Consider the following 107,607-nt stretch of genomic DNA (forward strand, 5'->3'; position numbering starts at 1 on the left):
TTCGACCAGCGCCATCCCATCCTGCGCCGCCTGGCGCTGCTGCCGCTGATCGGCGGCTGGTACCGCAAGGCTCGGCGGCGGCACGTGCTGCACGCAAGCGGCCGCGTCGTCTGTTGACGGCGGCTTAACGTCTGAGCCTGGCGATCAGGTGATACGCCAGCCCGATCACCACGCCGATCACGGCGGCCACCGCCAGCTTGGTTTCCACGCCGTGCAGGCGTCCCAGCAGGGATTCGATGGTTTGCCCGAAGGCGTAGCCCAGCAGGCTGAAACACACCGCCCAGATCACCGCTGCAATTGCGTTCAACACCAAAAAGCGCAGCGGCGGTACGCGCGACATGCCCAATGCCACCGGGCCGACGGTACGCAGGCCATACAGGAAGCGCAGGCTCAGGATGAAGCCGTGCGGGTAGCGGTCGACCAGGGCCAGGGCGCGTTCGAAGGCGGGCTTTTCGCGGATGCGCCGCACCAGCCGGTGGTCGCGATAGCGGCGGCCCAGAAAGAACAGCAACTGGTCGGCTACGAAGGAACCGGCGAAGGCGCACAGCATCACGTAGGGCAGATGCAGCAGATGCTGGTGCGCCAGGAAACCGGCGAACACCACCACGCTTTCGCCTTCGAGGAAGGTGCCGCCGAGTACAGCCCATAAGCCGTAGTCGACGATGAACTGGTGCAGTGCCGGATTCATCCCGCGCGCTCGCCGACGATGCGTGCCAAGGTCTGCAACGCGCGAGAGATTTCGGGTGTGGTGCGCTGGCCGCAGCTGATCCGCAGGAAGTGGTTGTAGCGCGTGCCGTTAGAGAACATCGCGCCGGGCGCGACTCGGATGCCCTCTTGCAACGCGGCCTCGAAGACCTCCATGCCCGACCGGCCGCCGGGCATCTCTACCCACAGCAGCATGCCGCCTTGCGGCACGCTCAGGCGGGTGCCGCGAGGGAAGTGCGCGGCGATGGCTTCGGCCGTCTGGTCGCGCTGGACCTTCAATTGCCGGCGCAGCCGCGCCAAGTGCCGGTCATAGGCGCGCGACCCCATGAATTCGGCCACGGCGATCTGCGCCAAGGGTTCGTTGGGGCGGCTTTGCGCAAACTTCAGCATGGCGATGCGGGCCTTCCAGCGGCCCCCCAGCAACCAGCCCAGGCGCATGCCGGGCGCCAGGGTCTTGTGCATGGACGAGCAATAGATGACGTTGCCGGTCGCGTCCCAGGATTTGGCCGCGGCCAGCGGCGTGTCGTCGTCGGTCAGCGCGCCATAGGTGTCGTCTTCGATCAGCGGCACTTGCTGGCGTTCGCACAGCGCCACCAGACGGGCCTTTTCGGCATCGGGCATCACGCAACCCAGCGGGTTCTGGAAATTGGGCACCACCACGACCGCACGGATGTTTCCGTGCGTCTGGAATGCCAGGTCCAGCGCCTCGATGGACAGGCCGTTCTGCGGACTGGTGGGAATCTCAAGCGCCCGCATGCCCAGGCTTTCCAGGATCTGCAGCAGGCCGAAGTAGGTCGGCGATTCGACGGCGATGGTGTCGCCAGGCCGGGCGACCGCGCGCAGCGCCAGGTTCAGGGCTTCGATGCAGCCGTGCGTGACGATGACGTCGTCGGGCGTGGCATTGATGCCGTTGGCCAGTGCCCGGCGCGCCAGTACCGTGCGCAGCTCCGGGTGGCCCTGCGGCGGAACGGGGCTGACCAGCACCTGCGGCGTCATACGCAGGGCGCGCGTCATCGCTTGCTTGAGCTCTTCCATCGGATAGGCCTCGGGCACGGCCGCGGCCAGCGCGAAATTGGCGCTGACGGGATGGGCTTCGCACTTGGCGATGAAGTCCGAGACGCGGTCATGAATACCTACGTATTGCGCCGCCCCTAGCGTCTGCCGGATGTCGGGCTCGTTGACCGGGGGAATGCTGTTGCGCCGAGGGTGCAGGACGAAATAGCCCGAACGGGGCCGGGCTTCGATCAGCCCGTCGTCTTCCAGCTGGCGGCAGGCTTGCAGCGCGGTGGACAGGCTGACGTGATGGGTGCGCACCAGCGTGCGCACCGAGGGCATGCGCTGGGCCGGAGCCAGCACGCCCGTCTGGATGGCGCGCCGGTAATGGTTCGCCAGGCGTAGGTACAGCGGTTGTGGGTCCATGCGCCGATCATGCTCCCCGAGGTTGGAATGAGGGTAGGCACAGATTGATGAAAAGTACACCATAACAGCGCCAAAATCGAGCATCTGCATCGGTACAGAAAGGTTCGGAGTGTGGCTGTTGCGCAAAGCAGGGCGCGCGTAGCCTGTGATGGTCCGACTGGAGATCATCATGAATGCCGAACCTTATGCCCAACCCCTGGCCCGTCGCCTGGAAATCGCCGCCGGCGCGAGCCGGCAACTGACGCTGCGAGCCGGGGCCACTTTGGTATGCATGGCCGGGAGCGTGCACGTGCAGGAGACCTCGATCGGGGCCCAAGCCGCGGGTGGCCTGGGTTTGCCGATGTCCGCCCGGGTCAACGCGGGCGAGGCGCATGGGGTGGGCTATGGCGGTGTCGTGCAGGTAACGGCAATTCGCTCGGCCGACGTGATTTGTCTGGACGTTCCCGGGCCCTTGGACCGGTTTTTCGGCCTCGCGGCGAATATTTTTCGCACGAATGGGGCAAAAAACACGAATAATCGCCTGGGTGCGCTGCACAAGATTTCAAAATGAGGTATGATTCACACATCAGACGCGGGGTGGAGCAGTCTGGCAGCTCGTCGGGCTCATAACCCGAAGGTCGTAGGTTCAAATCCTGCCCCCGCAACCAGTTTCAAGAGAACAAGCCGCGATTCCCATCGCGGCTTTTTTTCGTCCTTTTTTCGACCGGGACTTGCCCTGGGTCAATCCTTTGTTCCAGCCCGGAGTTTCCCGGGTGTTGCCAGCCGCACAGCGCGGCGACGCTGAGCTACCATGGGTCACGCGCGCTAGTTCGCCGCACTCGAGGAGGGTCCATGGGTACCGCAAAATACGATCATCCTGGTTACGTCGCCGACACCGGCGCTGAAGGCAAGTACCACGTAGGCATCTGGTGCCCGCACGGTTATCCCGCCCATATCCATATCGGCCGGCCTGCGGAACGCGGTGATCCCCAGGCGCTCTTGCGCCTGCGCATTCCCGATGGCGTCTTCCAATCGCTGCCGGACGATCCCGAAACCCTGTGCCGCCGCGCCCTGGGCCAGGCCATGGACGCCGGCTTGCTGCGCTCCGTCGCCGTGGATGGCGAGTATCAGGAGCTGCGTTTCCAGCTGGACGCGGAACCGTGGTCGGGTCCGATGCAGGCGGCGGGTAACGCCTGACGCGGGAAGTTGCCCACAGCGACTGTGGACAAGCCTTGGGATAGCCTTTGCGCATGTCCGAATTGTCCAGTCATAACAAGGGCTTGGCGCCTGCGGTCAATAAGTGGCCGGCGCCGGGCCTTTTTATTGTCGGGCCAGTCCTGAAGTGGGCAGTCCGAAGTGGGCCGGAGCGTCATGCGACAATCCTCCCCCTCGCGGCCCGCGCCGCGTATCCCCGTGTTGACCCCTTCGATATTGCCTCCATGCCGAGTCCTATACTCCTGTCCGCTCCCGCCTTGACGGCGCCGGCGCCATGACCGTGAATGTTTCCAAACGCGTCGCCGTGATTGGCGGCGGTCCGGCCGGCCTGATGGCGGCCGAGGGGCTTGCCGGCCAGGGCCTGCAGGTGGACGTGTTCGATGCCATGCCTTCGGTGGGCCGCAAGTTCCTGATGGCGGGGCGGGGCGGGTTGAATTTGACGCATAGTGAATCGGCGGGCCCTTTCCTGGCACGTTACGGCGATCGCGCCGTGCAGGTGGCGCCCTGGCTTTCCGTCATGGACGCCACTGCGTTGCGCGACTGGGCGCATGAACTGGGCATCCAGACCTTCGTGGGTTCGTCGGGCCGCGTCTTCCCTGAAGAAATGAAAGCCGCGCCGTTGCTGCGGGCTTGGCTTGCCCGGTTGCGCGCCTCTGGCGTGCGCTTCCATATGCGGCATCGTTGGCTGGGGTGGGCCGCAAGCGATGCGCCTTCCGCAGATGGGTTGCGGTTCGACACGCCCGAGGGCGTGCGGATGCTGGCGGCCGATGCCGTGGTTCTGGCTTTGGGCGGAGGCAGTTGGGCGAAGCTGGGTTCCGATGGCGCCTGGGTCGCCGGCTTGCAGGCGCATGGCGTCGATGTGGCGCCGCTGCGCCCCGCCAATTGCGGGTTCGACGTCGCGTGGACGGAGCACTTCCGCGAGCGGTATGCGGGCCAACCCGTCAAATCCGTTGCCATGTCGTGCGCGCTGCCATCGGGCGGCGTGCTGGCCCGGCAGGGCGAATTCGTGGTGTCGGAAACGGGCATCGAGGGCAGCCTCGTCTATGCGCTGTCGGCCCCATTGCGCGACCGGATCGACAAGCAGGGCCACGTCGTCGCCATGCTGGACCTGGCGCCCGACTGGACGCAAGAAAAAGTCACCGCGGCGGTCACCCACCCGCGGGGGGCGCGTTCGATGTCCAGCCATCTGCAAAGCCGCATGGGACTGACAGGCGTGAAGGCGGGGTTGCTGCGCGAATGCGCGTCAGCAGACGATTTCAAGGATCCCGAGCAACTGGCGCTGCGGATCAAGGCGCTGCCGTTGGCGCTTGTGCGTGCGCGCCCCATCGACGAGGCCATCAGCACCGCAGGCGGGGTGACGTTCGATGCCGTCGACGCCGGCCTGATGCTGCGATCGGCGCCGGGCGTGTTCGTGGCCGGAGAAATGCTGGATTGGGAAGCGCCGACCGGCGGCTACCTGCTGACGGCCTGCATGGCCAGCGGACGGGTTGCGGCGGCAGGCGCGACGGACTATCTGGCTGGCAAGCCTTAAGGCTGCGGCCTTCGCCTATCAGGAACCCGTGGGGTAGGGCGCCATGCCCAGCGGTGTGCGTGGCGCAAGGTCGCCTACGACATGGCCGACGACGGGCGGGCCACCTTCAGGTTGCGTGATGATGCCGATGACGCGCGTGATGGCGCTGGCGGGAATATCGGTGCCATGCGCGGGATCCTGCACCAGTTGCCAAATGGTGGCGCTGGCAGGATCGGCATCCTCTTGCGTTTCCGCCGAGGTGTCCAGGCAGCTGCGGGCAAAGAAGGACCAGTCAGACGCGCTGCACGGCAATCCGTGCGCAGTCGCCAAACGGGCCAGGGCCAACGGCGCATCCGGCTGGCCCGCGGCGTGTTGGGCGGCGGCGCCCAGTGAGACGTCCAGCGACAGCAGGCGGAGAAACTCTACGACATTGTCCGAATTCATTGTGGGGGTCTCCTGTAGCTGCTCTGGTTCATGCCGGCGGCCGACGGCCGACCGGTTAAAAGGGGCGTTTCAGCCTGGGCCTTGTCCCAGCATCGACACCAGCGATTTTTTCAGTCGGGCTGAAAAAATCGGTACCGTATGAGAAACGCCGTTCCGGTCGACGCCTTCCTTCAGTTCGACCGATTGCCCAAGGAAGATTTCCGGCGCGGCGTTGATTTCGTTGTAGCGGGCAAGCAATTCGTCAACGTGTTCTTGCGCGTCAGCCAGCGTGCTGCTGTCCGCGAGCTTGCCGGCGGCATGGGCTTGCAGGATTCGGTGCAGATCGTCGATGAACAGCGCCAATGCCGCTTGTCCACGGCATTGCGGCTGTTCCCAGCCCCAGCCCTGGGGGGCTGCGCCAGCGTTCTGCGGTACAGGTTTTTTGTTCATTTTCGAATCCTAATCCATTGCCGGCAAATACGCGACAGCCGCGGCCGGGGCCGCATTGTAGGTCGGAGGGGCTTACCAGCGGGCGGGGGCGGGCGGTGGCCCCTCATGCGCCGGAAAGTGGGGCAAGACTTCCTCGGCCAGTTCCTGGATCACCTCGGCAGCGGGCCGTGCTGAGAACTGGATGCCCAGCGCCGCGTGGTTGACACCCGCCTCCTGCCAGCGCGCCAGCAGATCAAGCAGGCCCCGACGTCCCGTGCGCAGGACGTAGCCGCCTTGCATGGGCGTGCGCGGGTGGTCCGGGTCGGCGCTCAGGTCCAGCCATTCGTTGGTGGCATGCGGCCGAAATCCGGCGTCGGGAATCCGTGCGCGCCAGGCGCGGATCTTCTGCGCCAGCCGTTGCGGACCCGCGTCGTCGTGCGTGCTATCGGGGTAGGTCAGCCAGCCATCCGCGTGTTCGGCTACCCATTGCGGCGTCTGCTGGCAGGAACCCGTGATCAGCAGCGGGACGCGCCCCGCCGCCGGTTTGGGCAGAAGCTGAGGGCCCGCCAGGCGGCCCAGCGGGGAATCGATGGCGCCATGGGGGGCATGCATCAATTGGCGGAAGTAAGACACGGTTTGCGCGAAACGCTCGCCGCGCTGCGCAGGATCCAGTCCATACGCGGGGAACTCGACGGGGCGGTCGCCCGAGGCGATGCCCATGACGAGCCTGCCGCCAGACAGGCGGTCAAGCGTGGCGGCCGCCTTGGCCAGGTCGATCGGATGCCGCAAGGGAAAGACTGCGCTGCCGGTGGCAAGCGCGATGCGCTCGGTGCGGGCCGCCAAATAGGCTAGATAGGAAAAGGGGTCGAAGACCTGGCCCGCGTCGCCAAAGTTCGGGTCGAACAAGGGCACGTCGCGGACCCACACGGCGGCGAAGCCCCGGCGGTCCAGGTCGGCGACCAGGTGGGCCTGCCCTTGCAGCACCGCCATGTCGCCTTGGTAGAAGCGTAAGGGCAGGAAAATGCCTATCGTCAGTTGGTTGGGAGCGAACATGCGCCGGTAGCCCGGGTGCATGGCGAAGGCGGGCGCCGAGACGCCGGCAGGTGTCGAAGGGACAGTCGGAGAGTCAGTCATGGAATCGGGGGCAGGAGGTCAGGAAGTCAGGGGCCGACGGCCGGTTGGGGCAGGGTGATGCCGCGTTGCACGGCGGGGCGCTGGCTGGCTCGCTGATGCCATGCGCTCAGGTGTTCATGCTGGCTGAAGTTGAATTCGACGATCTGCGCGATGTGCATCCAGCCGAAGGTGGCGATATCGGCGATGGAAAACTCGTCGCCGGCCAGCCACGGGCGCTGCGCCAGGCGCGCGTCGAGGACGGCGAAGGTGTCTTCACTCAGGCGGCGAACGCGCTGGATGGCCGCGTCATGGCGCTCGGCCGCAAAGCATTCGGCATGCACGCGCTGGCCCAGAAGAGGGCCCATGCTGGCGCTATGGAACATCAGCCAGGTAATGGCTTCCCATCGCCCCTTGGTGTCGCCGGGGAGCAGGCGTCCGGTCTTGTCGGCCAGGTACAGCAGGATGGCGGCCGACTCGAACACGGTGATGCCCGTGGCGGCGTCATGCAGCACGGGAATGCGGCCATGGGGATTCAGCGCCAGGAAAGCGGGATGGCGGTGCTCGCCCTGTTCGATGCGCACGTGGTGGAGGGTGTAGGGCAGCGCCAATTCCTCCAGCGCGATAGTGATCTTGAAGCCGTTGGGCGAGCTGTCCGTATAGAGATGCAAGGTTGGGACGGTCATGGACATGGAAAGGAGTCTGGCTATTGCCTGGACTACAGGCTTGATCCCATTCTGTATTCCACGTCGAGCCTCGTAAAACGATCATTTCTGGCACAAGAAGAGAGATTTTCTAACGTTAAAGAGAGCAAGCTGCCGGCGTGTTCGAGAAATCGCTCGCGTGGCCGGATCACAACGGTCCCGCCGCCGTGTCCGGATGATGCGCAGATGAGGGCCTTTGGGGTATGCTGGCTTCGGTTTCCACGCCCAGACAGGAGAGGTTTATGAAGAACAGAGTCGTTCTCGTCATGCTGCTTTCGATCGCCGCCCTTACGGCCGGCTGCAATACCGTTGCGGGCGCTGGCAAGGACATCCAGCGAGGCGGGGAGAAGATCGAGGGCGCAGCGAAGTAAGCTGCCCTACCGCTGCCGCACAGCCGGCTCAAGGCCACGCCAGAAATGCCCAGACATTTCCCGCGTGGCCTTTTTGCAGCCGCTGGCATAATCGCGGGAGTCCGAAATTCAATGCGGGAAGAATCATGCGCAAGTCAGTATGGGTAGGTGTAACGTTGGCGGCATTGTTGGCCGGTTGCGCAAGCAAGGGCGTCTACGAGGCCGACACCGTGAAGAAAGAGACCTTCAGCGTCGACACCAATTACCAGGCCGCCTTCCGCCGTGGCGGTGAATATGTCCGCTCCTGCCATGTGAACGTGCAGCATGCCTATGGCGTCGCCTATGCCTGGCGCCATTCACTGGGCGAAAAGGGCGCGCCCGATGAGATCCAGCTGTACAAGGTGGGCGAACCCGCCACCGTGCTGGAACTGATTTCGGCGGAAGCCGATGGTCCCGCCAAATCCAAGGTGACGGTGACCGTGCTGGGCAAAGGGCGTTGGGATGCGGCCGAAATCGCAGCTGCCCGCGCCTCGATTCAGAGCGCGACGCCCGTTTGCCGCACAGGCAACGGCGGCTGACGCATGGATCCCCGCGCGCAGCAGATCCGGTCGACAGGCATCGCGTTCTCGCTGCTGGCGGGGGCGTTCCGCTTCCTAGGGTGGTTGAACGGGGGCGCAGCATTGGCCCTGGTGGCCTTTTCACTGGGGATCGTGGGCGGCGACATCGCCGCGCCGGACCTCCAGTTGCCGCTGGCCCTGTTTCTGGCCGGATTGCTCGTGTCGTGCCTGGGGCTGCTGTTCGCCTACCTGGCGCAGGTCAGCCTGTTGCGTCAGGGCTACACGGGGCACCTGACGCGCGGCCATTGGCCGGCCCAGTTGTTGGCGATGATTTGCTATCTGCTCGGCGCCCTGGCGTTCTGCGCGGCGTGCTGGTTCTCTCTGGGGCAGGGGGTGGCGGACGCCCAACAAATGACGTCCTACGCCAGCCGTTAGAATTCAAGGGTAAACCCGTGTACGCAAAAGTGTTGGACTTGCACTTACGTTGAGAATAATATGCGCGGTGCGTATATAAATCCTCTTTCTTGGGGCCCGTCATGACCATCTCCCAGCAAGCCTTCCTGCGCGACGCCATGCGCCGCCTGAACCTCACGCGCGACGTGTTCGCCACCCGGATCGGCGTGAAACGCCGGGCGTTGGATACTTGGTTGCTGCCCGAAGGCTCGCAGGAATTCCGCGCCATGCCGGAAGTGGTGCAGCGCTTCGTCAGCGAAATCGTGCAAAACGGCGTCTTGCTGGAAAAGTATACGCAAAGCGTACAAGACGGCCCCTTGCGCGAGCGCATCGCCGTCGAAGGCAAGCATCAGCTGTTGTCGGTGGACCAATTCACCCGCGAATCGGTCGAAGACTTGTTCCGCGTGGCTGACATGATGCAGCCCATCGCGCGCCGCCAGAAAGTGTCGCGCGTGCTGGAAGGCGCCGTGCTGGGCAACCTGTTCTTCGAAGCCAGCACGCGTACCCGCGTCAGCTTCGGTTCGGCGTTCTGCCGCCTGGGCGGCTCGGTCTGCGACACGACGGGCTTCACGTTTTCGTCGATGGCCAAGGGCGAATCCATCTATGACACCAGCCGCGTCATGAGCGGCTACGTGGACGCCATGGTGATCCGCCATCCGGACCAGGGTTCGGTCGCGGAATTCGCGCGCGCCACCAACATCCCGGTGGTCAACGGCGGTGACGGCCCGGGTGAACACCCCAGTCAGGCCCTGCTGGACCTGTACACGATCCTGACCGAGTTCTCGCGCCTGGGCAAGTTGCTGGACGGCGCCCACATCGCCATGGTTGGCGACTTGAAGTACGGCCGCACCGTGCATTCGCTGATCAAGCTGATGGCGCTGTACAAGAACGTGAAGTTCTCGCTGGTGTCGCCGAAAGGCCTGGAAATGCCCAGCTACATCATCGAGCAGGCCAGCCGCAACGGCAACGTGATCGAACAGAAGACGTCGCTGGCCGAAGGCCTGTCCGGCGCCGACGTGATCTACGCGACGCGTGTGCAGAAAGAGCGCTTCGCCAACGAAGAAAACGAAGGCTACACGCCGGACTTCCAGATCAACCGCGCCATCATCGACGCGTATTGCAGCCCCGAGACCATCGTGATGCACCCGCTGCCGCGCGACAGCCGTCCGGGCGCCAACGACCTGAGCGTGGATCTGAACCACGATCCGCGCCTGGCCATCTTCCGCCAGACCGACAACGGCATCCCCATCCGCATGGCGATCTTCGCGGTGCTGCTGGGCGTGGAAGGCCTGGTGCAGCACTCGCTGCGCGATGTGACCTGGCAGCACCCGTCGCACGTTGGCCCCGACGACTCCGTCTTCCACGGCCTGGAATAAGCGCGCCGGCGTCCAGCCCCCGCCGCCTGGCTGCGCCACGGCGGGGCAGTCATTGAGATTTGAAGGATAATCCGCGCTGTCTTTCTGTCGCGTGTCGCTCCTCGACACGCGTGGAAAATTTTGGGGCGGATGATCTTATGTCTTCGAGCAATAGCGCGGTTCCGGTGTGGACGGGCGGCGCGGGCCAGGCGTGCTACCTGAGTGCGTCCAACGCGCAAGCCTGGGAAGCGGTCTATCAATCGGTCGACGCCTATACGCGCGGCCAGGTCGCGGCGGTGGTGGGCGATAGCGCCAAAGAACTGGTGGACGCCTTTTATTCCACCTTGCTGGCGGATGCCGAGGCGGGGCCCCGCCTGTCCCACGAGATCGTCGCGACCCGCCTGCACAGCGGCATGAAGCACTGGCTGAAAGGCCTGCTCTGTGTGCGCGACCAGGGTGATATCGCCGCGTTGATGGCGACCCAGAAGAAGGTGGGCGAAGTGCATGCCCGCGTCCATATCCCGATCCATCTGGTGATGGCCGGCGCCCGCATCCTGAAGAACGAAATCGCCGAACGCCTGCGCGCAAGCGACCTGGATGGGACGGCGGCCTCCATTGCCACGCAGTACGTCTGTAATCTGTTCGATCTGGCGATCGAGCAGATGAGCCGCGCCTTCATGCGCGATATCAACCGCGGCGCGCGCAACGACGAAGCGTACCGCTTGTTTGCGCTGGGGCAGAACATCTCGACCGAACGCGAGCGCCAGCGCGCCGCGCTGCTGGAATGGAGCCAGGCCGTGCTGATCGGCCTGCATTACCGCGCGCCGGAGCAGGCGTTGCCGCGGCTGGCGGCCTCGGAGTTCGGGTTGTGGCTGCAGCACAAGGGCGGCGTGCTGTTCGAAAGTGCGCCAGCGTTGCGTCAGATCACCGAAGCTGTGACGCGGCTGGACGACGTGGTGCTGCCGCGATTGATGCTGGCGGACGCGCAGCAGCAGGTGTCGATGCCCGATCAGGTGCGCGAGCTGCAGGAGTTGGTGGCGCGCATCAAGCATCTGCTCAATGGCCTGTTCGACATGGTGGCCGAGATCGAGAGCGGCAGCGACCCGCTCACCAACGTGCTGAACCGGCGCTTTCTGCCGTCGGTGGTGGGGCGCGAAATCGCCATTTCCACGCGTCAGGGCAGCCGCTTTTCGGTGCTGCTGCTGGACATCGACCACTTCAAGGCGATCAACGACGCGCATGGGCATTCCGGCGGCGACCACGTGTTGCGGCAGTTTGCCGAAGTGGTGCATCAGGCGTGCCGGTCCAGCGACTTCGTGTTCCGTTACGGCGGCGAAGAGTTCCTGGTGGTGCTGGTGGATACGGGGCAAGAAGCCGCGCTGGCGGCGGCCGAGAAGCTGGGCGCCGAAATCCGCCGGCACAAGTTCGCGATTCCCGAAGCGGGCGCCTTGCGCATCACGGCAAGCATCGGCGTGGCTACGTTCGACGGCCACCCGGACTACGCCTATCTGATCGACCGCGCCGATAAAGCCTTGTACCGCGCCAAGCAAGAGGGGCGCGACCGTAGCGTGGCGGCCTGAACACGGCGTGCGGGCAGTCGCGGGCGCAGCCCGGAAATAAAAAGGCCGCTCTGGTTAAGAGCGGCCTTTCGCGATGCGCGGATTTTTTCGCGCGTACGGCTTAGATCTTCTTTTCGCCGCCCAGCGCCTCGACCAGCTCGGCCATCATCTTGGCCAGTTCGCCCGTCATCAGCATCATGTCGGAATCGAACTTCTCGTCGTCGTTTGTGGCGACGCCTTCGTTGCCTTCCTTCAGCACGTCCAGCGGCGACACGCGCTTGACGTCCAGGCCTTCGGTCAGGACGAAGGAAATGCGGTCGGCCCACGTCATGGCCAGGCGCGTGCACTGCTTGCCCGACTGGATGTGGCGGCGCACGTCGTCGGCGTCGATGGAGTGCTTCACGTAGCGGATGGCCGCGCCGCTTTCACCCGACGAACGCAGTTCGGTATCCTGGTCGATGGTGAAGTTGGAGGGGGCCTCGTCTTTCGCCAGCCAGCCCGTCATCGCGGAGGCGGGCGATTGCGCCACGTACAGGTTTTCCAGCGGGAACGGGTCGACGCACTTGGCCAGCAGGCCGATGACTTCGTCGGCCTTCGCGGACGCGGCGGCGTCGATGACCAGCCAATGGTTCTGCGGGTCGATCCAGACGCGGGTGTCGCGGTACACGCTGAAGGCGCGCGGCAGGAGCTCGTCCGTGACGCGTTCCTTGATTTCCTTCATCTGCTTGCGGCCCGGCTTGTAGCCTTGCTGCTCTTCGATCTCCTGCGCGCGCGCTTTGGCGACCTGGTTCACGACGGTGCCGGGCAGAAGCTTCTTCTCGGCGCGCAGCGACAGCAGGATCTGGCCGTTCACGACGTGGGCAAGCCCGCCGTTTTCGCGCGGCGGGACCCAGCCCAGGCTTTGCATTTCGAGGTTGTTGCCCGCTTGGTAGGCGTGGCGCGCAAGCGTTTCTTCAAGCTGATCGCCAACGAGAGTCCACGGCGAGGAGAGGCGGTAAATCTTGAGGTTTTTGAACCACATGAGCGTCGGCCAAAAGGGTTGATTCTATACGACGCGGCCGGTTTGCCGAAGTGCTGCAATACGGTTGCGACAGGCGACACGTTCTGTCACTGACACACGCGGGCCTATGCGTTAACTTCCGCGCACCGAACATGAATCGGAGAGGAATACATGAAAATCATTGGCGCCATCCTGATCGTCCTGGGCATCGCGGCCCTGGCCTACAAGGGCTTCAACTACAAGTCCGAAGAAACCGTATTGCAGATCGGCTCGGTGAAGGCTACGGCCGAAACCGAGAAGTCGGTTCCCATCCCGACCTGGGCCGGCATCGCGGCCATCGTGGCTGGTGTATTGGCGATCGGCGTCGGCATGCGCCGTTGACAGGTGGCCGGCCTGGCCGGTCCCCAGCGTGATCATGGCGGCCGCTTAGCGGCCGCCGTTTTTTATTTGTCCGGCGCAAAAAAAAAGCGGCCCGGCTCAATAAAGGCCGGGCCGGTACGGGAGCACACAATACCGCGTCATAAAAGGCTCGCGGGGAACGCGGTATCGGTGTCAGAACACTAGCCCTGCAATCGTCTGACAGGGGGATCAATCGTCAGCCGATCTGGCGCAAGGCCGTAATCTGAGGCGCCAGTCTAAGCGGGAGGGTCTGACAGCGTCCTGAAAGTGGGCAAGAGATTTTGGGCGATACCCGCAAAGTCACCGTTTCAGGACGATGACCCTCCCTAGCCTTATGACCTTCGCAAAAATAGCCTTTTCCCGCCGGGCCGCCCCAAGGGAAAAAGCCCCCTCGGGGGGCAGCAAGCGCGAAGCGCGCAGCGTGGGGGCCTATTCTTCGCCGGGCCGCCCCAAGGGAAAAAGCCCCCTCGGGGGGCAGCAAGCGCGAAGCGCGCAGCGTGGGGGCTACATAAAAAAAAAGCTCCATAAGGAGCTTTTAAAGGCCGGGCAGGCGCAGCAGTCCCGCCCGGCGGGGGATGGTCGTTTATGCGTTGATGTCGTTGTCCTTGGATTCGCGCACGAACAGCGTGCCGATGACCAGGGTCATGACTGCGATGATGATCGGGTACCACAGGCCGTCGTAGATGTTGCCGGTGGCAGCCACCACCGCGAAGGCGACCGGGGGCAGGAAGCCGCCGAACCAGCCGTTGCCGATGTGGTACGGCAAGCTCATCGAGGTGTAGCGGATGCGCGTCGGGAACATTTCCACCAGCATCGCGGCGATGGGGCCGTAGACCATGGTCACGTACAGCACCAGGATCGTCAGCAGCACCACGACCATGACATTGTTGCTTTGCGCCGGATCGGCCTTGGCGGGGTAGCCGTGGCTGCGGATCGCGGTGGTCAGCGCCTTGTCCAGTTCAGCGGCCTTGGCCTTGAAGTCAGCCGGGGCCATGGCCTTGCCGTCGAACGAGGCGAACTCGTCGTTGCCGATCTTGACCTTGGCGATCGAGCCCGCCGGAGCCGCCTCGTTCTTGTAATTCACCGAATTGCGGGCCATGAACGACTTGACCACATCGCAAGAGCTGGTGAATGCCGCGGTGCCCACCGGGTTGAACTGGAACGAGCACGTGCTGGCGTCTGCAATCACCGTGACCGGGGCCGTGGCTTGCGCCTTTTCCAGCGCCGGGTTGGCGAAGTGCGTAATGCCTTGGAAGATCGGGAAGTAGGTCGCGGCAGCGATCAGGCAGCCCGCCATGATGATGGGCTTGCGGCCGATCTTGTCGGACAGCGCGCCGAACACCACGAAGAACGGGGTACCCAGCAAGAGCGCGATCGCGATCATGATGTTGGCGGTATTCGCATCGACCTTCAGCGTTTGCGTCAGGAAGAACAGCGAATAGAACTGGCCCGTGTACCAGACCACGGCCTGGCCAGCGGTCAGCCCCAGCAGCGCCAGGATCACGACCTTCAGGTTCTTCCACTGGCCGAACGATTCAGCGATCGGCGCCTTGGAACCCTTGCCTTCTTCCTTCATGCGCTTGAAGGTGGGCGATTCGCTCAGTTGCAGGCGGATCCACACCGAGATGCCCAGCAGGATGACCGAGATCAGGAAGGGAATGCGCCAGCCCCAGGCTTTGAATTCGTCTTCGCCGAGGTAGGTGCGGATGCCCAGGATGATCAGCAGCGACAGGAACAGGCCCAACGTCGCGGTGGTCTGGATCCACGACGTGTAGAAGCCGCGGCGGCCATGGGGCGCGTGTTCGGCCACATAAGTCGCTGCACCGCCGTACTCGCCGCCCAGCGCCAAGCCTTGCAGCAAGCGCAGGATGATCAGGATCGCCGGCGCCGCCATGCCGATGCTGGCATAGCTGGGCAGCACGCCCACGAGGAATGTCGACAGGCCCATGATCACGATCGTGACCAGGAAGGTGTATTTGCGTCCGACCAGATCACCCAGGCGGCCGAACACCAGCGCGCCGAACGGCCGCACGGCAAAGCCCGCGGCAAACGCCAGCAGCGCGAAGATGAAGCCCGCAGTGGGGTTCACGCCCGAGAAAAAGTGCTGCGCGATGATGGCTGCAAGCGAGCCGTAGAGATAAAAGTCGTACCACTCGAAAACCGTGCCCAGGGACGACGCGAAGATGACGCGGCGTTCATCCTTGGTCATCGGGCGCGGTTCCGCGGAGGGACCGCGGCCTGCCATGGTTGTTGTGCTCATGATGTCTCCTCGTTTTAGGCCGGCGGTTTTCCGCCGTGCTTGACCCTCCGCCGGCGAGCCGACATCGAGCTATACGCAACATTGAGGCGCGAGGCTGACGAGGTTCTGACGTAACCCTTACCCGAATCTTAAAATTGAAACATTGTGTAATCATTGCGCGCGGAGCTAGGGATAGTCCTTAGCAGCGCCGGGGGCGTCGCACCCCTCAACTTTCCGGCAGGTCGGGGTGCTCGGCGTACATCGGGAACCCGACGCGAATGCGGGTGCCAGGCAGGTTCGAGTGCGTGTTGGGGTGGTCGCTCACCACCACGGTGGCTTGATGCTTCTGGGCGATTTCACGCACGATCGCCAGGCCCAGCCCGCTGCCGTCCGACGCCGTGCCCAGCACCCGGTAGAAGCGGTCGAACACGCGTTCGCGCTCTTCGGGCGGGATTCCCGGGCCGGAATCCTCGACTTCCAGCACCGCTTCGTCGCCCACGCGCTGCACGCGCACCGTGATGTGGCCGCCGCGGGGCGTGTAGCGCAGCGCGTTGTCGACCAGGTTGTTCAGCAGTTCCGCCAGCAGCAAGGGATTACCGCTGATTTCGACGGGATCGTCCGACCCCTCGAAGCCCAGGTCGGTGCTGAGCGACAGGGCCTGAGGCACCCAATGCATGGCCTGCTCGTAAGCGATGGCGTTCAAGTCGGTGCGCGCCAGGCCGATGGCGCTGGGGTTTTCGGCGCGCGCCAGCAGCAGTAACTGATTGACCAGCCGGGTGGCGCGCTCCGACCCGGTCACCAACTGGCGCAGGCTGGACTGCATTTCCTCTGGGCTGGCGTCGCGCAATGCCAGCTCGGCCTGCGTGCGCAGGCCCGCCAGCGGCGTCTTCAGCTGATGGGCGGCATCGGCTACGAAGCGGCGTTGCGCCTGGACGTTGGCCGACAGGCGGTCTAGCAGGTCGTTCATGGCCGCCACCAGCGGGGCGATCTCGGACGGCGCCGCACGTTCATCGATGGGGGAGAGGTCGTCGGGACGCCGGGCACGCAGGCGTTGCTGCAAGGCGTTCAACGGCGCCACGCCGCGCGACAGCCCGAACCAGACCAGCAGCACGGCGATCGGCAGCACCACGAACTGGGGAATGATCACGCCCTTGATGATGTCGTTGGCCAGTTGCGTGCGCTTTTCCACGGTTTCGGCCACGATCAGTAGCGCAGGCTGGGTGTTGGGCAGGTTCAGGTCGACCCACGTGAACGCCAACCGGATGCCGAAGCCGCGCATCGTGTCGTCTTCGTACTGGACCTCGCCGGGACGCGGCTGGCCCACGGAGGCCGGCAGCGGCAGGGCGCGGTCGCCCCCCAGGTATTCGCCGCGGCTGCCCAGCGCCAGCCAGAACACGCTGTCGGTCTCGTCGGCGCGCAGCACGTCGCGCGCCGGGTCGGTCATTTTCAGCACGGCGCGGCCGTCCTGCGCGTGGACCTGGCGCGTCAGCACGTGGAGGTTATTGGCCAGCGCCCGGTCGTACGGCACGTTGGCGATGTTCTGCGCGACGACGTAGGTGATCGCCACGCTCATGGGCCACAGCAGGAACAGCGGCGCGAGCATCCAGTCCAGGATCTCGCCCAGCAGCGAGCGCTGGGGCGGTGCGAAGCTCGGGCCCTTGGACCCGGCTTGCATGATATCCAGCGCTTCCTGATTCAGCGGTTCTGGCCGCGCAGGCTCAGCTGGCGAGATACGCGGCACCCTGGTCCCGCTCCAGACAGTAGCCCAGGCCGCGCACCGTCACGATCTTCACGCCGCTGGGTTCGAGCTTCTTGCGCAGCCGGTGCACATAGACTTCGATGGCGTTGGTGCTGACTTCTTCGCCCCATTCACACAGGTGGTCCACCAGTTGCGTCTTGCTGACCATGCGGCCGCTGCGGGTCAGCAGGATCTCCAGAAGGCTGACTTCGCGCGCGGACAAGTCCAGCGTCTGGTCGTCCACGATGGCGACGCGGCCGGTCTGGTCGAACAACAGCCGGCCGTGCTTGATCATCGTGGCGCCGCCGCCGGCGCCGCGGCGGGTCAATGCCCGCACGCGCGCTTCCAGTTCGGACAGCGCAAAGGGTTTGGCCATGTAGTCGTCGGCGCCCAGGTCCAGGCCCTTGACGCGCTGCTCGATGCTGTCGGCGGCGGTCAGGATCAGGACGGGCAGGGCGGAATTGCGGGCGCGCAGGCGGCGCAGCACCTCCAGGCCGGCCAGTTGCGGCAGGCCCAGGTCAAGGATGAGCAGGTCGAAGGCCTGGGCCGCCAGCGCCGAATCGGCGGCCAGCCCGTCGCGCACGGCGTCCACGGCATAGCCGTTGTGGCGCAAGGACCGGGACAGGCCGTCGGCCAGAATGCTGTCGTCTTCGGCGATCAGGATACGCATGGGCTGCTAATGAAGGGGTCCCTGTGCCGCCAGCGCTTTGCGCGCTTGCTGCCCCTCTATGGGAGGCTATCCGCCTTGTGGGCGGCCCGGCGGCGGAAAAGGGACGAAACACCGGGTTCTCCTTCGATTCTGTCATATGGCGGGGGGCTTGCCCACTCAGGGTATACGTGCAAAACTCTGGCACACTGGTTTTTTGTACAGTACAATCCGATGCCATAATCTGCACATGAATCAAAAGCGCGAAGCAACCTTGAGCGCAACTGACGCATAAGCTGACGCATTAGCCATATCTATAGCCAGACCCCAGCCTGACCGGCGACTTCTCCGGCACCCTTCGACACCAGATACGTTACAGACAGGACTCTACATGGACGACAAAACCACCAAGGCCGCCGCATCGGAAAAGGCCAAGGCGCTTGCCGCCGCGCTCTCGCAGATCGAAAAGCAGTTCGGCAAGGGCTCGATCATGCGCTACGGCGACAACGAGGTCTCGCACGATATCCAGGTCGTCTCCACGGGTTCCCTGGGGCTGGACATCGCGCTGGGCGTCGGTGGCTTGCCGCGTGGCCGTGTGGTCGAAATCTACGGTCCGGAATCGTCGGGCAAGACCACGCTTACGCTGCAGGTCATCGCTGAAATGCAGAAGATCGGCGGCACCTGCGCCTTCGTCGACGCGGAACACGCGCTGGACGTGCAGTACGCCAACAAGCTGGGCGTGAACCTGACCGATCTGCTGATCTCGCAGCCGGACACGGGCGAACAGGCGTTGGAAATCACCGACGCGCTGGTGCGTTCGGGCTCGGTCGACCTGATCGTCATCGACTCGGTGGCTGCCCTGGTGCCCAAGGCTGAAATCGAAGGTGAAATGGGCGATTCGCTGCCCGGCCTGCAAGCCCGTTTGATGAGCCAGGCGCTGCGCAAGCTGACCGCCACGATCAAGCGCACCAACTGCATGGTCATCTTCATCAACCAGATCCGCATGAAGATCGGCGTGATGTTCGGCAACCCCGAAACCACCACCGGCGGCAATGCGCTGAAGTTCTACGCCTCCGTGCGTCTGGACATCCGCCGCATCGGTTCCATCAAGAAGGGCGACGAAGTCGTCGGCAACGAAACCCGCGTCAAGGTGGTGAAGAACAAGGTGGCGCCGCCGTTCAAGCAGGCCGAATTCGACATCATGTACGGCGCCGGCATCTCGCGCGAAGGCGAAATCATCGACTTGGGCGTGGCCGCCAGCGTGGTGGACAAGTCCGGTGCGTGGTACAGCTACAACGGCAATCGCATCGGCCAGGGCAAGGACAATGTCCGCGAATACCTGAAAGAGCACAAGGAAATCGCCATCGAGATCGAGAACCGCGTTCGTGAGAACCAGGGCATCGTCAGCCGTGCGGCCGAGTTCGTCCCCACGGCGGAAGACACCGCCGAATAAGCAATCTTGCACGGGCCTGCGGATCACCGCAGGCGCGTTGCACATTGTTTGCGCCGTTGCCCCGGGCCCGGCGATATGCGGCAGGCGCCATGACGGGCCTGCCGTTTTTGCATAGCAAGCAGGAAGCGCATGAGCTGGAAATCGACCCCCGCGTCAGCCGACCGTCTTCGCGCCAAGCTGGATGACGAGTTTGAAACCGTCGCCAAGCCCCAGGGCTTGCGGCGGAGTTCCGATGCGCGCCGTGAACAGGAATCTGCGGCGCCCGCCGCCGATCCGGGTGAATGGCAGCGCAGTTCCGAGCAGCGACCGGCCCCCCGCGGCCGCCGCGCAGCCCGCGCCGAGGACCTGGCCGACGCAGATGACGGCAAGACCGAACGCAAAGGGCCATCGCTGAAGATGCGTGCGGTGGGGTATTTGTCGCGGCGCGAGCATGCGCGCGAAGAACTGGCCCGCAAGCTGTCGGCTTACGCCGAAGACGCGGCTGAGGTTGAAGCGGTGCTGGATGCGCTGGAAAAAGAAGGCTGGCTGTCCACCGAGCGTTTTGCGCAAAGCCTGGTGCACCGGCGCGCGTCACGTCAGGGCGCGGCCCGCATCGTGCAGGAACTGCGCCAGCATGGCGTAGACGCCAACCAGGTGGCTGAATTGCGCGACCAGTTGCGCGCCACCGAATACGACCGCGCGCTGGAAGTCTGGAAGAAGCGTTTCGACGCCAAGCCCGCCGACCGCGCGGCCTACGCCAAACAAGCCCGCTTCCTGGCCAGCCGCGGATTCGCCCACGACGTCATCCGCCGCATCGTGGGCGACAGCGACGAAGATTGAGCGCGCGCGCAGCGCGGGGCCCTTTTCCCCGCCGGGCCGCCCCAAGGGGAAAAAGCCCCCTCGGGGGGCAGCAAGCGTGCGAAGCACGTGCAGCGTGGGGGCTCCCTCCCTCTTTACTTTGCCGATTTGATTCCCGACAGCGTCTTGAAGCAGACGTCGCGTGTGATGGTCAGGAATTCGTCGATGTACGACGCGTCGGTATCTTCGCTTCGCACCGTGGCGTACAGCGTGCGCCATACCCCCTGCGGGCCCAGGCGGCACTGCCGCAGCCAACCCTGATTCATGTATTCGGTCAATGCCCAGTTCGGCAGCGCGGCCACGCCGCGGTTGCTGGCCACCAGTTGCGCAATGATGGGGGTGAGCTCCGCCTTGCGGATGGCGGCGGGTTCCACGTCGGCCGGATCCAGGAAGGCGGTGAAGACGTCCAGGCGCTGCTTGTCCACCGGGTACGTGATGAGCGTCTGATCGGCCAACTGGTCGGGCATGATGAATTTGCTGCCGGCCAGCGGATTGGCCTCGGACACGGCCAGCACCAGTTCGTACTTGAACAATGGCAGGTATTCCACCGCGTCCAGCGGCTGCGGGTCCGAGGTGATGACCAGGTCCAGGTCGCCGCGCACCAGGGCGGGCAGGGGGGCGAACGAAAAGGCGGCCGACAGGTCCAGCGCCACGTCCGGCCATTGCACCCTGAAGGCGTCCAGCGCCGGCATCAGCCATTGGAAGCACGAGTGGCAATCAATCGCCAGGTGCAGGCGGCCCGTGCGGCCGGCGGCCAGCCGTTGCAACTCGCGCTCGGTGGCGCGGATGCGGGGCAGCACTTCGTCCGCCAGCGCCAGCACGCGCAGGCCCGCCGTGGTCAGCCGCGCCGGGCGGGTGCGCCGGTTGAGCAGCGGCGTACCCAAGCGGGTTTCCAGGTCGCGCAGTTGGTGCGACAGGGCGGATTGGGTCAGGTGCAGGCGTTCGGCGGCTTCTTGCAGGCTGCCGCCTTCACGGATGGCGGTCAGCGTCTCAAGATGGCGGATTTCTAGCATGGGCGTAGTCGAGGACGCGGGGCAGCGGCGCCGCCTGGCGGACACCCGCTGCAGGCACCAACCCCATCAGGGTGGAATGAACTTATATTGTATGAGATTTCCTCATCCTATGAATGTAAACATTGATTTTGATTCATGTAGATTTGCCGGCACAATGGTCTTCACTTGAACAAATTTTGTCTAATGGCGGCGATGATATGACTACTATTCATAATCTGGGATTCCCCCGCATTGGTGCCCAGCGCGAATTGAAGCGTGCGGTGGAGGCCTATTGGGCCGGCAAGCAAACCGCCGAAGCGCTGGAAGAAACCGGCCGCGAACTGCGCGCCAAGCACTGGAAGCTGCAAGCAGCAGCTGGCCTGAAGTTCGTGCCCGTGGGCGACTTCGCCTGGTACGACCAGATTCTGGAATGGAGCACGCTGCTGGGCGCCGTGCCGGCCCGTTTCGGCCAGAGCGATAGCGAAGCCGTTTCGCTGGACACGCTATTCCGCATGGGCCGTGGCCGCGCACCGACGGGCAAGCCTGCCGCCGCCTGCGAAATGACCAAGTGGTTCGATACCAACTACCACTACATCGTGCCCGAACTGGTGCCGGGCCAGACGTTCCGCATTGCGCGGGAATCGCTGTTCGAACAGATCCAGGAAGCGCAAGCGCTGGGCCATGCCGTCAAGCCGGTGATCCCGGGCCCGCTGACCTGGCTGTACCAGGGCAAGGGCGACGCGTTCGCGGGCGGCGCTGCCGACGAAGGCAAGTTGCAACTGCTGGCTGCGCTGCTGCCGGTGTACAAAGAAGTCCTGGCTCGCTTTGCCAAGCTGGGCGTGCAATGGGTGCAGATCGACGAACCCATCCTGGTACTGGACTTGCCGCAAGCCTGGCGCGATGCGTTCAAACAGGTGTACGGCGTGCTGGCCGCCAGCCCTGTCAAGCTGCTGATTGCGACCTATTTCGACGGCTTGAAGGACAACCTGTCCACCGCCCAGGCGCTGCCCGTGGCCGGCCTGCACGTGGATCTGGTCCGCGCGCCCGAGCAACTGGCTGAGGTCGTTGCTGGCCTGCGCGCCGACCAGGTGCTGTCCGCTGGCGTCATCAACGGCCGCAACATCTGGCGCACCGATCTGGACGCCGCCATCGCCACGCTGGCCCCCATCAAGCAACAACTGGGCGACCGCCTGTGGCTGGCCCCGTCGTGCTCGCTGCTGCACGTGCCGGTGGACCTGGCCAACGAAACCGAACTGGACGCCGAGTTAAAGAGCTGGCTGTCGTTCGCCACTCAGAAGCTGCAAGAGCTGAGCCTCTTGGGCCGTGCGCTGGATAGCGCGACGGACCCTTCAGTGCAATCAGGCCTGGTACAGCAACGCGAGGCACTGGCCGCGCGCCGTTCGTCGGCTCGCATCCACAACCCGGTCGTGGGCCAGCGCATGTCCGGCGCCGCCAGCGTGTCGCGTGACCGCGCGCCGTTCGCCGGCCGCATCGCCCGCCAGCAAGAACAACTGGGTCTGCCCGCCTACCCGACGACCACGATCGGTTCGTTCCCGCAGACCGCTGAAATCCGTGCGCTGCGCCGCGACTGGAAGGCCGGCGCGCTGACCGATTCGGGCTACGAGGCCGCCATCCGCAAGGAGATCGAGGAAGTCATTCGCTTCCAGGAAAAGGTGGGCTTGGACGTGCTGGTGCACGGTGAACCCGAGCGCAACGACATGGTGGAGTACTTCGGCGAACTGCTGGCCGGCTTCGCGTTCACCAAGAACGGCTGGGTGCAAAGCTACGGTTCGCGCTGCGTCAAGCCGCCGATCATTTTCGGCGACGTCGCCCGTCCCGCACCGATGACGGTAGGCTGGTCGTCCTACGCGCAGTCGCTGACGGACAAGCCCGTGAAGGGCATGCTGACCGGTCCCGTCACCATCCTGCAATGGTCGTTCGTGCGTGACGACCAGCCGCGCGAACAGACCTGCCGCCAACTGGCGCTGGCGCTGCGCGACGAAGTGGTGGACCTGGAAACCGCCGGCATCAGCGTCATCCAGATCGACGAGCCCGCCATCCGCGAAGGCCTGCCGCTGCGCCGCTCGGACTGGAAGGCGTACCTGGACTGGGCCGTGGATTGCTTCCGCCTGTCGACCGCCGGCGTGCGCGATGAAACGCAGATCCATACCCACATGTGCTATTCGGAGTTCAACGACATCATCGAATCGATCGCCGCGATGGACGCGGACGTGATCACGATTGAAACGTCGCGCTCCAACATGGAACTGCTCAAGGCGTTTGAAGACTTCGATTACCCGAACGATATCGGTCCCGGCGTGTACGACATTCACTCGCCGAACGTGCCGGAAGTGGACTGGATGGTCGGCCTGATGGAAAAGGCGGCTGCCCGCCTGCCCAAGGAACGCCTCTGGGTGAACCCTGACTGCGGCCTGAAGACGCGCGCCTGGCCCGAAACCGAAGCGGCGCTGATCGGCATGGTGCAAGCGGCGCGCACGCTGCGCCAATCGGCCTGAAGACCGGCCACCCCAACGCCGGCCCCAAGGCGGGCGTTGCGGGTTAAGCCCCTGGTACGTGTGCGATTACGCACCGGCCGGGGGCTTTTTTTAGTGATGGGAAGCGGAACGAATTCCTGCGGCACGGGTCAATAAGCAAAAATCCCAACAGCTGGATTGTTGCCGTTCCTATGATTCTCCAAGGCCCCTATCGGCCGGATCTGCTTGCCGCGGAAACGCTGCCCGATATTCTGGAAGCCACGATCCTGCGGCATCCCGCCGCCATCGCCATCCACTGGCTGGATCAGACCCTTACCTACGACATGCTGGGCCGGCGCGCCGACCTGGCTGCGCACCATTTGATCGAGGCCGGCGTGCGGCCCGGGCAGATCGTGGGCCTGTGTCTGCCGCGCGGCGCGGACCTGCTGGTGATGCAGGCGGCCATCGCCAAAGCCGGCGCGGCCTGGCTGCCGTTCGAATCCGACACGCCGCCCGACCGCATGCTGGTCTGTCTGCAGGATGCGGGCGCCCAGGGGTTGATCGCCAGCGCCGATGTGCGCCTGGACGGCATGACGACGTGGACCACCTGGACCCTGTCGATGCCTGTCGACGGCACCTTGCGCACGCGGGAAGGATTGCTGCCCGAGCACCCCGCCTACGTGATCTATACGTCCGGGTCCACCGGCAAGCCGAAAGGCGTGCCGATCAGCCAAGCCAGCATCTGCCATTTCCTGCGCAGCGAAAACGAGGTGCTGGGCGTGCGGCATGGCGACAAGGTCTACCAGGGCTTTTCGGTGGCCTTCGACATGTCGTTCGAAGAGATCTGGATCAGTTATCTGGTTGGCGCCAGCCTGTGGGTGGCGCCCAAGATGCTGACCACCGACCCCGAAGGCCTGCCCGACGCGCTGGTGCGCGAAGGCGTGACCGTGCTGCATGCGGTGCCGACGCTGCTTGCCTTGTTCGCGCACGATGTGCCGGGCTTGCGCATCGTGAACCTGGGCGGCGAAGTGTGCCCGGACTTCCTCGTGCCGCGCTGGGCCACGCCGGGCCGGCGCCTGTTCAATACCTATGGCCCCACCGAGACCACGGTATCGGCCAGCCTGGCCGAATTGCTGCCCGGCCAACCGGTGACCATCGGCACGCCGCTGCCCAATTACGGCATGCTCATCCGCGGCGACGACGGCGCGGTGTTGCCGCAAGGGCAGGTGGGTGAGCTTTGCATCACCGGGCCCGGCGTGGCGGGCGGCTACCTCGGGCGCCCCGAACTGACGGCCGAAAAATTCCTGGCCAACCCCCGCCCCAGCGGCGATCACGACACGCGCATGTACCGCAGTGGCGATCTGGCCCGCATCGACGAGCATGGGCAGATCCAGTGCCTGGGCCGTAGCGACGACCAGGTCAAGGTGCGGGGCTTTCGCGTCGAGCTGGGCGAAATCGAAGCGGCGCTGTATCGGCAACCCGGTGTGGGCGCGGCGGCGGTGGTGCTGCGCGACCTGGGCGGCATCGATCAACTGGTGGCCTTCTTGAAACCCGAGGGCGAGGCGCGTTTGGACCTGCACGCCTTGCGCGCCGCGCTGGCGCAAGACCTGCCTGCCTATATGATCCCCGCCCGCTTTGAACGCGTGGCCGAGGTGCCGCGCCTGACGTCGGGAAAGATCGACCGCAAGACGCTCAAGGCGCGTGAACTGGAAACCGTGTCCGAGCCCAGCGGCGAAGACGACGTAGCGGTCACGCCCGGCGAACAGGCGCTGTTCGACGCGCTGCGCCCCTTGTTCCCGGGCCAGCCGCTGCGCCTGGCCAGCGACTTCTTCCGCGACCTGGGCGGCCATTCGCTGCTGGCCGCGCGCCTGGTGTCGTCGCTGCGCAAGCATCCACAGTTTTCCGCGCTGACGATGCACGAGCTCTATCAGCACCCGGGCCTGGGGGCGCTGTCCGCGCGCTTGGATGCGTTGGCGGCGGCCGTGCCGGTCGCGGTGAAAGACGGCGACACCGCTGCGCCATCCCGCGACCCCGCGGGCCAGGCGCCGGAGTGGCGGCGCTGGACCTGTGGCCTGGCCCAGCTTGCCGCGCTGCCGTTGCTGATCGGTGTGCGCATGCTAATCTGGCTGACGCCGTTCTTCACGTATCACTACTGGACGGGCGACGAGGGCGACTCGGTCTGGCGTGCGGTAGCGCTGTCCATCGCCAGCTATCTGCTTTGCAACCTGCTGAGCTTCGGCGTGGCCGTGGCGTGCAAGTGGGGCATCCTGGGCCGGCTCAAGCCGGGCCGCTATCCGCTGTATGGGTGGCGTTTTTACCGCTGGTGGCTGGTGGACCGGGTGCTGGACATCCCGCCGGCGCATTTGCTGGCCGGCTCTCCCTTGCAGGTCTGGTATTTGCGGGCGCTGGGCGCGCGCATTGGCCGCGACGCGGCCATCAGCCGTATTTCGGTCCGCGCGCCCGACCTGCTGACGATTGGCGACGGCGTCAGCATTGGCGCGGCCGTCAACCTGGAGAATTTCGCGGTGCGCGGGGGCGTCTGGGAAGTGGCGCCGATCACCTTGGCCGACAATGCCTACGTCGGGTCGTACGCGGTGCTGCAAGGCGATGTGTCGATGGGCGAGGGCGCGCGGCTGGACGGCTTGTCGTCGCTGGCTTCGGGCGCACGCGTCCCGGCGGGGCAGGTCTGGACGGGCGCGCCTGCGCGGCACGACCCCCAGGCGCATGCCCCTGAATTGCCGCCCCGACCCGTTCGGGCAGGGCGCTTGCGCCAACTGGATGTGGTGGCCTATGCCCTGGGCGGCACGTTGATCGCGGCGCTGTTCTTCATGCCGGTCTTCCCCAGTTTCGTGCTGATCGATTGGATCGACGCGCGCTGGCTGGACTTGATGGGCGACCGCGTGTCCTGGCCCTATGCCTTCCTTTGCTACCTGCTGCTGGCGTTGCCGGCCAGCGCCTTGCTGCTGTTCCTGACGGTGTTGGTATCTGCCCTGTTGCGCTGGTTGCTGTTGCCCCGCTTGTCGGGCGGGCGGTGGCCGGTCTATGGCCAGATCTATCTGCGCCGGTGGCTGACCAACCAGATCCAGGAGTCCAGCCTGAGCGTGCTGCACGGCCTGTATGCCTCGATCTACGCCGGCACCTGGTACCGGCTGCTGGGCGCGAAGGTTGGCCCCGGCACCGAGATCTCCACCGCCATGGGCATCGTGCCCGACATGCTGACGCTGGGGCGCGACAGCTTCATCGCCGATGGCGTCATGCTGGGCGACGAGGAAATCGACCGCGGCTGGATGACGATGCGCCCGACCATCATCGGCAACCGCAGCTTTGTCGGCAACGGCGCGTACGTGCCCGATGGGTCGGTGCTGCCCGACGACGTGCTGATCGGCGTGCAGAGCCGGGCGCCGGCCAACGGCCGCATGGCCAGCGGCCAGACCTGGCTGGGCAACCCGCCGCTGGCCTTGCCCGCCCGCGAGCAGACTGCGGGCTTCCCCGAGCACCTGACCTTCCGGCCGAGCCTGGGCCGCAAAGTCGCACGCGGCGCCGTCGAGGGCATGCGCATGATCCTGCCGCTGGCGGTCGTGATTGCGGTGGGCTATCTGACGGTCATGAAAATCATCCCGATCGCGGCTGCCCAAGGCTTTTTGGCCGCCTTCGACGAACTGATGCTGGCCGGTGTTCTGTATGGTTTGGGCACGTTCCTGTTCGTGGTGCTGCTGAAGTGGACGCTGGTGGGCCGGTACCGGCCACGCGCTGAACCCATGTGGACGCCCTTCGTCTGGAAGAGCGAGGCGGTGACCAGCCTGTATGAGTCGATCGCCGTGCCCAACTTCTTCAACTTTTTGCGCGCAACGCCCTGGCTGCCCCTGGCGTTGCGCTGCATGGGCGCCCGCATCGGCAAGCGCGTATTCATGGACACCACCGACGTCACCGAGTACGACTGCGTCCTGATTGGCGACGACGCGGTGCTGCACGCCTGGTCCGGGCCGCAGACCCATCTGTTCGAGGATCGCGTCATGAAGATCGGGCCCGTGCACATCGGCCGCGGCGTCAATGTCGGTCCGCGCACCACGATCCTGTACGACACCCACGTCGAGGAACGCGCCGTGTTGGGGCCGCTGACCCTGGTACTCAAGGGCGAAACCATCCCGGCCGGGCAGGCCTGGATGGGCAGTCCGGCCACCCCGTGGACGCCGGGGCCGCGCGCTTGAACGCACCTGAGACCTTGTTCGCGGCGCCGCCGACCCTCCCACCCGCGTTGCGGTTGACCGGAGAGGGCGCGCCGGTCGAGATGTGGCTGCTGCGGCTGGCGACGGGCCGGGATGGCCAGCGCCAGGCGGCGCGCGCGTGGCTGGCGGCCGAACTGCCGCGCAGGGCGGGCGAGGCGGCGCGCTGGACGGAAACGCCCAAGGGGCCGGCCATGGAACCGGGTTCCCCCTGGCACAGCTCCTTCTCTTATTGTGGCCCCTATATTTTGTGCGGTTTGTCCCGTCTGGGCGCGCCGGGCGTGGATCTGGCGGCAGCAGACGGCGGGGCAGGGGGCGGCGAAGGCGATATCGACGTCGCCCGGCTTTATTGCGGTCCGGAGGTCGCGGCCAGGTTGGCTGCCTGCGCGCCGGCCGGCCGCGCGGATGCCTTCGCCCGCGCCTGGAGCGCGCTGGAGGCCCGGTTGAAAGCCTGCCGCCGCGGGCTGGAGGAATACACCCCAGTGCGGGAACGCCATCTGGCTGCCGCGCGTCTGACCTGCCAGGTCCGCCACGACGGCCTCTGGGCCTCGGCCGCACTCTGTCCCCTAGCAGGCCGGCCGCAGCAAGACGGTTGATCGCCGGCTGCCTGCGCTATACTTTCAAGGTTTTGTTGCCGCGCACCATGCGCAGGCCATCTTCGCCCCGCAGGCCCCCAGCATGCCCTTGCCACCGCCGGATTACCCTCGCCAACCTCTGCACACGCGTTCCATACGCGTGCAGTCGTATGCGCGCGAAGACGGCAACTGGGATCTGGAAGCCGAGCTGATCGACGTGAAGGCGTACGATTTCCCCAAGAGCGACGGCAAGATGTTCAAGGCCGGGCAGCCCATCCACCATATGCATCTGCGCATCACCATCGACGAGAATTTCTCGATCGTGGCGGCGCAGGCCGTCTATGACGCCGCCCCTTACGGCGGTCATTGCATGGCCATCGAGCCCGCTTACACTGATCTGGTCGGCATGAATCTGCTTAAGGGATTCCGTCGCCAGGTCAAAGAGCGGTTCGGGCATGTGGAGGGCTGTACGCACATGACCGAGCTGTCGCAGGTGCTTCCCACCGCGGCGGTCCAGACCATGGCCAACCGCCGGCGGCAGGAAACCAACCCGAACCGGCGTCCATTCCAATTGGATGGCTGTCATGCGCTCAGCACTGGCGGCCCGGTGGTGGCTGAGCACTATCCCAAGTGGTACACCGGGGGTAGCGCTGAGGCATCGGCCGATTCGTCCTCCGATTCACCTTCTCTTTCTCATACGTCCTGACAGGTAACACATGAAAATCCACGAGTATCAAGGCAAGGAACTGCTGAAGCAATTTGGCATCCCGGTGCCGCGCGGGATCCCCGCTCTTTCCGTCGACGAGGCCGTGGCTGCCGCTGAAAAGCTGGGTGGACCGGTTTGGGTCGTCAAGGCACAAATCCACGCGGGTGGCCGCGGCAAGGGCGGCGGCGTGAAGCTGGCGCGCTCGCTGGACGACGTCCGCAAGCTGGCCTCGGAAATCCTGGGCATGCAGCTGATCACGCACCAGACTGGCCCGGAAGGCCAGAAGGTTCGTCGCCTGTACATCGAAGACGGCGCCGACATCCAGAAGGAATACTACGTGTCGCTGGTCACTGACCGCGCTACGCAGAAGGTCGCCTTCATCGCCTCCAGCGAAGGCGGCATGGACATCGAGGAAGTGGCCCACTCCACCCCCGAAAAGATCATCACCGAATACATCGACCCGCTGACCGGCCTGTCCGCCGAGCAAGCCACCAAGATCGCCAATGCGATCGGCCTGCCCGCCGACTCGACCGCCCAAGCCGTGGACGTGTTCCAGAAGCTCTACACGTGCTACATGGACACCGACGCCTCGCTGGTCGAAATCAACCCGCTGAACCGCGACAGCAAGGGCAACATCATCGCCCTGGACGCCAAGTTCAACTTCGACCCGAACGCCCTGTTCCGTCACCCGGAAATCGTCGCCTACCGCGACCTGGACGAAGAAGATCCCGCTGAAATCGAAGCCAGCAAGTTCGACCTGGCCTACATCCAGCTCGACGGCAACATCGGCTGCCTGGTGAACGGCGCCGGTCTGGCCATGGCCACGATGGACACCATCAAGCTGTTCGGCGGCGAGCCGGCCAACTTCCTGGACGTCGGCGGCGGCGCCACGGCCGAGAAGGTCACTGAAGCGTTCAAGATCATGCTCGCCAACAAGAGCGTGAAGGCCATTCTGGTCAACATCTTCGGCGGCATCATGCGCTGCGACGTCATCGCCGAAGGCGTGATCGCTGCTTGCAAGGCCGTCAACCTGAACGTGCCGCTGGTCGTCCGCATGAAGGGCACCAACGAAGAACTCGGCAAGAAGATGCTGGCCGACTCGGGTCTGCCGATCATCAGCGCCGACACGATGGCCGAAGCCGCCACCCGCGTCGTAGCCGCCGTCAAGTAAAAAAATTGCCAAGGATTCACAAATGTCGATTCTGATCAACAAGGACACCAAAGTCATCACCCAGGGCATCACGGGCAAGACGGGCCAGTTCCACACCCGCATGTGCCGTGAGTACGCCAATGGTAAAGCCGCCTTCGTGGCCGGCGTGAACCCCAAGAAGGCGGGTGAAGACTTTGAAGGCGTGCCGATTTTCGCTTCGGTGAAGGACGCCAAGGCCGATACGGGCGCAACCGTGTCCGTCATCTACGTGCCGCCGGCCGGCGCCGCCGCTGCCATCTGGGAAGCTGTCGAAGCTGAACTGGATCTGGTGATCTGCATCACCGAAGGCATCCCGGTCCGCGACATGCTGGAAGTCAAGAACCGCATGAAGGCCAAGGGCAGCAAGACGCTGCTGCTGGGCCCGAACTGCCCGGGTCTGATCACGCCGGACGAAATCAAGATCGGCATCATGCCGGGTCACATCCACCGCAAGGGCCGCATCGGCATCGTCAGCCGTTCGGGCACCCTGACGTACGAAGCCGTGGCGCAAGTCACCGAACTGGGCCTGGGCCAATCCAGCGCCGTCGGTATTGGTGGCGACCCCATCAACGGCCTGAAGCACGTTGACGTGCTGAAGCTGTTCAATGACGATCCCGACACCGACGCCGTCATCATGATCGGCGAAATCGGCGGTCCGGACGAAGTCAACGCCGCCGAGTGGGCCAAGGACAACATGAAGAAGCCGGTCGTCGGCTTCATCGCTGGTGTCACGGCTCCCGCCGGCAAGCGCATGGGCCACGCTGGCGCCCTGATCTCCGGTGGCGCCGACACGGCCGACGCCAAGCTGGAAGTCATGGAAGCTTGCGGCATCCGCACCACGCGCAACCCCTCCGAAATGGGCAAGCTGCTCAAGTCGGTGCTGTAAGTCTTCAGCATTGCGCCAAAAAAGCCCGCTTCGGCGGGCTTTTTTTCGTTCATCTGGCGCCTTCGCGGCCCGGATCTTCGGCGTGTTCTTAGGGAAATCCCGTGTCCATATCGCGGTCGCCAAAACATACGGAAAGCTGAACGAAACTATAATGAAAGAAATTTCGCACGTACCCAGCAAGAATGCCGTCGGGCTCGCACCAAGACGGTCAGTACGATTTTCGTTTTCATCATCCATTCATTTGGTTTGTCCTAGGGGGATCATCACCTGGGAAAGAGAGGCATGGAACTTAGTTCAGCGGCATTCTGGATAGCGTTGCTCCAGATCATTTGGGTCAACATCCTGCTATCAGGCGACAACGCCGTGGTTATTGCGCTGGCAGCGCGTTCGTTGCCGCCGGCGCAACAGAAGAAAGCGATCACGATCGGCTCGGCCGCCGCGATCATCATGCGTATTGTGCTGACCCTGGTGGCGGCCAAGTTGCTGCTGCTGCCGTATCTGAAGCTGATCGGCGCGCTGCTCCTGGTCTACATCGGCGTGACGCTGCTGTTGCCGGAAGGCGAAGACGACGGCGCGGGCAAGACGCAAGGTAATCTGCTGACCGCAATCCGCACTATCATGATTGCCGATCTGGTCATGAGCCTGGACAACGTGGTGGCGGTTGCTGCTGCGGCGATGGGCGACACGACCTTGCTGGTTTTGGGCCTGGCCATCAGCATCCCCTTGGTCATCTTCGGCAGCACGCTGCTGTTGAAGGTCATCGAGCGCTTCCCGATCATCGTCTGGGTGGGTGCTGCGTTGTTGGGCTTTATTGCAGGTGAATTGCTGGTGGGTGATCCCGCCTTGCAGGAACCGGTGGCGCGTATTGACGCGGCATTGGGCGTATCGCATCACAGCTTCGAACTGATGACGGGTGCGCTCGGCGCGGTGCTGGTGCTGGCAATTGGTAAAGTTTTGCTGATGCGCCAGAAAGCTGACTGAAAGCTGAATTACAATAATTAGTTGTTTGAATGATCCTGCTGCGCTGCGCGCGGCAGGATGGCCGGCTCGGGACCGGCCTTTCTTTTCATAAATGCCTTCGGGGGTTCATAGTGCTTGAGTTTTTCCAGACGCTGAGTTGGGCAGCGGTATTCCAGATCATCCTCATCGACATCCTGCTGGGCGGCGACAACGCCGTCGTGATCGCGCTGGCTTGTCGCAATTTGGCCCCCAAGCAGCGCATGCAGGGCATCCTGTGGGGCACCGCGGGCGCCATCATCCTGCGTGTCGTGCTGATCGCTTTCGCACTGACGCTCCTGTCGATCCCGTTCCTGAAAGTCGTGGGCGGCCTGCTGCTCGTCTGGATCGGCGTCAAGCTCCTGGTTCCTGAAGACGATGCGCATGGCAACGTGAAGGGCGGGACATCCATCGCCGCCGCGATCAAGACCATCATCATCGCCGACTTCGTGATGAGCCTGGACAATGTGATCGCCATCGCCGGCGCGGCCCAGAACGCCCACGCCGACCACCAGATCGGCCTGGTTGCCTTCGGCCTGATCGTCAGCGTGCCGATCATCATCTGGGGCAGCACCCTGGTGCTCAAGCTGATCGACAAGTACCCGTTGGTTGTTACGTTTGGCGCCGCCTTGCTGGGCTGGATCGCCGGCGGCATGCTGATTACCGACGTTATTGTCGAACGTCAATTCGGCGTTCAGCCCACTACGGTTAAAATCGCCGCTGAAATTATTGGCGCCTTGCTCGTTGTTGTCCTTGGACGGTGGCTGGCAAGCCGCAAAACCGCTTCCAAGGAATCCCATGAGTCTGCGTAGATCCGTTGATCCCCAGCAATCCGAATCGGGCCTGAGCCTCCTTCAGGGCCTTTTCGTGCTGGCCATCCTCGGGGTAGTCGCGACGGTCATCGTCTCCAATTTCGTTTGATGACGTCACGTGTCTCTTCCGCAACGCCTGGTCATCGCGACCCGCGCCAGCCGGCTTGCCCTGTGGCAAGCCGAGCATGTGCGCGACCGGCTGCGCACGCTGTACCCGGCGTGCGCGGTTGAGCTCCTTACCCTGACGACCCGCGGCGACCAGATCCTTGACCGCACCCTGTCCAAAGTGGGCGGCAAAGGATTGTTCGTCAAGGAACTCGAAAACGCGCTGCTCGACGGGCGCGCCGATCTGGCCGTGCACTCCTTGAAGGATGTGCCGGTCGATCTGCAAGCCCCGTTCGAGCTTTGCGCCGTCCTTGATCGCGCGGACCCGCGCGATGCCTTCGTGTCCAACCGCTATGCGACGCTGGCAGACCTGCCGGCGGGTGCCGTCGTGGGCACGTCCAGCCTGCGTCGCGAATCGCAGATCCGCGCGCGTTACCCGGCCTTGGTGGTCAAGCCGCTGCGCGGCAACCTGGATACGCGTCTGGGCAAGCTCGACAAGGGCGAATACGACGCCATCGTCCTGGCTGCCGCCGGACTGGAACGCCTGGGGCTGGGCGGGCGCATCAGCAGCCTGCTGGACCCGACCGACAGCCTGCCGGCAGCCGGGCAGGGCGCGTTGGGCATCGAGATCCGCGACGATCGCGACGATATGCGCGCGTGGCTCGCGCCGCTGATCAGCTCGGCCACCACGTCCTGCGTGCTGGCCGAACGGGCGGTGTCGCGCAAGCTGGGTGGCTCCTGTCAGGTGCCGTTGGCGGCATTTGCCGAGATCTCGGGCGACACCCTGTCGCTGCGTGCGCTGGTGGCATCACCCGACGGCACGCGCATGGTCCACACGACCCGCAGCGGTCCGGCGGTCAACGCCGAGGCGCTGGGCGAAGCCGCCGCGCAGGAGCTGCTGGATGCTGGCGCTGCCGCCATCCTCCAGGAACTCCTGCAAGACGACGCCCGGCCGGACTGATGTCCACGCCACCGCGAGTCGCTGTCCTGACACGGCCCGCGGGCCGCAACGAGGCGCTGGCCGGCCGTCTGACCGACGCCGGCTGGTCTGCCTGCATCCTGCCTGCCCTTGAAATCCACGCCTTGGATGTCGCCGCCGCGGACCTGCCGCGGCCGGCCGACTTCGACATGGTCGTGTTCGTTAGCGGCAATGCGGGCAAGCAATACCTGGACCAGTTGGCCCGCGCCGATGGTTCGTCCGTCTGGCCGGCGGCCACTATTGCCGCCACCGTCGGGCCCGCCAGTGCCCAGGGGCTGCGTGAATCGCCCGGTTTTGGCGCGAATACAACAGTCCTGCATCCCGGCGCAGACGCGCCCAGCCACGACTCCGAGGCCCTGTGGGACGTGCTTTGCGGTCTGCCGCAGCTGCCGGCCCGCGTGCTGCTGGTGCGCGGCACCCAGGGCCGGGACTGGCTGGGAGACCGGCTGGAAGCGCACGGCGTGGCCGTGACGCGCCATGCGGCCTATCTGCGCCGTCCGGCAAACTGGGACGCCGCGCAACTGGCGACGCTGCGGGGCTGGGCAGATGCCGGTGTCAGCGGCACCTGGCTCATCACCAGCGGCGAAGGGGCGGACGCCGTGCGCGCCTGCCTGGATGCCGCAGGGCTGCTTGGCTGGTGGGACGCATGCCGTTTCGTGCTGACGCATCCCTCGCTGGCGCGCCGCGTGCCACCGGCCTGTCATGGCGCCGAGCCATCAGCAATGGTAAAAATCTGCTTGCCCAACGACGAGTCGATATTCCAGGCTTTTGTTGCTGCTTGATTCGTTGCATCGGACAGACACCGAATACAATCGCGTCATGACAGACAAGACTCCCGCTACCGATCCGGTCGTTAACACGGCCGCCCCGGGCGCAAGCGCGCCCGCATCGGCCCCGGCCGATTCCGTCAAGGCCCGTCCGGCCAAGCGCGGCAGTGGCCCGCTGGTCACCGCCCTGATAATCGTCATCCTGCTGGCCGTTGGCCTGGGATACGCGCTGTGGAAGCAGCGCACGCAGTTCGTGTCCGCCGGGCGCGAGGTCGCGTCGCGCATCGACACGCTGACGGCCGATGTGGCCCAAGCCCGCAAGGACACGCGCGAAGCCCTGGCCCTGGCGCAAGCCCAGGCCGGCCGCGTGGGCGAGCTTGAAGACACCGTGCGCGAAACGCAAAGCCAATACAACGCGCTGCAGCAGGCCTGGCAGAACTTCAACGACAGCGCCAGCGACGAACTGCTGGCCAATGACGTCGAACGCCTGCTGACCATCGCCAACCAGCAATTGCGCCTGGCCGGCAACGTTTCCAACGCCATCGTGGCGCTGGAAACCGCGCAGTCCCGGCTGGCCCGCGCCGACCGTCCGCGCTTCTCCAGTCTGCAGCAGGCCATCAACGGCGACCTGGACCGCCTGCGTGCCGTGTCCACCGTAGACATCCCCGCCCAGTCGGCCCGCATCGAACGCCTGGTGTCGTTGGTCGGGAAGGCCCCCTTGCTGGTGCCGGATGCCGCCGCCCCGGGTGTGGCTGCCGCTGGCGAAAGCCGCCCGGCCGTGGCCCCTGCGCCCGTGGTTGACCCCCAGGCGGGTTTGCCCGCCGATGCCCCGTGGTGGCAGCGCTGGCGTGCCGAAGTGGTGTCGTGGCCCGGCCGCGCGGGTTCCGCGCTGGCGCAGGAACTGGGCGGCCTGATCACCATCCAGCGCGTGGACGAGCCGGCCGCCTTGCTGCTGTCGCCCGAACAGGCCGACCAGGTGCGCGGCACGCTGCGCCAACGCCTGCTGACCGTCCAGTTGGCCATGCTGATGCGCCAGCCCGCCGTCTGGAAGAGCGAGCTCGACAACATCGGCGTCACGCTGTCCAAGTATTTCGACAACCGCTCCCCCGACACCGTCGCCGCCCAGACGCTGGCGCGCGAACTGGCGCAGACCGACATCGCCGTGCGCATGCCGGAAGTGGCCGACAGCCTGAACGCCGTGGCTGCCTTGCGCGCCGCGGGTTTCAAGACTAGCGGGCAGGACTGAGCCTTATGCGTACCTGGTTCTGGACTCTGCTGCTTGCCGTCATCGCCGTCGCTCTGGCGGTGGTGCTGCGCTCCCATTCCGGCAACGTGCTGTTGCTGGTCTGGCCCTGGCGCATCGGGATGTCGCTGACGCTGGCGGTCCTGCTGATCGTCGCGGCCTTCATCGTGCTGTACATCGGCCTGCGCCTGCTGGCGTGGCTGCTGGCCATCCCCGACCGCGTCCGCGTCTGGCGCGGCAAACGCGCCCAGGCGCGCGACCACGAATTGCTGGAGCGCGGCTGGATCGGCCTGCTGGAAGGCCGCTATACCCATGCCGAAAAGGATCTGACCAAGCTGCTTGAGCAGACCAAGGTGCAGACCCGCCGCGTGCTGGCGGCCCTGTCCGCCGCGCGCGCCGCGCATGGCCTGGGCGAATTCGACCGCCGCGACCGCCTGCTGGCCACCGCGCAAGAACATGCCGGCGCCGAGCCGGGCCTGGTGGAAGCCACGGCCACGGTCTCGGCCGATATGCTGCTGGACCAAGGCCGCGCCGAACGTGCGCTGGCAGTGCTGGCGCCGCTGGCCGATGGCGGCGCGCGCCACCTGCACACCATGCGCCTGCTGCTGCGCGCACACACCGCGCTGCATCACGATGAGCAGGTCTTCACGCTGGCCCGCGGCCTGGTGCGCCGCAACGCGCTGGCCCGCAACGAGGCCGATGCCCTGATCGACGCTTCCGGCGCGGCGCGCTTGCGTGCCGCGGCCAACAGCGAAGCCTGGCGCGCCATCTGGAAAGACCTGAAGGCCGAAGAGCGCCTGCTGCCCGACATCGCGCTGGCTGGCGCCGCTGCGTTCGACGCGGCCGGCGAAGCCAACGAAGCCGCCCGCGTGCTGGAAGCAGCGGTCGCCGTGAAGTTCAATCCGACGCTGGTGGCGGCCTATGCCCGGTGCGAAGCCGAGCAGGTGTCGCGTCGCTTGGCCAAGGCTGAAACCTGGCTGCAACAGCGTCCCACGGATCCCGACCTGCTGACCGCGCTGGGCATGCTGTGCCTGAACGGCCAGCTGTGGGGCCAGGCGGAACGCTATCTGCTGCGCAGCCTCAGCCGCCGCAGCGATGCGCAGACGCATGCGTTGCTGGGCAGCCTGTACGACCGCCTGGACCGCCCGGCCGATGCCGTGCGCCACTGGCGGCTGGCCACGGCGGCCAGCATGGCGTTGCCGGTGTTGGCGGCGGATGCGGCATTGCCGGCCGCGGATACCGGTTCGGACCCTTACCGTGTGGACGCTGAAGGCGGCTATGCGGTGGGCCTGTCGGACGCGGACGGCGACGCCGATATCGGCGGCGACTACCCGGCGCTGCCGCCTTCGGTCGCCGCGTCGGCCTCCGACTACGTGCTGGATCCGGATGCGCGCGTGAAGAAGGACCAGCGCGACCGCGCACTGGCGCCCGAAGACGCGCCGCTGGCTGGCGGCACGTCCGACATCGACGAGTACTTCGACAGCGCCCCGATTCCGGCGGCGGCTTTCGACGAGCCCGTGCCGACGTACTCGCCGGCGCCTCCCGCCAGCCCGAAGCCCGCGCCTGCCGCGGTGCCGGTGCCGGCCACCAAGCCGCCGTTCAAGGACGGCGGCTCGCTTTGAACATTTCTTCAGACAAACAACAAGGTTGAATCATGAGTCTTGATCGCGTCTCCCCTGGCAAGAAGCTGCCGGAAGACTTCAACGTCATCATCGAAATCCCCATGAACGCCGACCCGGTCAAGTACGAGGTCGACAAAGAAACGGGTGCGATTTTCGTTGACCGCTTCATGCTGACGGCCATGCACTATCCGTGCAACTACGGCTACATCCCGCAGACCCTGTCCGACGACGGTGACCCCGCCGACGTGCTGGTGCTGACCCCGTTCCCGATCCAGATCGGCGCCGTCGTGCGCTGCCGCGCCATCGGCGTGCTGGAAATGGACGACGAGTCGGGCGGCGACGCCAAGCTGTTGGCCGTGCCGATCGAAAAGCTGTACCCCCCGTACCGCAACATCAAGTCCTACGAGGATCTGCCGACCGAAGACGTCGCGCGCATCCAGCACTTCTTCGAGCACTACAAGGATCTCGAGAAGGGCAAGTGGGTCAAGGTCAAGGGCTGGAAGGGCGTCGACGCTGCCCACGAAGAAATCGTGAACAGCGTGGAACGCTACAACAAGGCCTGATCAGGCTTTGGGCCGCGCCGGTGCTGCACCGGCCGGCGCTCTGATGCGGCGCGGCCGCGACGGCATGATGCCGATCGCCGCCGCGCCGTTGCTTTGCGGGGCCTGCAGGTTCTGCGAAACCTCGGCTGCCGCCACCTGGATCCGCGCCTGCAGGATGTCCAGGCGCGCCGCCGAGGTATGCGCTTGCGAGGCGATGAACACCAGGCTGCCGACCACTTTCTGTTCCCCGCTGAAGATTGCCGCGCCGATCCCCATCAGGCCGCGGTCGACCTCGCCATGCGAGACGCACACGCCCGCGGTGCGCAGCCGTTTCAGGTTTGCGCGGAACGCATCCCAGTCGTCCCCCAGCCCCGCTTCGCGGATTTCGGCCGCATGCCACAGCATCAGGTTGCGCAACTGGTAGGGCGGCAGATTGGCCAGGATGGGCTTGGCGGTGGCGCCGCGGAACATCGGGAACGGACGGCCGCGCGCATAGCTGGATTCGATGGAGTTGTCCGTCCAGTAGCGGTCCACGCACAGCACCTTGTCGCCGTAGTAGCTGCACAGCATCAGGTTGGCGTGAAGCTCGTCGCCGGTGGCGCGCATCACGTCGCGGGCGGCGCGCATCAGCGGATCGTGTTGGCGCAGGTGCCGGTCCAGTTCGATGATGCGCGACCCCAGCACGTAGGCGCCGCCGGCGGTTGGGGCCAACAGGCCGCTTTCGGTCAGCGATTTCAGATACCGGTAGGCGGTGGCGCGCGAGCACTCCAGATGCGCCATGACGTCTTCCTGGAACGCGGCGGTGGTGCCGTCGCGAAAGAGGTCGAGGATGGACAGCATGCGGTCGGGAGTGCTCATTGCTTCTGGGAATGCCTAGTGAATGTGGAAGCCGCCGTTGACGTCGACCACGATGCCGGTTGAGTAGGAGGACAGGTCCGAGGCCAGGAAAAGGATGGCTTGGGCGACGTCGGCGGGTAGGCCGAAACGTTGCAACGGAATGCCCTGTTTGAGTTCTTGTTCCCAATTTTCGCCGAATTTGCCGAGCGTCATGTCGGTTTCGATAATGCCCGGCGCCACGCAGTTGGCGCGCACGCCGCGCGGCCCCAGCTCGCGGGCCAGCGCCTTGGTGAAACTGATGACGCCGCCCTTGGAGGCCGCGTAGTGCGATCCGCCCAGCAGCCCGCCGCCGCGCAAGGCGGCGGTGGAGCCCAGGTTCACGATGGCGGGGCGCCGGGTGCTTTCCAGCAAGGCCGGCAACGCTGCATGCGTGACGTTGTAGGTCCCGGTCAGGTTCACGTCGATCATGCGGCGGAATTCGTCCTCTTCCAGATCCCAGATGCGGGTGGCGGCGACGATGCCCGCATTGTTGACCAGGATATCCACGCCCCCCAGCACTTGCGCCGCATGGGCCAGGGCCGCTTCGCAGGACGCGGCCTGCGACACGTCGCAATGCAGGTCCACGCGGCCCTGCGCCAGCGCGGGGCCGGCGCTTTCGGGATAGGCCTGGTCCAGCACGGCCACGGTCGCGCCTTGCGCAAGAAAAAGTTCGACGACGGCCGCGCCGATGCCACGGGGGTTGGCGCCCCCCGTGACCACGGCGCGCTTGCCGGCCAGAAGCCCAAGCGCGCCGGCCATCACGACTTCACCAATGCGCAGCCGCCGTCCTTCAGCGGGCGGAAGGCCTGCTCGGCGGGGATCTTGCGCACCAGGTTGTAGTAGTCCCAGTCGCGCTTGGACTCGGACGGCTTCTTCACCTGGAACAGGTACAGGTCGCGCATGACCCGGCCGTCTTCGCGGATGCGGCCGTTTTCGGTCATGAAGTCATTGATGGGCGTGTCGTGCATTTTCTTGAGCACGGGTTCGGACCCGTCGGTGCCGGCGGCCTTGACGGCGTTCAGGTAATGCATCGTGGCGCTGTAGTTGCTGGCCTGCACCATCGAAGGCATGCGGCCGGTGCGCTTGAAATAGCGTTCGGACCATTGGCGCGCCTTGTCGTCCTGATCCCAGTAGAAGGGTTCGACCAGGTTCAGGCCCTGGGCATATTCCAGGCCCACGCTGCGCACGTCTACGATGCTCATGAAGAGGGCGGCCACGCGCTGCTTGCTGCCCATGATGCCGAACTCGAACGCCTGCTTGATGCTGTTGATGGTGTCGCCGCTGCCGTTGGCCAGGCCGATCACCTGCGCCTTGGAGGCCTGCGCCTGCAACAGGAACGACGAGAAGTCCGAACTGGCGATGGGGTGGCGTACGCTGCCGACGACCTGGCCTCCCTTGGCCTTCACTACCGCCATTGCGTCGCGCTCAAGCGAATGGCCGAACGCGTAATCGGACGTGATGAAGTACCAGCTCTTGCCGCCGTCCTCCATCACGCCGTTGGCTACGCCCGTGGCGTAGGCGTAGGTGTCGTACGTCCAGTGCATGCCGTTTGGCGAGCAGGCCTTGCCCGTCAGATCGGCCGACCCCGCGCTGGTGAAGATCACGACGCGTTTCATCTGACGGGTCAGGTCCTGCACTGCCAGCGCGATGGCCGAGTTGGGTACGTCCAGGATCAGGTCGACCTTGTCGTTTTCATACCAGCGGCGGGCGATCGACACGCCGATGTCCACCTTGTTCTGGTGGTCGGCGGAAATCACTTCGATGGGCCTGCCCAGCACGGTGCCTCCGAAATCTTCGACGGCCATCTTCACGGCTTCCACGCCGAATTTGCCGGACAGGTCGGCCATCATGCCGGACTGGTCGCCCAGCACGCCGATCTTCACGACATCGTCCGACACCTGCGCCTGGGCGGACAGGGACAGGGTGCCCAGCACGCAGGCGGCAAGGCTGTTCTTGATACGGGTCTTCATGGGGTGTCTCCTCGGGGGCTTGGTTCTTTGCGCGCCGCCCTGTGCCGGGCGGTCATGCGGGGTCTTGCACGGCGGGTCGGCCTACTCCAGCGTCTGGCCGGCGTAGGCGTCGATGAACAGATTGGGTTTCAGGAAAAAGCTCAGCACTAGCGCGCCGTTGGGCGCGCGCGCCACGTGCTGGTTGCCACGCGGGCGCCAGACGTAGTCGCCTGCGCACACTTCGCCTTCCGCATCCACGATGGATCCCTCCAGCACATAGGTCTGCTCGACTTCCACGTGCTCGTGCAGCGGCAGTTCGGTGCCGGGCTGCCAGCGGAAGAGGGCGGTGAGCAGGCCGGACTCCTTGTCCTGCATCAGCACCTTCATTTCGATGCCTTCCACCTGGGTGGGTTTCCAGGGCAGATCGGCGACTTTCAGGAAGCGCGAGGCCAGCGGCGGCAGCGCATTGGCCGCAGGGCAGCCGGGGGTTTCGAGGGCCATGGTTGTCTCCTAGCCGTAACTCGTTATTGAAGATAAAGTAAAAATCTTGTTATTGAGTGTTTAAAAATAGTCGCGTATATTGAGATTGATGTCAACTTTGTTTTTGCATCGACGAAGCAAAGGCGACACAGGCCGGACCCAGAGATCCGGTGCATATAAAACAAGGAGACAAGCTTGAAACACGACTATCTGGACCAGACGTTCGGTCTGGCGGGGCGCGTCGCGCTGGTGACGGGGGCAGGCAGGGGGTTGGGCTTCGCCATCGCGCGGGGCCTGGGGATGGCCGGCGCGGAGGTCGTCATCAACGACCTGTCGATCGAGGCCTGCGATGCCGCTTGCGCGCAGCTGGCCGCGGATGGCATCAAGGCGCGCAGCGCACCGTTTGACGTGGCGGATGGCGAGGCGGTGGCCGCAGCTGTCGCCCAATTGGAGGCCGCCGGATTGGCCATCGACGTGCTGGTCAGCAATGCCGGCAACCAGAACCGCAAACCCGTGGTGGAGATGACGCCGGCCGAGTGGCAGGCGCTGCAGAACGTGCACGTCAACGGCGCGTTCCATTGCGCCCGCGCCGTGTTGCCCGGGATGGGCAAGCGCAGCTTCGGCCGCATCATCCTGATGTCGTCGGTGGCAGGGCAGGCGACCATGCCGAACATCGCTGCGTACGCGACCGCCAAGGGCGCCATCGCGGCGTTCACGCGGGCGCTGGCCGTGGAATACGGCGCCAGCGGCGTGACCTGCAACGCGCTTGCGCCGGGTTTCGTCCGCACGGATTTCACGCAAGGGCTGCAGGACAATCCGCAATTCCAGTCGTTCCTGTCGTCTGCCGTGCCGACCGGGCGCTGGGCCGCGCCGGAAGACATTGCGCCTGCCGTGGTCTACCTGGCGTCGCCGGGCGCGTCGTTCGTCAACGGGCACGTCCTGGCGATTGACGGCGGCCTGTTGGCCCGCATGTAGGAGCGCCCCCATGAGCACCCAAGCGGTTCTGTCCGCCCAGGGGCTGGTCAAGCGGTTCGGCGGCTTCAATGCCGTCGATGGCGTGACCCTCGCCCTGCAAGAAGGCTCCATCCACGCGCTGATCGGCCCCAACGGCGCTGGCAAAACCACCTGCTTCAACCTGCTGACCAAATTCCTGACGCCGGATGCGGGCGTCATCCATTACCGCGGCCGCGACATCACCTCTCTTGCGCCGGAGCAGATCGCTCGCCTGGGCATCGTCCGCTCATTCCAGATATCCGCCGTGTTCCTGGGCTTGACCGTGCTGCAGAACATGCGCGTGGCGCTGATGCGCCAGCATGGCGACGGCCTGCGCTTCTGGCGCAGCCGGCGCAGCGTTGACCGCCTGAATGGCCGCGCGATGGAGCTGCTGGACGCGGTGGGCCTGGCGCCGCTGGCGGAGACCACGGCTGCGCTGCTGCCTTACGGCCGCAAGCGTGCGCTGGAAATCGCCATGACCTTGGCGCTGGAACCCGAGATCATGCTGCTGGACGAGCCCATGGCGGGGCTGGGCCAGGAAGACGTCGCCCGCATCGCCGCGCTGATCCGGCGCGTGTCGGTGAACCGGAGCATCCTCATGGTCGAGCACAACCTGTCGGTGGTGGCCGACCTGTCCGACACCATCACCGTGCTCGCGCGCGGCGCGGTGCTGGCGCAGGGCGACTACGCAGCCGTCTCCCGCGACGAGCGCGTCATCACCGCCTATATGGGCTCTGACGAGGAGACGCACTGAGATGCTGGCGATCAAAGACCTCAATGCCTGGTACGGCGAATCGCACGTGCTGCATGGCGTGGACATCGACGTGAACCGGGGCGAACTCGTCACCATCCTGGGCCGCAACGGCGCGGGCAAGACGACGACCCTGCGCGCCATCATGGGCATCCTGGACAAGCGGCGCGGCTCCATCCGCCTGAACGGGCAGGAAACGGTGGGCATGGCGCCGCACCGCATTCCGCGCCTGGGCGTGGTGTATTGCCCCGAGGAGCGCGCGGTGTTCCGCAGCCTGAACGTGACCGAAAACCTGATGCTGCCGCCGCGCCTGGCCGCGGGCGGCATGTCGCTGGACGAGATCTACACGCTGTTCCCCAACCTGCGCGAACGCAGTGCCAGCTCGGGCGGCAACCTGTCGGGCGGAGAACAGCAGATGCTGGCCATCGCGCGCATCCTGCGCACGGGCGCTCAGCTGATCCTGCTGGACGAACCCACCGAAGGGCTGGCGCCCGTCATCGTGCAGCAGATCGGGCAAGCCATCCGCACCTTGAAGGAGCGGGGCTTCACCATCGTGCTGGTCGAGCAGAACTTCCGCTTCGCGACCAAGGTGGCCGACCGCCACTACGTCATGGAGCATGGCTGCGTGGTCGACCGGCTGTCGGCGGATGAAGCGCGCCGCGATCCTGCCCGGATCGCGCGCCGCCTGGGCGTCTGAGAGGAGAATGCCTGTGTTCGAAATTTTCGGAGTGCCGTCCACGGCGCTGTTCGGCCAGCTGCTGCTTGGCCTGATCAACGGTTCTTTCTACGCCTTGCTCTCGATCGGCCTGGCGGTGATTTTCGGCCTGTTGAACATCATCAACTTCGCCCATGGCGCGCAGTACACGGCGGGCGCGTTCCTGGCCTGGATGCTGTTGAACTACCTGGGCGTGAACTACTGGGCGGCGCTTGTGCTGGTGCCGCTGATCATGGCGGTGTTTGCCATCGTGACGGAGCGCTTGCTGATCTCGCGCACCTATCGCATGGACCATCTGTACGGGCTGCTGCTCACCTTCGGCATTGCGTTGCTGATCGAAGGCGGCCTGCGCCAGGCCTATGGCGTGTCGGGGCTGCCCTACACCATCCCCAAGGCGCTGACCGGGGGCGTCAACCTGGGCTTCATGTTCCTGCCCTGGTACCGCGGCTGGGCCGTGGCGGTGTCGCTGGTGCTGTGCCTGGCCGTGTGGGTGCTGATCGAGAAGACGCGGGTGGGCGCGATGCTGCGCGCGGCGACGGAAAACCCGACGATCGTGCGTTCGTTCGGCATCAACGTGCCGCTGCTGATCACACTGACCTATGCGCTGGGCGTCGCGCTGGCGTCGGTGGCGGGCGTGATCGCGGCGCCCATCTACCAGGTCAGCCCGATGATGGGATCGAATCTGGTGGTGGTCGTGTTTGCGGTGGTGGTGATCGGCGGCATGGGCTCCATCATGGGCGCCATCGTCAGCGGCTTTGGGCTTGGCATTATCGAAGGCCTGACCAAGGTCTTCTACCCCGAGGCCGCCAACCTGGCGATCTTCATCATCATGGTGCTGGTGCTGCTGTGCAAGCCGGCGGGGCTGTTCGGCAAGCCCCTGCAGGTGCAGAACGTGCTGGCCGCGGAAGCGACGCGGCAACCCGTGCAGCTGAGTCGGCGCGCGATGCGCGTGTCGATGGCGGTGCTGGCGGTGGTGGCGTTGATCGCGCCCTGGTTCGTGTATCCCACGTTCCTGATGAAGGTGCTGTGCTTCGCCCTGTTCGCGGCAGCCTTCAACCTGCTGGTGGGCTATGTGGGCCTGCTGTCCTTCGGCCATGCGGCGTTCTTCGGCGCGGCAGCCTATGCCACCGGCATCGTCATGAAGCTGTTCGGCGCCACGCCGGAACTGGGCTTGCTGGCCGGCGTGGTGACGGGCGGCCTGCTGGGCCTGCTGTTCGGTGCCATCGCGATCCGGCGGCAGGGCATCTACTTCGCGATGATCACGCTGGCGCTGTCGCAACTGGTCTACTTCATCGCGGTGCAAGCAGGATTCACCGGCGGCGAGGACGGGCTGCAAAGCGTTCCGCGCGGCAAGCTCTTCGGCGTCTTCGACCTGAACAGCGTGATGCCGATGTACTACTTTACGCTGGCCGTGTTCGCGCTGGGCTACGCCTTCGTCCTGCGCGTGCTGAATTCCCCGTTCGGCGAAGTCATCCGCTCGGTGCGCGACAACGAACAACGCGCCCGGTCGCTGGGGTATTCCACGTCGCGCTACAAGCTGATCGCGTTCACGCTGTCGGCCTCCGTGGCGGGGTTGGCGGGCGGGCTGAAGGTGCTGGTGTTCGGCGTGGCCTCGCTGACCGACGTGCACTGGCATGCCAACGGCGAAGTCGTGCTGATGGCGCTGCTGGGCGGCATCGGCACGGTATTCGGGCCGCTTGCGGGGGCGCTGACTTTCGTGTCGCTGCAGAACTACCTGGCGCCGCTGGGGTCCTGGGTGCTGATCGTCCAGGGCGCGATCTTTGTCTTGTGCGTGCTGCTGTTGCGAGACGGCATCATGGGATTGGTGTCGCGCGCCTGGCTGGCCGCGACCCGCGTGAAAAAGGAGTCCTGATGTTCCTGCATGTCGTGATGTTGCAACTGTCGGCGGCGGCCGATGCGGAATTCCACGGGCGGGTCCAGGCGTACTGCGACCGGGTCCTGGCGGAATGCGACGGGGTGGCCGGATACGCCTTCCGGCCCAACGAGGCCGGGCGCTCTGACGGCCTGACCCATGCGGTCGTGGCCGCCTTTGCGGATGGCGCCGCGCATGACCGCTACCAGGTGTCCCCGGCGCACCAGGAGATGAAGGCCTACATGGCGGATTTCATCGAGCGCCTGGTCGTTTTCGACGGGGATATCCCTACGTTTTCCTGAACGCGCAAGGCTCGCGCCTTGCGCCCGGGAAAGCGATAAACTCGCGGATGATTTTCGATATCCGGGCCGCCCCAAGATAAAACTGCCCGCCTCACGTATTTGTCATAGGTTGATCGCTCATGGACTACGTACTACCTCCCCAGCCGCCCGTCGCGGTTCCCGTTGCCGGCAGCGCCGCGCTGTTCCCGGTCCGCCGCGTGTATTGCGTTGGCCGCAATTACGCCGAGCACGCCAAGGAAATGGGTTTCACCGGCCGCGAAGACCCGTTCTTCTTCTGCAAGCCTGCTGATGCCGTGCTGAGCGTGGCCGACGGCGAAACCGGCAAGATGGCCTATCCGCCCAAGACCTCCAACCTGCACTACGAGATGGAACTGGTCGTGGTGCTGGGCAAGGGCGGCCGCAATATTCCGGTCGAAGAAGCCAATGAATGCGTGTGGGGCTATGCGTTGGGCCTGGACATGACCCGCCGCGACCTGCAAGGCGAAATGAAGAAGCAGGGCCGCCCCTGGGAAATCGGCAAGGCCTTCGACGAGTCCGCCCCGATGGGCCCGATCCACCCGCGCAGCGTCGTGGGCACGCTGGACAAGGGCGCGATCTGGCTGGACGTGAACGGCCAGCGCAAGCAGTCCAGCGACATTTCGCAGATGCTGTGGAACATCCCCGAAAGCATTTCGTACCTGTCGGGCCTGTTCGAACTGCAGCCGGGCGACATCATCTTCACCGGCACCCCGGAAGGCGTGGGCGCGGTCGTGCAAGGCGATGTGATCACCGGCGGCGTGGAAGGCCTGGGCGAACTGCGCGTGCAGATCGCCTGATTCCGGCACCGCCTCTTTCTATTGTTCAGGAGTTCCAGCATGCGCGGCAAGATCGTGCTGACCGCCTTTGTCGTGTTCGGATTCGTGCTCGCCGGTTGCAATACCGTCGCGGGCATGGGTCGTGACATGTCCCGGGCCGGCAACGCCATCACCAACGCCGCCGACAAGTAATCGTCGGCGTCGTTGCCACGGCAAAAAAAAGCCCCTTGATGACTCAAGGGGCTTTTTTCATGCCGGTAGCGCGGATGCCCTACAGCACATCCCCCGCGTAGTCGGCCAGGCGGGAACGTTCGCCGCGCTGCAGCGTGACGTGCCCCGAATGTGGCCAGCCCTTGAAGCGGTCGACGACGAACGTCAGGCCCGAACTGCCTTCGGTCAGATACGGCGTATCGATCTGGGCGACGTTGCCCAGGCAGATCACCTTGGTGCCAGGGCCCGCGCGGGTCACCAGCGTTTTCATCTGCTTGGGCGTCAGGTTCTGCGCTTCGTCGATGATCAGGTACTTGTTCAGGAACGTGCGGCCGCGCATGAAGTTCAGCGACTTGACCTTGATGCGAGAACGGATCAGGTCCATGGTGGCGGCGCGCCCCCAGTCCCCGTTGCCCTCGCCATCGCCCATGTTGAGCACATCCAGGTTGTCTTCCAGCGCGCCCATCCACGGCAGCATCTTCTCTTCTTCCGTGCCGGGCAGGAAACCGATGTCTTCACCGACGGGCACCGTGACGCGGGTCATGATGATTTCGGTGTAGCGCTTGGTCTCCAGCACCTGCGTGATGCCTGCCGCCAACGCCAGCAGCGTCTTGCCGGTACCCGCCTGGCCCAGCAGCGACACGAAGTCGCATTCCGGGTTCATCAGCAGGTTCATGGCGAAGTTCTGTTCGCGGTTGCGCGCCGTGATGCCCCAGACGTTGTTCTTGCCGTGGGTGTAGTCGCGCAGGGTGGCCAGCACCGCCATCTTGCCGCTGACTTCGCGCACTTGCGCGTACAGCGGCATCTGGCCTTCGAAGTAGACGAACTGGTTGACGACGAACTGCGAACACAGCGGGCCGTGGATACGGTAGAAGGTGGTGCCGCCTTGCTGCCAGGACTCGACGTCCTTGCCGTGCTTGTTCCAGAAATCTTCGGGCAACTGCATCACGCCCGAATACATCAGGTCCGAGTCTTCGAGGACGTGGTCGTTGAAGTAGTCTTCGGCGGCCATGCCCAGCGCGCGCGCCTTCAAGCGCATGTTGATGTCTTTGGACACCAGCACGACTTCGCGCTGCGGGTACTTTTCCTGCAGGGCCCGGACGACGCCCAGGATCTGGTTGTCGGCCTTGCCCATCGGCAGGTCGGAGGGCAGGGTGCTGTGGATGGCGGTCGTCTGGAACAACAGGCGACCGGTGGCATCCTTGTTGCCCAGCTTGGCCAGCTCCAGCCCTTCGTCCAGCTGGGTGGTGTCCTGCACCAGCGCATCCAGCGAGCGGCTGACCTGGCGCGCGTTGCGGGCCACTTCCGACATGCCCTTTTTCTGGTGGTCCAGTTCTTCCAGCGTCATCATCGGCAGGAAGATGTCGTGCTCTTCGAACCGGAACAGCGAGCTGGGATCGTGCAGCAGCACGTTGGTGTCCAGCACGAACAGCTTGCGCGGCTCGTTCTGGGCGCGCGGCTTGGCGCGCTTGGAGGCCGTCTGGGCGGGTTTGGCCGCACGCGCTTCCGTGCGGGCGGGGGTGGCGGCAGGAGGTGGCGGCGGCACCTGGCGGGTCGGCGCGGGAATCTGCGCCTTGCGTGCCGGAGACGCCATGCCGTCGAGTTCAGGCTGGACGAGCAGCTCGTCCTCGTCTTCGTCGGCAAGTACGGCTTGGGTGTTGGACCGCGCAGCGGCAGTCTTGGTGGTGCGGGCCTGCGCCCGGGCGGTTTCGCCCGAGGGGAAGGTCAGGATGGCTGCGGGGCGGGTAGGCAACTTCGGAAGCGGCATATGCGTCACTCTCCAGTGTGGGCCGGCTATAGCGCCTGACGGGTGTTCCTGTACGGCTAACCGATACTTTTTGCGGCCTGCAGGACTTCCTTGGCGTGGCCCGGGACCTTCACCCCGCGCCACTCCTGCACCAGCACGCCATAGGCATCGATCAAAAAGGTGCTGCGCTCAATGCCTCGCACCTGCTTGCCATACATATTCTTCTGCTTGATGACGCCGAACAGGTTGCACACGGTTTCGTCGGCGTCGGAGATGAGGGGGAAAGGAAGTTCGTACTTGGCCTTGAAGTTCTCATGCGATTTCAGCGAATCGCGCGAGATGCCGATGACCACCGCGCTGGCTGCCAGGAATTCGGCGTTCAGGTCGCGGAAGTCCTGGCTTTCGGTCGTGCAGCCAGGGGTGTTGTCCTTGGGGTAGAAGTACAGGATGACGGCACGGCCCTGGCATTGTTCAAGGCTGATCGGACCAATGGTGCTTTCAGCGGTGAACTGCGGGGCGGGCTTGCCGATACTGGGCGTCATTTCTGGGATTCTCCATTGGGAGGGATGAGGGCGACCACGACGCGGCGGCCCTCAGCCATCAGGATGTTGTAGGTGCGGGAGGCGGCGTGCGTGTCCATGATCTCGACGCCGATGCCCATGGCCAACAGGGGACGCAACACTTCGGGGCGCAGGAATTGCTGGCGGGCGCCTGTGCCGACCAGCAGCACCTCGGGCGCATTGGCCGGGCGGCTGGGGGCGGCTTCCGGTTCGTCCAGGAATGCCATGGGATCGCGGACGGGCTCGGTCAAGCCGGCCGCCTGGTGCAACAGGGGGGAGGTAATGTCGGCCGGCGACTCAACGGGCCATTCGGTCACTTCGCCTTCGGGGCCAAAGGCCACCGAGGAGGAAAAACGTACCTGGTTGACCTCGATATAACCCTCACCGTAAGCGGTGACGGTGTTCAGAGCGGCCGTCGCAGGATCGGTATGCAGCTTCAATAAAAACTCCGGCTTTGTGGCTTGATAATAGCGCATCAGGATGTACAGATGTTGCTCTGTATCCACTCGGGAAATGGGGGTTTTTCCGCCCCATTTGCCGCCTAGGCGCGCTTGCGCTAGATTACAGGGTTTTGTTGCGCTGCAAACGTGTGCTGGCGCGGCTTTGAGCCCCATCCCCCACGCGCGGCCGCGCCCCGGTTTTTGCCTTTCGTCCCTTAAGGATTCCCATCATGAGGAAATTCTCCCGCATCGAGCGTTTGCCCCCGTATGTTTTCAACATCACCGGCGAACTCAAGATGGCGGCGCGTCGGCGGGGCGAAGACATCATCGACATGTCGATGGGCAATCCGGACGGCGCGACCCCCCAGCACATCGTCGAAAAGATGGTGGAAGCCACCTCGCGCCCGACCACCCACGGCTACTCGGTGTCCAAGGGCATCCCGCGCCTGCGCAAGGCCATCTGCGACTGGTACCAGCGTCGCTACGCGGTCGAGTTCGACCCGGATTCCGAAGCCATCGTCACCATCGGGTCCAAGGAAGGCCTGGCCCACCTGATGCTGGCCACGCTGGACCGCGGCGACACGGTGCTGGTGCCCAACCCCAGCTACCCGATCCACATCTATGGCGCCGTCATTGCCGGCGCCAACATCCGGTCCGTGCGCATGACGCCGGGCGTGGATTTCTTCGAGGAACTGGAACGCGCGGTGCGCGAGTCGATCCCGAAGCCTAAAATGATGGTGCTGGGCTTTCCCAGCAACCCGACCGCCCAGTGCGTGGACCTGTCGTTCTTCGAACGCGTGGTGACGCTGGCCAAGGAACACGACATCCTCGTCGTGCATGACCTGGCCTACGCCGACATCACCTTCGACGGCTACGTGGCGCCTTCCATCATGCAGGTGCCCGGCGCGCGCGATGTCGCCGTCGAGTTCTTCACGATGAGCAAAAGCTACAACATGGCCGGCTGGCGCATCGGCTACATGGTCGGCAACCGCGAGCTGGTCAACGCGCTTGCGCGCATCAAGAGCTATCACGACTACGGTACGTTCACGCCGATCCAGGTGGCGTCCATCGCCGCCCTGGATGGCCCGCAGGACTGCGTGAACGAGATCGTGGCCCAGTACCAAAGCCGCCGCGACGTGCTCGTGCGCGGTCTGCATGAAGCAGGTTGGAATGTGGAGATTCCCAAGGCGTCCATGTATATCTGGGCGCAGATCCCCGAGCCCTACAGGGCGATGGGCTCTTTGGAATTTGCCAAGCGTGTCCTGTCGGATGCGAAAGTGGCCGTGTCCCCCGGGATCGGCTTCGGCGAGTATGGCGACGACTATGTCCGCTTCGCTCTTATCGAAAACGAGCAGCGCACCCGGCAGGCGGTGCGAGGCATCAAAGAGATGTTCCGCAAGGACGGCTTGCTGAAATGATGGGAGCCCACCCCCGCGGCGCTGCGCGCTTCCCCCTCAAGGGGGCATGCCTGCGGACCGGCGGAGCCGGATCCGCGGCATCCCGATAGGGCAGCAACTGTTTTTGCGTCACCGGTGCTGTACAGCATCGCACAGCAATTTGGAGAACTGAAATGAATTCCCCTCAACGCCCGCCCGCAGATGGCGGCGCGATGAATCCCATGAAGGTGGGCCTGCTCGGTCTGGGCGTAGTCGGTGGCGGCACGTGGACCGTGCTGTCTCGCAACGCCGAGGAAATCGCGCGCCGCGCCGGCCGCCGCATTGAAGTCACGCGCGCCGCTGTGCGCGATGTGGTCAAGGCCCGCGCCCGCGTGGGCGATTCGATCAAGGTCGATACCGATGTGCACGCGCTGGTGCGCGATCCCGAAATCGACATCGTCGTCGAACTGATCGGCGGCGACACGCTGGCGCTGGAACTGGTGATGGAAGCCATCGCCAACGGCAAGCACGTCGTCACCGCGAACAAGGCGCTGCTGGCCAAGCACGGCAACGAGATCTTCGCCGCCGCCTACGAGCGCGGCGTGATGGTCACCTTCGAAGCGGCAGTCGCCGGCGGCATCCCCATCATCAAGGCGATCCGCGAAGGCCTGACCGCCAACCGCATCCAGTGGGTGGCCGGCATCATCAACGGCACCACCAACTTCATCCTGTCGGAAATGCGTTCGCGCGGCCTGCCGTTCGCCGATGTGCTGGCCGAGGCCCAGCGCCTGGGCTACGCCGAAGCCGACCCCACGTTCGACGTGGAAGGCGTGGACGCCGCGCACAAGCTGACCTTGCTGGCCTCGCTGGCCTTCGGCGTGCCGGTGCAGTTCGACCGTGCCTACATCGAAGGCATTTCGCAGCTGGCCGCTGAAGACATCGAGCACGCCGAACGCCTGGGCTACCGCATCAAGCTGTTGGGCATCACCAAGCGCCGTCCCGACGGCATCGAACTGCGCGTGCATCCGGCGCTGGTGCCGTCCGAGCGCCTCCTGGCCAATGTCGAAGGCGCGATGAACGCCGTGCTGGTCAAGGGCGACGCCGTCGGCCCCACGCTGTACTACGGCCAGGGCGCGGGCGAAGAACCCACCGCGTCGGCCGTCGTGGCCGATCTGGTGGACGTCACCCGCCTGCACACCGCCGACCCGGGCAACCGCGTTCCGCACCTGGCCTTCCAGCCGGATGCCATGTCCGACACGCCGATCCTGCCGATCGAACTCGTCAGCACGTCGTACTACCTGCGCTTGCGGGTGGACGACCAGCCCGGCGTGCTGGCGGACATCGCCCGCATCCTGGCCGACCGCTCCATCTCGATCGGGTCGATGATCCAGCAGCCGTCGCACATCGGCGGCGCCGACATCATCTTCCTCACGCACGAAGCCGTGGAAGGCAACGTCAACCAAGCCATCGAGCGCATCGAGTCCTTGCCGTTCGTCCGGTCCAAGGTCACGCGATTGCGCGTGGAGAACTTGACATGAAATACATCTCTACTCGCGGCGGCATGAACCCCCAGGGGTTCTCCGACATCCTGCTGGAAGGCCTGGCGCCCGACGGCGGGCTGGCCATGCCGGAGCAATTGCCCCAGGTGTCCGAGCAGACGCTCGAATCCTGGCGCGGCCTGTCCTACGCGGACCTCGCCTTCGAAGTGCTGTCGCTGTTCGCCACCGACATCCCGGCGGACGACCTGCGGCGCCTGACTCGCGCGGCCTACACGCAAGAGATCTTCAACAGCGAAGACATCGTCCCGCTGCGTCCGCTGGACGGCGGCCTGTCGCTGCTGGGCCTGTCCGAAGGGCCGACGCTGGCCTTCAAGGACATGGCCATGCAGTTCCTGGGCCAGGTCTTCGAATATGTGCTGGCCAAGCGCGGCACCACGCTGAACATCGTGGGCGCCACGTCCGGCGACACGGGCTCGGCGGCCGAGTACGCGCTGCGCGGCAAGCAGGGCGTGGCCGTCTTCATGCTGTCGCCGCATGGCCGCATGAGCGCTTTCCAGCGCGCGCAGATGTATTCTCTGCAAGACGAGAACATCCACAACATCGCCGTGCGCGGCGTGTTCGATGAAGCCCAGGACATCGTCAAGGCCCTGGCCGGCGATCTGGCGTTCAAGACGAAGTACCGCCTGGGCGCCGTGAACTCCATCAACTGGGCGCGCATCGCCGCCCAGGTGGTGTACTACTTCCATGGCTGGTTGCGCGCAACCGACAAGCCGGGCCAGCAGGTGTCGTTCGCCGTGCCCTCGGGCAACTTCGGCAACATCCTGTCGGGCCATATCGCGCGCAGTATGGGCTTGCCGGTGCGCCGCCTGGTCCTGGCCACGAACGAGAACAACGTGCTGGAAGAATTCTTCCGCACGGGCATCTACCGTCCGCGTCCGGCCGAACAGACCTACGCCACGTCCAGCCCGTCGATGGACATTTCGCGCGCATCCAACTTCGAACGCTTCGTGTTCGAGCTGGTGGGCCGCGATCCGGCCCGCGTGAAGGCCTTGTGGACGTCGTTGGCCAAGGACGGCTCGTTCGACCTGTCCGACCTGAAGCCGCAGTTCGAATCGCGCTATGGCTTCGTGTCGGGCGCCAGCTCGCATGAAGACCGCCTGGCCACCATCCGTTCGGTCTACGAAGGGACCGGCGTGCTGGTCGACCCGCATACCGCCGATGGCGTGAAGGTTGCGCGCGAATTCATCGAACCGGGCGTGCCGATGCTGGTTCTGGAAACCGCCTTGCCGGCGAAGTTCTCCGAAACCATCGAAGAGGCGCTGGGCCGTCCCGCCACGCCTCCGGGCAACCTCGCCAATCTGGAATCGCTGCCGCAGCGCGTGGAAGTCATGGATTGCAGTGAATCCGCCGTCCGCCGTTTCATCGAGGCGAACGCCAAGGTGTAACTGCTTGCGGTTTCTGTAAGCGCAAAACCCCTCGCAGGCTTGGCCTCGAGGGGTTTTTTTACGATGTGGGATCTGTGTATTACGTTCTTATGCATTTTGACCACAACCCGACACGGATTTGGGGCCAGGTTACCGATACAGTGAATCCACCTAATCACACTTGGAGAACACGCCCATGAACCTGAAGACCATGACGTTGGCCCTGGTGGTGACCGGAGTTGGGGTGCTGGCCGGATGCTCGTCGCCCTCGGTCATTCAGAATCGGGACGGAAGCTCGACCGTGACGCCCGACGCGCCGACTTACGACAAGAAGTCCGGCATGTATGAATACGACAAGGACGGCAAGAAGGTCCAGGTCAACAAGGACGACGTGAAGTCCATCGAAGAGGTCAAGTGACCCCCACTGCGCGTCTCGCGCAATGAAAAAAGCCCCTTGAGAAATCGAGGGGCTTTTGCTTTGCGGGAAAGATTTACTTCGCCGATTCTTCCGCGTGGTAACGGCCCACGCGGTCGACTTCGTTCTTCGATCCCAGGATCACGCTGACGCGCTGGTGCAGCGTGTCGGGCTGGATTTCCATGATGCGCTGCGCGCCGTTGATCGACGCGCCGCCGGCCTGTTCGATCAGGAAACTCATGGGGTTGGCTTCATACATCAGACGCAGCTTGCCGGCCTTGCCCGGTTCGCGGGCATCCCAGGGGTACATGAAGATGCCGCCGCGGGTCAGGATGCGATGCACGTCGGCCACCATCGAGGCGATCCAGCGCATGTTGTAGTCCTTGCCCAGCGGACCGGTGGAACCGGCCAGGCAGTCGTCGACGTAGCGCTTGACCGGGGGAGCCCAGTGGCGCATGTTCGACATGTTGATCGCGAATTCCTTGGTGTCTTCGGGCACCTGGATGTTGTCGTGCGTCAGCACCCACGAACCCATCTCACGGTCAAGCGTAAAGCCCACCACGCCCTTGCCGATGGTCAGCACCAGCATGGTCTGCGGTCCGTAGACGGCGTAGCCGGCCACGACCTGCTTGTCGCCCGGTTGCAGGAAGTCCTGCTCGCAGACGGGGGCGCCCGACACGTTGTGGGGGGCGTGCAGCACCGAGAAGATCGTGCCGATGGACACGTTCACGTCGATGTTCGACGAGCCGTCCAGGGGATCGAACAGCAGCAGGTATTCGCCCTTCGGGTAGCGGTTCGGAATCAGGTGGATGGTTTCCATCTCTTCCGAGGCCATGGCTGCCAAGTGGCCGCCCCATTCGTTGGCTTCGAGCAGGATCTCGTTGGACAACACGTCCAGCTTCTTCTGCACTTCGCCCTGGACGTTCTCGCTTTCCAGGCTGCCCAGGACGCCGCCCAAGGCGCCCTTGCTGACGGCATGGCTGATGGCCTTGCAGGCGCGCGCGACCACTTCGATGAGCAGTCGCACTTCCGGCGCAAGGGCTTGGGCGGAGCGTTGTTGCTCCACCAGGTACTGAGTCAGAGTTTTACGTTTCAAAAAGGTCTCCCTATGCTGCGAATTCTAAAGCCTTGGATACGATTTCCTGCACGTTGCGCGACAGGCCTTCATGCGCGCGCACGCGTTGCAGGGCGGCCTGCATAGGCGTGCGCAGGGCCGGCACGAAGCGCGACCAGTTGTCCAGCGCGCGTGCCAGGCGTGCCGCGATTTCCGGATTCAGCGCGTCAAGCGCCAGCACCTGCTCGGCCCAGAAGGCGTAGCCCGTGCCGTCCGGATGGTGCATGCCGCGCGCGTTGTTCAGGCAGAACTGGAAAATCAGCGCGCGCGCCCGGTTCGGGGTGCGTAAGGTGAACGCCGGATGCGTCATCAGCTCGCGCGCGGTCTGCACCGTCGTGGAGCGGGCGGCGGCCTGCAATGCGAACCACTTGTCCACCACCAGCGGGTTGTCACGCCACTTGTCGTAGAACGCGGCCAGCGCTTCCTGCGGGAAATCGCCCTGGCCGTAATTGATCAGGGCGGACAGCGCGGCCATGCTGTCGGTCATGTTGCCTGCGCGGTCGTATTGCTGTTCCGCCAGGCGCTGGGCGTCATGCTCACCCGCGGCCAGCAGATGGCTCAGGGCCAGGTTCTTCAGCGCGCGCATGCCGGCAGGAACCGGGGCCGGGCTGTACTCGCCTGGCGTCTGGTTCTGCTCGAAGGCCTGACGGAATTCGGCGGCAAGCTGGCGGCCGAGTTCGGCGCGCAGGAAGTCGCGCGCCACGGCCAGCGCGGGCGGATCCACGGCCTGCATGCGCTCGGCCAAGGTCTTTTCCGAGGGCAGCGCCAGCGCGCGGGCGCGGTAGGCGGCGTCGATCGCCGGGTCCGTCAGCTGGGCGCGCCATGCCTCGATGAAGGCGGCGTCGGCGTGCAGCGTGCGGCCCGCCTGGCGGGCTTCGGCCAGCGCCAGGATCTGGCGCGTGGCTAGTTCCTGGCCGGCTTCCCAGCGGGCGAACGGATTGCTGTCGTGCGCGGACAGCAGGGCCAGCTCTTCGTCGGTCCAGTCGTAGTCCACGATGACAGGGGCCGAGAAATCGCGCAGGAGCGAGGGCACGGGCCGTTCGGCGATGTCGTCGAACACCCATTGCTGAGTTTGCGTGGTCAGTTCCAGCAAGGCCGTGTCACGGGTAGCGCCGGCGTGGCGCAAGGGCAGGGGGCTGCCGTCGCGGCTCAGCAGGCCAATCGCGAACGGAATATGGTAGGGCGCCTTGACGTAGTCGGCGCCGGCCTTCTTTTCGACGCCCACCGGCTGGCAGTCCTGGGTCAGCGTGACCGTGCAGCGGCGAGTGGCAGCGTCGTGTTCCAGCTTGACGGTCACGCGCGGCGTTCCCGCCTGGCGATACCAGCGGCGGAACACCGACAGGTCGCGGCCAGGATGCTGGCGCACGTAGACCGATTCCATGGCGGCGACGAAGTCATCGCAGGTCACGGCCTGGCCGTCGTGGCGGCGGAAGTATTCGTCCATGCCGGCGCGGAAACCTTCCTCGCCCAGCAAGGTGTGCTGCATGCGGATGACTTCGGCGCCTTTCTCGTACACGGTGGCCGTGTAGAAGTTGCCGATCTCCTGGTAGCTCTCGGGGCGGATGGGGTGGGCCATCGGGCCGGCGTCTTCCGGGAACTGGGCGGCGCGCAGCGCCACCACGTCGTCGATGCGCTTGACCGCGCGCGCGCTGGCGGCCGCCGTCGCGTCCATGCCGTGCGCCATCATATCGGCGCTGAATTCCTGGTCGCGGAAGACCGTCAGGCCTTCTTTCAGGCTCAGCTGGAACCAGTCGCGGCACGTCACGCGGTTACCGGTCCAGTTGTGGAAGTATTCGTGCCCGATGACGGACTCGATGCCTTCATAGTTGGCGTCCGTGGCGGTGTCGGCGTCGGCCAGCACATAGGCGGCGTTGAAGATGTTCAGGCCCTTGTTCTCCATCGCGCCCATATTGAAGTCGTGGACGGCGACGATCATGAAGCGGTCCAGATCCAATTCCAGGCCGAAGCGGGTTTCGTCCCAGCGCAGCGCGCGCACCAGCGAATCCAGCGCCCACTCCGTCTTGGTTTCCGACCCCGGATCGCTGTAGACCTGCAGCAGCACGTCGCGGCCGCTGGCTGTCTTGACCGTGGTCTCGCGGTGCGTCAGGTTGCCGGCCACCAGTGCGAACAGGTAGCAGGGCTTGGGGAACGGGTCTTCCCATTCGACCTCGTTGCGGCCGTCCGGCAGCTGGCGCGACGCCATCAGGTTGCCGTTGGACAGCAGCACCGGGTACTGCGGCGCCGCGCGCAGCGTCACGCGATAGCGGGACATGACGTCGGGGCGGTCGGCGAACCAAGTAATGCGGCGAAAGCCCTCGGCTTCGCACTGCGTGAAGAAATTCCCGCCCGATACGTACAGGCCCATCAGCGTGGAATTGGCAGACGGCTTGCAGCGGCTGACGACCTCGACCGTGGCGTCGGCCGGCAGGCCGTAGATCGCCAGGCTGTGTTCCGACAGGTGATAACCGTCGGCGGCCAGCGGCGCTCCGTTGACGCCTACCGATACGAGTTCCAGGTCCTCTCCATCCAGGATCAAGGCCGCGTCGGCGCTGGCGCCGGGCTTGCGCTGCACCTGCATGGTGCAACGCACTTCGGTGGCGTCGGGCGCCAGATCGAAGGCCAGGGCGACTTCAGGAATGTCGTACGGGTAGGGCTGGTAGTCCTTGCGATAAACGGTAATGGGCGTGTCGGTGCGCATGGAGTTGCAGTCCTGGTTGAACGAGGGTTCTATTGTAGTAGCTGGCGGCGAAGGCAGTCTGGCGCTTGCGGGCTAGGGCAAACTTTTTGCCGCCGGCCCTGTCAAAGCTCAGTATGATGGCGCCGTCGCGCGCTAGAGGAGTCGCAAAATGTCCAGATTGTCCATGTTCAGTGTAGGCCGTTGGGCCGGGTTATTGGCCGTTGCGGGGGTGCTGGCATTGACGGGATGTGCGGCGCCTTCCGTGTCGGCCCGGGTGACATCATTCCAGCAGTGGCCGACCGGTGTTGAAGGGCAAAGTTATCAGTTTGTCGTGGCGGATCCCAACCAGGCTAATAATCTGGAATACCAGTCCTATCAGGACATGGTGCGCGCAGGGATCGGTGCGACCGGGCTGGTCGAGGCCCAACCGGGAACCAAAGCCCGATTCGATGTTTCGTTCACCTATGGCACGAGCCAGACGCAGATCATGGTGCGGCGCCCGTACGACCCGTACTTCTATGGCGGCTATGGTTACGGGGGCTACTACGGCCCGCGCCCGTGGGGGCCTGGCTACGGTTACTGGGGCCCCGACTGGGTCGATGTGCCCATGGCCGTTCAGCGCAATACGCTCAGCTTGAAGATCCGCGATACGCAGCGCAATGGCGCTGAGGTATATCGGTCCACCGCCTTCATACTGAGCCAGGGCGATGATTTCATGCGCACCATGCCCTATCTGGTCCGTGCAATATTTGACAATTTTCCCGGAAATAATGGGGCGGAACGCGAAATCGAATTCCCGTTACGCTAAGTCCGGACCGCCTTTCTGGCAGGTCGCTTAAATAAAATCGGCGCACCATATTGGTGCGCCGATTTATTTCTTACTGCCGAATAGGTTTTATTCTTTGATAAGAAAACTGTCGCGTGTAGCGCCAGCGGCTTCTTCTGCGGCGAGCCAACGCGGGGCTTTGCCGCGGCCGCTCCAGGTTTCACCGGTTTGGGGGTGACGATACTTCGGCGCAACGGCGCGCTTGGCGGCGGTGGCGGGGCGTCCAGCCGCGCCAGTCTTGCGTCGGCCGCCTGCGGCTGCACGCACGGGCTTGCCGGCGCCATAGGCGGCGACGATCTCTTCCGGCGTGATGTCGTATTCACGCATGGACGTGATGATGGACGTGATCACGGGCTTGCGTCGCTTCGTTTGTAGGACTTCCGCCTTCTTTTGAAGCTTGTTGATTTCCTTTTCGATCTTTGCTTGCAGTGCTGCGTATGTTTCTCGGGCCATGGTTTATTCCTGATTATGGAACTGCTTTAATCGCCGGCGAAGTTATGTTTATTTGTTGTGCTTCGCATAATACAGAAGTTGCGGCTTGACTTCTCTATTTTCGGACTAATTACTTTGTATCAAAAGGGCCGGAGAGCCTTTAGGCTTGCGGTTGTCCGCAGGAGACAAGTATTGGGAAGGATATTCTCAAATTTGGGACAACTTGAAACAAATGCCGCTTTGGTACGCTAGGCGGACGAATGGGCGGCGTTAGCCGCAACTTGAACGGCCTTTGTTTCGTGTAGCGGGCAGATGGGGGCGAGGTCCGGACAGCATGGGAGCAGATTGAAGGCAATGCCGCTCATTTAACGCCGGGAGTTTGTCACCGGCATTCAAACCCTTGATCTGATGCCAAATTCATCCCTTGGCAGCGGTTTTGACACGCTGCCATGCATTTTGGCTTTCCCGCTTGGTGAGAATGATATGGGCCTGAAACGAACCGAGCGCGTGCTCGGGTGACATTTTGTTCATGCTTGTATGACGAGTTCTGCGCATTTGCCGTCCTTGTACGCCAAGGCGCCTTGCACACGTATGCCTGGGCACGGGAAGCTGACAAAACTGTTATGTGACGGAACAATGCCTGGTCGCAATTGCTTAACTTGATACTCAATATTGCGCCCCCATCTGATTCAGATGCGGATAATGTCCGCCATTTTCCGCCCGCTGCCGGACCGGGCTCCCACGGGCTCTTTTGGCGTGGGGCGGGACGCCGGCCCCTGGTCGGCGTTACGATACGGTCTTGAGCGTCAACGCAAGCGCGCGCGACCGTGCCGCGCCGGCGCCCCCTGAATAGAGCCTATGAAAATCATTGATCCCGCTATTGCATCCCTTGCCACCGCCAAATCGCTGCTGCTGGACCCCTGGGGCCTGACTGAAGCGGACATGGCGCGCGCGCTGGGTGAAATCTTCACCCACAAGGTCGATTACGCCGACCTGTACTTCCAGTACACGCGCAGCGAGGGGTGGAGCCTGGAAGAGGGCATCGTCAAGACCGGCAGCTTCTCGATCAGCCAGGGCGTGGGCGTGCGCGCCGTCAGCGGCGAGAAGACCGCTTTCGCCTATTCCGATTCTCTGTCGGCGGACGCCTTGCTGTCGTCGGCGCATGCCGTGCGCGGCATTGCGCGCCGCGGTGCCGGCAAGGTCAAGGTGGCCGCGCAGGTCGAGGCCGAGATGGGCCGCAGCCTGTACGCGGACATCGACCCCGTCGCAACGTTGAGCGCTCCGGAAAAGGTCGCGTTGCTTGAACGCATCGAACGCATGGCGCGTGCGCGAGATCCCCACGTCATCCAGGTGATGGCAGGGCTGGGCGCCGAATACGACGTGGTGCTGGTCGCGGGCAGCGATGGCCGCCTGGCCGCCGACGTGCGTCCGCTGGTGCGCCTGTCGCTCACCGTGATCGCTGAACGCAACGGCCGCCGCGAAATGGGCCATGCGGGTGGCGGCGGACGCCTGGGCCTGGCGTATTTCACCGACGAAATGCTGCAAAGCTACGTCGAGCGCGCCGTGCACGAAGCGATGGTGAATCTGGAAGCGCGTCCTGCGCCGGCGGGCGAGATGACGGTGGTGCTGGGTTCGGGCTGGCCGGGCATCCTGCTGCACGAAGCCGTGGGCCACGGTCTGGAAGGCGACTTCAACCGCAAGGGTTCCAGCGTGTTCTCGGGCCGCATCGGCGAACGCGTCGCCTCCAAGGGCGTGACGGTGGTGGACGACGGCACGCTGCCGGACCGCCGCGGCTCGTTGAACATCGACGATGAAGGCAACGCCACCCAGCGCAACGTGCTGATCGAAGACGGCATCCTGCGCGGCTACATGCAAGACACGCTGAACGCCCGCCTGATGAAGACGGCTGCGACCGGCAACGGCCGCCGCGAGTCCTTCGCGCATCTGCCCATGCCGCGTATGACCAATACCTACATGCTGGCCGGCGACAAGCCCGCCGAGGAAATCGTGTCGTCCGTCAAGCGCGGGCTGTACGCGGTTAATTTCGGCGGCGGCCAGGTCGACATCACCAGCGGCAAGTTCGTGTTCTCGGCCTCCGAGGCCTACATGATCGAAGACGGCAAGGTGACCTACCCGGTCAAGGGTGCCACCCTGATCGGCAATGGCCCCGACGCCATGACGCGCGTCACGATGATCGGCAACGACCTGCAGCTGGATTCGGGCGTGGGCACTTGCGGCAAGGACGGCCAGAGCGTGCCGGTGGGCGTGGGCATGCCGACCGTGCGCATGGAAGGCCTGACGGTCGGCGGCACGGCGTAAGCGTCATGCCGGGCCGTCGCGTCCCCTAAAAACGATGTGACGGCCCGAAAAAACTATGCTAGAGTCAATCCCCATGAAATTCGCGTCCCCCGCCTTTTACTTTTATTTTTATGGTTTTCTGAAGCCGCTGGCGGAGGAAGGGACGCGCTCAATCTGAAGTTTGGAAAGAATCCCCCCAAAAAAGCCGCCAGCGAACTGGCGGCTTTTTTTGTGCCGCCGGAATCGGAAAGACCGATCGGAATGGATCCCGTTGGCGGGCAACCCAGGAGCAGTACCGTGTCACACAATACCGACGACCTTCGTATTCGAGAAATCAAGGAACTGAATCCGCCCGCGCATGTGATGCGCGAGTTCGCGTGTACGAAGGAGGCGTCCGATACCGTATTCGCCGCCCGCCAGGGCATGCACCGCATCCTGCACGGCATGGATGACCGCATGATTGTCGTGATCGGGCCGTGTTCGATCCATGACACGCGTGCCGCCATCGAATATGCGAAGCGCTTGAAGCCGGTGCGCGACCGCCTGAGCGCCGATCTGGAAATCGTGATGCGCGTGTACTTCGAAAAGCCGCGCACCACGGTGGGCTGGAAGGGCTTGATCAACGATCCGGACCTGGACGGCAGCTTCGACATCAACAAGGGCGTGCGCGTGGCCCGCGAACTGCTGCTGGACATCAACAGCCTGGGGCTGCCGGCGGGTTGTGAGTTCCTGGACATGATTACGCCGCAATACATCGCGGATCTGGTCTCCTGGGGGGCGATCGGGGCACGGACGACGGAAAGCCAGGTGCATCGCGAACTGGCCTCGGGCCTGTCGTGTCCGGTGGGATTCAAGAACGGCACGGACGGCAATGTGAAGATCGCGGTGGACGCCATCAAGGCCGCATCGCAGCCGCACCATTTCCTGTCGGTGACCAAGGGCGGGCATTCGGCGATCGTGTCGACGGCCGGCAATGAGGACTGCCACGTCATCCTGCGCGGCGGCAAGACGCCGAATTACGATGCCGCCAGCGTGGACGCGGCCTGCCAGGACGTGTCCAAGGCCGGCCTGGCGCAACGCATCATGGTGGACGCCAGCCATGCCAACAGCAGCAAAGATCCCGAGAATCAGCCGAGGGTGATCGATGACGTGGCGCGCCAGATGGAAGCGGGCGACGCGCGCCTGGTCGGCGTGATGGTGGAAAGCCACCTGCTGGGCGGACGCCAGGACATGGTGCCGGGCAAGCCGCTGGTCTATGGCCAAAGCATCACCGACGGCTGCATCGATTGGGACGCGTCGGTGGCCGTGCTGGAACGCCTGGCGCACGCGGTGCGCGAGCGCCGCCGGGTCGCGCTGACCTCCGGCAAGTAATGCCGTGCGAGCGCCGTGTGCCGCCTGCCTGGGGCGGTGTGCGGCGCAGCATGCGCAGCGGCGTAGAATATTCTGATTACCGAACCCGAGAACACGCTGATCATGAACGCTCCCTTGCACGCTGAAACGTTGCGCCGCCCGGTGCCGGCCGCCTGTCTGGATGCCTTGCGCGCGCGCTTTGGCGACCGCCTGTCCGAGTCCTCCGCCGTGCGTGAACACCACGGCCGCGACGAGTCGCCGTATCCGCCGATGCTGCCGGACGCCGTCGTCTTCGCGCACACCACCGAGGAAGTGGCCGAGGTCGCCAAGCTGTGCAACGAGCATCGTGTTCCGCTGATTCCCTATGGCGCAGGTTCTTCGCTGGAAGGCCACGTGCTGGCGATCCAGGGCGGCATCAGCCTGGACCTGTCGCAGATGAACAAGGTGTTGGCGATCAACGCCGAAGACCTGACCGCTACCGTGCAGGCGGGTGTGCTGCGCAAGCAGTTGAACGAAGAGATCCGCAACACCGGCCTGTTCTTCCCGATCGACCCGGGCGCCGACGCCAGCCTGGGCGGCATGGCCGCCACGCGTGCCTCGGGCACCAATGCCGTGCGCTATGGCACGATGCGCGAAAACGTCATGTCGTTGACGGTGGTGACCGCCGACGGCCGCATCGTCCGCACGGCGGGGCGTGCGCGCAAATCATCGGCGGGCTATGACCTCACGCGCATTTTCATCGGCAGCGAAGGCACGCTGGGCATCATTACCGAAGTGACGGTGCGCCTGTATCCGCAACCCGAAGCCGTGTCGGCCGCGGTCTGCAATTTCCCCACGCTGGACGATGCCGTCCAGAGCGTGATCGAGATCATCCAGATGGGCGTGCCGATCGCGCGCGTCGAATTCATGGACGCGGCCAGCGTGCGCTCGGTCAACCAGTACAGCAAGCTCACCTTGCGTGAAACGCCGCTGCTGGTGTTCGAGTTCCATGGCAGCCCGGCAGGCGTGCAGGAGCAGGCCGAAACGGTGCAGGCGATCACCGCCGAACACGGCGGCATGGACTTCGAGTGGGCCGAACGCCCCGAAGACCGCAGCCGCCTCTGGACCGCCCGCCACAATGCCTACTTTGCCGGCCTGCAATTGCGGCCCGGCTGCCGCGCCAGCACCACGGACGTTTGCGTGCCGATCTCGCGGCTGGCCGACTGCGTGCGCGACACCGTCGAGGAACTGGACCGCGCAAGCTTCCCGTACACCATCGTCGGCCACGTCGGCGACGGCAACTTCCACGTGCTGATGCTGCTGGATGCCGAGAATCCGAAGGAATGGGAAGAGTCCGAAACGATCAACCACAACCTGGTGCGCCGCGCGATCGCCGCGGACGGCACCTGCACCGGCGAACATGGCGTGGGCCTGCACAAGATGCAGTTCATGGCGGAAGAGCACGGCGAAGACGCGCTGGACCTGATGCGCAGCCTGAAGCATGCGTTTGATCCGCACAACATCCTGAACCCGGGCAAGATCGTGTCCTGGTAAACGCCGCGCGGCGACCGCGCAGCCCGCAAGACCCGAAGCCGACGGCACTGCCCGTCGGCTTTTTTTTGTTTGGGCCCGGGGGGGCCGTGAATTTCCAGTGACACCTTTCATCAAATCCTTTACTCTATTTTTTCGTAGACAAATGTCCACATTGTGGATATTCCAATAAGGGTCTGCGGAAAAATCAAAGCGGGCGACGCCTCGGCAGAAGGCGCGCCCCGAAACCAAGGAGACAAGGATGTTGATGAGACAAGGCTTGATGGCGGCCGCCCTGAGCGTGGCTGGCCTGGCGGCGGCGCTGCCGGCGCACGCGCAGGCGGACGCGTATCCGAACCAACCGGTCACGCTGGTGGTGCCGTTCCAGCCGGGCGGCGGCACGGATGCCGTGGCCCGCACCTTTGCCAAGGTGTCGGCGCAGTATTTCCCCAAGGGCATGGTGGTGCTGAACAAGTCCGGCGCGGGCGGCGCGGTGGGCTGGAAGTACGTGTTGAACAGCAAGAACGACGGCCACACGCTGACCGTCGTGACGGCGGAGTTCGTGATCCTGCCGTTGCTGGGTCTCTTCGACCACACCTACAAGGACTACACGCCGTTGGTGCAGCTGAACGCCGACCCCGCCGCGATCGTGGTGCCGGTCAATTCGCCCTACAAGACGCTTGAGGAATTCATGGCCGCAGCCAAGAAGGCGCCGGCCACGATGAACGTCGGCACCTCGGGCACCGGGTCCATCTATGACGTGGCGCTGAGCGCCTTCGAGGTCAAGTCCGACACTCGCTTCACACACATTCCGTTTCCGGGTTCCGGCCCGGCCTTGCTGAACCTGCTGGGGGGGCAGCTGGACGCGGTGGCGACGAGCCCTGCCGAGGCGTCCGAATACGTGCGTGCCGGCAAGCTGCGCCTGCTGGTGCTGATGAGTGACAAGCGCGTGCCGGAATTCCCCGACGTGCCGACGGCCAAGGAGAAGGGCCTGGACGTGGCGTACGGCACCTGGCGCGGCATCGCCGGGCCGAAAGGCATGCCGCCCGCCACCGTGGCCAAGCTGAAGGAAGTCTTCGAAAAAGTCGCGCAGGACCCGCAGCTGATCGCGGCGATCAAGGCCCAGAACCTGGGTTACGTCTATGCCGACGGCGACGCTTTCGAAAAGAAGATGGCGGCCGAGACCGCCGATTACGCGCAAGTCCTGAAGACCCTGAGCATCAAATAAGCCATGAGCCAAACGACTGCTGTGCCCACTCCCTACCGTTATCCCAATCCCAAGGAAGCGCTGCCCGACATCGTGGTGCCGCAGGTGATTCCCGACGACGAGCGCGTCTGGGTGCCCCAGGCCGAAAACGTCTGGTTCCGGCCGCTCTGTCTGAACGTGTCGCAGGGCTACTGGATGAACCTGCTGCGCGTGCGCAAGTCGGGCGTGCTGAGCTGCCACCGTCATCCGCAGGCGGTGCATGGCTATGTCATCAAGGGGTCGTGGCGTTATCTGGAGCACGACTGGATCGCCCGCGAAGGCAGCTACGTTTTCGAGCCCCCGGGCGAAACGCACACCTTGTACGTCCCGGAAGACGTGGAGGAAATGATCACGATGTTTCAGGTCAACGGCGTCATGTACTACTGCGACAGCGAGGGCCGGCACACGGGCTACGAAGACGTGTTCACCAAGCTGGACATGTGCCGCAAGCACTACGAAAGCGTGGGGCTGGGGGCGGACTATGTCGATCAGTTCGTCCGTTGAGGAACACGCCATGAGCTTTCAGGCAGGGCTGTTCAAGGAAAAGACCGCGGTGGTCACGGGCGGTACTCAAGGGCTGGGCCGGGGCGTAGCCGAAGCGCTGGCGCGGCTTGGCGCGCGCGTGATCGCGGTGGGGCTGCCATCGGCCGAAGCGCCGCCGGCCGGCGTGGAGGTGGCGACGCTGGACGTCACGCAAGCGGAAGACGTTGCGGCGTTTGCCGCCACGCTGGAACGCGTGGACATCCTCATCAACTGCGCCGGCGTGATCTTCCGGCAAGAGGAGTTCAAGCTGCCCGTGTTCGAGCGCGTGCTGGACATCAACCTTACCGGCACCATGCGCGTGTGCGAAGCGTTGCGGCCGCAGCTGGCGCGCGCCAAGGGATGCATCGTCAATACGGCGTCGATGCTGAGTTTCTTTGGCGGCGGCCTGGTGCCGGCTTATAGCGCGAGCAAGGGCGGGGTGGCGCAACTGACGAAGTCGCTTGCCATCGCTTATGCCGAGGCGGACATCCGGGTCAATGCGGTGGCGCCGGGGTGGATCGCCACGCCGCTGACGGAGGCCTTGCAGAAAGATCCCGCGCGCGCCTCGCGCATCCTGGAACGCACGCCGCTCAAGCGCTGGGGCACGCCGGACGATGTGGCGCAGGCGGTCATGTTCCTGTGTTCGCCGGCGTCGGCGTTCATGACGGGCGTGGTGATGCCGGTGGATGGCGGCTACATGGTAACCTGACCGGCGCTCCGGCCCGCCGGGGCGCTTTGCCACGGAAACCGTCAATGAGAGTCCCCCGCGTGAAGCCTCCCCGCGCCGCCGCCACAGAGGCCGCGTCGACTGCATCGGTTGCGGCGCCGGCCGTCGCCGGCACCGCCTCTTTCTCCAAGTTCATGCGCGTGCTCGACGCCATCGCGTTGGGGGGTGATACGGCCTGGACGGTCAACGAGCTGAGTGCCCGGCTGGGCTATCCGCGCCCGACGATCTACCGCATCGTCGAGGCGCTGATCGCCGAACAATTGATCGTGCCCAAACGCAATGGCCAGTCCTTCGGACTGGGCCCTCGGCTTGTCAGCCTGGCCAGCCGCGCGCTGGAAAGCTCCGACATCCGGCAGTTGTGCAAGGACCACCTGTTCGACCTGAAAGAGGTCACGCAGGAAACCGTGCATCTTGCGGTGCCGGACCGGTCCGAAATGACCTACATCGACAAGCTGGAAAGCCCGAAGGCGGTGCGCATGAACTCGCGCCTGGGCAGCCGCGTCACGATGTACTCCAGTTCGGTGGGCAAGGCCTATCTGGCGCAGTTGCTTCCGGCGACGCGCGACGCCCTCATCCAGACACTGGATTTCAAAGCGTTCACCGAGGCCACGCTGCGCACGCCGCAGGCGTTGCGCAAAGAGCTGGAGCAGATCCGCCGGCAGGGCTACGCGGAAGACCGTGAAGAGAACGAGAAGGACATCTTCTGCTTCGGTTGCGCGATCACCGACAAGCAGGGCATGCCGGTCGCGTGCGTGAGTTTGAGCATTCCCGCGTTCCGCATGAGCGCCAATCGCGAGGTCAGCTATATCAAGCCGCTGGTCGACACGTGCGCGGCAATTTCCAGAAAGCTGGCGATGGTGGATTTTTCAGGCTGATCGGCTGCGGCTTTTCCACGACAAACACCGTCTGGAATTACCGCTGGTTACGTGTGCGCCGCAGGGTAGACGACTGGATGCGGGTAAATCCCGGCCTGTTTTAAGGGACTGGTCGCGCTATTGTTGCGCTCATGAATTCACTGGTCGAAACCGGCCTGGCACAAGTGCAGGCGCCTTATTCGTTGCAGCAGCTGATCGAGGCGTTGTCGGCCGCGTTGCCCGCGCACTGCGTATTGTTCCGCGAAGAGGACACGCGCCCCTACGAGTGCGACGGCCTGTCGCTGTATCGCGCGCTGCCTGCCGTCGTAGCGTTGCCGGAAACCGAAGAACAAGTCCAAGCCGTCATGCGCATCTGCAAGCGGCTGAACGCGCCGATCGTCGCGCGCGGCGCGGGCACCGGCCTGTCCGGCGGCGCCATGCCGCACAGCCAGGGCGTGCTGCTGGGCCTGTCGAAGTTCAACCGCATCAAGCATATCGATCTGGCCAGCGCCACGGCGATCGTTCAGCCTGGCGTGCGCAATCTGGCGATTTCGGAAGCGGCCTCGCCTTACGGGCTGTACTACGCGCCCGATCCCTCCAGCCAGATTGCCTGTTCCATCGGCGGCAATGTGGCCGAGAATTCCGGCGGCGTGCATTGCCTGAAATACGGTTTGACCGTGCACAACGTGCTGCGCGTGCGTGTGGTCACGATCGACGGCGACGTGGTCGAGCTGGGTTCCGAAGCGCCGGACGCGCCGGGCCTGGACCTGCTGTCCGTCTTCATCGGATCCGAAGGCATGTTGGGCGTAGTCACCGAGGTTACGGTCAAGCTGATTCCCAAGCCGGCTTGCGCGCAGGTCGTGATGGCCAGTTTTTCCAGCGTCGAGGCAGCCGGCAACGCGGTCACGCAGGTGATCGCGGCGGGCATGATCCCCGCAGGGCTTGAAATGATGGACCGACGCGCCACGCATATGGTCGAACCGTTCGTGCGCGCCGGCTACGACATGGACGCACAGGCGATCCTGCTGTGCGAATCCGATGGCACGCCCGAAGAGGTGGCGCACGAGATCGACCGGATGGAAGCGGTGTTCCGCGCCGCCGGCGCCACGCGCTGCCAGGTATCGACCTCTGAGGCCGAACGGCTGAAATTCTGGGCCGGCCGCAAGAACGCATTTCCGGCTGCGGGCCGCGTGTCGCCGGATTACTACTGCATGGACGGCACGATTCCGCGCCGCCATCTGGCGCGCGTGCTGGGCGCCATCGAACAGATGGAAGACGAATTCGGCTTGCGTTGCGCCAACGTGTTCCACGCGGGCGATGGCAATCTGCATCCGCTGATCCTGTTCGATTCGAATAAGCCGGACGAGGTGGAACGGGCCGAGAAATTCGGTGCGGCCATTCTTGAGCTGTGCGTGCAGGTAGGAGGGACCGTGACCGGAGAGCACGGTGTGGGTATGGAGAAAATAAATCAAATGTGCGTGCAATTCTCTCGCGAAGAACTCGACGCGTTCCTGGCGGTCAAGCGGGCATTCGACCCGCCGTGCCTGCTGAATCCTGAAAAGGTCATTCCCACGCTGGCTCGCTGTGCCGAATACGGCAAGATGCATGTCCATGCGGGCGAGCTGCGCTTCCCCGATCTCGCCCGCTTCTAGGACGTATCCCCCATGGATTTTGTCCTGTCGGAATTGTGCGACCAGGTCATGACGGCCCGTGCCGGCCATAAACCGCTGTTTGTGATGGGCGGAGGCAGCAAGGCGTTCTACGGCAATTACCGTCCGGTAAGGCCGCAAGACGGCCACTGCCTGCTGGACATGACGCCGTATCGCGGCATCGTCAGCTACCACCCGTCCGAACTGGTGGTGACGGTGCGCGCGGGTACGCCGCTGGCCGAACTGGAAGCGGCGTTGGCTGAAAACGGCCAGATGCTGGCGTTCGAACCGCCGCATTTCGGGGCTGCTGCCACGGTGGGCGGCTGCGTGGCGGCGGGGCTGTCCGGCCCGCGCCGCATGAGCGCGGGCGCCTTGCGCGACTTCGTGCTGGGGACGCGGCTGCTGGATTCGGAAGGACGCATCCTGTCGTTTGGTGGAGAGGTCATGAAGAACGTGGCGGGGTATGACGTTTCGCGACTGCTGGCCGGTTCGCACGGCATCTTCGGCGCGCTGCTGGACGTCTCGCTGAAGGTCGTGCCGCGCCCGATGGAAGAGGTGACGCTCGTCATGCCCGCCACCCAGGCCCAGGCGCTGGCCAGCTTCGCGCTGTGGCGCGGCAAGCCCTTGCCGATCTCGGCCACCAGTTGGACGGGGGGCGATGAGCATGCCGAGGGGGTGATGCACGTGCGCCTGTCGGGCGCGCCGCCGGCCATCGCCAGCGCGCGCCAGGTCATCGGCGGCGACCCCTTGGATCCCGATGCGGCGCAGGCCTGGTGGCTGGCGCTGCGCGAGCAGACTCACGCCTTCTTCGCGCCGGGTCAGCCCCTGTGGCGCCTGGCCTTGCCGCCCACGGCCGCCGCGCTGGCGATGGGCCCGACCCTGATCGAATGGGGCGGCGGGCAGCGCTGGCTATCCGGCCCGCGTGATGCCGCGCAACTGCGCGACACCGCGGCGCGGCTGGGCGGGCACGCCACCCTGTTCCGCGCGGGCCACAGCAAGCCGCCGGCCGACGGTGTGTTCCATCCGCTGGCGCCCGGCATCGCGTCAATCACGCGCCGCCTCAAGCAAGAGCTTGACCCGGCCGGCCTGTTCAACCCCGGCCGCCTGGTCCTGGAGCTATAGCGCATCATGCAAACCAACCTGGCATCCTGGGCACGCGATACCGACCTGGGCAAAGAGGCCGACGCCATCCTGCGGCGTTGCGTGCATTGCGGGTTTTGCACGGCCACCTGTCCGACGTATCAGGTATTGGGCGACGAGCTGGACAGTCCGCGCGGCCGCATCTACCTGATCAAGCAGGTGCTGGAGGGCGCCGAGCCCACGCAGTCCACGCAACAGCACCTGGACCGCTGCCTGACGTGCCGCAATTGCGAAACCACATGTCCGTCCGGCGTTGAATACGGCCATCTGATCGATATCGGGCGCAAGATCGTGGACGAGCGCGTTCCGCGTTCCTGGGCCGAAAAGGCCAAGCGCAATTTTCTGCGTCGCGCCATGCTGTCGCCGATGTTCGCACCGGCGATGCGGATGGGACAGGCCGTGCGCGGTTTCTTGCCTGAAGCGCTCAAGCGCAAGGTGCCGGAACGCCGCGACGCAGGCCCGTTGCCCGCCGTGGCCGGGCATGCGCGGCAAGTGCTGATGCTGGCCGGTTGCGTGCAGCCGGCCATGATGCCCACGATCGACGCGGCCACGATCCGCGTGCTAGATGCCGTGGGCATCGGTGCACGCATCGCGCCGGGCGCCGGGTGCTGCGGCGCAGTCAGCTTCCACCTGGACGCGCAGGACGCGGCGCTGGCGCAGATGCGTGCCAATGTCGACGCCTGGTGGCCGCTGGTCCAGGACGGGGGCGTCGAAGCCATCGTCATGAACGCGTCGGGCTGCGGTGCGATGGTGAAGGATTACGCGCACCACCTCAAACACGATCCCGCGTACGCCCAGAAGGCCGCGGATATCGTCGCGCTGGTGAAGGACGTGGCCGAGATCGTGGCGCCGCATGCCGAACAGCTGCGCGCACGGTTGCCGGCCGGCACGCGGGCCGCATTCCATCCGCCCTGCACCTTGCAGCACTGGCAGGGGCTGCGGCCGCTGTCGGAGCAACTGCTGGCAGACCTGGGGTTTGAACTGCTGCCGTTCGCCGACAAGCACTTGTGTTGCGGTTCGGCGGGGGCCTATTCGGTGCTGAACCCGGAGATCGCGCTGGAACTGCGCGACCGCAAGCTGGGCGCCATCGCGGCAGGCGGGCCGGACGTGATCCTGTCGGCCAACATCGGCTGCATCGGGCATCTGCAAAGCGGCACCGATACGCCCGTGCGGCATTGGGTGGAAGTCGTGGACGAACAGTTGCAGAAGGCGGTTGCCGCATAAGGGCAGGAGGTTCCCACGAACGCCCCGTTCGGGGCATTCGTGGGCAGGCGGCGGTTACTCCACCGCTTTCACCATGTCTTCCAGCACTTTTTTCGCGTCGCCGAACACCATCATCGTGCGATCCATGTAGAACAGCTCGTTGTCCAGGCCCGCATAGCCCGAGGCCATCGAGCGCTTGTTCACGATCACGGTGCGCGCCTTGTAGGCTTCCAGGATGGGCATGCCGGCGATCGGAGACTTCGGATCGTTCTTGGCGGCCGGGTTGACCACGTCGTTGGCGCCCAACACCAGCACCACGTCGGTCTGCGCGAACTCGCTGTTGATGTCTTCCATTTCGAAGACCTGGTCGTAGGGCACTTCGGCCTCGGCCAGCAGCACGTTCATGTGGCCGGGCATGCGTCCGGCGACCGGGTGGATGGCGTACTTGACCGTCACGCCGCGTTCGGTGAGCTTGGTTGCCAGTTCCTTCAGCGCATGCTGCGCGCGCGCCACCGCCAGGCCGTAGCCCGGCACGATGGTCACGCTTTCGGCGTTGGTCATCAGGAAGGCGGCGTCGTCCGCGCTGCCCGATTTGACGCTGCGCTGCTGGCCCGCGCCGGCATCCGCGCCGCCGCCCGCCTGGCCGCCGAAGCCGCCCAGGATCACGTTGAAGAACGACCGGTTCATCGCCTTGCACATGATGTAGGACAGGATTGCGCCAGACGACCCCACCAGCGAGCCGGCGATGATCAGCATCGGGTTGTTCAGCGAAAAGCCGATGCCGGCCGCCGCCCAGCCCGAGTAGCTGTTCAGCATGGACACCACCACCGGCATGTCCGCACCGCCGATCGGAATGATGATCAGCACGCCCAGCACGAAGGCCACCAGCGTCATGATGACGAAGGGCGTCCAGTCCTGCGTCAGCATGAACCACACGCCGCAGCCCAGCATCACGAGCGCCAGCGCCAGGTTCAGCATGTGCTGGCCCGGGAACACGACGGGCGCGCCCTGGAACAGCCGGAACTTGTACTTGCCCGACAGCTTGCCGAAGGCGATGACCGAACCCGAGAACGTGATGGCGCCCACGAACGTGCCGATGAACAGCTCGAAGCGGTTGCCGGTGGGGATCATCGACCCTGCCGCGACGATGCCGAAGGCATGCGGTTCGGCCACGACCGCGACGGCAATGGCGACGGCCGCCAGGCCGATCATGCTGTGCATGAAGGCAACCAGTTCCGGCATCTTCGTCATTTCGACGCGGCGCGCCATCAGCGTGCCGACGGTGCCGCCCACCAGCAGGCCCAGCAGGACCCAGCCCAGGCCGACCGTGGCGGTGCCTTCGCGGGCCAGGCCGACAATGAGCGCCGCGGTCGTCAGCACGGCGATTGCCATGCCGGCCATGCCGAAGGCGTTGCCCAGCCGCGAGGTGGTGGGATGCGACAGACCCTTGAGCGCCTGGATGAAGCAGACCGAGGCGATCAGGTACAGCAGGGTGACGAGGTTAAGCGAGATCATTTCGCTTCCTCCTTGCCCGGCTTGCGATCCTTTTTCTTGAACATCTCCAGCATGCGCCGGGTCACCAGGAAGCCGCCGAAGACGTTCACCGCGGCCAGCGCCACGGCGAACACGCCCATGCCGCGGGCCAGTCCGCCTTCGGTCAACGCGGCCGCCAGCATGGCGCCCACGATGATGATGGCCGAGATGGCGTTGGTGACTGCCATCAGCGGCGTGTGCAGGGCGGGGGTGACGTTCCACACGACGTGGTAGCCGACATAGATGGCCAGCACGAAGATGATGAGGTTCATCAGGGTGGGGTTGATCGCTTCCATGTTCAGGTCCTCCGCGTCACATTGCCGCCTTCGCACACCAGGCAGGCCGCCACGATTTCATCGTCGCGCTGGATTGCCAGCGCGCCGTCCGCATTGATGATGAGCTTCAGGAAGTCCAGGATGTTGCGCGCGTACAGCGCGGACGCATCGGTGGCCACCAGGCCGGGCAGGTTGGTCAGCCCGATGATCGTCACGCCGTGCTTCTCCACGACCTGGCCTTTCTCGGACAAGGGGCAGTTGCCGCCGCGTTCGACGGCCAGGTCGACCAGCACCGAGCCGGGCTTCATGGCCGCGACGGTTTCCGCGGACACCAGCGTTGGTGCGGGACGGCCCGGGATCAGGGCCGTGGTGATGACGAGGTCCGCCTGCTTGCAGCGTTCGGACACCAGCGCCGCCTGCCGCGCCATCCAGCTGGGCGGCATGGCGCGCGCGTAGCCGCCTGTGCCTTGGGCGATCTCGCGTTCCTCTTCGGTCTCGAAAGGCACGTCGATGAACTTGGCGCCCAGCGATTCCACCTGTTCGCGCGCGGCGGGACGCACGTCGGACGCTTCGACCACCGCGCCCAGGCGCTTGGCCGTGGCGATGGCCTGCAGACCGGCCACGCCGGTGCCTAGGACCACCGCGCGCGCGGCTTTCAGGGTGCCGGCGGCGGTCATCATCATCGGGATCAGCCGGCCGTAATGGTGCGCCGCCAGCAGCACGGCCTTGTAGCCGGCCAGGTTGGCTTGCGAGGACAGCACGTCCAGGCTTTGGGCGCGCGTGATGCGGGGGGCGGCCTCGAGCGCGAATCCGACCAGTCCTGCACCGGCCATCTGCTCCAGGCCTTCGGCATCAAACGGATCGAGCATGCCGACCACGACCGTGCCGGGCTTCATGTGCGGTAATTCCGCGGCGGAGGGCGCACGAACCTTCATGACCAGTTCGGCGCCCAGGGCATCCTGGGCGGAACCGAGCGTGGCGCCCGCGGCCTCGTAGGCGTCGTCCAGATAGCGGGCCGCAGTGCCTGCGCCACGCTCCACGACAACGGTGTGTTTGCCGCCTACGTACTTCTTGACGGTTTCCGGTGTTGCTGCGACACGGGTTTCCCCGTCTCGGGTTTCTTTTGGTATCCCGATGTGCATCGACGCCTCTCCTAGAAGGTTCGCCGTAGTATATGCCCCCACGCCGCTCTCGTTTCACTCGTTTGCTGCCCCCCGAGGGGGCTGGCCCGCCTTGGGGCGGCCCGGCGGCGGGCCGCCAATTCTGCTGCAGACTGGCAGGGGCGGACATTGCTTCTTTTGGCTTACGCAATCTTCCGCGCAAAAAAAAGCCCCATGGCGAACCATGGGGCTTCGGGTCTTTCAACCCACTTGCTCCGGCCAGTCTTACCACGCCGCTGGCCGGCTACTTGCGTGCAGGCGTCCGGCGTCAGGCCGTCTGCGCGCGAGTCCAGTTGATCAGCGCGGCGGTCAGGTCGCGCAGATCGGCCTTCAAGCGGCCGTAGTTTTCGGTCGGACGCAGCGTGACCTCATCCATATACAGCTTGCGGTTGATTTCGATCTGCAGGCTGTGGCGGCCTTCTTCGGGGCGGCCGAAGGCGCGCACCAGTTCCACGCCCTTGTAGGGATCGTTCACCGTGACGTTGTAGCCGCGCTCGCGCAGCCACGCCGCGATGAATTCGCGGAAGGCCGGGTCGCTGGTGCTGCCGTCGCGGTCGCCCAGCACGAAGTCGGGGTGGACCAGGCCGGGGCGGTCGGTGGCGAAGGCGCCGGCGACGCTGGGCATGGAGTGGCAGTTGATGTGCCAGACCTTGCCGAACTTCTGGTGGGCGGCGTCCAGGACCTTGCCCAGCGCGGCGTGGTAGGGCTTCCAGCAGGCGTCGATGCGGTGGCGGACTTCTTCGACCGTCAGCTTGCGGTTATAGAGCGGGGTGCCGTCGTCCAGCATGCGCCAGATCAGGCCCTTGCCCAGCTTGACCTTGGGCGAGGCGTTGATGGCGTCGGGCCAGGCCGCGTCCAGCAGCAGTTCATCGATCTCGTCGGGCGCGCGGTTGGCGTCGATGTAGGCGCGCGGAAAACCGGCGGCGATCATCGGCACGCCCATTTCCATGGCGTCGCCCCACAGGTCGTCAACCCAGGTGTCCTCGGCAGTGCGCAGTGCGCCAAAGTCCACCGCGGCCGCGAAATCGGGAGGGTAGGCGGTGCCACTGTGCGGGGAGTCCAGCACAAGCGGGGCCGAGGTTTCCGAATCCGGATATTGCTGCGGAAGGTCGAGCCGGTAAGACAGGGGTTGGGTAATTCGCATATTGGGGTCTTGCGTTCGTGAATCGGAGGCGCCCGCCCGCGCAAGCCTGCGCGGGCGGGGCCGAAGACCGCTTAGTCGATCTTCACGTTGGCTTCTTTGGCGATGCGCTTGTTCTTGGCGATTTCCGCTGCGATCTGCTTGCCAAAGTCGGCCGAGCTGTTGGCGGCCGGTTCGGCGCCCAGCGCTTCCAGGCGCGTCTTGACGTCAGCTTCTGCGCTGACCTTCTGCACCGCTGCGTTCAGCTTGGCCAGGATGGGTTCCGGCAGCTTGGCCGGGGCGACCAGGCCGAACCAGGACGCGTCGTTCACGGCCGGCAGGCCGACTTCGGCGAACGTGGGCACGTCGGGCAGGCTTGCGACCCGCTTGGGCGCGGCAACCGCCATGGCGATCAGGCGGCCGGATTGCACGTGCGGCAGGGTCGAGGGCAGGTTGTCATACATGACGTCGACCTGGCCGGCCAGCGCGTCGTTCAGCGCCGGGCCCACGCCACGGTAAGGCACGTGCATCAGGTCGGTGCCCGAGGCCATCTTGAACAGTTCGCCCATCATGTGCGAGACCGAACCGTTGCCGGCGGACGCGTACGTCAGCTTGCCCGGCTGGCTCTTGGCCAGCTTGATGAAGTCGGCCATGTTCTTGGCCTGGACCTTCGGGTTGATCGTCATGATGTTCGGCACGGCGGCCAGGTTCGAGATGGGGGTGAAGTCCTTCTCGCCATCAAACGGCAGGTTCGGGTAGATGGCCGGGTTGATGCCGTGCGTGCTGACGGTGGCGATGCCCAGGACATAGCCGTCCGGCGCGCTGCTGGCGACGAAGGCGCTGCCGATCGAGCCACCGGCGCCGCCGCGGTTTTCCACCACGACGGTCTGGCCCAGTTCCTTGCCCAGCTTGTCCGCGAACAGGCGGCCGACGATGTCGGTGGTGCCGCCGGGCGGGAAGGGGACGATCAGGCGGATGGGCTTGCTCGGATACGCGTCTTCCGCGTGTGCGATACCCGAGGTCAGCGGCATGGCCAGGGTCGCGGCGGCGACACACAGGCCCAGTACTACGTTACGGCGTTGCATGAATTCCCCTAATAAATGGAAAGCGGATGCGCAAAGGCAGACGCAAACGCAACGATTCTTTCCTGGCGAGGCGGTTTGCGCAAACGAAAGTTTCTCCGTAAGCTATGACTTTTTTTCATGCCTCTCTTGGGCCAGCATCGTTGGGACGTTACTTTTGTGTAACTTTCTTGTTGCTTTTCAATGGGCCGGAGGCAGCGGGGATCATCCCCCGGTCAAGCCCCGCTGGGGCAGGAGCCCCACGCTTCGTGGGGGCTACACATGCGACGTTTCTGTCCCTCATTAACGGATCTTCAGGCATTCGAGGTCGCGGCACGCCATAGCAGCTTCACGCGCGCGGCGCAGGAATTGTGCGTGACGCAGGGCGCCGTCAGTAAACAGGTGAAACATCTGGAAGAGTTCGTCGGCGTCGAACTATTCCTGCGGATCAGGCAAGGCCTGGTCCTGACCGAGGCCGGCCGCAGTTATCTGACCAAGATCCAGGCGGGCCTGGGCCAGATCGAGGCCGCCACGGTGGAGCTGATCGCGCACCAGGGGCAGGGCGGCACGCTCAACCTGACCTGTATGCCGACCTTCGGCGCGCGCTGGCTGATCCCGCGCCTGACGGCGTTCATGCGCCTGCGCCCGGACATCCACGTGGAGTTCCTGCCGCACCGTCAGGGCTATGACTTTTCAACGCCTGAACTGGATGCTGCCGTGCGCTTCGGCGAAGGCCTGTGGCCCGGCAGCGGCTCGGACTACATCGTCGGCCGCGAAATCGTGCCCGTCTGCAGCCCGCGCCTGATCCCGGGCGGCTGTCCGTCGCCCGAGGCCTTGCTGGCGTATCCGCTGCTGCACCACACGTCGGCGCTGGAAGGCTGGCGCGACTGGTTCGAGCAGGCCGGCTGCGACACGCGGCGCAGCCTGGAAGGGGCGCGCTTTGATCAATACGCGCTGCTGTCCCAGGCGGCGGCCGCCGGCTTCGGCGTGGCGCTGATCCCGCGTTGCCTGATCGAAGACGAATTGCGCGACGGCAAGCTGGCCGTTGCCATCCAGCTGCCCATCCGCGCGCGCATGGGCTATTACCTGTGCTATCCCGAGCAGAAGGCCAATCTGCCCACCTTGCAGGCTTTCCGGGCCTGGCTGATGGAAGTGTCGCGGGCGGCGGAGCCGCAACCGCGGGAAGACGCGCTGTCCGAACTAAAATGATCGCATCATGAGTCAAATATCTAGCAAGAAAGGCCGCGTTGTCGTCGGCATGTCGGGCGGGGTCGATTCGTCGGTCACGGCCTGGCTGTTGAAGCAGCAAGGCTATGACGTCGTCGGCCTGTTCATGAAGAACTGGGAAGACGACGACGATTCCGAATACTGTTCGACCCGCCAGGATCTGCTGGACGCGGCCAGCGTGGCCGACCTGGTGGGCGTGGACTTCGAGTTCGTCAACTTCGCCGCCGAATACAAGGACCGCGTGTTCGCGGAGTTCCTGCGCGAGTATTCTGCCGGCCGTACGCCCAATCCCGACGTCCTGTGCAATGCCGAGATCAAGTTCAAGGCCTTCCTGGACCACGCAATGGCGCTCGGCGCCGAACATATCGCCACCGGCCACTACGCGCGGGTGCGCGAGGTGCCGGCCGAGGGCGGCGGCACGCAGTTCCAGTTGCTCAAGGCGCTGGATGCGTCCAAGGACCAGAGCTACTTCCTGCACCGGCTGAACCAGGCGCAACTGTCGCGCACCCTGTTCCCGCTGGGCGAGATCCACAAGACCGAAGTGCGGCGTATCGCGCACGAGATCGGCCTGCACAACGCGGCCAAGAAGGATTCCACGGGGATCTGCTTCATCGGCGAACGGCCGTTCCGCGAATTCCTGAACCGCTACCTGCCGACCGAACCGGGGCCTATCCTGACGCCCGAAGGGCAGAAGGTCGGGCGCCACGAAGGCTTGTCCTTTTACACGCTGGGCCAGCGCAAGGGCCTGGGCGTGGGTGGCGTGAAGGGACGCCAGCGCGAAGACGGCACGGCCGAAGCCTGGTACGTGGCGCGCAAGGACCTCGAACGCAACATCCTGTACGTGGTGCAGGGGCACGACCATCCCTGGCTGCTGTCTGGCCAGTTGCAGGCGCAGGACGCCAGCTGGGTGGCGGGGCATCCGCCGGCCATCGCCGGTTACGGCGCCAAGACGCGCTATCGCCAGGCCGATGCGGCCTGCCGTTTGGACCAGGCCGAAGGCGCCACCTTCGCGCTAGATTTCGCCGAGCCGCAATGGGCTGTCACGCCCGGCCAGTCGGCCGTGCTTTACGATGGCGAGGTTTGCCTGGGCGGCGGGATCATCCTGTAATGCACGCGGGTCCGTCCTGATCGGACCCTGACAAGGCCCCGCAGGCGCGATGCCGGCGGGGCCTTCGCTCATGACAAGCAAGAAACCGAACAATAAAAGAGGAGACGGTTGTGGATGTGACGATGTTGATTTGCCTGCTGGTGCTGGGGGCGGTGGTGGGTTTTGCGGCGGGTCTGCTGGGCATTGGCGGCGGGATGGTGCTGGTGCCTTTCCTGACGATGCTGTTCGCGTGGCAAGGCATGCCGCCTGAACTGGTCGTGCACGCGGCGATCGCGACGTCCATGACGTCCATTCTCTTTACCTCGGTATCCAGCGTCAGGGCGCATCAACAGAAGGGCACGATCAAGTGGCCGATCGTGTGGGCAATGGCGCCAGGCATCATCGTGGGCGGGCTGCTGTCGGGCGGGGCGGTCTTCGCCGCGCTCAGCACGCTGTGGCTGTCGCTGTTCTTCGCGCTGTTCGTGGGCTATTCCGGCTGGAGCATGCTGCGCAACAAGAAGCCCAAGCCGGCGCGCCAGATGCCTGGCGTGGTCGGCACCAGCGCGGCGGGCGCCGGTATCGGCTTCCTGTCGGGGCTGGTCGGCGCGGGCGGCGGGTTCCTGTCCGTGCCTTTCATGGTCTGGTGCAACGTGGCCTTGCACAACGCAGTGTCCACGTCGGCCGCGCTGGGTTTTCCCATCGCGCTGGCCAACAGCGTGGGTTATGTGGTGTCGGGCCTGAACGAAGGGACCTCGCGTCCGGGCATGCTGGGCTACATCTATTGGCCGGCCCTGGTGGCGCTGGTGTGCACCAGCGTGCTGACGGCGCCGCTGGGCGCGCGCATGGCGCACCGCCTGCCGGTGCAGACCTTGAAGCGGGTGTTTGCCTGCCTGCTGTTCGCGCTGGCCGCCTACATGCTGTTCAAGGCCTGGCAGACCTTCGCGGCGCAATAGGTCGGAATTTCGGGGCGCAGAAATGCAAACCGGCCGCATTGCGCGGCCGGTAGTCAGGTGCCCGTGCGGAGTGGGCTGTCCGGGACCGCCCTCAGGCGGTCTTGGGGATGGTGTCGATGAACGATTGCCGCTGCGACAGCTTGTCGTACAGGCGGGCAAGGTTCGAATGGTTGACGCGCCAGTCGAGTGAGGCGAAGCGCAGGTCCAGGTAGCCCAGCGCGCAGCCCACGGCGATGTCCGCCAGGCTGTAGTTGATGCCCATACAGTGGGCGTTGTCGCCCAGGCTCTTGTTCATGGCATCCAGGCTGGCGTGGATCTTGCTGTACTGGCGCTCGATCCATTCGGGGCTGCGTTGCGCCTCGGGACGCTGGTTTTCCTTCACGATGGCCACGCAAGCGTCCAGGAGGCCATCGGCGATGGCTTCCCAGCATTTCACGGCGGCACGGTCGCGGCCCGGCTGCGGAATCAGGCGGGCGACGGGGGACAGGGTGTCCACGTATTCGACGATGACGCGCGAATCGAACAGCGCGCCGCCGTCTTCCATGACGAGGCAGGGCACTTTGCCCAGGGGGTTGTACGTTTGGATCTGCGTGTCGGCGGACCAGACGTTTTCGAGTTCAAGCCGGTAGTCCAGCTTTTTCTCGGCCATGACGATACGCACCTTGCGTACGTATGGACTGGTAAGCGAGCCGATCAGTTTCATGGAGTCACAAGCGGAGTCGAAAAGCGGCCGAAGTATAGCAGGCCGGCTGAACGTCGAACCGTCCGCTGGCCGGAATCTTCGCCAGTTTGCCACAATGTTGCATTCCCCCGGATGATAAAATCGTCGGGTTTTCCCATCCGTAGCCATTTCTTCTTCAGACCATGCAAATCGCCGATCAATTGAGCCAACTTAATGCCCTTTCGCCATTGGATGGCCGTTACGCTTCCCGGGGCGACGCGCTGCGCGGTCTGCTGTCCGAGGCCGGCTTCATGGCGCACCGCGTCGAAGTCGAGGTGGCGTGGCTGGTCGCCCTGTCCGACGCCGGCCTGCCCGAACTGCCCGCTTTCTCTGCGGCCGGCCGTCAGCGCCTGCAGCAGCTGGTGCAGGATTTCTCGGAATCCGACGCCGCCCGCATCAAGGACATCGAGCGCGTCACCAACCATGACGTGAAGGCCGTCGAGTACTGGCTGAAGGAAAAAGTGGCCGATGACGCCGAGCTGGCCCGTGCCGCCGAGTTCATCCACTTTGCCTGCACGTCCGAAGACATCAACAACACCTCGCACGCGCTGATGCTGTCGCGTGCGCGTGACCAGGTCGTGGTGCCGCGCCTGCGCGAGCTGGCCGCCAAGTTGAACGACATGGCCGTGGCCCAGGCCGACCAGCCGATGCTGTCGCGCACCCACGGCCAGCCGGCCAGCCCGACGACGCTCGGCAAGGAATTCGCCAACGTGGCGGCGCGCCTGAATCGCGCCATCGCCGCCATCGAAGCGGTCGAGCCCCTGGCCAAGCTCAACGGCGCCACCGGCAACTACAACGCCCACCTGTCGGCCTATCCGGAAATCGACTGGCCCGCGTTCAGCCAGCGCGTCCTGGCCGGCCTGGGCCTGACCCAGAACCGCCACACCATCCAGATCGAACCGCATGACTGGATGTCGGCCCTGTTCGACGCCATCACGCGCGCCAACATCATCGTGCTGGACCTGGACCGCGACGTCTGGGGCTACGTGGCGCTGGGCTATTTCAAGCAGCGCCTGAAGGACGGCGAGGTCGGTTCGTCGACCATGCCGCACAAGGTCAACCCGATCGACTTCGAAAACTCCGAAGGCAACCTGGGCCTGGCCAACGCCGTGCTGCGCCATCTGGCCGATAAGCTGCCGATCTCCCGTTGGCAGCGCGACCTGACCGACTCCACCGTCCTGCGCAACCTGGGCGTGGGCCTGGGCTATTGCCTGGTGGCGTGGGACGCGTGCATGCGCGGCCTGGGCAAGCTGGAAGTCAACACGGCCGCCATCGATGCGGACATCGACGCGTGCTGGGAAGTGCTGGCCGAGCCGGTGCAGACCGTCATGCGCCGCTATGGCCTGCCGCAGCCGTACGAACAGCTCAAGGCCTTGACGCGGGGCAAGGGCATTACCGAGGAAGCTCTGCGAGAATTCATCCAGGGCCTGGCGCTGCCGGACGAGCCGAAGGCCCGTTTGCTGGCGATGACCCCGCGTTCGTACATCGGACTGGCTGCAGAGCTGGCCCGGGCGGTATAGTCGCCATGCCGCGCGCGCAAGGCGCGCGGCATTGTTGTTGTCCTTACGGGAGATTGCAATGAAGAAGTTGTCCACGCTTGTCGCGTTGGCCTGTATGACGGTGGGGCCGTTGTTGGCGACCAGCGCCTCGGCGCAGTTCGCCAAGCCGGAAGACGCGGTCAAGTACCGCCAGTCGGCATTGACGCTGATGGCTTCGCACTTCGGCCGCATGACGCCGGTGGTCAAGGGGCAGGCGCCCTATGACGCCGCGCAGATCAAAGCCAACGTTGAAGTGCTGAAGACGTTGGCCGCATTGCCGTGGGCGGCTTTCGGTCCGGGTACGGAAGGCGGCGACGCCCGCCCCGAGATCTGGAGCGACGCGGCCGGCTTCAAGCAGAAGCAGCAAGCATTCCAGGACAATATCGTGAAGCTGTCGGCCGCGGCCGACGCGGGCGATCTGGACAAGCTGCGCGCGGCCTTCGGCGACGTGGGTGCAAGCTGCAAAGCCTGCCACGACGCCTACCGCAAGAAGAAGTAAGCCGCGCGCGGGCAGCCTTCGGGTGGCCTGTCAGTGCTGAACGAAAAAAGCCCCTCGATTTTTCGAGGGGCTTTTTGTTGTGAGTTCGCAGGCGGTTCAGGAAAAGGACATGTCCGCGACCACTTCCAGCGACCGTATCCACAGCACCAGGCCCGTCACGCAGGCGCCCAGCAGCAGCGCGCGCACCCAGACTGCGATGCCGTCCTGGGCGGGCGGCGTGCCGGCCGGCAAGTCCTTGGCATCGACGTCGCCGGTGATGATGGCGCGCACCAGGCGCTTGCGGCGCACCACGGCATACCAGGCGACGGCCAGCAGGTGCAGCGCGATCAGGCCGATGATGACCCACTCGTTGAGCTTGTGCCAGGACGTCAGCAGCCCCGAGGTGGCTTCGCTGACGTGTCCGAACAGCGGCCCTTGCGTCATGATGTCGTCGGTGGTGAACAGGCCGCTTGCGGCCTGGAAGCCGATGACCAGCAGCAGGGCCAGCACTGATAGCGCACCCAGCGGGTTATGGCCGGCCGGCGCGGCGGCGCCCTTCAGGTACCGGGCCACCGCGGCGGGGCCGCGCACGAACTGGCTGAAACGGGCGTAGCGCGGGCCGACAATGCCCCAAAGCAAGCGGAAGATGATCAGGCCCAGCGCCGTACAGCCAAAGCGCACGTGCCAGTCCATGTACAGGCCGCCCAGCTTTACGCTGACGAACGCGCCGACGATGCAGGCGACGAGCGCCCAGTGAAAGAGACGGGTGGGAAGGTCCCAGATGCGGATCGCGAGTCGATTGTTCTGCATGGTTGAGCTGCCTGGACGGATTGCCTGCGAATTTATCACGGGCAAAATGCAATCGCCGCGCATGAAGCGCGGCGATTTTGGCATGGATCAATGCGTGGTGCGGCGCACGGGTTCGATGCGGTGCACGTGCTCGTGGCGGAAGCGGATGCGCTGGCCAGGCACCTTCTGCGTGGACGAGCCGCAAGGCACGACTTCAGTGGTGTAGGTCGTCGTGCCGTCGATCGGCGCGTTGAAAATGACCGTCGCACGGATGGCGGGGCCGTTGGTCGGCTGCAGGTAGACGATGTCGCCGATATGGATCGGGGTGTTGTCCAGCGTCGTATGGGCCGGGCGTCGGATCAGGTCCGAGGTAGTGAAACGAGTATTCATGGTGTTTGTTCTCTTAGGTTCTAGTTATTAGAAAGCTGCGTGGTGTGCATGCCGCGCAAGATGTGGACGTAACAAAAGCGCCTCGCATCTGGTCGTTCGCCATGTCCGGCCGGGTTGATTCGGACAGGCATGCATGACACTAACGCATAAGTGTTGCCGTCCCTTTGCGCATTCTCATATTTTTGCGTGCGCGGGTAACGGTTCAATGCCGCTGTTTGATGCCGACCGTCAGTCCAAGACGGCATCGGTTCGGGCCAGGTGGCGGGCATGTTCGGTGCATGCGCTCTTTAGGCCTGAGGGGCCGCACAGAGTGGGTTGGCTCTGGCGGTTGCTGTGCGGCTGTCGTCGTTGGGTCGACTAGGGCCGCAGCGTAATCCTGTTGCTTCTGGCCAAGCCGGACTGGCGGTTTGGCGAAGGTGCTGTGGGCGGCTTCGAGGCTGCTTGCGTCGGATCCCGCCGTTCAGGTTCAGTGCCTGGGCGTTGATCGATTCAGCACGCTGGCCAGCATGGCCGTCGCTGCATTCGGAGCTGCTTTGATTGTGGAAGTTGCGCGGGGTAGTGCGCGACTTTCGTGTCGGAACCGGGATTTGCGTTTTGGCGTTGTGGGTTTTCGCAAATCGGATCGGAATCCGAGTGGCTCATCGGCAGTCAATGACGTTCAGTCATTGGCGGTGAATCAAGCCGGGTAGTTCTTGTGTGTCGTGTTTCTTGAGTGTTTCTACTGGGTTCGTGTAGAAAGACCTCAACCATCGATATTATCGCAGACCGATGGGTTTTGCAAGTCTTTTTTGAAAGGGGGCGCATAGCCCCCATGGCCGTCAGTGCGCGGCGGGGCGAGCCTGGCGCTGGGCCTCGATGATCAGGCCTTCCAGACGCGGCGACATCCGCAGTGCCACCTGCGCGCCCATCGTGCCGTCCGGCTGGCGCTCGGTTTCCAGTGCCAGGCCGATGCGTTCGTCGTTGAACGCGTCAGGGGCCGCCTCGATCTCGACATAACGGGCAAGCAGCGCGTCGACGGCCTTCTGGGCGTCCGCCAGGGCTTCGTCCGACAATTGGCCATGCCCCAGGTACTGATTCACGACGCGCGCCAAGTCGTCCATGAAGAAGAGCAGGGCGGCTGCGCCGCGGCAATCGGGCTGGGTGAACCCCCAGGAGGCGGAAGTAGCGTTTTGGGTCATCGTTGAAGCAAAGCCAGTGTTGCAGGCGGCCGATAGCACGGCCGGATCGGGCATTTTAAGGGATCGGGCAAGGAGAGGCGGCCGTGCGTCTGCATGGTGCATACTTCCACCCCTCATGATCCGATCCGCCCGACCCTCCGACCTGGCCTGCCTGGCCGATATCGAGCGCTCCGCCGCCGAGCGCTTCCGCGGCACCGCTCTGGCCTGGGCCGCCGATGGCGACACGCTGCCGTCAGAAGAATTGGCCGCGGCCCAGGCCGCCGGCCTGCTGTGGGTTGCGCAGCCCGATGATGAGGTGCGCGGATTCGCATTGGCGCGGCCGATGGGCGGCGACTTGTTCCTGGCCGAGATGTCGGTGGCCTTGCCTTGGCAGGGGCATGGCCTGGGCCGGGCGCTGTTGCAGGCGGTACTGGCGCATGCCCGGGCGACGGGTCTCTACGGGTCGGTGGTGCTGACCACGGACCGGGAGCTGGCCTGGAATGCGCCGTTCTACCGGCGGCAGGGGTTTGCCGAGCTTTCGGCGCCGCTTGCGCCGCTGTTGCAGGCCCGGCTGCAAGCGGAGTCGGACGCGGGCTTCGATGCTGCGCGGCGATGCGCGATGGCTTACCCGTTGAACGCATGATGGCTCGGACAGATCCCGACCCGGCGCGTCCTGTGTCAACTCGCTTCGATCGCAACAAAATCCGCCCACCCATGGCTGCCGTAGAGCGCTTCGGGATAATCTGCCCACGGGTGTTGGCCGTCGCCGCGGGGCGGCTGCGGCCCCCGGGGCGTCAATCCCACCAACTCAACCCCCCCCTCATGCAAGGAGGACACGCATGTCACCATGGCGAGCCTGCCTGACGGGCCTGGCAATGGCTTCAATGCTGTTCATGACGGCCTGCGTCAATAAAGAGCCCCAGGAGCGGGTCGCGTTCATCCAGTTGCTGCAAGCACGGGTAAGCAGCGACGCGTTGTTGCCCATCGGTGCGCTGACCAAAGCGGAGAAGGACGCGATAGGCGACTACGCCGACGCGTATGAGGTCATTACCGATTTCCAGAAGGCGATGGCCGAGGCCGCCGCTCCGTTGCGAGAAGTGTTGGCGGTGGAGACGATCCGGTCGGTGGGCGACATCGTCGAGCGCAAGGCCGGCTTCGAGGCCGCCCGCAAGACCCTGGCCGATAGCGCGGGCAAGCTGCAGGATGCCCGCGCAAAGGCTGATCGCGCGCGCGCCGCGATGACGCTGCCGCCCGATTTGGCGCCCGTCTATGGCGGCGCGTATGACGAAGCCGTGACCGCGCCCGCCGCAGATCTGATGCAAGCCGCCACCCGGATGGACTCCGTGGCGCGCAACGCCGTGGGCGTGGCGGATTTCGTGGCCGCCCATGCCGCGGACATTCAGTTGGTGGATGGTCAGGCCCGCGTAGCCACGCTGACGCTCCAGCAGGAACTGAACCTGCGCCTGCAGGGGCTGAACGCGCAGTCTGACGGTTTGGCGCAAGCGCGTGAAACCGTCTTGCTCGCCGTGGCGCTGGGGGCCTGAACCCGCCGCAAGGCGGACGCTTTGTACAATGCGGGTCTCGCGGCGTTCGCCGTGCCTGGAACGGAATATGAGCCAATCATCCAGCTTGCACTACAGAACCTTTCTGCTCCTGCTCGTGGTGGTCACCATCGCGTTCGGCTGGCTACTGTGGCCTTTCTACGGCGCCGTTTTCTGGGGCGCCATCCTTGCCATCATCTTTGCGCCCCTTCAGCGCCGGCTGGTTGCGCGTATCGGCGGGCGCCGCAATCTTGGCGCATTGATCACCTTGCTGCTGGTCCTGCTGCTGGTCATCCTGCCGCTGGTCGCGATCAGCGGTTCGCTGGTGAGCGAAGGCGCGAACCTGTACCAGAGCATCAAGTCGGGCGAGTTGAACTTCGGCGCCTATTTCCAGCAGGCGATGGCTGCGTTGCCGCCGTCGGTGCATGACCTGCTGGCGCGCTTCGATCTGGCCGACATTCCCAGCCTGCAGGAAAAACTCAGCGCAGGCGCGATGCAGGCCAGCCAATTCCTGGCGACCCAGGCGCTGAACATCGGGCAGGACACGTTCCAGTTCGTGATCAGTTTCGGCATCATGCTGTATCTGCTGTTTTTCCTGTTGCGCGACGGTCCGCAGCTGACGGCGCGCCTGAAGCGCGCCATGCCGCTGAGCGACGCGCACAAGCAGCACCTGTTCCGCAAGTTCACCACCGTCGTGCGCGCCACCGTCAAAGGCAACATCGCAGTGGCCGCGGCGCAGGGCGCGCTGGGCGGGATCATCTTCTGGATCCTGTCGATCCAGGGCGCGCTGCTGTGGGGCGTGATCATGGGCTTCCTGTCGCTCTTGCCCGCGATCGGCGCGGGCCTGATCTGGGCGCCTGTCGCGATTTACTTCCTGTTGACGGGCGCTATGGTCAAGGGCGCGGTGCTGATCGCGTTCGGCGTGCTGGTCATCGGCATGGTGGACAACGTGCTGCGTCCGATTCTGGTGGGCAAGGACACCAAGATGCCGGACTACGTGGTGTTGATCTCCACGCTGGGCGGCATGGCTTTGTTCGGCCTGAACGGCTTTGTGATCGGCCCGTTGATCGCCGCGTTGTTCATGGCCTGCTGGGATCTGTTCTCGCCGGCTTCGGAAGAGTTGCTGGGCAAGGCGGAAACGGCGCCGCCGCCCGCAGAGTAAGACACGTGGCGTGGCGCCTGCGGTGGCGGCGAGTCATCCGCAGGCACCGCGCCGGGTGTATGGTGTAGCAGCGTCGGCCTTATCCGGCCGGCCTTTCGTGTCGACGTCGCCACTCAGGAGCGTGTTGCATATGGAATGGAAACTGCATCGATCGGGCTGGATCGAAGAGCGCAATTTCGATATCGAATTCGCCGAAACCCCCGAAGGCTTTCACACCCGCGTCCGCATCTTCGGATTCCCGGTGCTTGAAGACACCAAGCACGTCTACCCCAACGAGGCCTTGGCGGAGAAGGGGGCGCTGACCTTGCTGAAAAGCCAGTTCACGGGCACCCCCGACCTGGAAGAGCAGTAGCTCAGCGCAGCCGCAGCAGGTTGTCGCCGATCATCAGGTCGCGGTCCGGCCGCGGCTGGGTACGCACCAGCCCTTGTTCCAGCGCCTGGCCGATGTCTTGCACGCCGGTCGCGTCATCCATGGCTTGCTCAAAGCTCTCTGCCCGCAGCCAGCCCAATTGGTGCCAGGATTGCGGCGCATCCGACACGTAGGCGATGAACTGTTCCCCGGTGCCGGGCTCGGCGTCGCGTGGCGGGATGTACAGGATGATCTCGTCCACGCCGTCGCCCGTCAGGTCGGCGAAGATCAGCCGGCAAGGCTGCGTTGCCGCCGTGTTCTGCGTGTCCGGGGGCGAGCACAGTTTCGCCCGGCCGGGTGAGTCGTCGCGCAGTGCGTTCCACCATGCGTCGGGTATCGCGCGGCCTGCCGGCGTGGTGGCGAACGCCGGTACGGGGGCCGGCGCGGGATCGGCCGCCGGTGGCTGGCCGTTAGCCCGTTTCACGTCGTCCCAGCTGTAGTAGCTGCCTTTCAGGGCCTGCGCGGCCGCCAGCGCAATCTGCGGGTCCCGCGCATTGGCTGCGCCGTCGGCCAACTGCTGCAAGGCATCGCGGCCCCAATGGCCGTAGTCCTTGCCCATCGCGTGAAAACTGAACCGCTCCGGATCCAGGCGTCCGTCGACGATCCGCCGCAGCTGGCTTTCCGCGGTCAGGCGCAGGGGATTGGCGAGCGGCGTGTTGATGGCCAGCAGCAGCCCCAGGGTGGCGAAGGCCGCGATCAGGTTGGTGGTGCCCAGGACGGCGTAGTAGCGCGTGGGCCGCAGCGCTGCCCAGGTGTAGCCCGCGCCATACAGGACCAGCATCGCGCCGCCGGCGAGTCCCCACACGCGCAGGACGGTCCAGCCGTATTGCTCCACGCGGACGACGGCGCCGTAGAGGGCTACCGCGGCCAGCGGCAGCAGGCACACCATCGCCGCACGTAGCAGCCCCCGCAGGCGCGGCCCAAAGGGTGCGGCCTCGGGGCTGTCCTGCCAGGCGGCGTTGATGAGCTTGATCCAGGCCAGCGAAAACGCGATCAGCGCGCCGGCGGAAAGCTGGACGGCCTCCAGGCCCAGCGCCATCCGGGCAGCCAGCGCCAGCGTGAACGCCAGCCCCACGACGGTGACCAGCGGCAGCAGCCACGCATTCAGCGTCAGCCAGGAACGTTGCAGCGTTTCGGTCAACGACGGGCGGCGGCGTACGCCCACCAGGCAGGCGGCCAGGATCATCGGCCAGGCGGCGAGCCGGAAGTGGGCATCGTCCACGATGGCGCGGACGGCCTGGATGCCGATCATGGTGAACATGGCGCCCGCCGCGGTCAGCAGCAGGCATACCGCCATGGCCAGGCAAGCGGCCAGCGTCAGATGCACCGCCATGCGCCAGGCGGCGCGGAAGACGGCGGGGTAGTTCCAGTGCGGCTTGCCGGCGTCCAGCGCCTGGATCAGCGGCAGCAGGATAAAGCCCGCGAGGCCGGTCAGCAGCAGCGCCAGCGCCAGGTCATTACCCTGTGGCCATCCACCCAGGTCGTGAGGCAGTGAACCGTTCGCGGACGTCAGGCCGTAGGCCGTCAGGGTGGGCAGGATCACCCCGTATGCGGCCAGCGCCGCCAGCCAGCGCCGGCCGCTGCGCATCCCGGCCAGCAAGGCGCCCGCCAGCGGTGCCAGGGCGATCCATTGCAGCAGAAAGGCCAGGGCAAACGGGTGGTTCCAGGGCCAGGCGCGCAGCGTCATGAGTTGGTGCAGGACCAGGCCGGACAGGGCGGCGATGGCGCCGTAGATCAGCACGGTCTTGTCGGATGCGGCAAGCTTGCCGGAGGCGGATGATTCAGGGGACATATTGGTCATGGCGGCGATAGTAGCAACCTGTCGCCAATGGAGATGACCAAGCGTATCCGTCTGTCAGGAAGTCGTCGCATCGCCGAAAATTTCGGAGTAAATTGGGGACGCGGAGCGAGGCGCCATCAGGTGAACCTCGCTCCGGAATACAAAGCGGGAGGCGCATGCGACCAAGGGGGATAGGCGATGGCTGATGGCGAAAGCCTGGCTGGCGCGAAGGGGCGCCCGCTGCACCGGTATTCCATGCGGACTGGTCTGCTGGCACTCGTTTTCACCTGTATTTCCCCGGCGCTGGTGGTGGCGTCGGTGGCTGTGTACGAAAGCTATGTCATTCAGAAAGAGCGCATCTTTCGCGACACCATCTTCCTGGCCCGCAACCTCACCGCCATTCTCGACCGCGAGTTGACCGGCGTCGAAGCCGGCGTGCAAATGCTGGCGACTTCGCCCGATCTGATTGGCGGGGACCTCGCAAGCTTCCATCAGCGTGCACGGGAATCGGTACGGTTCCAGATCGTGGACAGCTACGTCCTGACCGACCGCGACGGCAGGCAGATCCTCAACACGCTGGTGCCGTATGGCACCCCTTTGCCCATGAGTGGCGCACCGCAGGACTTGAGCCGAGTGTTCGAGACGCGCGCGCCGGTACTCAGCCGCCTGTTCACGGGTGGAGTCAGCAAACAGCCGACGATTGCGCTGGGCGTACCGGTGGTGCGCGGCGATGCGGTCGTCTACAGCCTGAATGTGGGCTTGTCGCCCAGCCGCATCGGCAACGCATTGGGCCGCCGGGCGCTTCCGGACGGGTGGGTGGCGGCGGTGCTGGACAGCTCCGGGACCATCGTCGCCCGCACGCGAGACGCCGCGCGGTTCGTCGGGCAGAAAGCGGTTCCCACCTTGGCCCAGGCCGTGCAGCAGGAAAGTGAGGGGGCGCTTGAGACCACCACCAAGGAAGGGACCCCGGTCTACACCGCGTTCAGCCGGTCGGCGCTTTCGGGGTGGACCGTCGCGGCCGGCGCGCCCATGACCCTGTTGACGACGGATCTATACCGCTCGATTGCGTGGCTGGCCCTGGGCACGTTGTTCGCGTTCGGCTTGGGGCTGTGGTTGGCCTTGCGCCTGGCAAACCGTCTGACTTCTGCGGTGCAGGGGCTGGTCGGCCCGGCGCTGGCGTTGGGCGAAGGCCGCACGGTCGAGTTGCCGACCACCCCGGTGAAAGAGGCTCAGGAGGTCGGCACGGCGCTATTGCAGGCCTCGCGCATGTTGGCGCATGCGCAGCATCTGGCGCACTACGATCCGCTGACGGGGTTGTGCAACCGGGTGCTGTTCGGTGAATTGATCCTGCGTGAATTGGCGGTGGCGCAGCGCAGCGGCGAATCCTTCGCGATCCTTGCGATCGACCTGGACGGTTTCAAGGCCGTCAACGACCTGCACGGCCACGCCGCTGGCGATACGGTGTTGAAGGAAGCCGCGGACCGCATGGCGCGCGCGATTCGGGTGTCCGACGTGGCGGCCCGCCTGGGTGGCGACGAATTCGCGGTTCTGCTGATGGGCGTCGCGCAGGAAAACGCCCAGATCGTCGCCGAGGCACTGGTCGAGGGCTTGTCGCTGCCCTATCCGGGTATCCGAGTCGCGGTATCGGCCAGCGTGGGCATCGCCGTCTACCCGCATTCCGGCATCACGATGCTGCAATTGCTGGAGCGTGCCGATGTGGCGCTGTACAAGGCCAAGGGGCAGGGCAAGCGGCGGGTTGCGTCGGATCTGTGATGCCGGGTGCCTCCCCATCATCCGGGGGGAGAGGCTTGCTGCGGCGCCAAGGCGGTCAGCACTTCACCTGATTTCAGGCGATACCGCTTGTCGCCCAGGGCGATGACGCGTTCGCCTTCCGATGTCCTGAGGATATAGCGCGTGGCCGGCGGCGGCGGGTCCACGGTCCCCGGATCGTCCGCCTGTAAGAAAACCTCTATCCGATAAAGCCTGCCCGACTCCGTGCTGGCGAGTACATCGCTCAATCTGCGTATGGAAATGGCCATGCGGATGCTTCTCCCTCTTCATCGTTGTTGCAGTGGGTATAGCGCTTATCGGCATGGGTTTGCCCATGCCGGCAGGTCACGACTTTAACGCCTGGTATTCGTTACACTGCCCGCCTGGCGCCGCGCCTGGCCCGCAGGCAACGCGGCGTGCAGCAATGAGCTAGCGGAACGGTAATGCAAATTTCTCCTGGCCGGAATACGGCCACCTTCCTAGGTTTGCTGGCGATCGTGCTGTGGGGCACGGTCGTCGGCCTTATTCGAAGCGTCAGCGAAAGCTTCGGCGCCATCGGGGGCGCCGCACTCATCTACACCGTGGGGTCGGCTTTTCTGGTGTGCTTGCTGGGCTTTCCGACGTTACGCAGTTTTCCCCGGCGCTATCTCATCGTCGGCAGTCTGCTGTTCGTTGCCTACGAGATCTGCCTGTCGTTGTCCTTGGGTTTCGCGCTTGACCGCGGGCAGGCCATCGAGCTTGGCATCGTCAACTATCTCTGGCCTTGCTTGACGGTGGTGCTGGCGATGGTCATCAACGGCCAGCGGGCCAACGCATGGGTGGTGCCCGGGATCGTGCTGTCGGTATGCGGCATCGTCTGGGTCGTAGGCGGATCGGGCGGACTGTCGTGGGAACGCACCTTGGCCAATGTATCGAGCAACCCCCTCAGTTATGGATTGGCATTCAGTGGCGCCATTATCTGGGCCGTCTACTGCAACGTGACGACGCGCTTTGCCGATGGCAAGAATGGCGTCGCGCTGTTCTTCATGCTGACTGCGGCGGCGTTGTGGATCAAGTATGGATTCAGCGCCGAGCCGGCGCTGGCGTTTACCGGACCTGCCACGCTCGAGCTGTGCGTGACCGGCGGCGCGATGGCGGCCGGTTATGCGCTGTGGAACGTGGGAATACTCAAGGGCAACTTGACCTTGCTGGCCACGGCGTCCTACTTCACACCCGTGCTTTCCACCTTCTTCGCAGCCGTATGGCTGTCGACCCGCCTTACTCCGCCGTTCTGGCAAGGCGTGGCGATGGTCACCGCCGGTTCGTTGTTGTGCTGGGCGGCGACGCGTGGCAAGCCCGCCCGGGGCGGATAGCCCTGGCAGGTTGCCGAGAGGAAGGAAGCGTCAGTCGATCAGCATGGTCTGGGCGACCGCGTAGCCCAGCGGGATCAACAAGAGCGAAGCAAAGGTAGAACTGACAATCGCCGCCGAAATCTTCAGCCAGGGCTCGGGCCCCGCGCTTTGAATCGTTTGAATCACCAACGCGACGATACCCATAACCATAAAACAGCTGATAACCACTGCTACGTAAGTCATGTTGTCTCCGTCCTCGCCTGATTAAAGGGATGCGGCGCCGCTTGTGCGGTCTCTGTATTTGTACTGATTGTGCGCCTGTATTCGCGGCGTGGACCCTAGGGTTTTCCTGGCGGAAACCGTGTGGTGTGGCGTTTTTGCCTCGGGGTCTGCAGCATGGATTCATGTGCTTGCGCAGCATTTCGAACGGCGTTCGGCGCAGTGCGGTGGCTGGGCGGGTTTGCGCTACGATGGGGGCATCCCATCACTGAAAAGGCTGCCAGATGCCGCACAGATTGCGCCCCGGCACGCGTGCCACGCTACAGGTCAGGCAATTGATGCCCGGCGAGTTCGCGTGGATCATCACCTTGCTCGATCCCGAATCCGGTAATGTGCACAGCACCAATTATTCGGAACGGCGCTATGCAAGCCAGGACGAAGCCTCTGCCGCCGGCAAGGCGGCCGTGATGGCATTTCTGGGCAGCGATGGCATAAATGGCCTGGATCTGCAAAGGGACGACAAGGCCAAGCCTTGATGCCGTCTTGCTCGGCACCACCGGAAAGCCCTCGAAAGAGGGCTTTTTTGATCAGCGGGTCCGGGAACGCTAATTGCTGTAAAGCGGGCGGCGCGTTTGACGCCGGAGGAGCTACACCATGACCCCATCCCCGCATCGAGAACCCGGCCTGCCCGACGACCTGCCGCCGGACGATCCCTCGCTACCCGGCAACCTGCCGCCTGACGATCCGTTGCCGGATCCGAATCAGCCGCCCGATGATCCGCCGGCTCACGATCCCACCCCCCCCGCTCCAGACCCGCGCCTGCCGGGTGCAATTGACCTGGCCTGAGCGCCGGCGTCGCAATGCAATGACAACCATGAGGAGTCCGTTATGCGTTCCATCTTGCTGTGGCTGATAGGCGTGCCTATTCCCATCATCATCCTGCTGGCGCTTTTCTGGCACTGACGTGCCATCCGTTTCCCGTGCCGCAGCCGGCCCGATCAGGGCCCGCTTGCGTCGCGACAAAACAATCAACAAGGAATCACCATGGAAAACGCATCTTCATTGAGCCAGCCCTACGGCGGCGGCGTGCCTCCGCACGAATCGGCCGTCTCGGCGGTGTCCTGGGCCGCAGTGATCGCGGGCGCGGTGATCGCCGCCGCGCTGTCGCTGGCGCTGTTCGCCGGCGGCACCGGCCTGGGCTTTCTGTCCGTGTCGCCGTGGGCGGATGAGGGCATGTCGGCCCCCGCGGTCGGCATCAGCATCATTGCGTGGATGCTGTTCACGCAGATCGTGGCCTACGGCATCGGTGGGTATGTGGCCGGCCGCCTGCGCACGAAGTGGGTGGATGTGCATTCGGACGAGGTCTATTTCCGCGATACGGCGCATGGCTTCCTGGTATGGGCGCTGAGTGCAGTGGTCAGCGCCGCGCTGCTGGGTTCGGCGATCGCTACCGTAGCCTCCGGTGCCGCCAAGACGGGTGCGACCGTGGCGGCAGGGGCGGGCGCAGCAGTCACGGCGACCGCGGCGGCCGGCGCAAGCGGTGGCGGCATGGACCGTGCGACCGACTACTTCACGGACACGCTGCTGCGTTCTGATCGCCCCGATGCGGGCGGCGACCGCAATACCGCGAGGGCCGAAGTGGGCCGCATCGTGGCAATGAGCCTGGCGCGTGGCGATATCGCTCCCGAAGACCGTGACTATGTGGTGAAGGTGGTGGCCGCACAAACCGGCGTCGAACCCGCCGTGGCGCAGCGCCGTGTCGAGCAGGCGATCGCCAATGCCAAGAAGGCGGCGGAAGACGCCAAGCAAAAGGCCAAGGAAGCCGCCGACAAGGCGCGCAAGGCTGCAGCCGCATTTGCGCTGTGGGGCTTTGCCTCCATGTTGATCGGCGCCTTTGTGGCGAGTCTGGCGGCAACCTGGGGCGGCAAGCGCCGCGACGCATTGCGTCGCATTTGATGCTCGCGCTGCGTTGCGTGCGATGTTGCGTGCGATGTTGCGTGCGATGTTGCGTGTGATGTCTGCTGTCATCGGCCACTGTGGTTTGCAGTGGTCGATGACGATCGGCCGAGGTTGAACCGATCACAGTCGCCGCAAAGCAAAAGGCCCTCACCGAAGTGAGGGCCTTTTTGAATTCTTGGTGGCGCATCCCTGATTCGAACAGGGGACCTGCGGATTATGATTCCGTCGCTCTAACCGGCTGAGCTAATGCGCCATCTGGGTCTTGCTTTACTCTTGCTTTCCCGTCAATCAGTGCTTGTTTTGTAGCGCTGAGCAACGAAGAACGAAATTCTAGCACGAAACTTTTTTGCCATGCAAGCGGGGGGAAGGCAAAAATTTAAAGGGGTGTTTCAGGCGTCCCGGGCAAGCCGGATGCCCGAGAATTGCCAGCGCGCTTCAGGCGGGAAAAAATTGCGGTAGCTGGCGCGGATGTGATCGCGCGGCGTGGCGCAGGAGCCGCCACGCAACACGTATTGGTTGCACATGAATTTGCCGTTGTATTCGCCGACTGCGCCCGCGTCGGGTTTGTAGCCGGGATAGCCGTCATAGGCGCTGGCCGTCCATTCCCAGGCGTCGCCGAACAACTGCACGGGGCCACCCAAGCCGTTGCGGGCCGGCGCGGGGCGCGGGTCCAGATGGCCGTTTTCCAGCATGTTCGCGCGGCCGGGGAACGCGGGGTCGGCCTGTTGCCGGGCGGCGTGTTCCCATTCCGCCTCGCGCGGCAGGCGCACGCGGGCCCAGCGCGCATACGCGTCAGCCTCGAAGTAGCTTACGTGGGTGATGGGCGCCTGCAATTCCAGGTCCTGCATGCCACGCAGCGTGAACACGCGCCACTCGTCGCGCTGGCCCTCCCAGTACAGCGGGGCGCGCCAGCCTTCCGCGCAGACACGGTCCCAGCCGGCCGACAGCCACAGCTCGGGGCGCTTGTAGCCGCCGTCGCGGATGAAGGCCAGGAATTCGTGCTGCGTGACGAGGCGGTCTGCCAGATGGAAGGGGGCAAGCAGCACCTCGTGAGCGGGGCCCTCGTTGTCGAAGCCGAAACCGCGGCCATCGTGGCCGATACGGCTGATGCCGCCGCCGTAGCGCGTCCAGCCCGCCGGGGTACCGGGGGGAAGGGCGGGCGATCCGGTGGCCACATACGCCGGTTTCAGCGGGTTGGCCGACAGCATGTGCTTCACGTCGGTCAGGATCAGTTCCTGATGCTGCTGCTCGTGGTTCAGGCCCAATTCCAGCAGCGCGTCGAAGTCCGGGTCATTGCCGCCCAGTCGCGAGATCAAATCGTGCATGGCGCGGTCCACGTGCTGGCGATACTGCAGCACGTCGCCCAGCGAGGGGCGCGAGAGCAGGCCGCGTTGCGGACGCGGATGCTTGGCGCCGATCGCGTTGTAGTAGGAATTGAACAGCATCCGGTACTGCGGGTGGAACATCGTGTACGGCGGATGGAATTGCGTCAGCAGGAAGGTCTCGAAGAACCAGGTGGTGTGCGCAAGATGCCATTTGACGGGGCTGCAATCAGGCATCGATTGCACCTGGCAGTCTTCGGGGCTGAGCGGCGCGGCAAGCGCCGTGCTGGTGGTTCGCACCGCGTCGAAGCGGTCGTGCTGGCCGGCCTGTCCGCTGGCATACGGTCCGGTGGCGGGGTGAGTCAGCAGGCAGGCAGGTTCCATGGCGATCCTCCAGTGGGCGTTGATGGGGTGTCCGCGTCAGGCGCGGGCGCTGAAAACCGAAAACCAGCCGCGCGAATCCGACCAGTGGCCAACGTCGCGATACCCGGCGCTTTGCAGCAGGTCGGAAAAGGCCTGCGGGGTGAACTTGTAGGAATTCTCGGTGTGGATGCGTTCGCCGGCGCTGAAGTCCCGTGTGCCGCCGGGCCAGGCCACGCGCAGCGCGCGTTGGGCTTCCAGATGCATTTCGATGCGCGAGCGCGCGGCGTTGAACAACGCGACGTGGCGCCAGTCGTCGACGTTGAAGTCGGCGTCCAGCACCTGGTTCACATGGCGCAGCAGGTTCAGGTTGAAGGCGGCAGTCAGGTGCAGCGCGTCGTCGTAAGCGGGTTCCAGCACCTGCCTGGGCTTGACGCGGTCCACGCCCACCAGCAGGCCGCCGCCATCGCATTGCGCGCGGATGCGCTGCAGCATGGCGTGCGCGTCGTCGGGGCTGAGGTTGCCGATGCTGGATCCCGGGTAGAAGAACAGCCGTTGTTCCGCGGGAATCTCGGCGGGCAAGGCCAGCGCTTGCGAAAAGTCTTGCCCGATGGCGGTCACGCGCAGGTCGGGATAAGAGAGCCGCAGGCGCCGCACGGCGGTCTCTAGATAGTCGGCGGAGATATCGATGGGCACGTAGTGGCGCGGACGCAGGCTGGCGAACAGCCGCTCCGCTTTGACGCAATCGCCTGCGCCCAGATCGATCATGGACTGCACCGGGCCGATATGGCGCGCGATGTCCTGGCCGTGTCGCTCGAAGATCTCGGCTTCGCAGCGGGTGGGGTAGTACTCGGGCAACTGGGTGATGGCGGTGAACAGCGATGAACCCAGCGCGTCGTACAGGAATTTGGGATCGATGTGGGCGGGGTGATCCAGCAAGCCGTCGCGCAGTTCGACCTGCTCGGCGCTCAAAGCCTGGGAAGGGCGCGCCTGATATTCCTGCGCGGTGTGGGCCAGCACTGCTGAAGGGGAAACCATGCGTTCACTTCCTTTTTTGAGGTGGGGTAAGCGCATTGCAAAGGGCTATTGTCGCGGCGGGTGGGGTTCCGCTGTCAAGCGCTAAGCCGCTGAATGCAATGGACTTTTACGAAATCGGGTCCGTCGGGGCGCAAGGACGGCGCGGCAGGCCCAGGCAATCGCCCAGCAAGTTTCGCTCCGCTGAAATATCGGATTACGGCTGGTTGCCAAAGCTCGGGCGGCGGTGCCGAATGATCGGCACAATGGGGACATGGTCAACCGGATGACCCCGTGGACGCGCAATCGCGTCGGAACCGCGGCACAACGGCAGGCCCAATACCTTCACAAGGAGCGACTATGAATCGAAAGCACCAACGCGCCGAGATGGCTTTGCATCGCGACCGGGTCAACGACAGCTTCCATGAGCTGCTTGCCGGCACGGAAGACCTCTTGCGTTCGACGGCTTCCTATACCGGCTCCGAAATCGAATCGGCCCGCGCTCGCCTGAAGCAGCAGTTGGCCGACGCCCGCGACCAGGCGGGTGACTGGGAAGGCGCCGCGCGCGAACGCGCCCGCCGCGCCACGGCGTACGCCGACGAGTACGTGCATGAACATGCCTGGAAGTCCGTCGGCGTGGCCGCCTTGGTCGGCGCGCTGCTGGGCTGCCTGGTGGCAAGCGGCAGGCGCTAAGCCGGTCTCGCCATGAGGCCGCCAGTGCTGCCTCCGCCGCCGGCCGCGCGCCGGCGCGGAGGGCGCTCGAGGATAGCCTCATGGCTGCCCGGAGCGCGCCGCTGGGCAGAAACGCTGTTCGTGGCATGCGCTGTCGCCATGCTGGCTGCTTGTGCCAGTGTGCCCAGCGCGCAGGAGCGGGATGCGCGCAAGGCGCAAGCCGGCCTGTCTGCCGAGGCGGCCCGCGACAGCTACCGTCGCGGGCAAGGCATTGCGGCGGATCCAAAAACTCCCAAAGATGATTTCCTGGCGCGCCATCTGGCCGTCGAACAGGCCGTCAGCGGCACGCCGCTGTCGGCGGGCAACCGTGTCCGGCTCCTGGCCGACGGCCCCAGCACCTACCAGGCCATGCTGCAGTCCATCGGGCAGGCACGCCGGTACGTGCACATGGAAACTTATATCTTCGACGACGACGCGGAAGGCGCGCGCTTTGCCGAGGCCTTGATCGCGGCGCGCAACCGCGGGGCCGCTGTGGCCTTGATGGTGGACGCGGTGGGCACGCTCAAGACCCCGGATGCGCTGTTCCAGCGCCTGCGGGACGCGGGCGTGCAGGTGGCGGTGTTCAATCCCGTCAATCCGGCCAGTGCGCGGGCAGGCTGGTCGCCGAACCAGCGCAACCACCGCAAGGTGCTGGTGGTGGACGGCAAGGTCGGCTATCTGGGCGGCATCAACGTCAGCAGCGTGTACGAGTCTTCGCCCGGGGGCGGGTCAGGATCGGGCGCGGGGTCCAGTCCAGGGCGCGGCGCGGACAAGGGCGACGGCAAGGGCGGAGGCGATGCGAAAACGGCGCCGTGGCGCGATACCCACCTGCGTATCGAAGGGCCCGCGGTCGCGCAACTTGAGCAGGTCATCCAGGCCGGCTGGGCATCGCAGTCCGACGAGCCGCTTGCCGCGGGCGGCGCACCGATCGCGTCGGCCGTGGGCGACACACGCGTGCGCATCCTGGCCAATCAGCCCGATCGCAGCGATGGCTATACGGTCTACCTGACGCTGATGTCCGCGTTTGAAAGCGCGCAGAAGTCCATCCACATCACGATGGCGTATTTCGTGCCCGATCCGGCATTTATCGACGTGCTGTCTGGCGCCGCGCGCCGCGGTGTGGATGTGGTGCTGGTGTTGCCGGGCTTTTCCGATTCGTCGCTGGTGTTCAACGCGGGGCGTTCGCACTACACGGAATTGCTGAAAGCGGGCGTGAAGCTCTACGAGCGGCGCGATGCCTTACTGCACGCCAAGACGGCGGTCGTGGACGGCGTGTGGTCCACCGTGGGCTCCAGCAATATGGACTGGCGCAGTTTTGCGCTGAATTACGAAATCAATGCGGTGGTGCTGGGCCCCGAGTTTGCAGGCGAAATGGAGGCCCTGTTCCAGCGCGATGTGGCCGACTCGGTGCAGATCACGCCCGAAGATTGGCGCAATCGTGGCGCCGACGATCGCTTCATGGAGTTCTTTTCGCGGATGTTCGAACGCTGGCTGTAGCGTCCGGACATCCGCTTTCGCTTGTGGCTAGACGTGCTGTTCGGCCAGCGCTGTGGTGATGTCGCGCGTCGGTTGGAACGACTGCGCCTGCGCCATCGCCCAGCCCACGCGGAACACCTGGTGGCGGAATTCGCCGCGCAGCAGTTCGCCGGGCGCCAATTCCGGGAACAGCGCCGACAGCAGCCGGATTTCACTGGAAGAGATGCGGCGCGCGATGTGGTGCGGACGCAGCTGATTGGGGTGTGTCAGGCCCGCGGCGGCCAGCAGTTCCGCCAGGGCGTGCAGCGTGTTGCTGTGGAAGTAAGCCACGCGCTGCGCCTTGTCGGGCACGACGAGTGCGCGTTGGCGCATGGGGTCCTGAGTGGTGACGCCCGTGGGGCATTTGCCGGTATGGCACGCCTGCGCCTGGATGCAGCCGATGGCAAACATGAAGCCGCGCGCGGCGTTGCACCAGTCGGCGCCCATTGCCATGACGCGCGCCATGTCGAACGCGGTGATGATCTTGCCTGACGCGCCCAGCTTGATGCGGTCGCGCAGGTTCACGCCGATCAGCGTGTTGTGCACCAGGCGCAGCGCTTCGCGCAGCGGCGTGCCGACGTGGTCAACGAACTCCACGGGCGCGGCACCAGTGCCGCCTTCCGCGCCATCCACCACGATGAAGTCCGGCGTGATGCCGGTCTCCAGCATGGCCTTGACGATGGCGAACCATTCCCACGGGTGGCCTACGCAGAACTTGAAGCCCACCGGCTTGCCGCCGGACAACTCGCGCAAGCGTGCAACGAATTTCATCAGCCCGATGGGCGTGTCGAAGGCCGAATGGCTGGCCGGCGAATTGCAATCCTGCCAGGCGGCCACGCCGCGCGCTTCCGCGATTTCGGGGGTGACCTTGCCCGCGGGCAGGATGCCGCCGTGCCCCGGCTTGGCGCCTTGGGACAGCTTGATTTCTATCATCTTCACCTGCGGCGTACAGGCGTTCTTGACGAAGGCTTCCTCCGAGAACGCGCCGTGCTCGTCGCGGCAACCGAAGTAGCCCGAACCGATGTTCCATACCAGGCTGCCGCCGGGCTGGCGGTGGTAACGGCTGATGCCGCCTTCGCCCGTGTCGTGCGCGAAATTGCCCTGGCGTGCGCCTTCATTCAGCGCCAGGATGGCGTTGGCCGACAGCGCGCCGAAGCTCATGGCCGACACGTTGAACGCCGACATCGAGTAGGGCTGCTTGCAGTCGGGCCCCCCCACGGTGACGCGGAAGTCCGTGTCGTTGATGTGCGAGGGCGACATGGAATGGTTGATCCATTCGTAGCGGTCGCCGTAGACGTCTTCTTGCGTGCCGAAGGGGCGTTTGTCGATTTCGCGCTTGGCGCGCTGGTACACGATGGAGCGCTGCGCGCGCGAGAACGGCGCGGCCTGCGTGTCGTCTTCCAGGAAGTACTGGCGGATCTCGGGGCGGATGAATTCGAACAGGAAACGCAGGTTGCCCAGGACCGGGTAGTTGCGCCGGATGGCATGGCGGGTCTGGATCAGGTCATAGACGCCAAGCGCGCCCAGCATCGCCAGCGGAACGGCGGCCCACAGCCACCAGAGCGAACTCGTGAACGCCAGCACGGCGGTGACGGCTGCGCCCGCCAGGGTCAAGATAAAGGCCGTGTAGCGGCCGACGATCCAGCTCATAGTCCTCTCCGTATTGCGGAATGCAGCAACCATACACCAGCTGAACCACCGAAAAAAAAGAAAGCCCCCTGAAATAGGGGGCTGTTCTGGAACACTGTTTTCCGGCAGGGGGATATCAGCAGCTGGAGGGCGGCGGTGTCTTTTCCACCGCCAGTCCGAAGGCGGGGCGCAGGCGCACACCCAACGCGCTGCCGGCGAATGCGGCCGGCAGCCACAGCCAGGCGTGCAGGCTGCCCGAAAGAATGCCGCTGAAGTAGGCGCCGATGTTGCAGCCGAAGGCCAGACGGGCGCCGTAACCCAGCAGCAGGCCGCCGATGACCGCGCCGGCCAGCGAACGGGCCGGCACCTTCCAGACGGGGGCGAACTTGCCGGCGGCGCTGGCGGCGGCCAGCGCGCCCAGCATCAGGCCGATGTCCATGACGGTCGTGACGTCCTGGCGCAGGGGCGCCGCCAACGCGGGCTGTTTGCTCCAGTAGGTCCAGGTCGCCACGTCGCCGGCAACGGCGTTCCAGGCCTTGGCGCCCCACAGCGCAAACGCCGAGGTGATGCCCCAGGGGCGGCCAGCCAACGCCAGCGTCGCGAAGTTCAACACCACCAGCGCCACGCCACCCCAGATCAGCGGCCAGGGGCCTTGCAGCAGCGAGACCGGCCGCGCGGTACGCGACGCGAACGAGATCACGTGGCCGTGGCGGCGCTTCTCAAGCGCGGTGGCGCCCCAGGCGATCAGCGCGAACACCGCCAGGTTGGCGATGAGCGCGGGCGCCAGGCCCCAGGTCTTGATGAGCGAGGTAGGCGCCAGCGCCGGCAGCGTGGACCACCAGCCGAAATTGGCGGTGGCGATCACCGACCCTACGATGAAGAACAGCAGCGTGACCAGCATGCGGGTGTTGCCGCCGCCGACTGCGAATAGCGTGCCCGACGCGCAGCCGCCGCCCAGTTGCATGCCGATGCCGAACAGGAACGCGCCCAGTACGACCGACACCCCCGGCGGCGAAACCAGCCCCGTGACGGGCTGGCCGAAGAGCGAACCCGAGGCGAGGAAGGGGAAGAACAGCAGCACCCCGACGCCCAGCATGAACATCTGTGCGCGCAGGCCGGCGCCGCGGCGGTCGGACACGAAGACGCGCCAGGCTTGCGTAAAGCCGAACGAGGCGTGATAGAGCGTGACGCCTAGCAGCGCGCCAACCACCCACAGCGCGCCTTGGCGCCAACTGACGGTCTGGTTCAAATACAGCGCGCCGGCCAGCACCAGCAGCAGCGCAATCCAGAGCGGCGCGCGGTTGATCTGGATGGGCGGCAGGGCCGAGGGCAAGGGCAGGGTAGAGGCGTTGGAGCTCATGGGGTGTCCCGGTGGGATCTGGATCGTCAATGCAAACGGGCGCGTAAAGGGCGCCCGTCGGAATGTCGAAAGTGTAAGGCCGCGCCTTAACGCCTTCAAACTATTGATTACTGCTTCAATAATAACTAATAGTTATATAGAAGATGCCGCCCTGCGAGGGCCGATGAAGAGCGATCAGGAAATGGGGTGCGCGTTGATCCAGGCGACCAGCAGGCTGACGGTCAACACTGACGCCACGGTCGAGACGAGGATGGCGCGCGACGTTACCCGTGCGTCGCGGCCATACATCTTGGCCAGCATGAAGGGACCCGTGCCGATCGGCAGCGCGCTCATCAGCACGGCGGTCCAGGCCCAGAGCGGGGGCATGGAAAAAACGTAGAAGGCCAGCACCGCCGTGACGGCGGGTTGCAGCAGCAGCTTGCCCGTCACCAGACGCAGGACGCCGGGGCCCGCGGTAGCGGTTTCCGTCTGCGCCAGGAACAGGCCGATCGTGACCAGCGCGCATGGGCTGGCCGATGCGCCCAGCAGCGACACGTAGCGGTCGACGCCTTCCGGCAGCGCCACGCCGGTCGATGCCCAAGCCAGGCCCAGCACTGGCGCGGCCAGCAGCGGGTTGCGCATCAGTGCGCGCCCGACCTTGACGAGCGTGGCGGCCACGTTGGGCGTCTGCTGGCGGTCGAACTCGATCATCGCGATGGCGAAGCCGAACAGGACGCTGGCGGTCAGAAGCGTGGTGAAGGCGGCGGGCGCCAGGCTTTCGGCACCAAACAGCGCCAGGCACAGGGGGATCCCCATATAGCCGGCATTGGCGTAGGACGCTGCCAGGCCTTCGATGCTGCGGTCGGTCAGCGCGCGCCGGCCGCCGCGTCCCGGCAGGAATGACACCAGGAACGTGACCGCGATGCCGCCTGCGAACGCGCCGACAAAACCCCAGTGCGCCATGTGCGCAAGATCCACCTGCGTCATCGCGCGAAACAGCAGCGCGGGCAAGGATAGGTAGACCACGTAGCGGTTCAGCGCGTCGGTTGCGCCGGGGCCCAGCAATTGGAGCCGGGCGGCCAGCCAGCCAGTCAGGATCAGCGCAAAGACGGGCAGGGCGGCGGTAACGACGGCATTCATGGTCGACGGTGTGGCGGGCCAGGGGCGCGGGAAGGCGCCTATTCTACTTGCGGCGCCCGCGCGCTGCGGGTGACCAGCAAGATGCCGACGGCTGCCAGCGCCATGCCAGGCCAAGCCAGCAGCGGAATGGGCTCACCCAGCGCCATCAGCGCGAAGACCGCCGTGCAGGGCGGCACCAGGAAGAACAGCGCCGACACGCGCGAGGCCTCGCCGTGCCGGATCATCGTCAGCAGCAAGGTGATGGCAACCAGCGAATTGCCCACGACCAGATAGGCCAGCGACGCCAGCAACGGGCCGGTCCATTCGATGCGCATCGGTTCCAGCCAGAAGGCCAGCGGCGCCGATACGGCCAGTCCGACGGCGTACTGCACCAGGTTGGACGTGACGGGGTGCGTCTGCGCGCCATAGCGCTTTTCATAGAGGGTGCCGCCCGTGATGCAAAGCAGCGCGCCCACGGCGAACAGCAGTCCCAGCGGCGCCAGCACGTCGATGGACGCCTTGGCGACGATGACGAGCGCGGCGCCCGCGACCCCCAGGCCCAGGCCGGCCCAACGCCGGGCATCCACGCGTTCATGCGCGATCAGGGGCGCCAACAGCCCGATCAGGATCGGCTGCAGCGAGGCGATCAGCGCCATGCCGCCCGCCGACATGCCCAGCTTCAGCGAGAGATAGGTGCAACAGAAGTAGCCGGCCTGCAATAGCAGCCCGACCATCGCCAGATGGCCCCAGGCGCTGGCGCCCGGCGGCAGCGGCGGACGCAGGACCAGCATGAAAGGCAGCAGGATGAGGACGACGCAGGCGTATCGCACGGCCAGGAACGTCATCGGGTCTGCATAGGCCAGCCCGATCTTGAGCACGACGAAGCCGCTGGACCACAACACCAGGAAAAGCGCGGGGGCGGCTTTCAGCCAAGCCGGTGGGGCGGAGGGCGTCATGTCGTGCCTAGGCAACGTGGGCAAGCCGCGATCGTACCCCTTTTCGCCTGGATGTCATCCCTGCGAGAATGCGGCGTAGGATATTTATTATTGACAAGCTGCACGCGAGGGAATGGAGATGTCGACCAACAAGCAATCATCGGTGCGTATCGCGTTGGGTACGTGGGACCGGCTGCGCGAAGATGCCTACTCGGTTCGCTACGAGGTGTTCGTCGTCGAACAGCGAGTGCCCCCTGAGGTCGAGCTGGATGACGACGATGCGGTGTCGGTGCATGCCGTGGCCTATGGGCCTGACGGCACACCGATGGGCACGGGCCGATTGCTGCCCGACGGCCATATCGGCCGCATGGCCGTGCATAAGAAGGCGCGCGGCATGGGGGTGGGCGGCCAACTGCTGGATGCGCTGATCGGGCAAGGCCACGGCGACGGCCACCGCATGTTGGTGCTGCACGCGCAGACCCATGCCGCGGGGTTCTACGAGGCGCACGGCTTTACCGTGGAAGGCGAGGAATTCGTCGAAGCCGGGATTCCGCACGTGGTGATGACCCGCGTGCTGAAGTAGGGTGCCCATGGCCCCGGTGCGGCCGGGGCTGAAAAGACCGGGACGGAAAAGAAAAAACCCCGGTCGTTTTCACGAACGGGGTTCTTCTTGGCGCATCACGACAGGTACCTCGTGATGTAATAATTGGTGCCCAGGAGAGGACTCGAACCTCCACACCTTGCGGCACACGGACCTGAACCGTGCGCGTCTACCAATTCCGCCACCTGGGCGCTGGTGCTTCACTTGTTGCGTCGCTTTCGCTTCGTTTCTTGTTCAGCAGCAGAGGAACGAGATTATGCATACTTTTTTTAAGGTGTGCAAGTAATGGCGACCATTTTTCATCTTTTTTGCATTTTTTCGAGCGGCGGGCTTTCGCTATAGTGTCGCCCCATGTCCCGTACCCTTTGCACGCGTTGCCTGCGTCCCGAATCGCACTGCCTGTGCGCGCTCATTCCTTCCTTGTCATGCCGCACGCGCGTCGTGGTCTTGCAGCATCCCAGCGAAGCGCGCCATGCGCTGAACACGGCCAGGTTGGCCGTCCTGGGGTTGGCGGGCGCGCGGCGCGTCGTGGGCGAATATTTCTCGCCGGCCGATTGGGCGGAGCCCGGTTACGCGCCCCGTCTGCTGTTTCCCGGTCCAGCGGCCGACATTTTGCATCCCGGATATGGGCAGGACCAGGACCTGCCGATCCAATTGATCGTGCCGGACGGCACCTGGGGGCACGCGCGCAAGCTGCTGCACATCAATCCTGAGTTGGCGGCGCTGCCGCGCGTGATGCTGCCGGCGGGGCTGACGACGCGTTATCGCGTGCGCCATGCGGACATCCCGGGCGCCTTGTCCACGATCGAAGCCGTGACGCATGCCTTGAATGCGCTGGAGGCGCCGATGAACGCCGATGCGTTATTGCGGCCTTTCGAAGCCTTGATCGATGGCCAGATCGAGGGCATGGGCGAAGACCTGTATGCGCGCCATCATCTGCAGCGCAAGGTGCCGTGGCGCTGATGCCAGCGGTGGGGCGCGCCTGGCCTGGAAAATAATGGCAGGGCGCTCAACGATGAACGCGGGAGGAAGATGCGTTTAAAGGGCGGGGGATAAAGATCGGGGCAAGAATACGTGCGGAAAAAGCAAAAGCCCCGAACATCTTTCGATTTTCGGGGCTTTCAGCCTTGCTATCAAAACCAGCATGCTGCTGATTCGACCTATATGCGGGTGGTGCCCAGGAGAGGACTCGAACCTCCACACCTTGCGGCACACGGACCTGAACCGTGCGCGTCTACCAATTCCGCCACCTGGGCACTG

The 107,607-nt window shown here is 65.0% G+C and carries 105 protein-coding genes and 4 tRNA genes (1 of these 109 running past the window's edge); 67 read left to right on the forward strand and 42 right to left on the reverse strand.

Annotated elements, in window-relative coordinates; translation table 11 throughout:
- A protein-coding gene (locus tag AC3WMU_RS23060; RefSeq protein WP_006225040.1) for a hypothetical protein crosses the window boundary here: on the forward strand, positions 1–117 show its final stretch. It extends 117 nt beyond the left edge of the window; the window shows 117 of its 234 coding nt (coding positions 118–234); the start codon falls outside the window, past its left edge; its stop codon occupies positions 115–117.
- 7 nt (positions 118–124) lie between these two features.
- Here AC3WMU_RS23060 and AC3WMU_RS23065 read toward each other — a convergent pair whose 3' ends face one another.
- Together AC3WMU_RS23065 and AC3WMU_RS23070 are read right to left on the reverse strand one after the other, a co-directional pair.
- Positions 125–688: a DedA family protein gene (locus tag AC3WMU_RS23065; RefSeq protein WP_006225039.1), complete on the reverse strand. Its 564-nt coding sequence runs from the start codon at positions 686–688 to the stop codon at positions 125–127.
- Positions 685–2,124, reverse strand: a complete 1,440-nt coding sequence (locus tag AC3WMU_RS23070) for an aminotransferase-like domain-containing protein (protein WP_315135105.1) — start codon at positions 2,122–2,124, stop codon at positions 685–687. The genes AC3WMU_RS23065 and AC3WMU_RS23070 overlap by 4 nt, the downstream gene beginning before the upstream one ends.
- Before the next feature lie 169 nt (positions 2,125–2,293).
- Between AC3WMU_RS23070 and AC3WMU_RS23075 the strand changes: the two genes are divergently transcribed.
- The 4 genes from AC3WMU_RS23075 to AC3WMU_RS23090 all read left to right on the forward strand — a co-directional run bounded on the left by AC3WMU_RS23075 (position 2,294) and on the right by AC3WMU_RS23090 (position 4,849).
- On the forward strand, positions 2,294–2,674 hold the full coding sequence (locus AC3WMU_RS23075; RefSeq protein WP_100220406.1) for a hypothetical protein: 381 nt from the start codon (positions 2,294–2,296) through the stop codon (positions 2,672–2,674).
- Between the two features lie 20 nt (positions 2,675–2,694).
- A tRNA-Met gene (locus tag AC3WMU_RS23080) sits at positions 2,695–2,771 on the forward strand.
- Positions 2,772–2,955: 184 nt separating this feature from the next.
- A complete protein-coding gene (locus tag AC3WMU_RS23085) occupies positions 2,956–3,300 on the forward strand; it encodes a hypothetical protein (protein WP_006225036.1) in 345 nt (114 codons plus the stop codon).
- Between the two features lie 292 nt (positions 3,301–3,592).
- The gene (locus AC3WMU_RS23090; RefSeq protein WP_280025313.1) at positions 3,593–4,849 is read left to right on the forward strand and encodes a TIGR03862 family flavoprotein; all 1,257 of its coding nucleotides are present in this window, start codon (positions 3,593–3,595) and stop codon (positions 4,847–4,849) included.
- Between the two features lie 18 nt (positions 4,850–4,867).
- On the opposite strand, the gene AC3WMU_RS23095 is transcribed toward AC3WMU_RS23090, so the two are convergent.
- The 4 genes from AC3WMU_RS23095 to AC3WMU_RS23110 all read right to left on the reverse strand — a co-directional run bounded on the left by AC3WMU_RS23095 (position 4,868) and on the right by AC3WMU_RS23110 (position 7,482).
- Positions 4,868–5,272, reverse strand: a complete 405-nt coding sequence (locus AC3WMU_RS23095; protein ID WP_006225034.1) for a hypothetical protein — start codon at positions 5,270–5,272, stop codon at positions 4,868–4,870.
- Positions 5,273–5,341: 69 nt separating this feature from the next.
- Positions 5,342–5,614 (reverse strand): hypothetical protein, encoded by a 273-nt coding sequence (locus tag AC3WMU_RS23100; protein WP_234818371.1) that lies wholly within the window; start codon positions 5,612–5,614, stop codon positions 5,342–5,344.
- 159 nt (positions 5,615–5,773) lie between these two features.
- A complete protein-coding gene (locus AC3WMU_RS23105) occupies positions 5,774–6,814 on the reverse strand; it encodes an LLM class oxidoreductase (RefSeq protein ID WP_492283017.1) in 1,041 nt (346 codons plus the stop codon).
- A gap of 26 nt (positions 6,815–6,840) precedes the next feature.
- Complete coding sequence (locus tag AC3WMU_RS23110) at positions 6,841–7,482, reverse strand: glutathione S-transferase family protein (RefSeq protein WP_280025311.1); 642 nt, start codon at positions 7,480–7,482, stop codon at positions 6,841–6,843.
- 254 nt (positions 7,483–7,736) lie between these two features.
- Between AC3WMU_RS23110 and AC3WMU_RS23115 the strand changes: the two genes are divergently transcribed.
- The 5 genes from AC3WMU_RS23115 to AC3WMU_RS23135 all read left to right on the forward strand — a co-directional run bounded on the left by AC3WMU_RS23115 (position 7,737) and on the right by AC3WMU_RS23135 (position 11,789).
- The gene (locus AC3WMU_RS23115; protein ID WP_006225030.1) at positions 7,737–7,865 is read left to right on the forward strand and encodes an entericidin A/B family lipoprotein; all 129 of its coding nucleotides are present in this window, start codon (positions 7,737–7,739) and stop codon (positions 7,863–7,865) included.
- Positions 7,866–7,990: 125 nt separating this feature from the next.
- Entirely contained in the window at positions 7,991–8,422 is a 432-nt protein-coding gene (locus AC3WMU_RS23120; RefSeq protein WP_492283018.1) for a BPTD_2524 family lipoprotein, read from the forward strand.
- 3 nt (positions 8,423–8,425) lie between these two features.
- Positions 8,426–8,836, forward strand: coding sequence for a hypothetical protein (locus tag AC3WMU_RS23125; RefSeq protein WP_006225028.1), 411 nt, complete (start codon positions 8,426–8,428; stop codon positions 8,834–8,836).
- A gap of 101 nt (positions 8,837–8,937) precedes the next feature.
- Positions 8,938–10,230, forward strand: a complete 1,293-nt coding sequence (locus AC3WMU_RS23130; RefSeq protein WP_006225027.1) for an aspartate carbamoyltransferase — start codon at positions 8,938–8,940, stop codon at positions 10,228–10,230.
- Between the two features lie 137 nt (positions 10,231–10,367).
- Complete coding sequence (locus AC3WMU_RS23135) at positions 10,368–11,789, forward strand: diguanylate cyclase (protein WP_006225026.1); 1,422 nt, start codon at positions 10,368–10,370, stop codon at positions 11,787–11,789.
- A gap of 100 nt (positions 11,790–11,889) precedes the next feature.
- On the opposite strand, the gene AC3WMU_RS23140 is transcribed toward AC3WMU_RS23135, so the two are convergent.
- A complete protein-coding gene (locus AC3WMU_RS23140) occupies positions 11,890–12,789 on the reverse strand; it encodes a recombination-associated protein RdgC (protein WP_492283019.1) in 900 nt (299 codons plus the stop codon).
- 150 nt (positions 12,790–12,939) lie between these two features.
- Here AC3WMU_RS23140 and AC3WMU_RS23145 point away from each other — a divergent pair, with 150 nt between their 5' ends.
- Positions 12,940–13,149 (forward strand): hypothetical protein, encoded by a 210-nt coding sequence (locus AC3WMU_RS23145; protein ID WP_006225024.1) that lies wholly within the window; start codon positions 12,940–12,942, stop codon positions 13,147–13,149.
- A 601-nt stretch (positions 13,150–13,750) separates the two neighbouring features.
- On the opposite strand, the gene AC3WMU_RS23150 is transcribed toward AC3WMU_RS23145, so the two are convergent.
- The 3 genes from AC3WMU_RS23150 to AC3WMU_RS23160 all read right to left on the reverse strand — a co-directional run bounded on the left by AC3WMU_RS23150 (position 13,751) and on the right by AC3WMU_RS23160 (position 17,814).
- Positions 13,751–15,412 (reverse strand): MFS transporter, encoded by a 1,662-nt coding sequence (locus tag AC3WMU_RS23150; protein WP_424922719.1) that lies wholly within the window; start codon positions 15,410–15,412, stop codon positions 13,751–13,753.
- A 220-nt stretch (positions 15,413–15,632) separates the two neighbouring features.
- Positions 15,633–17,009: a sensor histidine kinase gene (locus AC3WMU_RS23155; protein ID WP_492283050.1), complete on the reverse strand. Its 1,377-nt coding sequence runs from the start codon at positions 17,007–17,009 to the stop codon at positions 15,633–15,635.
- Positions 17,010–17,124: 115 nt separating this feature from the next.
- Positions 17,125–17,814, reverse strand: a complete 690-nt coding sequence (locus tag AC3WMU_RS23160) for a response regulator transcription factor (RefSeq protein WP_006225021.1) — start codon at positions 17,812–17,814, stop codon at positions 17,125–17,127.
- Positions 17,815–18,181: 367 nt separating this feature from the next.
- Between AC3WMU_RS23160 and recA the strand changes: the two genes are divergently transcribed.
- The gene (gene recA, locus AC3WMU_RS23165; protein WP_006225020.1) at positions 18,182–19,243 is read left to right on the forward strand and encodes a recombinase RecA; all 1,062 of its coding nucleotides are present in this window, start codon (positions 18,182–18,184) and stop codon (positions 19,241–19,243) included.
- Positions 19,244–19,372: 129 nt separating this feature from the next.
- Positions 19,373–20,062, forward strand: coding sequence for a recombination regulator RecX (gene recX / locus AC3WMU_RS23170; protein WP_492283020.1), 690 nt, complete (start codon positions 19,373–19,375; stop codon positions 20,060–20,062).
- Positions 20,063–20,175: 113 nt separating this feature from the next.
- Here recX and AC3WMU_RS23175 read toward each other — a convergent pair whose 3' ends face one another.
- Positions 20,176–21,093 (reverse strand): LysR family transcriptional regulator, encoded by a 918-nt coding sequence (locus tag AC3WMU_RS23175; RefSeq protein ID WP_492283021.1) that lies wholly within the window; start codon positions 21,091–21,093, stop codon positions 20,176–20,178.
- Between the two features lie 197 nt (positions 21,094–21,290).
- On the opposite strand from AC3WMU_RS23175, the gene metE reads away from it, so the two are divergent.
- From metE to ppa, 14 genes are all read left to right on the forward strand, one after another.
- A complete protein-coding gene (gene metE, locus AC3WMU_RS23180) occupies positions 21,291–23,588 on the forward strand; it encodes a 5-methyltetrahydropteroyltriglutamate--homocysteine S-methyltransferase (protein WP_492283022.1) in 2,298 nt (765 codons plus the stop codon).
- 170 nt (positions 23,589–23,758) lie between these two features.
- Complete coding sequence (locus AC3WMU_RS23185; RefSeq protein WP_492283023.1) at positions 23,759–27,754, forward strand: Pls/PosA family non-ribosomal peptide synthetase; 3,996 nt, start codon at positions 23,759–23,761, stop codon at positions 27,752–27,754.
- A complete protein-coding gene (locus AC3WMU_RS23190; RefSeq protein ID WP_492283024.1) occupies positions 27,751–28,365 on the forward strand; it encodes a 4'-phosphopantetheinyl transferase superfamily protein in 615 nt (204 codons plus the stop codon). The genes AC3WMU_RS23185 and AC3WMU_RS23190 overlap by 4 nt, the downstream gene beginning before the upstream one ends.
- Positions 28,366–28,447: 82 nt before the next feature.
- Entirely contained in the window at positions 28,448–29,050 is a 603-nt protein-coding gene (locus tag AC3WMU_RS23195) for a DUF2889 domain-containing protein (protein ID WP_035213193.1), read from the forward strand.
- 10 nt (positions 29,051–29,060) lie between these two features.
- On the forward strand, positions 29,061–30,221 hold the full coding sequence (gene sucC, locus AC3WMU_RS23200; RefSeq protein ID WP_006225013.1) for an ADP-forming succinate--CoA ligase subunit beta: 1,161 nt from the start codon (positions 29,061–29,063) through the stop codon (positions 30,219–30,221).
- A gap of 22 nt (positions 30,222–30,243) precedes the next feature.
- Positions 30,244–31,125 (forward strand): succinate--CoA ligase subunit alpha, encoded by an 882-nt coding sequence (gene sucD, locus AC3WMU_RS23205; RefSeq protein WP_006225012.1) that lies wholly within the window; start codon positions 30,244–30,246, stop codon positions 31,123–31,125.
- A gap of 282 nt (positions 31,126–31,407) precedes the next feature.
- On the forward strand, positions 31,408–32,106 hold the full coding sequence (locus AC3WMU_RS23210; RefSeq protein WP_006225011.1) for a TerC family protein: 699 nt from the start codon (positions 31,408–31,410) through the stop codon (positions 32,104–32,106).
- Between the two features lie 110 nt (positions 32,107–32,216).
- A complete protein-coding gene (locus AC3WMU_RS23215; RefSeq protein WP_088590662.1) occupies positions 32,217–32,933 on the forward strand; it encodes a TerC family protein in 717 nt (238 codons plus the stop codon).
- The gene (locus AC3WMU_RS23220) at positions 32,920–33,042 is read left to right on the forward strand and encodes a hypothetical protein (RefSeq protein ID WP_006218348.1); all 123 of its coding nucleotides are present in this window, start codon (positions 32,920–32,922) and stop codon (positions 33,040–33,042) included. The genes AC3WMU_RS23215 and AC3WMU_RS23220 overlap by 14 nt, the downstream gene beginning before the upstream one ends.
- Positions 33,043–33,051: 9 nt before the next feature.
- A complete protein-coding gene (gene hemC / locus AC3WMU_RS23225; RefSeq protein ID WP_280025287.1) occupies positions 33,052–33,999 on the forward strand; it encodes a hydroxymethylbilane synthase in 948 nt (315 codons plus the stop codon).
- Positions 33,999–34,799 (forward strand): uroporphyrinogen-III synthase, encoded by an 801-nt coding sequence (locus AC3WMU_RS23230; protein ID WP_492283025.1) that lies wholly within the window; start codon positions 33,999–34,001, stop codon positions 34,797–34,799. The genes hemC and AC3WMU_RS23230 overlap by 1 nt, the downstream gene beginning before the upstream one ends.
- Positions 34,800–34,836: 37 nt before the next feature.
- Positions 34,837–36,030, forward strand: coding sequence for a uroporphyrinogen-III C-methyltransferase (locus AC3WMU_RS23235; RefSeq protein WP_052017881.1), 1,194 nt, complete (start codon positions 34,837–34,839; stop codon positions 36,028–36,030).
- 5 nt (positions 36,031–36,035) lie between these two features.
- Positions 36,036–37,649, forward strand: a complete 1,614-nt coding sequence (locus AC3WMU_RS23240) for a heme biosynthesis HemY N-terminal domain-containing protein (RefSeq protein ID WP_492283026.1) — start codon at positions 36,036–36,038, stop codon at positions 37,647–37,649.
- 32 nt (positions 37,650–37,681) lie between these two features.
- On the forward strand, positions 37,682–38,212 hold the full coding sequence (gene ppa / locus AC3WMU_RS23245) for an inorganic diphosphatase (RefSeq protein WP_006225005.1): 531 nt from the start codon (positions 37,682–37,684) through the stop codon (positions 38,210–38,212).
- Here ppa and AC3WMU_RS23250 read toward each other — a convergent pair whose 3' ends face one another.
- The 4 genes from AC3WMU_RS23250 to AC3WMU_RS23265 all read right to left on the reverse strand — a co-directional run bounded on the left by AC3WMU_RS23250 (position 38,213) and on the right by AC3WMU_RS23265 (position 41,517).
- Positions 38,213–39,049: an IclR family transcriptional regulator gene (locus AC3WMU_RS23250; RefSeq protein ID WP_006225004.1), complete on the reverse strand. Its 837-nt coding sequence runs from the start codon at positions 39,047–39,049 to the stop codon at positions 38,213–38,215. It abuts the gene before it with no gap.
- A 15-nt stretch (positions 39,050–39,064) separates the two neighbouring features.
- Positions 39,065–39,826, reverse strand: a complete 762-nt coding sequence (locus AC3WMU_RS23255) for an SDR family oxidoreductase (protein WP_088590588.1) — start codon at positions 39,824–39,826, stop codon at positions 39,065–39,067.
- Positions 39,826–41,037 carry an ABC transporter substrate-binding protein gene (locus AC3WMU_RS23260; protein WP_280025278.1) on the reverse strand — a complete coding sequence of 404 codons (1,212 nt, stop codon included), beginning with the start codon at positions 41,035–41,037 and terminating at the stop codon, positions 39,826–39,828. Before AC3WMU_RS23260 ends, AC3WMU_RS23255 begins: the two co-directional genes overlap by 1 nt.
- An 81-nt stretch (positions 41,038–41,118) precedes the next feature.
- The gene (locus AC3WMU_RS23265) at positions 41,119–41,517 is read right to left on the reverse strand and encodes a cupin domain-containing protein (protein ID WP_006225001.1); all 399 of its coding nucleotides are present in this window, start codon (positions 41,515–41,517) and stop codon (positions 41,119–41,121) included.
- Between the two features lie 174 nt (positions 41,518–41,691).
- Between AC3WMU_RS23265 and AC3WMU_RS23270 the strand changes: the two genes are divergently transcribed.
- From AC3WMU_RS23270 to AC3WMU_RS23300, 7 genes are all read left to right on the forward strand, one after another.
- Positions 41,692–42,471 carry an SDR family NAD(P)-dependent oxidoreductase gene (locus AC3WMU_RS23270; RefSeq protein ID WP_492283027.1) on the forward strand — a complete coding sequence of 260 codons (780 nt, stop codon included), beginning with the start codon at positions 41,692–41,694 and terminating at the stop codon, positions 42,469–42,471.
- A gap of 10 nt (positions 42,472–42,481) precedes the next feature.
- Positions 42,482–43,243, forward strand: coding sequence for an ABC transporter ATP-binding protein (locus AC3WMU_RS23275; RefSeq protein WP_006224999.1), 762 nt, complete (start codon positions 42,482–42,484; stop codon positions 43,241–43,243).
- Position 43,244: 1 nt separating this feature from the next.
- Entirely contained in the window at positions 43,245–43,937 is a 693-nt protein-coding gene (locus AC3WMU_RS23280; protein ID WP_006224998.1) for an ABC transporter ATP-binding protein, read from the forward strand.
- Positions 43,938–43,950: 13 nt separating this feature from the next.
- Positions 43,951–45,828, forward strand: a complete 1,878-nt coding sequence (locus AC3WMU_RS23285) for an ABC transporter permease (RefSeq protein ID WP_492283028.1) — start codon at positions 43,951–43,953, stop codon at positions 45,826–45,828.
- On the forward strand, positions 45,828–46,130 hold the full coding sequence (locus AC3WMU_RS23290; RefSeq protein ID WP_492283029.1) for a Dabb family protein: 303 nt from the start codon (positions 45,828–45,830) through the stop codon (positions 46,128–46,130). The genes AC3WMU_RS23285 and AC3WMU_RS23290 overlap by 1 nt, the downstream gene beginning before the upstream one ends.
- Before the next feature lie 119 nt (positions 46,131–46,249).
- Positions 46,250–46,945 (forward strand): fumarylacetoacetate hydrolase family protein, encoded by a 696-nt coding sequence (locus AC3WMU_RS23295; protein WP_006224995.1) that lies wholly within the window; start codon positions 46,250–46,252, stop codon positions 46,943–46,945.
- Between the two features lie 39 nt (positions 46,946–46,984).
- On the forward strand, positions 46,985–47,116 hold the full coding sequence (locus tag AC3WMU_RS23300; RefSeq protein WP_006218367.1) for an entericidin A/B family lipoprotein: 132 nt from the start codon (positions 46,985–46,987) through the stop codon (positions 47,114–47,116).
- Between the two features lie 79 nt (positions 47,117–47,195).
- Here the strand turns inward: AC3WMU_RS23300 and AC3WMU_RS23305 are convergent, their stop codons facing one another.
- From AC3WMU_RS23305 to AC3WMU_RS23315, 3 genes are read right to left on the reverse strand one after another with little or no spacing between them, the layout of a single operon-like run.
- Positions 47,196–48,902 carry a PhoH family protein gene (locus tag AC3WMU_RS23305; RefSeq protein WP_280025268.1) on the reverse strand — a complete coding sequence of 569 codons (1,707 nt, stop codon included), beginning with the start codon at positions 48,900–48,902 and terminating at the stop codon, positions 47,196–47,198.
- Between the two features lie 56 nt (positions 48,903–48,958).
- Complete coding sequence (locus AC3WMU_RS23310; protein ID WP_006224993.1) at positions 48,959–49,423, reverse strand: peroxiredoxin; 465 nt, start codon at positions 49,421–49,423, stop codon at positions 48,959–48,961.
- Positions 49,420–49,881, reverse strand: a complete 462-nt coding sequence (locus AC3WMU_RS23315; protein WP_088590664.1) for an Mth938-like domain-containing protein — start codon at positions 49,879–49,881, stop codon at positions 49,420–49,422. The genes AC3WMU_RS23310 and AC3WMU_RS23315 overlap by 4 nt, the downstream gene beginning before the upstream one ends.
- Before the next feature lie 230 nt (positions 49,882–50,111).
- Here AC3WMU_RS23315 and alaC point away from each other — a divergent pair, with 230 nt between their 5' ends.
- The 4 genes from alaC (at position 50,112) to AC3WMU_RS23335 (ending at position 54,598) form a co-directional block, all read left to right on the forward strand.
- The gene (gene alaC / locus AC3WMU_RS23320) at positions 50,112–51,299 is read left to right on the forward strand and encodes an alanine transaminase (protein ID WP_006224991.1); all 1,188 of its coding nucleotides are present in this window, start codon (positions 50,112–50,114) and stop codon (positions 51,297–51,299) included.
- 191 nt (positions 51,300–51,490) lie between these two features.
- Positions 51,491–52,795 carry a homoserine dehydrogenase gene (locus AC3WMU_RS23325; RefSeq protein ID WP_006224990.1) on the forward strand — a complete coding sequence of 435 codons (1,305 nt, stop codon included), beginning with the start codon at positions 51,491–51,493 and terminating at the stop codon, positions 52,793–52,795.
- On the forward strand, positions 52,792–54,201 hold the full coding sequence (gene thrC, locus AC3WMU_RS23330; RefSeq protein WP_492283030.1) for a threonine synthase: 1,410 nt from the start codon (positions 52,792–52,794) through the stop codon (positions 54,199–54,201). Before AC3WMU_RS23325 ends, thrC begins: the two co-directional genes overlap by 4 nt.
- 175 nt (positions 54,202–54,376) lie before the next feature.
- A complete protein-coding gene (locus AC3WMU_RS23335; RefSeq protein WP_492283031.1) occupies positions 54,377–54,598 on the forward strand; it encodes a YgdI/YgdR family lipoprotein in 222 nt (73 codons plus the stop codon).
- A gap of 73 nt (positions 54,599–54,671) precedes the next feature.
- Here AC3WMU_RS23335 and AC3WMU_RS23340 read toward each other — a convergent pair whose 3' ends face one another.
- Positions 54,672–55,691 (reverse strand): class 1 fructose-bisphosphatase, encoded by a 1,020-nt coding sequence (locus AC3WMU_RS23340; protein WP_492283032.1) that lies wholly within the window; start codon positions 55,689–55,691, stop codon positions 54,672–54,674.
- 10 nt (positions 55,692–55,701) lie between these two features.
- Positions 55,702–58,407, reverse strand: coding sequence for an aminopeptidase N (pepN, locus tag AC3WMU_RS23345; RefSeq protein ID WP_492283033.1), 2,706 nt, complete (start codon positions 58,405–58,407; stop codon positions 55,702–55,704).
- 163 nt (positions 58,408–58,570) lie between these two features.
- Between pepN and AC3WMU_RS23350 the strand changes: the two genes are divergently transcribed.
- Positions 58,571–59,194, forward strand: coding sequence for a DUF4136 domain-containing protein (locus AC3WMU_RS23350; RefSeq protein WP_035213188.1), 624 nt, complete (start codon positions 58,571–58,573; stop codon positions 59,192–59,194).
- A gap of 87 nt (positions 59,195–59,281) precedes the next feature.
- Here AC3WMU_RS23350 and AC3WMU_RS23355 read toward each other — a convergent pair whose 3' ends face one another.
- Positions 59,282–59,665: an H-NS histone family protein gene (locus AC3WMU_RS23355; protein ID WP_492283034.1), complete on the reverse strand. Its 384-nt coding sequence runs from the start codon at positions 59,663–59,665 to the stop codon at positions 59,282–59,284.
- Positions 59,666–60,502: 837 nt separating this feature from the next.
- Between AC3WMU_RS23355 and tldD the strand changes: the two genes are divergently transcribed.
- The 10 genes from tldD to glcF all read left to right on the forward strand — a co-directional run bounded on the left by tldD (position 60,503) and on the right by glcF (position 72,163).
- Positions 60,503–61,963, forward strand: coding sequence for a metalloprotease TldD (tldD, locus tag AC3WMU_RS23360; protein ID WP_006224983.1), 1,461 nt, complete (start codon positions 60,503–60,505; stop codon positions 61,961–61,963).
- Positions 61,964–62,203: 240 nt separating this feature from the next.
- Positions 62,204–63,313, forward strand: coding sequence for a 3-deoxy-7-phosphoheptulonate synthase AroG (gene aroG, locus AC3WMU_RS23365; RefSeq protein ID WP_081534219.1), 1,110 nt, complete (start codon positions 62,204–62,206; stop codon positions 63,311–63,313).
- A 102-nt stretch (positions 63,314–63,415) separates the two neighbouring features.
- Positions 63,416–64,825, forward strand: a complete 1,410-nt coding sequence (locus AC3WMU_RS23370) for an FAD-binding oxidoreductase (RefSeq protein WP_006224981.1) — start codon at positions 63,416–63,418, stop codon at positions 64,823–64,825.
- A gap of 238 nt (positions 64,826–65,063) precedes the next feature.
- A complete protein-coding gene (locus AC3WMU_RS23375) occupies positions 65,064–66,029 on the forward strand; it encodes a tripartite tricarboxylate transporter substrate binding protein (protein WP_006224980.1) in 966 nt (321 codons plus the stop codon).
- 3 nt (positions 66,030–66,032) lie between these two features.
- The gene (locus AC3WMU_RS23380; protein ID WP_006224979.1) at positions 66,033–66,551 is read left to right on the forward strand and encodes a 2,4'-dihydroxyacetophenone dioxygenase family protein; all 519 of its coding nucleotides are present in this window, start codon (positions 66,033–66,035) and stop codon (positions 66,549–66,551) included.
- A 10-nt stretch (positions 66,552–66,561) separates the two neighbouring features.
- The gene (locus tag AC3WMU_RS23385) at positions 66,562–67,278 is read left to right on the forward strand and encodes an SDR family NAD(P)-dependent oxidoreductase (RefSeq protein ID WP_006224978.1); all 717 of its coding nucleotides are present in this window, start codon (positions 66,562–66,564) and stop codon (positions 67,276–67,278) included.
- Positions 67,279–67,322: 44 nt separating this feature from the next.
- A complete protein-coding gene (locus tag AC3WMU_RS23390; RefSeq protein ID WP_492283035.1) occupies positions 67,323–68,171 on the forward strand; it encodes an IclR family transcriptional regulator in 849 nt (282 codons plus the stop codon).
- A 131-nt stretch (positions 68,172–68,302) separates the two neighbouring features.
- On the forward strand, positions 68,303–69,802 hold the full coding sequence (locus AC3WMU_RS23395; RefSeq protein ID WP_006224976.1) for an FAD-linked oxidase C-terminal domain-containing protein: 1,500 nt from the start codon (positions 68,303–68,305) through the stop codon (positions 69,800–69,802).
- A 12-nt stretch (positions 69,803–69,814) separates the two neighbouring features.
- Entirely contained in the window at positions 69,815–70,921 is a 1,107-nt protein-coding gene (glcE, locus tag AC3WMU_RS23400; protein ID WP_492283036.1) for a glycolate oxidase subunit GlcE, read from the forward strand.
- Positions 70,922–70,927: 6 nt separating this feature from the next.
- Entirely contained in the window at positions 70,928–72,163 is a 1,236-nt protein-coding gene (gene glcF, locus AC3WMU_RS23405) for a glycolate oxidase subunit GlcF (RefSeq protein WP_492283037.1), read from the forward strand.
- 54 nt (positions 72,164–72,217) lie between these two features.
- Here glcF and AC3WMU_RS23410 read toward each other — a convergent pair whose 3' ends face one another.
- From AC3WMU_RS23410 to AC3WMU_RS23430, 5 genes are all read right to left on the reverse strand, one after another.
- Positions 72,218–73,657: an NAD(P)(+) transhydrogenase (Re/Si-specific) subunit beta gene (locus tag AC3WMU_RS23410; protein ID WP_006224973.1), complete on the reverse strand. Its 1,440-nt coding sequence runs from the start codon at positions 73,655–73,657 to the stop codon at positions 72,218–72,220.
- Positions 73,654–73,971 (reverse strand): NAD(P) transhydrogenase subunit alpha part 2, encoded by a 318-nt coding sequence (locus tag AC3WMU_RS23415; protein ID WP_006224972.1) that lies wholly within the window; start codon positions 73,969–73,971, stop codon positions 73,654–73,656. The genes AC3WMU_RS23410 and AC3WMU_RS23415 overlap by 4 nt, the downstream gene beginning before the upstream one ends.
- A gap of 2 nt (positions 73,972–73,973) precedes the next feature.
- A complete protein-coding gene (locus AC3WMU_RS23420; protein WP_006224971.1) occupies positions 73,974–75,092 on the reverse strand; it encodes a Re/Si-specific NAD(P)(+) transhydrogenase subunit alpha in 1,119 nt (372 codons plus the stop codon).
- Between the two features lie 286 nt (positions 75,093–75,378).
- On the reverse strand, positions 75,379–76,254 hold the full coding sequence (locus AC3WMU_RS23425; RefSeq protein WP_035213185.1) for an N-formylglutamate amidohydrolase: 876 nt from the start codon (positions 76,252–76,254) through the stop codon (positions 75,379–75,381).
- A 71-nt stretch (positions 76,255–76,325) separates the two neighbouring features.
- A complete protein-coding gene (locus AC3WMU_RS23430) occupies positions 76,326–77,315 on the reverse strand; it encodes a Bug family tripartite tricarboxylate transporter substrate binding protein (protein WP_006224969.1) in 990 nt (329 codons plus the stop codon).
- 258 nt (positions 77,316–77,573) lie between these two features.
- On the opposite strand from AC3WMU_RS23430, the gene AC3WMU_RS23435 reads away from it, so the two are divergent.
- The 3 genes from AC3WMU_RS23435 (at position 77,574) to AC3WMU_RS23445 (ending at position 80,558) form a co-directional block, all read left to right on the forward strand.
- Positions 77,574–78,500 carry a LysR substrate-binding domain-containing protein gene (locus AC3WMU_RS23435; protein WP_035213183.1) on the forward strand — a complete coding sequence of 309 codons (927 nt, stop codon included), beginning with the start codon at positions 77,574–77,576 and terminating at the stop codon, positions 78,498–78,500.
- A 7-nt stretch (positions 78,501–78,507) separates the two neighbouring features.
- On the forward strand, positions 78,508–79,626 hold the full coding sequence (gene mnmA, locus AC3WMU_RS23440; RefSeq protein WP_088590606.1) for a tRNA 2-thiouridine(34) synthase MnmA: 1,119 nt from the start codon (positions 78,508–78,510) through the stop codon (positions 79,624–79,626).
- A gap of 110 nt (positions 79,627–79,736) precedes the next feature.
- On the forward strand, positions 79,737–80,558 hold the full coding sequence (locus AC3WMU_RS23445) for a sulfite exporter TauE/SafE family protein (protein ID WP_280029950.1): 822 nt from the start codon (positions 79,737–79,739) through the stop codon (positions 80,556–80,558).
- A gap of 91 nt (positions 80,559–80,649) precedes the next feature.
- On the opposite strand, the gene AC3WMU_RS23450 is transcribed toward AC3WMU_RS23445, so the two are convergent.
- Positions 80,650–81,261 carry a glutathione S-transferase gene (locus AC3WMU_RS23450; RefSeq protein ID WP_006224965.1) on the reverse strand — a complete coding sequence of 204 codons (612 nt, stop codon included), beginning with the start codon at positions 81,259–81,261 and terminating at the stop codon, positions 80,650–80,652.
- A gap of 161 nt (positions 81,262–81,422) precedes the next feature.
- On the opposite strand from AC3WMU_RS23450, the gene purB reads away from it, so the two are divergent.
- Both purB and AC3WMU_RS23460 read left to right on the forward strand, forming a co-directional pair.
- Positions 81,423–82,799, forward strand: a complete 1,377-nt coding sequence (gene purB / locus AC3WMU_RS23455; protein ID WP_492283038.1) for an adenylosuccinate lyase — start codon at positions 81,423–81,425, stop codon at positions 82,797–82,799.
- A gap of 58 nt (positions 82,800–82,857) precedes the next feature.
- The gene (locus tag AC3WMU_RS23460; RefSeq protein ID WP_006224963.1) at positions 82,858–83,316 is read left to right on the forward strand and encodes a c-type cytochrome; all 459 of its coding nucleotides are present in this window, start codon (positions 82,858–82,860) and stop codon (positions 83,314–83,316) included.
- 96 nt (positions 83,317–83,412) lie between these two features.
- Here AC3WMU_RS23460 and AC3WMU_RS23465 read toward each other — a convergent pair whose 3' ends face one another.
- The 3 genes from AC3WMU_RS23465 to AC3WMU_RS23475 form a co-directional block, all read right to left on the reverse strand.
- The gene (locus AC3WMU_RS23465; RefSeq protein WP_492283039.1) at positions 83,413–84,105 is read right to left on the reverse strand and encodes a cytochrome b/b6 domain-containing protein; all 693 of its coding nucleotides are present in this window, start codon (positions 84,103–84,105) and stop codon (positions 83,413–83,415) included.
- Positions 84,106–84,192: 87 nt separating this feature from the next.
- Positions 84,193–84,474 (reverse strand): hypothetical protein, encoded by a 282-nt coding sequence (locus AC3WMU_RS23470; RefSeq protein ID WP_006224961.1) that lies wholly within the window; start codon positions 84,472–84,474, stop codon positions 84,193–84,195.
- Between the two features lie 818 nt (positions 84,475–85,292).
- Positions 85,293–85,652 (reverse strand): hypothetical protein, encoded by a 360-nt coding sequence (locus AC3WMU_RS23475; RefSeq protein ID WP_006224960.1) that lies wholly within the window; start codon positions 85,650–85,652, stop codon positions 85,293–85,295.
- A 115-nt stretch (positions 85,653–85,767) separates the two neighbouring features.
- On the opposite strand from AC3WMU_RS23475, the gene AC3WMU_RS23480 reads away from it, so the two are divergent.
- The 4 genes from AC3WMU_RS23480 to AC3WMU_RS23495 all read left to right on the forward strand — a co-directional run bounded on the left by AC3WMU_RS23480 (position 85,768) and on the right by AC3WMU_RS23495 (position 88,686).
- Positions 85,768–86,274: a GNAT family N-acetyltransferase gene (locus tag AC3WMU_RS23480; protein ID WP_454676398.1), complete on the forward strand. Its 507-nt coding sequence runs from the start codon at positions 85,768–85,770 to the stop codon at positions 86,272–86,274.
- A gap of 196 nt (positions 86,275–86,470) precedes the next feature.
- The gene (locus AC3WMU_RS23485; RefSeq protein WP_492283040.1) at positions 86,471–87,175 is read left to right on the forward strand and encodes a DUF3053 family protein; all 705 of its coding nucleotides are present in this window, start codon (positions 86,471–86,473) and stop codon (positions 87,173–87,175) included.
- 67 nt (positions 87,176–87,242) lie between these two features.
- Positions 87,243–88,334: an AI-2E family transporter gene (locus AC3WMU_RS23490; protein ID WP_280029944.1), complete on the forward strand. Its 1,092-nt coding sequence runs from the start codon at positions 87,243–87,245 to the stop codon at positions 88,332–88,334.
- 130 nt (positions 88,335–88,464) lie between these two features.
- Positions 88,465–88,686, forward strand: coding sequence for a hypothetical protein (locus AC3WMU_RS23495; protein WP_006224956.1), 222 nt, complete (start codon positions 88,465–88,467; stop codon positions 88,684–88,686).
- 1 nt (position 88,687) lies between these two features.
- Here AC3WMU_RS23495 and AC3WMU_RS23500 read toward each other — a convergent pair whose 3' ends face one another.
- A complete protein-coding gene (locus AC3WMU_RS23500) occupies positions 88,688–90,535 on the reverse strand; it encodes a DUF4153 domain-containing protein (protein ID WP_492283041.1) in 1,848 nt (615 codons plus the stop codon).
- A 186-nt stretch (positions 90,536–90,721) separates the two neighbouring features.
- Between AC3WMU_RS23500 and AC3WMU_RS23505 the strand changes: the two genes are divergently transcribed.
- Entirely contained in the window at positions 90,722–92,296 is a 1,575-nt protein-coding gene (locus AC3WMU_RS23505) for a diguanylate cyclase (RefSeq protein ID WP_492283042.1), read from the forward strand.
- Between the two features lie 17 nt (positions 92,297–92,313).
- On the opposite strand, the gene AC3WMU_RS23510 is transcribed toward AC3WMU_RS23505, so the two are convergent.
- Positions 92,314–92,562 (reverse strand): hypothetical protein, encoded by a 249-nt coding sequence (locus tag AC3WMU_RS23510; protein WP_006224953.1) that lies wholly within the window; start codon positions 92,560–92,562, stop codon positions 92,314–92,316.
- Between the two features lie 174 nt (positions 92,563–92,736).
- Here AC3WMU_RS23510 and yddG point away from each other — a divergent pair, with 174 nt between their 5' ends.
- Positions 92,737–93,645 carry an aromatic amino acid DMT transporter YddG gene (yddG, locus tag AC3WMU_RS23515; protein WP_035213177.1) on the forward strand — a complete coding sequence of 303 codons (909 nt, stop codon included), beginning with the start codon at positions 92,737–92,739 and terminating at the stop codon, positions 93,643–93,645.
- Between the two features lie 30 nt (positions 93,646–93,675).
- On the opposite strand, the gene AC3WMU_RS23520 is transcribed toward yddG, so the two are convergent.
- Complete coding sequence (locus AC3WMU_RS23520; protein WP_006224951.1) at positions 93,676–93,867, reverse strand: hypothetical protein; 192 nt, start codon at positions 93,865–93,867, stop codon at positions 93,676–93,678.
- Between the two features lie 260 nt (positions 93,868–94,127).
- Between AC3WMU_RS23520 and AC3WMU_RS23525 the strand changes: the two genes are divergently transcribed.
- The 3 genes from AC3WMU_RS23525 (at position 94,128) to AC3WMU_RS23535 (ending at position 95,799) form a co-directional block, all read left to right on the forward strand.
- The gene (locus AC3WMU_RS23525; RefSeq protein WP_035213175.1) at positions 94,128–94,379 is read left to right on the forward strand and encodes a hypothetical protein; all 252 of its coding nucleotides are present in this window, start codon (positions 94,128–94,130) and stop codon (positions 94,377–94,379) included.
- A 118-nt stretch (positions 94,380–94,497) separates the two neighbouring features.
- Positions 94,498–94,689, forward strand: coding sequence for a hypothetical protein (locus AC3WMU_RS23530; protein ID WP_081534216.1), 192 nt, complete (start codon positions 94,498–94,500; stop codon positions 94,687–94,689).
- A 198-nt stretch (positions 94,690–94,887) separates the two neighbouring features.
- The gene (locus AC3WMU_RS23535; RefSeq protein ID WP_006224949.1) at positions 94,888–95,799 is read left to right on the forward strand and encodes a hypothetical protein; all 912 of its coding nucleotides are present in this window, start codon (positions 94,888–94,890) and stop codon (positions 95,797–95,799) included.
- 179 nt (positions 95,800–95,978) lie between these two features.
- Here AC3WMU_RS23535 and AC3WMU_RS23540 read toward each other — a convergent pair.
- From AC3WMU_RS23540 to egtD, 3 genes are all read right to left on the reverse strand, one after another.
- A tRNA-Met gene (locus AC3WMU_RS23540) sits at positions 95,979–96,055 on the reverse strand.
- 136 nt (positions 96,056–96,191) lie between these two features.
- Positions 96,192–97,508 (reverse strand): ergothioneine biosynthesis protein EgtB, encoded by a 1,317-nt coding sequence (gene egtB, locus AC3WMU_RS23545; protein ID WP_006224948.1) that lies wholly within the window; start codon positions 97,506–97,508, stop codon positions 96,192–96,194.
- 36 nt (positions 97,509–97,544) lie between these two features.
- Entirely contained in the window at positions 97,545–98,522 is a 978-nt protein-coding gene (egtD, locus tag AC3WMU_RS23550) for an L-histidine N(alpha)-methyltransferase (protein ID WP_492283043.1), read from the reverse strand.
- Positions 98,523–98,858: 336 nt separating this feature from the next.
- On the opposite strand from egtD, the gene AC3WMU_RS23555 reads away from it, so the two are divergent.
- Together AC3WMU_RS23555 and AC3WMU_RS23560 are read left to right on the forward strand one after the other, a co-directional pair.
- A complete protein-coding gene (locus AC3WMU_RS23555) occupies positions 98,859–99,191 on the forward strand; it encodes an ElaB/YgaM/YqjD family protein (RefSeq protein ID WP_088590621.1) in 333 nt (110 codons plus the stop codon).
- A gap of 138 nt (positions 99,192–99,329) precedes the next feature.
- On the forward strand, positions 99,330–100,706 hold the full coding sequence (locus tag AC3WMU_RS23560; RefSeq protein ID WP_492283051.1) for a phospholipase D-like domain-containing protein: 1,377 nt from the start codon (positions 99,330–99,332) through the stop codon (positions 100,704–100,706).
- A 27-nt stretch (positions 100,707–100,733) separates the two neighbouring features.
- Here the strand turns inward: AC3WMU_RS23560 and AC3WMU_RS23565 are convergent, their stop codons facing one another.
- The 4 genes from AC3WMU_RS23565 to AC3WMU_RS23580 all read right to left on the reverse strand — a co-directional run bounded on the left by AC3WMU_RS23565 (position 100,734) and on the right by AC3WMU_RS23580 (position 105,767).
- Positions 100,734–102,374 carry an FMN-binding glutamate synthase family protein gene (locus AC3WMU_RS23565; protein WP_315844605.1) on the reverse strand — a complete coding sequence of 547 codons (1,641 nt, stop codon included), beginning with the start codon at positions 102,372–102,374 and terminating at the stop codon, positions 100,734–100,736.
- Positions 102,375–102,489: 115 nt separating this feature from the next.
- A complete protein-coding gene (locus AC3WMU_RS23570; RefSeq protein WP_167390153.1) occupies positions 102,490–103,713 on the reverse strand; it encodes a YeeE/YedE family protein in 1,224 nt (407 codons plus the stop codon).
- Between the two features lie 174 nt (positions 103,714–103,887).
- Entirely contained in the window at positions 103,888–104,832 is a 945-nt protein-coding gene (locus tag AC3WMU_RS23575; RefSeq protein ID WP_006224942.1) for an AEC family transporter, read from the reverse strand.
- 38 nt (positions 104,833–104,870) lie between these two features.
- Positions 104,871–105,767, reverse strand: coding sequence for a DMT family transporter (locus AC3WMU_RS23580; RefSeq protein ID WP_006224941.1), 897 nt, complete (start codon positions 105,765–105,767; stop codon positions 104,871–104,873).
- Positions 105,768–105,879: 112 nt separating this feature from the next.
- Between AC3WMU_RS23580 and AC3WMU_RS23585 the strand changes: the two genes are divergently transcribed.
- Complete coding sequence (locus AC3WMU_RS23585) at positions 105,880–106,329, forward strand: GNAT family N-acetyltransferase (protein WP_006224940.1); 450 nt, start codon at positions 105,880–105,882, stop codon at positions 106,327–106,329.
- A gap of 124 nt (positions 106,330–106,453) precedes the next feature.
- On the opposite strand, the gene AC3WMU_RS23590 is transcribed toward AC3WMU_RS23585, so the two are convergent.
- Positions 106,454–106,538 (reverse strand) — tRNA-Leu (locus AC3WMU_RS23590).
- 160 nt (positions 106,539–106,698) lie between these two features.
- Here AC3WMU_RS23590 and AC3WMU_RS23595 point away from each other — a divergent pair.
- The gene (locus AC3WMU_RS23595; RefSeq protein ID WP_006224939.1) at positions 106,699–107,310 is read left to right on the forward strand and encodes a tRNA-uridine aminocarboxypropyltransferase; all 612 of its coding nucleotides are present in this window, start codon (positions 106,699–106,701) and stop codon (positions 107,308–107,310) included.
- A gap of 208 nt (positions 107,311–107,518) precedes the next feature.
- Here AC3WMU_RS23595 and AC3WMU_RS23600 read toward each other — a convergent pair.
- Positions 107,519–107,603, reverse strand: a tRNA-Leu gene (locus AC3WMU_RS23600).
- Positions 107,604–107,607: the final 4 nt, after the last annotated feature.

This window comes from Achromobacter sp. FW305-C-13, from assembly GCF_058783475.1.

Coding starts and splice junctions, on each gene's coding strand:
- AC3WMU_RS23065 (WP_006225039.1), bottom strand. CDS start 688: ATGAATCCGGCACTGCACCAGTTCATCGTCGACTACGGCTTATGGGCT.
- AC3WMU_RS23070 (WP_315135105.1), bottom strand. CDS start 2,124: ATGGACCCACAACCGCTGTACCTACGCCTGGCGAACCATTACCGGCGC.
- AC3WMU_RS23075 (WP_100220406.1), top strand. CDS start 2,294: ATGAATGCCGAACCTTATGCCCAACCCCTGGCCCGTCGCCTGGAAATC.
- AC3WMU_RS23085 (WP_006225036.1), top strand. CDS start 2,956: ATGGGTACCGCAAAATACGATCATCCTGGTTACGTCGCCGACACCGGC.
- AC3WMU_RS23090 (WP_280025313.1), top strand. CDS start 3,593: ATGACCGTGAATGTTTCCAAACGCGTCGCCGTGATTGGCGGCGGTCCG.
- AC3WMU_RS23095 (WP_006225034.1), bottom strand. CDS start 5,272: ATGAATTCGGACAATGTCGTAGAGTTTCTCCGCCTGCTGTCGCTGGAC.
- AC3WMU_RS23105 (WP_492283017.1), bottom strand. CDS start 6,814: ATGACTGACTCTCCGACTGTCCCTTCGACACCTGCCGGCGTCTCGGCG.
- AC3WMU_RS23110 (WP_280025311.1), bottom strand. CDS start 7,482: ATGTCCATGACCGTCCCAACCTTGCATCTCTATACGGACAGCTCGCCC.
- AC3WMU_RS23115 (WP_006225030.1), top strand. CDS start 7,737: ATGAAGAACAGAGTCGTTCTCGTCATGCTGCTTTCGATCGCCGCCCTT.
- AC3WMU_RS23120 (WP_492283018.1), top strand. CDS start 7,991: ATGCGCAAGTCAGTATGGGTAGGTGTAACGTTGGCGGCATTGTTGGCC.
- AC3WMU_RS23125 (WP_006225028.1), top strand. CDS start 8,426: ATGGATCCCCGCGCGCAGCAGATCCGGTCGACAGGCATCGCGTTCTCG.
- AC3WMU_RS23130 (WP_006225027.1), top strand. CDS start 8,938: ATGACCATCTCCCAGCAAGCCTTCCTGCGCGACGCCATGCGCCGCCTG.
- AC3WMU_RS23135 (WP_006225026.1), top strand. CDS start 10,368: ATGTCTTCGAGCAATAGCGCGGTTCCGGTGTGGACGGGCGGCGCGGGC.
- AC3WMU_RS23140 (WP_492283019.1), bottom strand. CDS start 12,789: ATGTGGTTCAAAAACCTCAAGATTTACCGCCTCTCCTCGCCGTGGACT.
- AC3WMU_RS23145 (WP_006225024.1), top strand. CDS start 12,940: ATGAAAATCATTGGCGCCATCCTGATCGTCCTGGGCATCGCGGCCCTG.
- AC3WMU_RS23150 (WP_424922719.1), bottom strand. CDS start 15,412: ATGGCAGGCCGCGGTCCCTCCGCGGAACCGCGCCCGATGACCAAGGAT.
- AC3WMU_RS23155 (WP_492283050.1), bottom strand. CDS start 17,009: ATGCTCGCGCCGCTGTTCCTGCTGTGGCCCATGAGCGTGGCGATCACC.
- AC3WMU_RS23160 (WP_006225021.1), bottom strand. CDS start 17,814: ATGCGTATCCTGATCGCCGAAGACGACAGCATTCTGGCCGACGGCCTG.
- recA (WP_006225020.1), top strand. CDS start 18,182: ATGGACGACAAAACCACCAAGGCCGCCGCATCGGAAAAGGCCAAGGCG.
- recX (WP_492283020.1), top strand. CDS start 19,373: ATGAGCTGGAAATCGACCCCCGCGTCAGCCGACCGTCTTCGCGCCAAG.
- AC3WMU_RS23175 (WP_492283021.1), bottom strand. CDS start 21,093: ATGCTAGAAATCCGCCATCTTGAGACGCTGACCGCCATCCGTGAAGGC.
- metE (WP_492283022.1), top strand. CDS start 21,291: ATGACTACTATTCATAATCTGGGATTCCCCCGCATTGGTGCCCAGCGC.
- AC3WMU_RS23185 (WP_492283023.1), top strand. CDS start 23,759: ATGATTCTCCAAGGCCCCTATCGGCCGGATCTGCTTGCCGCGGAAACG.
- AC3WMU_RS23195 (WP_035213193.1), top strand. CDS start 28,448: ATGCCCTTGCCACCGCCGGATTACCCTCGCCAACCTCTGCACACGCGT.
- sucC (WP_006225013.1), top strand. CDS start 29,061: ATGAAAATCCACGAGTATCAAGGCAAGGAACTGCTGAAGCAATTTGGC.
- sucD (WP_006225012.1), top strand. CDS start 30,244: ATGTCGATTCTGATCAACAAGGACACCAAAGTCATCACCCAGGGCATC.
- AC3WMU_RS23210 (WP_006225011.1), top strand. CDS start 31,408: ATGGAACTTAGTTCAGCGGCATTCTGGATAGCGTTGCTCCAGATCATT.
- AC3WMU_RS23220 (WP_006218348.1), top strand. CDS start 32,920: ATGAGTCTGCGTAGATCCGTTGATCCCCAGCAATCCGAATCGGGCCTG.
- AC3WMU_RS23230 (WP_492283025.1), top strand. CDS start 33,999: ATGTCCACGCCACCGCGAGTCGCTGTCCTGACACGGCCCGCGGGCCGC.
- AC3WMU_RS23235 (WP_052017881.1), top strand. CDS start 34,837: ATGACAGACAAGACTCCCGCTACCGATCCGGTCGTTAACACGGCCGCC.
- AC3WMU_RS23240 (WP_492283026.1), top strand. CDS start 36,036: ATGCGTACCTGGTTCTGGACTCTGCTGCTTGCCGTCATCGCCGTCGCT.
- ppa (WP_006225005.1), top strand. CDS start 37,682: ATGAGTCTTGATCGCGTCTCCCCTGGCAAGAAGCTGCCGGAAGACTTC.
- AC3WMU_RS23250 (WP_006225004.1), bottom strand. CDS start 39,049: ATGAGCACTCCCGACCGCATGCTGTCCATCCTCGACCTCTTTCGCGAC.
- AC3WMU_RS23255 (WP_088590588.1), bottom strand. CDS start 39,826: ATGGCCGGCGCGCTTGGGCTTCTGGCCGGCAAGCGCGCCGTGGTCACG.
- AC3WMU_RS23260 (WP_280025278.1), bottom strand. CDS start 41,037: ATGAAGACCCGTATCAAGAACAGCCTTGCCGCCTGCGTGCTGGGCACC.
- AC3WMU_RS23265 (WP_006225001.1), bottom strand. CDS start 41,517: ATGGCCCTCGAAACCCCCGGCTGCCCTGCGGCCAATGCGCTGCCGCCG.
- AC3WMU_RS23275 (WP_006224999.1), top strand. CDS start 42,482: ATGAGCACCCAAGCGGTTCTGTCCGCCCAGGGGCTGGTCAAGCGGTTC.
- AC3WMU_RS23280 (WP_006224998.1), top strand. CDS start 43,245: ATGCTGGCGATCAAAGACCTCAATGCCTGGTACGGCGAATCGCACGTG.
- AC3WMU_RS23290 (WP_492283029.1), top strand. CDS start 45,828: ATGTTCCTGCATGTCGTGATGTTGCAACTGTCGGCGGCGGCCGATGCG.
- AC3WMU_RS23295 (WP_006224995.1), top strand. CDS start 46,250: ATGGACTACGTACTACCTCCCCAGCCGCCCGTCGCGGTTCCCGTTGCC.
- AC3WMU_RS23300 (WP_006218367.1), top strand. CDS start 46,985: ATGCGCGGCAAGATCGTGCTGACCGCCTTTGTCGTGTTCGGATTCGTG.
- AC3WMU_RS23305 (WP_280025268.1), bottom strand. CDS start 48,902: ATGCCGCTTCCGAAGTTGCCTACCCGCCCCGCAGCCATCCTGACCTTC.
- AC3WMU_RS23310 (WP_006224993.1), bottom strand. CDS start 49,423: ATGACGCCCAGTATCGGCAAGCCCGCCCCGCAGTTCACCGCTGAAAGC.
- alaC (WP_006224991.1), top strand. CDS start 50,112: ATGAGGAAATTCTCCCGCATCGAGCGTTTGCCCCCGTATGTTTTCAAC.
- AC3WMU_RS23325 (WP_006224990.1), top strand. CDS start 51,491: ATGAATCCCATGAAGGTGGGCCTGCTCGGTCTGGGCGTAGTCGGTGGC.
- thrC (WP_492283030.1), top strand. CDS start 52,792: ATGAAATACATCTCTACTCGCGGCGGCATGAACCCCCAGGGGTTCTCC.
- AC3WMU_RS23335 (WP_492283031.1), top strand. CDS start 54,377: ATGAACCTGAAGACCATGACGTTGGCCCTGGTGGTGACCGGAGTTGGG.
- pepN (WP_492283033.1), bottom strand. CDS start 58,407: ATGCGCACCGACACGCCCATTACCGTTTATCGCAAGGACTACCAGCCC.
- AC3WMU_RS23350 (WP_035213188.1), top strand. CDS start 58,571: ATGTTCAGTGTAGGCCGTTGGGCCGGGTTATTGGCCGTTGCGGGGGTG.
- AC3WMU_RS23355 (WP_492283034.1), bottom strand. CDS start 59,665: ATGGCCCGAGAAACATACGCAGCACTGCAAGCAAAGATCGAAAAGGAA.
- tldD (WP_006224983.1), top strand. CDS start 60,503: ATGAAAATCATTGATCCCGCTATTGCATCCCTTGCCACCGCCAAATCG.
- aroG (WP_081534219.1), top strand. CDS start 62,204: ATGGATCCCGTTGGCGGGCAACCCAGGAGCAGTACCGTGTCACACAAT.
- AC3WMU_RS23370 (WP_006224981.1), top strand. CDS start 63,416: ATGAACGCTCCCTTGCACGCTGAAACGTTGCGCCGCCCGGTGCCGGCC.
- AC3WMU_RS23375 (WP_006224980.1), top strand. CDS start 65,064: ATGTTGATGAGACAAGGCTTGATGGCGGCCGCCCTGAGCGTGGCTGGC.
- AC3WMU_RS23380 (WP_006224979.1), top strand. CDS start 66,033: ATGAGCCAAACGACTGCTGTGCCCACTCCCTACCGTTATCCCAATCCC.
- AC3WMU_RS23385 (WP_006224978.1), top strand. CDS start 66,562: ATGAGCTTTCAGGCAGGGCTGTTCAAGGAAAAGACCGCGGTGGTCACG.
- AC3WMU_RS23390 (WP_492283035.1), top strand. CDS start 67,323: ATGAGAGTCCCCCGCGTGAAGCCTCCCCGCGCCGCCGCCACAGAGGCC.
- AC3WMU_RS23395 (WP_006224976.1), top strand. CDS start 68,303: ATGAATTCACTGGTCGAAACCGGCCTGGCACAAGTGCAGGCGCCTTAT.
- glcE (WP_492283036.1), top strand. CDS start 69,815: ATGGATTTTGTCCTGTCGGAATTGTGCGACCAGGTCATGACGGCCCGT.
- glcF (WP_492283037.1), top strand. CDS start 70,928: ATGCAAACCAACCTGGCATCCTGGGCACGCGATACCGACCTGGGCAAA.
- AC3WMU_RS23410 (WP_006224973.1), bottom strand. CDS start 73,657: ATGATCTCGCTTAACCTCGTCACCCTGCTGTACCTGATCGCCTCGGTC.
- AC3WMU_RS23415 (WP_006224972.1), bottom strand. CDS start 73,971: ATGGAAGCGATCAACCCCACCCTGATGAACCTCATCATCTTCGTGCTG.
- AC3WMU_RS23420 (WP_006224971.1), bottom strand. CDS start 75,092: ATGCACATCGGGATACCAAAAGAAACCCGAGACGGGGAAACCCGTGTC.
- AC3WMU_RS23425 (WP_035213185.1), bottom strand. CDS start 76,254: ATGCGAATTACCCAACCCCTGTCTTACCGGCTCGACCTTCCGCAGCAA.
- AC3WMU_RS23430 (WP_006224969.1), bottom strand. CDS start 77,315: ATGCAACGCCGTAACGTAGTACTGGGCCTGTGTGTCGCCGCCGCGACC.
- AC3WMU_RS23435 (WP_035213183.1), top strand. CDS start 77,574: ATGCGACGTTTCTGTCCCTCATTAACGGATCTTCAGGCATTCGAGGTC.
- mnmA (WP_088590606.1), top strand. CDS start 78,508: ATGAGTCAAATATCTAGCAAGAAAGGCCGCGTTGTCGTCGGCATGTCG.
- AC3WMU_RS23450 (WP_006224965.1), bottom strand. CDS start 81,261: ATGAAACTGATCGGCTCGCTTACCAGTCCATACGTACGCAAGGTGCGT.
- purB (WP_492283038.1), top strand. CDS start 81,423: ATGCAAATCGCCGATCAATTGAGCCAACTTAATGCCCTTTCGCCATTG.
- AC3WMU_RS23460 (WP_006224963.1), top strand. CDS start 82,858: ATGAAGAAGTTGTCCACGCTTGTCGCGTTGGCCTGTATGACGGTGGGG.
- AC3WMU_RS23465 (WP_492283039.1), bottom strand. CDS start 84,105: ATGCAGAACAATCGACTCGCGATCCGCATCTGGGACCTTCCCACCCGT.
- AC3WMU_RS23470 (WP_006224961.1), bottom strand. CDS start 84,474: ATGAATACTCGTTTCACTACCTCGGACCTGATCCGACGCCCGGCCCAT.
- AC3WMU_RS23475 (WP_006224960.1), bottom strand. CDS start 85,652: ATGACCCAAAACGCTACTTCCGCCTCCTGGGGGTTCACCCAGCCCGAT.
- AC3WMU_RS23480 (WP_454676398.1), top strand. CDS start 85,768: ATGATCCGATCCGCCCGACCCTCCGACCTGGCCTGCCTGGCCGATATC.
- AC3WMU_RS23485 (WP_492283040.1), top strand. CDS start 86,471: ATGTCACCATGGCGAGCCTGCCTGACGGGCCTGGCAATGGCTTCAATG.
- AC3WMU_RS23490 (WP_280029944.1), top strand. CDS start 87,243: ATGAGCCAATCATCCAGCTTGCACTACAGAACCTTTCTGCTCCTGCTC.
- AC3WMU_RS23495 (WP_006224956.1), top strand. CDS start 88,465: ATGGAATGGAAACTGCATCGATCGGGCTGGATCGAAGAGCGCAATTTC.
- AC3WMU_RS23500 (WP_492283041.1), bottom strand. CDS start 90,535: ATGTCCCCTGAATCATCCGCCTCCGGCAAGCTTGCCGCATCCGACAAG.
- AC3WMU_RS23505 (WP_492283042.1), top strand. CDS start 90,722: ATGGCTGATGGCGAAAGCCTGGCTGGCGCGAAGGGGCGCCCGCTGCAC.
- AC3WMU_RS23510 (WP_006224953.1), bottom strand. CDS start 92,562: ATGGCCATTTCCATACGCAGATTGAGCGATGTACTCGCCAGCACGGAG.
- yddG (WP_035213177.1), top strand. CDS start 92,737: ATGCAAATTTCTCCTGGCCGGAATACGGCCACCTTCCTAGGTTTGCTG.
- AC3WMU_RS23520 (WP_006224951.1), bottom strand. CDS start 93,867: ATGACTTACGTAGCAGTGGTTATCAGCTGTTTTATGGTTATGGGTATC.
- AC3WMU_RS23525 (WP_035213175.1), top strand. CDS start 94,128: ATGCCGCACAGATTGCGCCCCGGCACGCGTGCCACGCTACAGGTCAGG.
- AC3WMU_RS23530 (WP_081534216.1), top strand. CDS start 94,498: ATGACCCCATCCCCGCATCGAGAACCCGGCCTGCCCGACGACCTGCCG.
- AC3WMU_RS23535 (WP_006224949.1), top strand. CDS start 94,888: ATGGAAAACGCATCTTCATTGAGCCAGCCCTACGGCGGCGGCGTGCCT.
- egtB (WP_006224948.1), bottom strand. CDS start 97,508: ATGGAACCTGCCTGCCTGCTGACTCACCCCGCCACCGGACCGTATGCC.
- egtD (WP_492283043.1), bottom strand. CDS start 98,522: ATGGTTTCCCCTTCAGCAGTGCTGGCCCACACCGCGCAGGAATATCAG.
- AC3WMU_RS23555 (WP_088590621.1), top strand. CDS start 98,859: ATGAATCGAAAGCACCAACGCGCCGAGATGGCTTTGCATCGCGACCGG.
- AC3WMU_RS23560 (WP_492283051.1), top strand. CDS start 99,330: ATGCTGGCTGCTTGTGCCAGTGTGCCCAGCGCGCAGGAGCGGGATGCG.
- AC3WMU_RS23565 (WP_315844605.1), bottom strand. CDS start 102,374: ATGAGCTGGATCGTCGGCCGCTACACGGCCTTTATCTTGACCCTGGCG.
- AC3WMU_RS23570 (WP_167390153.1), bottom strand. CDS start 103,713: ATGAGCTCCAACGCCTCTACCCTGCCCTTGCCCTCGGCCCTGCCGCCC.
- AC3WMU_RS23575 (WP_006224942.1), bottom strand. CDS start 104,832: ATGAATGCCGTCGTTACCGCCGCCCTGCCCGTCTTTGCGCTGATCCTG.
- AC3WMU_RS23580 (WP_006224941.1), bottom strand. CDS start 105,767: ATGACGCCCTCCGCCCCACCGGCTTGGCTGAAAGCCGCCCCCGCGCTT.
- AC3WMU_RS23585 (WP_006224940.1), top strand. CDS start 105,880: ATGGAGATGTCGACCAACAAGCAATCATCGGTGCGTATCGCGTTGGGT.
- AC3WMU_RS23595 (WP_006224939.1), top strand. CDS start 106,699: ATGTCCCGTACCCTTTGCACGCGTTGCCTGCGTCCCGAATCGCACTGC.